Annotated in this window: 104 protein-coding genes, 5 tRNA genes, 1 pseudogene and 1 riboswitch; of the genes and pseudogenes, 29 read left to right on the forward strand and 81 right to left on the reverse strand. The window is 72.8% G+C overall.

The features are described 5' to 3' along the window. The first annotated feature begins 340 nt into the window (after positions 1–340). From ABT015_RS07875 to ABT015_RS07890, 4 genes are all read left to right on the forward strand, one after another. A complete protein-coding gene (locus ABT015_RS07875; protein ID WP_350877800.1) occupies positions 341–763 on the forward strand; it encodes a hypothetical protein in 423 nt (140 codons plus the stop codon). A gap of 309 nt (positions 764–1,072) precedes the next feature. Next, positions 1,073–2,593, forward strand: a complete 1,521-nt coding sequence (locus ABT015_RS07880; protein ID WP_350877802.1) for a glycosyl hydrolase family 18 protein — start codon at positions 1,073–1,075, stop codon at positions 2,591–2,593. 152 nt (positions 2,594–2,745) lie between these two features. Beyond that, positions 2,746–3,888, forward strand: coding sequence for a serine hydrolase domain-containing protein (locus ABT015_RS07885; protein ID WP_350877804.1), 1,143 nt, complete (start codon positions 2,746–2,748; stop codon positions 3,886–3,888). Next, positions 3,885–4,496 (forward strand): hypothetical protein, encoded by a 612-nt coding sequence (locus tag ABT015_RS07890; protein ID WP_350877806.1) that lies wholly within the window; start codon positions 3,885–3,887, stop codon positions 4,494–4,496. Before ABT015_RS07885 ends, ABT015_RS07890 begins: the two co-directional genes overlap by 4 nt. Positions 4,497–4,588: 92 nt before the next feature. Here ABT015_RS07890 and ABT015_RS07895 read toward each other — a convergent pair whose 3' ends face one another. The 4 genes from ABT015_RS07895 to ABT015_RS07910 all read right to left on the reverse strand — a co-directional run bounded on the left by ABT015_RS07895 (position 4,589) and on the right by ABT015_RS07910 (position 9,278). Next, positions 4,589–5,398 (reverse strand): alpha/beta fold hydrolase, encoded by an 810-nt coding sequence (locus ABT015_RS07895; protein WP_350877808.1) that lies wholly within the window; start codon positions 5,396–5,398, stop codon positions 4,589–4,591. 123 nt (positions 5,399–5,521) lie between these two features. Beyond that, positions 5,522–7,036, reverse strand: coding sequence for an outer membrane protein assembly factor BamB family protein (locus ABT015_RS07900; RefSeq protein ID WP_350877810.1), 1,515 nt, complete (start codon positions 7,034–7,036; stop codon positions 5,522–5,524). Positions 7,037–7,233: 197 nt separating this feature from the next. After that, positions 7,234–8,631, reverse strand: coding sequence for a carotenoid oxygenase family protein (locus tag ABT015_RS07905; protein WP_350877812.1), 1,398 nt, complete (start codon positions 8,629–8,631; stop codon positions 7,234–7,236). Further along, entirely contained in the window at positions 8,628–9,278 is a 651-nt protein-coding gene (locus ABT015_RS07910) for a TetR/AcrR family transcriptional regulator (RefSeq protein WP_350877814.1), read from the reverse strand. Before ABT015_RS07910 ends, ABT015_RS07905 begins: the two co-directional genes overlap by 4 nt. 136 nt (positions 9,279–9,414) lie before the next feature. On the opposite strand from ABT015_RS07910, the gene ABT015_RS07915 reads away from it, so the two are divergent. The 4 genes from ABT015_RS07915 (at position 9,415) to ABT015_RS07930 (ending at position 12,797) form a co-directional block, all read left to right on the forward strand. Continuing rightward, positions 9,415–10,884: a serine/threonine-protein kinase gene (locus tag ABT015_RS07915; RefSeq protein WP_350877816.1), complete on the forward strand. Its 1,470-nt coding sequence runs from the start codon at positions 9,415–9,417 to the stop codon at positions 10,882–10,884. Between the two features lie 190 nt (positions 10,885–11,074). Next, complete coding sequence (locus ABT015_RS07920) at positions 11,075–11,776, forward strand: alpha/beta hydrolase (protein ID WP_350877818.1); 702 nt, start codon at positions 11,075–11,077, stop codon at positions 11,774–11,776. Between the two features lie 68 nt (positions 11,777–11,844). Further along, positions 11,845–12,198, forward strand: a complete 354-nt coding sequence (locus ABT015_RS07925) for a DUF6204 family protein (RefSeq protein WP_350877821.1) — start codon at positions 11,845–11,847, stop codon at positions 12,196–12,198. Positions 12,199–12,269: 71 nt separating this feature from the next. After that, positions 12,270–12,797, forward strand: a complete 528-nt coding sequence (locus tag ABT015_RS07930) for a MarR family winged helix-turn-helix transcriptional regulator (protein ID WP_350877823.1) — start codon at positions 12,270–12,272, stop codon at positions 12,795–12,797. Positions 12,798–12,844: 47 nt separating this feature from the next. Here ABT015_RS07930 and ABT015_RS07935 read toward each other — a convergent pair whose 3' ends face one another. Next, positions 12,845–13,390, reverse strand: a complete 546-nt coding sequence (locus ABT015_RS07935; protein WP_350877825.1) for a GNAT family N-acetyltransferase — start codon at positions 13,388–13,390, stop codon at positions 12,845–12,847. Between the two features lie 401 nt (positions 13,391–13,791). On the opposite strand from ABT015_RS07935, the gene ABT015_RS07940 reads away from it, so the two are divergent. Together ABT015_RS07940 and ABT015_RS07945 are read left to right on the forward strand one after the other, a co-directional pair. Next, positions 13,792–14,124, forward strand: coding sequence for a sulfurtransferase TusA family protein (locus tag ABT015_RS07940; RefSeq protein ID WP_350877827.1), 333 nt, complete (start codon positions 13,792–13,794; stop codon positions 14,122–14,124). 143 nt (positions 14,125–14,267) lie between these two features. After that, a complete protein-coding gene (locus tag ABT015_RS07945; RefSeq protein ID WP_350877829.1) occupies positions 14,268–14,738 on the forward strand; it encodes a hypothetical protein in 471 nt (156 codons plus the stop codon). Positions 14,739–14,791: 53 nt separating this feature from the next. Here the strand turns inward: ABT015_RS07945 and ABT015_RS07950 are convergent, their stop codons facing one another. The 3 genes from ABT015_RS07950 to def form a co-directional block, all read right to left on the reverse strand. Next, entirely contained in the window at positions 14,792–16,225 is a 1,434-nt protein-coding gene (locus ABT015_RS07950; protein ID WP_350877831.1) for an RsmB/NOP family class I SAM-dependent RNA methyltransferase, read from the reverse strand. Between the two features lie 68 nt (positions 16,226–16,293). After that, positions 16,294–17,238 carry a methionyl-tRNA formyltransferase gene (gene fmt, locus ABT015_RS07955; protein ID WP_063346749.1) on the reverse strand — a complete coding sequence of 315 codons (945 nt, stop codon included), beginning with the start codon at positions 17,236–17,238 and terminating at the stop codon, positions 16,294–16,296. Between the two features lie 70 nt (positions 17,239–17,308). After that, the gene (gene def, locus ABT015_RS07960; RefSeq protein ID WP_063346750.1) at positions 17,309–17,854 is read right to left on the reverse strand and encodes a peptide deformylase; all 546 of its coding nucleotides are present in this window, start codon (positions 17,852–17,854) and stop codon (positions 17,309–17,311) included. A 300-nt stretch (positions 17,855–18,154) separates the two neighbouring features. Here def and ABT015_RS07965 point away from each other — a divergent pair. Further along, positions 18,155–18,711, forward strand: a pseudogene (locus tag ABT015_RS07965) (hypothetical protein); the annotation flags it as partial. 191 nt (positions 18,712–18,902) lie between these two features. On the opposite strand, the gene ABT015_RS07970 reads toward ABT015_RS07965, so the two are convergent. The 14 genes from ABT015_RS07970 to pyrR form a co-directional block, all read right to left on the reverse strand. Further along, positions 18,903–20,999: a primosomal protein N' gene (locus ABT015_RS07970; RefSeq protein ID WP_350877832.1), complete on the reverse strand. Its 2,097-nt coding sequence runs from the start codon at positions 20,997–20,999 to the stop codon at positions 18,903–18,905. Positions 21,000–21,093: 94 nt separating this feature from the next. Beyond that, positions 21,094–22,302 carry a methionine adenosyltransferase gene (gene metK / locus ABT015_RS07975; protein ID WP_350877833.1) on the reverse strand — a complete coding sequence of 403 codons (1,209 nt, stop codon included), beginning with the start codon at positions 22,300–22,302 and terminating at the stop codon, positions 21,094–21,096. Positions 22,303–22,452: 150 nt separating this feature from the next. Continuing rightward, positions 22,453–23,700 (reverse strand): bifunctional phosphopantothenoylcysteine decarboxylase/phosphopantothenate--cysteine ligase CoaBC, encoded by a 1,248-nt coding sequence (gene coaBC, locus ABT015_RS07980; protein ID WP_063346753.1) that lies wholly within the window; start codon positions 23,698–23,700, stop codon positions 22,453–22,455. A 152-nt stretch (positions 23,701–23,852) separates the two neighbouring features. Then, positions 23,853–24,119 carry a DNA-directed RNA polymerase subunit omega gene (gene rpoZ / locus ABT015_RS07985; RefSeq protein WP_030240625.1) on the reverse strand — a complete coding sequence of 89 codons (267 nt, stop codon included), beginning with the start codon at positions 24,117–24,119 and terminating at the stop codon, positions 23,853–23,855. Positions 24,120–24,156: 37 nt separating this feature from the next. Next, complete coding sequence (gene gmk / locus ABT015_RS07990; protein WP_350877834.1) at positions 24,157–24,714, reverse strand: guanylate kinase; 558 nt, start codon at positions 24,712–24,714, stop codon at positions 24,157–24,159. A 48-nt stretch (positions 24,715–24,762) separates the two neighbouring features. Continuing rightward, a complete protein-coding gene (mihF, locus tag ABT015_RS07995; RefSeq protein WP_063346755.1) occupies positions 24,763–25,089 on the reverse strand; it encodes an integration host factor, actinobacterial type in 327 nt (108 codons plus the stop codon). Positions 25,090–25,454: 365 nt separating this feature from the next. After that, positions 25,455–26,288, reverse strand: coding sequence for an orotidine-5'-phosphate decarboxylase (gene pyrF / locus ABT015_RS08000; RefSeq protein WP_350877835.1), 834 nt, complete (start codon positions 26,286–26,288; stop codon positions 25,455–25,457). A gap of 101 nt (positions 26,289–26,389) precedes the next feature. Next, positions 26,390–27,505 (reverse strand): quinone-dependent dihydroorotate dehydrogenase, encoded by a 1,116-nt coding sequence (locus tag ABT015_RS08005; RefSeq protein ID WP_350877836.1) that lies wholly within the window; start codon positions 27,503–27,505, stop codon positions 26,390–26,392. Positions 27,506–27,611: 106 nt separating this feature from the next. Beyond that, positions 27,612–30,920, reverse strand: coding sequence for a carbamoyl-phosphate synthase large subunit (carB, locus tag ABT015_RS08010; protein ID WP_350877837.1), 3,309 nt, complete (start codon positions 30,918–30,920; stop codon positions 27,612–27,614). Next, complete coding sequence (carA, locus tag ABT015_RS08015; RefSeq protein WP_350877838.1) at positions 30,913–32,130, reverse strand: glutamine-hydrolyzing carbamoyl-phosphate synthase small subunit; 1,218 nt, start codon at positions 32,128–32,130, stop codon at positions 30,913–30,915. Before carA ends, carB begins: the two co-directional genes overlap by 8 nt. Further along, positions 32,127–32,693 (reverse strand): PH-like domain-containing protein, encoded by a 567-nt coding sequence (locus ABT015_RS08020; protein ID WP_350877839.1) that lies wholly within the window; start codon positions 32,691–32,693, stop codon positions 32,127–32,129. The genes carA and ABT015_RS08020 overlap by 4 nt, the downstream gene beginning before the upstream one ends. Beyond that, positions 32,690–33,994, reverse strand: a complete 1,305-nt coding sequence (locus ABT015_RS08025) for a dihydroorotase (RefSeq protein ID WP_350877840.1) — start codon at positions 33,992–33,994, stop codon at positions 32,690–32,692. The genes ABT015_RS08020 and ABT015_RS08025 overlap by 4 nt, the downstream gene beginning before the upstream one ends. Then, positions 33,991–34,965, reverse strand: a complete 975-nt coding sequence (locus tag ABT015_RS08030) for an aspartate carbamoyltransferase catalytic subunit (RefSeq protein WP_350877841.1) — start codon at positions 34,963–34,965, stop codon at positions 33,991–33,993. Before ABT015_RS08030 ends, ABT015_RS08025 begins: the two co-directional genes overlap by 4 nt. Before the next feature lie 5 nt (positions 34,966–34,970). Continuing rightward, complete coding sequence (gene pyrR / locus ABT015_RS08035) at positions 34,971–35,594, reverse strand: bifunctional pyr operon transcriptional regulator/uracil phosphoribosyltransferase PyrR (protein WP_350877842.1); 624 nt, start codon at positions 35,592–35,594, stop codon at positions 34,971–34,973. A gap of 330 nt (positions 35,595–35,924) precedes the next feature. Between pyrR and bldD the strand changes: the two genes are divergently transcribed. Next, complete coding sequence (bldD, locus tag ABT015_RS08040) at positions 35,925–36,428, forward strand: transcriptional regulator BldD (protein WP_031072501.1); 504 nt, start codon at positions 35,925–35,927, stop codon at positions 36,426–36,428. A 124-nt stretch (positions 36,429–36,552) separates the two neighbouring features. Here bldD and ABT015_RS08045 read toward each other — a convergent pair whose 3' ends face one another. From ABT015_RS08045 to rpmB, 10 genes are all read right to left on the reverse strand, one after another. Next, the gene (locus tag ABT015_RS08045; RefSeq protein WP_350877843.1) at positions 36,553–37,494 is read right to left on the reverse strand and encodes a DUF8829 domain-containing protein; all 942 of its coding nucleotides are present in this window, start codon (positions 37,492–37,494) and stop codon (positions 36,553–36,555) included. 220 nt (positions 37,495–37,714) lie between these two features. Next, on the reverse strand, positions 37,715–38,542 hold the full coding sequence (locus ABT015_RS08050; protein ID WP_350877844.1) for a thioesterase family protein: 828 nt from the start codon (positions 38,540–38,542) through the stop codon (positions 37,715–37,717). 159 nt (positions 38,543–38,701) lie between these two features. Further along, positions 38,702–39,139: a transcription antitermination factor NusB gene (gene nusB, locus ABT015_RS08055; protein WP_063346766.1), complete on the reverse strand. Its 438-nt coding sequence runs from the start codon at positions 39,137–39,139 to the stop codon at positions 38,702–38,704. A gap of 4 nt (positions 39,140–39,143) precedes the next feature. After that, a complete protein-coding gene (efp, locus tag ABT015_RS08060; RefSeq protein ID WP_350877845.1) occupies positions 39,144–39,707 on the reverse strand; it encodes an elongation factor P in 564 nt (187 codons plus the stop codon). Between the two features lie 79 nt (positions 39,708–39,786). Next, positions 39,787–40,893 carry a M24 family metallopeptidase gene (locus ABT015_RS08065; protein ID WP_350877846.1) on the reverse strand — a complete coding sequence of 369 codons (1,107 nt, stop codon included), beginning with the start codon at positions 40,891–40,893 and terminating at the stop codon, positions 39,787–39,789. 90 nt (positions 40,894–40,983) lie between these two features. After that, positions 40,984–41,157: a 50S ribosomal protein L32 gene (rpmF, locus tag ABT015_RS08070; protein ID WP_063346769.1), complete on the reverse strand. Its 174-nt coding sequence runs from the start codon at positions 41,155–41,157 to the stop codon at positions 40,984–40,986. A gap of 38 nt (positions 41,158–41,195) precedes the next feature. Next, the gene (gene rpsR, locus ABT015_RS08075) at positions 41,196–41,432 is read right to left on the reverse strand and encodes a 30S ribosomal protein S18 (RefSeq protein ID WP_350877847.1); all 237 of its coding nucleotides are present in this window, start codon (positions 41,430–41,432) and stop codon (positions 41,196–41,198) included. A 12-nt stretch (positions 41,433–41,444) separates the two neighbouring features. Next, complete coding sequence (locus ABT015_RS08080) at positions 41,445–42,611, reverse strand: CobW family GTP-binding protein (protein WP_502897276.1); 1,167 nt, start codon at positions 42,609–42,611, stop codon at positions 41,445–41,447. Positions 42,612–42,616: 5 nt separating this feature from the next. Next, the gene (gene rpsN / locus ABT015_RS08085; RefSeq protein WP_350877849.1) at positions 42,617–42,922 is read right to left on the reverse strand and encodes a 30S ribosomal protein S14; all 306 of its coding nucleotides are present in this window, start codon (positions 42,920–42,922) and stop codon (positions 42,617–42,619) included. Continuing rightward, positions 42,922–43,158 (reverse strand): 50S ribosomal protein L28, encoded by a 237-nt coding sequence (rpmB, locus tag ABT015_RS08090; RefSeq protein WP_350877850.1) that lies wholly within the window; start codon positions 43,156–43,158, stop codon positions 42,922–42,924. The genes rpsN and rpmB overlap by 1 nt, the downstream gene beginning before the upstream one ends. A gap of 125 nt (positions 43,159–43,283) precedes the next feature. On the opposite strand from rpmB, the gene rpmG reads away from it, so the two are divergent. Further along, positions 43,284–43,448 (forward strand): 50S ribosomal protein L33, encoded by a 165-nt coding sequence (gene rpmG / locus ABT015_RS08095; protein ID WP_350877851.1) that lies wholly within the window; start codon positions 43,284–43,286, stop codon positions 43,446–43,448. A gap of 112 nt (positions 43,449–43,560) precedes the next feature. Here rpmG and nicT read toward each other — a convergent pair whose 3' ends face one another. After that, entirely contained in the window at positions 43,561–44,676 is a 1,116-nt protein-coding gene (gene nicT, locus ABT015_RS08100) for a Nickel transporter NicT (protein ID WP_350877852.1), read from the reverse strand. A gap of 30 nt (positions 44,677–44,706) precedes the next feature. Next, a riboswitch (cobalamin riboswitch) is annotated at positions 44,707–44,920 on the reverse strand. A gap of 81 nt (positions 44,921–45,001) precedes the next feature. On the opposite strand from nicT, the gene ABT015_RS08105 reads away from it, so the two are divergent. Continuing rightward, positions 45,002–45,385, forward strand: coding sequence for an ArsR/SmtB family transcription factor (locus ABT015_RS08105; RefSeq protein ID WP_350877853.1), 384 nt, complete (start codon positions 45,002–45,004; stop codon positions 45,383–45,385). 19 nt (positions 45,386–45,404) lie between these two features. Here the strand turns inward: ABT015_RS08105 and ABT015_RS08110 are convergent, their stop codons facing one another. The 8 genes from ABT015_RS08110 to mltG (ABT015_RS08145) form a co-directional block, all read right to left on the reverse strand. Further along, complete coding sequence (locus tag ABT015_RS08110; protein WP_350877854.1) at positions 45,405–46,214, reverse strand: Fpg/Nei family DNA glycosylase; 810 nt, start codon at positions 46,212–46,214, stop codon at positions 45,405–45,407. A gap of 81 nt (positions 46,215–46,295) precedes the next feature. Beyond that, positions 46,296–47,099 carry an AAA family ATPase gene (locus ABT015_RS08115; protein WP_350877855.1) on the reverse strand — a complete coding sequence of 268 codons (804 nt, stop codon included), beginning with the start codon at positions 47,097–47,099 and terminating at the stop codon, positions 46,296–46,298. A gap of 79 nt (positions 47,100–47,178) precedes the next feature. Next, a complete protein-coding gene (aroQ, locus tag ABT015_RS08120; protein ID WP_350878041.1) occupies positions 47,179–47,607 on the reverse strand; it encodes a type II 3-dehydroquinate dehydratase in 429 nt (142 codons plus the stop codon). An 8-nt stretch (positions 47,608–47,615) separates the two neighbouring features. Then, positions 47,616–48,725 carry a 3-dehydroquinate synthase gene (aroB, locus tag ABT015_RS08125; protein WP_350877856.1) on the reverse strand — a complete coding sequence of 370 codons (1,110 nt, stop codon included), beginning with the start codon at positions 48,723–48,725 and terminating at the stop codon, positions 47,616–47,618. Next, positions 48,718–49,239, reverse strand: coding sequence for a shikimate kinase (locus ABT015_RS08130; RefSeq protein WP_350877857.1), 522 nt, complete (start codon positions 49,237–49,239; stop codon positions 48,718–48,720). The genes aroB and ABT015_RS08130 overlap by 8 nt, the downstream gene beginning before the upstream one ends. Continuing rightward, positions 49,236–50,420, reverse strand: coding sequence for a chorismate synthase (gene aroC, locus ABT015_RS08135; RefSeq protein ID WP_350877858.1), 1,185 nt, complete (start codon positions 50,418–50,420; stop codon positions 49,236–49,238). The genes ABT015_RS08130 and aroC overlap by 4 nt, the downstream gene beginning before the upstream one ends. Before the next feature lie 209 nt (positions 50,421–50,629). After that, positions 50,630–51,460 (reverse strand): shikimate dehydrogenase, encoded by an 831-nt coding sequence (locus ABT015_RS08140; protein WP_350877859.1) that lies wholly within the window; start codon positions 51,458–51,460, stop codon positions 50,630–50,632. Between the two features lie 34 nt (positions 51,461–51,494). After that, positions 51,495–53,003, reverse strand: a complete 1,509-nt coding sequence (mltG, locus tag ABT015_RS08145) for an endolytic transglycosylase MltG (RefSeq protein ID WP_350877860.1) — start codon at positions 53,001–53,003, stop codon at positions 51,495–51,497. Here mltG (ABT015_RS08145) and ABT015_RS08150 point away from each other — a divergent pair. After that, positions 52,956–53,477 carry a hypothetical protein gene (locus ABT015_RS08150; RefSeq protein WP_350877861.1) on the forward strand — a complete coding sequence of 174 codons (522 nt, stop codon included), beginning with the start codon at positions 52,956–52,958 and terminating at the stop codon, positions 53,475–53,477. The two genes, mltG (ABT015_RS08145) and ABT015_RS08150, sit on opposite strands and share 48 nt — an antisense overlap. 160 nt (positions 53,478–53,637) lie before the next feature. Here the strand turns inward: ABT015_RS08150 and mltG (ABT015_RS08155) are convergent, their stop codons facing one another. The 5 genes from mltG (ABT015_RS08155) to ABT015_RS08175 form a co-directional block, all read right to left on the reverse strand. Next, positions 53,638–54,900, reverse strand: a complete 1,263-nt coding sequence (gene mltG, locus ABT015_RS08155; protein ID WP_350877862.1) for an endolytic transglycosylase MltG — start codon at positions 54,898–54,900, stop codon at positions 53,638–53,640. Between the two features lie 94 nt (positions 54,901–54,994). Continuing rightward, positions 54,995–55,465, reverse strand: coding sequence for a Holliday junction resolvase RuvX (gene ruvX / locus ABT015_RS08160; RefSeq protein WP_244293307.1), 471 nt, complete (start codon positions 55,463–55,465; stop codon positions 54,995–54,997). Between the two features lie 17 nt (positions 55,466–55,482). Continuing rightward, a complete protein-coding gene (gene alaS, locus ABT015_RS08165) occupies positions 55,483–58,152 on the reverse strand; it encodes an alanine--tRNA ligase (protein WP_350877863.1) in 2,670 nt (889 codons plus the stop codon). Continuing rightward, positions 58,152–58,595, reverse strand: coding sequence for a DUF6167 family protein (locus ABT015_RS08170; RefSeq protein ID WP_350877864.1), 444 nt, complete (start codon positions 58,593–58,595; stop codon positions 58,152–58,154). The genes alaS and ABT015_RS08170 overlap by 1 nt, the downstream gene beginning before the upstream one ends. 4 nt (positions 58,596–58,599) lie before the next feature. Next, positions 58,600–59,079, reverse strand: a complete 480-nt coding sequence (locus ABT015_RS08175) for a DUF948 domain-containing protein (protein ID WP_063346789.1) — start codon at positions 59,077–59,079, stop codon at positions 58,600–58,602. Between the two features lie 251 nt (positions 59,080–59,330). Between ABT015_RS08175 and ABT015_RS08180 the strand changes: the two genes are divergently transcribed. Then, the gene (locus ABT015_RS08180; protein WP_350877865.1) at positions 59,331–61,559 is read left to right on the forward strand and encodes an ATP-binding protein; all 2,229 of its coding nucleotides are present in this window, start codon (positions 59,331–59,333) and stop codon (positions 61,557–61,559) included. Positions 61,560–61,615: 56 nt separating this feature from the next. Beyond that, positions 61,616–61,936 (forward strand): tetratricopeptide repeat protein, encoded by a 321-nt coding sequence (locus tag ABT015_RS08185; RefSeq protein ID WP_371522589.1) that lies wholly within the window; start codon positions 61,616–61,618, stop codon positions 61,934–61,936. 110 nt (positions 61,937–62,046) lie between these two features. On the opposite strand, the gene rpsD is transcribed toward ABT015_RS08185, so the two are convergent. From rpsD to ppk2, 3 genes are all read right to left on the reverse strand, one after another. Beyond that, on the reverse strand, positions 62,047–62,661 hold the full coding sequence (rpsD, locus tag ABT015_RS08190) for a 30S ribosomal protein S4 (protein WP_063346792.1): 615 nt from the start codon (positions 62,659–62,661) through the stop codon (positions 62,047–62,049). 324 nt (positions 62,662–62,985) lie between these two features. Then, entirely contained in the window at positions 62,986–64,335 is a 1,350-nt protein-coding gene (locus tag ABT015_RS08195) for a replication-associated recombination protein A (RefSeq protein ID WP_350877867.1), read from the reverse strand. A gap of 59 nt (positions 64,336–64,394) precedes the next feature. After that, entirely contained in the window at positions 64,395–65,228 is an 834-nt protein-coding gene (ppk2, locus tag ABT015_RS08200; protein ID WP_350877868.1) for a polyphosphate kinase 2, read from the reverse strand. Between the two features lie 209 nt (positions 65,229–65,437). Between ppk2 and ABT015_RS08205 the strand changes: the two genes are divergently transcribed. Then, complete coding sequence (locus ABT015_RS08205) at positions 65,438–66,442, forward strand: LysR family transcriptional regulator (protein ID WP_350877869.1); 1,005 nt, start codon at positions 65,438–65,440, stop codon at positions 66,440–66,442. 4 nt (positions 66,443–66,446) lie between these two features. Here the strand turns inward: ABT015_RS08205 and ABT015_RS08210 are convergent, their stop codons facing one another. The 4 genes from ABT015_RS08210 to ABT015_RS08225 form a co-directional block, all read right to left on the reverse strand. Then, the gene (locus ABT015_RS08210; protein WP_402448282.1) at positions 66,447–66,956 is read right to left on the reverse strand and encodes a GNAT family N-acetyltransferase; all 510 of its coding nucleotides are present in this window, start codon (positions 66,954–66,956) and stop codon (positions 66,447–66,449) included. A gap of 92 nt (positions 66,957–67,048) precedes the next feature. Next, a complete protein-coding gene (aspS, locus tag ABT015_RS08215; RefSeq protein ID WP_350877872.1) occupies positions 67,049–68,830 on the reverse strand; it encodes an aspartate--tRNA ligase in 1,782 nt (593 codons plus the stop codon). After that, entirely contained in the window at positions 68,827–70,089 is a 1,263-nt protein-coding gene (gene hisS, locus ABT015_RS08220) for a histidine--tRNA ligase (protein WP_350877873.1), read from the reverse strand. Before hisS ends, aspS begins: the two co-directional genes overlap by 4 nt. A gap of 11 nt (positions 70,090–70,100) precedes the next feature. Further along, positions 70,101–70,808 (reverse strand): MBL fold metallo-hydrolase, encoded by a 708-nt coding sequence (locus ABT015_RS08225; protein ID WP_063346799.1) that lies wholly within the window; start codon positions 70,806–70,808, stop codon positions 70,101–70,103. Positions 70,809–71,082: 274 nt separating this feature from the next. Between ABT015_RS08225 and ABT015_RS08230 the strand changes: the two genes are divergently transcribed. Both ABT015_RS08230 and ABT015_RS08235 read left to right on the forward strand, forming a co-directional pair. Then, positions 71,083–71,925: a peptidylprolyl isomerase gene (locus ABT015_RS08230; RefSeq protein ID WP_350877874.1), complete on the forward strand. Its 843-nt coding sequence runs from the start codon at positions 71,083–71,085 to the stop codon at positions 71,923–71,925. Between the two features lie 266 nt (positions 71,926–72,191). Beyond that, positions 72,192–73,421 (forward strand): DUF349 domain-containing protein, encoded by a 1,230-nt coding sequence (locus ABT015_RS08235; RefSeq protein ID WP_350877875.1) that lies wholly within the window; start codon positions 72,192–72,194, stop codon positions 73,419–73,421. 71 nt (positions 73,422–73,492) lie between these two features. On the opposite strand, the gene ABT015_RS08240 is transcribed toward ABT015_RS08235, so the two are convergent. The 16 genes from ABT015_RS08240 to pgsA all read right to left on the reverse strand — a co-directional run bounded on the left by ABT015_RS08240 (position 73,493) and on the right by pgsA (position 89,328). Further along, entirely contained in the window at positions 73,493–75,943 is a 2,451-nt protein-coding gene (locus ABT015_RS08240) for a RelA/SpoT family protein (protein ID WP_402448274.1), read from the reverse strand. Between the two features lie 157 nt (positions 75,944–76,100). Next, positions 76,101–76,652: an adenine phosphoribosyltransferase gene (locus ABT015_RS08245; protein ID WP_350877877.1), complete on the reverse strand. Its 552-nt coding sequence runs from the start codon at positions 76,650–76,652 to the stop codon at positions 76,101–76,103. Between the two features lie 25 nt (positions 76,653–76,677). After that, the gene (gene secF / locus ABT015_RS08250) at positions 76,678–77,775 is read right to left on the reverse strand and encodes a protein translocase subunit SecF (RefSeq protein ID WP_350877878.1); all 1,098 of its coding nucleotides are present in this window, start codon (positions 77,773–77,775) and stop codon (positions 76,678–76,680) included. 4 nt (positions 77,776–77,779) lie between these two features. After that, positions 77,780–79,570, reverse strand: coding sequence for a protein translocase subunit SecD (gene secD / locus ABT015_RS08255; RefSeq protein ID WP_402448268.1), 1,791 nt, complete (start codon positions 79,568–79,570; stop codon positions 77,780–77,782). A 147-nt stretch (positions 79,571–79,717) separates the two neighbouring features. Continuing rightward, positions 79,718–80,140, reverse strand: coding sequence for a preprotein translocase subunit YajC (gene yajC, locus ABT015_RS08260; RefSeq protein WP_350877879.1), 423 nt, complete (start codon positions 80,138–80,140; stop codon positions 79,718–79,720). A gap of 259 nt (positions 80,141–80,399) precedes the next feature. Then, positions 80,400–81,476 carry a Holliday junction branch migration DNA helicase RuvB gene (gene ruvB / locus ABT015_RS08265; RefSeq protein WP_350877880.1) on the reverse strand — a complete coding sequence of 359 codons (1,077 nt, stop codon included), beginning with the start codon at positions 81,474–81,476 and terminating at the stop codon, positions 80,400–80,402. Positions 81,477–81,522: 46 nt separating this feature from the next. Continuing rightward, a complete protein-coding gene (gene ruvA, locus ABT015_RS08270) occupies positions 81,523–82,134 on the reverse strand; it encodes a Holliday junction branch migration protein RuvA (RefSeq protein WP_350877881.1) in 612 nt (203 codons plus the stop codon). Beyond that, positions 82,131–82,673: a crossover junction endodeoxyribonuclease RuvC gene (gene ruvC, locus ABT015_RS08275; RefSeq protein ID WP_350877882.1), complete on the reverse strand. Its 543-nt coding sequence runs from the start codon at positions 82,671–82,673 to the stop codon at positions 82,131–82,133. Before ruvC ends, ruvA begins: the two co-directional genes overlap by 4 nt. 166 nt (positions 82,674–82,839) lie before the next feature. Continuing rightward, the gene (locus ABT015_RS08280) at positions 82,840–83,598 is read right to left on the reverse strand and encodes a YebC/PmpR family DNA-binding transcriptional regulator (protein ID WP_350877883.1); all 759 of its coding nucleotides are present in this window, start codon (positions 83,596–83,598) and stop codon (positions 82,840–82,842) included. An 80-nt stretch (positions 83,599–83,678) separates the two neighbouring features. Then, the gene (gene pdxT, locus ABT015_RS08285; RefSeq protein WP_063350971.1) at positions 83,679–84,296 is read right to left on the reverse strand and encodes a pyridoxal 5'-phosphate synthase glutaminase subunit PdxT; all 618 of its coding nucleotides are present in this window, start codon (positions 84,294–84,296) and stop codon (positions 83,679–83,681) included. Positions 84,297–84,387: 91 nt separating this feature from the next. Continuing rightward, positions 84,388–85,299: a pyridoxal 5'-phosphate synthase lyase subunit PdxS gene (gene pdxS / locus ABT015_RS08290; protein ID WP_350877884.1), complete on the reverse strand. Its 912-nt coding sequence runs from the start codon at positions 85,297–85,299 to the stop codon at positions 84,388–84,390. A 128-nt stretch (positions 85,300–85,427) separates the two neighbouring features. Continuing rightward, the gene (locus tag ABT015_RS08295) at positions 85,428–85,928 is read right to left on the reverse strand and encodes a hypothetical protein (protein WP_063350972.1); all 501 of its coding nucleotides are present in this window, start codon (positions 85,926–85,928) and stop codon (positions 85,428–85,430) included. Positions 85,929–86,002: 74 nt separating this feature from the next. Beyond that, positions 86,003–86,368 (reverse strand): 5-carboxymethyl-2-hydroxymuconate Delta-isomerase, encoded by a 366-nt coding sequence (locus ABT015_RS08300; protein ID WP_350877885.1) that lies wholly within the window; start codon positions 86,366–86,368, stop codon positions 86,003–86,005. Between the two features lie 84 nt (positions 86,369–86,452). Then, positions 86,453–87,637, reverse strand: coding sequence for a glycosyltransferase family 4 protein (locus tag ABT015_RS08305; RefSeq protein ID WP_350877886.1), 1,185 nt, complete (start codon positions 87,635–87,637; stop codon positions 86,453–86,455). Positions 87,638–87,677: 40 nt separating this feature from the next. Next, the gene (locus ABT015_RS08310; protein ID WP_350877887.1) at positions 87,678–88,664 is read right to left on the reverse strand and encodes a phosphatidylinositol mannoside acyltransferase; all 987 of its coding nucleotides are present in this window, start codon (positions 88,662–88,664) and stop codon (positions 87,678–87,680) included. Between the two features lie 16 nt (positions 88,665–88,680). Further along, positions 88,681–89,328 carry a phosphatidylinositol phosphate synthase gene (pgsA, locus tag ABT015_RS08315; protein ID WP_350877888.1) on the reverse strand — a complete coding sequence of 216 codons (648 nt, stop codon included), beginning with the start codon at positions 89,326–89,328 and terminating at the stop codon, positions 88,681–88,683. A gap of 255 nt (positions 89,329–89,583) precedes the next feature. Here pgsA and ABT015_RS08320 point away from each other — a divergent pair, with 255 nt between their 5' ends. Then, positions 89,584–91,632: an elongation factor G-like protein EF-G2 gene (locus ABT015_RS08320; protein ID WP_350877889.1), complete on the forward strand. Its 2,049-nt coding sequence runs from the start codon at positions 89,584–89,586 to the stop codon at positions 91,630–91,632. Here the strand turns inward: ABT015_RS08320 and ABT015_RS08325 are convergent. Next, positions 91,620–92,045 (reverse strand): thiol-disulfide oxidoreductase DCC family protein, encoded by a 426-nt coding sequence (locus ABT015_RS08325; RefSeq protein WP_350877890.1) that lies wholly within the window; start codon positions 92,043–92,045, stop codon positions 91,620–91,622. The two genes, ABT015_RS08320 and ABT015_RS08325, sit on opposite strands and share 13 nt — an antisense overlap. A 208-nt stretch (positions 92,046–92,253) precedes the next feature. Between ABT015_RS08325 and ABT015_RS08330 the strand changes: the two genes are divergently transcribed. Beyond that, a complete protein-coding gene (locus ABT015_RS08330) occupies positions 92,254–93,894 on the forward strand; it encodes an AbeC-like domain-containing protein (protein WP_350877891.1) in 1,641 nt (546 codons plus the stop codon). A gap of 69 nt (positions 93,895–93,963) precedes the next feature. Here the strand turns inward: ABT015_RS08330 and ABT015_RS08335 are convergent, their stop codons facing one another. The 4 genes from ABT015_RS08335 to ABT015_RS08350 all read right to left on the reverse strand — a co-directional run bounded on the left by ABT015_RS08335 (position 93,964) and on the right by ABT015_RS08350 (position 98,468). Next, on the reverse strand, positions 93,964–94,524 hold the full coding sequence (locus tag ABT015_RS08335; RefSeq protein ID WP_350877892.1) for an HIT family protein: 561 nt from the start codon (positions 94,522–94,524) through the stop codon (positions 93,964–93,966). A gap of 78 nt (positions 94,525–94,602) precedes the next feature. Continuing rightward, a complete protein-coding gene (gene thrS / locus ABT015_RS08340; protein WP_350877893.1) occupies positions 94,603–96,582 on the reverse strand; it encodes a threonine--tRNA ligase in 1,980 nt (659 codons plus the stop codon). Positions 96,583–96,669: 87 nt separating this feature from the next. Beyond that, the gene (locus ABT015_RS08345) at positions 96,670–97,869 is read right to left on the reverse strand and encodes a hypothetical protein (RefSeq protein WP_350877894.1); all 1,200 of its coding nucleotides are present in this window, start codon (positions 97,867–97,869) and stop codon (positions 96,670–96,672) included. A gap of 44 nt (positions 97,870–97,913) precedes the next feature. Beyond that, entirely contained in the window at positions 97,914–98,468 is a 555-nt protein-coding gene (locus tag ABT015_RS08350; protein WP_350877896.1) for a DUF4365 domain-containing protein, read from the reverse strand. Between the two features lie 151 nt (positions 98,469–98,619). Here ABT015_RS08350 and ABT015_RS08355 point away from each other — a divergent pair, with 151 nt between their 5' ends. Continuing rightward, entirely contained in the window at positions 98,620–99,387 is a 768-nt protein-coding gene (locus ABT015_RS08355; RefSeq protein ID WP_350877897.1) for a 3'-5' exonuclease, read from the forward strand. Positions 99,388–99,465: 78 nt separating this feature from the next. On the opposite strand, the gene ABT015_RS08360 is transcribed toward ABT015_RS08355, so the two are convergent. The 3 genes from ABT015_RS08360 to ABT015_RS08370 all read right to left on the reverse strand — a co-directional run bounded on the left by ABT015_RS08360 (position 99,466) and on the right by ABT015_RS08370 (position 100,336). Continuing rightward, positions 99,466–99,537 (reverse strand) — tRNA-Val (locus tag ABT015_RS08360). Between the two features lie 211 nt (positions 99,538–99,748). Then, positions 99,749–99,820 (reverse strand) — tRNA-Val (locus ABT015_RS08365). 78 nt (positions 99,821–99,898) lie between these two features. Beyond that, positions 99,899–100,336 carry a TIGR02611 family protein gene (locus ABT015_RS08370; RefSeq protein WP_350877898.1) on the reverse strand — a complete coding sequence of 146 codons (438 nt, stop codon included), beginning with the start codon at positions 100,334–100,336 and terminating at the stop codon, positions 99,899–99,901. Between the two features lie 195 nt (positions 100,337–100,531). Here ABT015_RS08370 and ABT015_RS08375 point away from each other — a divergent pair, with 195 nt between their 5' ends. Together ABT015_RS08375 and ABT015_RS08380 are read left to right on the forward strand one after the other, a co-directional pair. Further along, a complete protein-coding gene (locus tag ABT015_RS08375) occupies positions 100,532–100,945 on the forward strand; it encodes an SsgA family sporulation/cell division regulator (protein ID WP_030056266.1) in 414 nt (137 codons plus the stop codon). Between the two features lie 383 nt (positions 100,946–101,328). Then, positions 101,329–101,898, forward strand: a complete 570-nt coding sequence (locus ABT015_RS08380) for a CGNR zinc finger domain-containing protein (protein ID WP_063346822.1) — start codon at positions 101,329–101,331, stop codon at positions 101,896–101,898. Positions 101,899–101,953: 55 nt separating this feature from the next. Here ABT015_RS08380 and ABT015_RS08385 read toward each other — a convergent pair whose 3' ends face one another. Continuing rightward, positions 101,954–102,403: a hypothetical protein gene (locus ABT015_RS08385; RefSeq protein WP_350877899.1), complete on the reverse strand. Its 450-nt coding sequence runs from the start codon at positions 102,401–102,403 to the stop codon at positions 101,954–101,956. A 110-nt stretch (positions 102,404–102,513) separates the two neighbouring features. On the opposite strand from ABT015_RS08385, the gene ABT015_RS08390 reads away from it, so the two are divergent. Beyond that, complete coding sequence (locus tag ABT015_RS08390; protein ID WP_350877900.1) at positions 102,514–103,014, forward strand: DsbA family protein; 501 nt, start codon at positions 102,514–102,516, stop codon at positions 103,012–103,014. A gap of 12 nt (positions 103,015–103,026) precedes the next feature. Here ABT015_RS08390 and ABT015_RS08395 read toward each other — a convergent pair whose 3' ends face one another. The 3 genes from ABT015_RS08395 to ABT015_RS08405 form a co-directional block, all read right to left on the reverse strand. Next, positions 103,027–103,869 (reverse strand): GNAT family N-acetyltransferase, encoded by an 843-nt coding sequence (locus ABT015_RS08395; protein WP_350877901.1) that lies wholly within the window; start codon positions 103,867–103,869, stop codon positions 103,027–103,029. 91 nt (positions 103,870–103,960) lie between these two features. After that, positions 103,961–104,791, reverse strand: a complete 831-nt coding sequence (locus ABT015_RS08400; RefSeq protein WP_350877902.1) for an aminotransferase class IV — start codon at positions 104,789–104,791, stop codon at positions 103,961–103,963. Positions 104,792–104,829: 38 nt separating this feature from the next. Next, the gene (locus ABT015_RS08405) at positions 104,830–105,891 is read right to left on the reverse strand and encodes a chorismate-binding protein (protein WP_350877903.1); all 1,062 of its coding nucleotides are present in this window, start codon (positions 105,889–105,891) and stop codon (positions 104,830–104,832) included. Positions 105,892–106,199: 308 nt separating this feature from the next. Between ABT015_RS08405 and ABT015_RS08410 the strand changes: the two genes are divergently transcribed. The 3 genes from ABT015_RS08410 to ABT015_RS08420 all read left to right on the forward strand — a co-directional run bounded on the left by ABT015_RS08410 (position 106,200) and on the right by ABT015_RS08420 (position 106,493). After that, positions 106,200–106,272 (forward strand) — tRNA-Gly (locus ABT015_RS08410). Positions 106,273–106,312: 40 nt separating this feature from the next. Next, a tRNA-Cys gene (locus ABT015_RS08415) sits at positions 106,313–106,383 on the forward strand. A gap of 38 nt (positions 106,384–106,421) precedes the next feature. Beyond that, positions 106,422–106,493 (forward strand) — tRNA-Val (locus tag ABT015_RS08420). Positions 106,494–106,512 lie beyond the last annotated feature (19 nt).

The following is a 106,512-nucleotide window of genomic DNA, read 5'->3' on the forward strand; positions in this document are numbered from 1 at the left end:
CCCACTCAGCGTCCGAAAGTTGCGCTCGTGTCACACAACACGGTCTACCGGATCAGGTCCCGCGACGCAGGCGATTCCCTCAGATTGATCACAACCAGATACGCGCCCTAGGACGCTTGAGACAGGGTCTCTCTGATCGACCGCCATCCTGCTGAGGCATTCCAGGGAGCGGGGGGTTCGTGTCGAGCTCGAACCTGCCGTACAGGTTCTTTTCCCGGACGACGTCCTGGAGGTCGTCATGTGCTCTTGCTCGTCGAGTGATTCCCAGCCGTACCAGCACGCGTGGTGGTGCCCCGGCCCAGGCCGGGGCACCACCGCACCGCCTCCCTGGAGTCCCGCTGTGTCGATGACCCGCCTTGCCTGGCACCACCTGCCGCCGGACGCCCGCGCCGCCATCGAGGAACGCACCGGACCGTTCCTGACAGCTGCCGACGTGTCCACCGGGGCGAACTCGGGCGTCGTGGTCAAAGCCCTGACCGCCTCGGGCGAGGTGTTCATCAAGGGCATCCCCGTTGACCACCGCCAGGTGAAGACGCAGCTACGCGAAGCCGCCGTCAACCCCTACCTGCCCAAGTCCTGCCCGCAGCTGCTGTGGCACGTGCAGGCCGGAGGTTGGGGCCTGCTCGCCTTCGAGGTGATCGAGGGCCCCATCGCCGACTTCTCACCCGGCAGTCCCGACCTGACCTTGGTCGTCGACGCGCTGACCGAGCTCGCCCTCCGCGTGGAGGCGGCAGATGGCCACTTCAGCCATCGCCTGGCGTGACCACCGACGCCACCCCGCCGAGTGATCGGCACACTGATGGACCCGGCGCTGCGCAGGGGGCGCATCCGGCCGGGCAGGTCCGGCAGCTGGAAGGAGTGGCGGCCGTACGGGTTCACGTGCGGTCGGAACAGCGGTGACGGGGCCGTAGCCATGCGAGCACAGAATCGACTATCGCACAGCTGACGCATCGTCAACTAGTTCACCCGAACCCGCCCGCGTCGCCCGGTTCGCTCACTACCCTGCTCAAGCACGGTCACGCCCGGCACCACACCGGGCACTTTCCGCTGACGCGATGCAGGGAGAACTGTCATGAGCGAGCTGGTGTACCCGTCCGACCCCGGCCTCGACGGCCGTGCCGTGGACGCGGCCGAGCGCACGTACGAGATGAACGGCTTCGACCCGGCGCGGGAGGACTCGAAGCTCTCCTTCACCCCCTGCCGGGTCGCCAAGCCCGTCTTCAACACCTACCGGCGCAGCGGCGAGCAGACCGTGTCCGGCTTCCTGGACACCACCTGGGCCTACGACGGCCGCCTGACGGACGACAGCGGCGGCCCCACCGGCGGGCCGGGCGCGGACGTCACCCGGCTGGCGGCCGCGAACGGCGCCTTCGACGAGATCGTCCTCGGCCTGGTCGGCCTCGTCGGCGGCCAGGGCAGCCTGGGGGCCGCCACCGCCCAGGCCGCCCAGGACTTCGGCATCGCCTCCGACGAGCGCGGCGCCGTGACCTTCATCGACGCCTGGAGTGCGGCGGCCGCCTACCTCGGCTACGGGTTCGACGGCTGGGTCTCCAACGACTACCAGGACCTGTTCACCCAGCAGCAGGCCCAGGGCCTGCTGGGCGCCGCCCGCCGCCTCAAGGAACGCAACCCGGACCTCTCGGTCGGCCTGCACGTCGGCGGCTGGGACCTGAGCGAGGCCTTCCACGCCATCGCGCAGGAGCCCGCCTCCCGGCGGCGGTTCGCCCAGTCCGTGGCACGGATCTTCCGCGCCTTCCCGATGTTCTCCACCCTCCACCTGGACTGGCGCTGGCCCGGCTCGGCCGGCGCCCCGGAGGCCGGGTACGGTCCGGAGGACGCCGGGAACTTCGCCGAGCTCATCCGCGAGACCAGGGCCGCGCTGTCCGCCGCCGACCGGAACGCGACGATCGCCGTCGCGGTGCCGGCCTCCGCCGCCCAACTGGACGCGATGAACGTCCCGCTCCTGGTCGAGGCCGGCGTCGAACGGCTGGACCTGATGTCCTTCGACTTCTTCGGCAGCCCCTGGTCCGCCGGTCTCGGGCACCACACCTCGCTGCGCCGCGACGCGGACAGCAGCCAGACGGACTGCATCGACAACGCCGTCACCCACCTGATCGAGCGCGCCGGCGTGGCGCCTCACCGCATCCACCTCGGCTACGCCACCACCACCCGCAACGCCAGGCAGGCCCGGCTCACCCGCAGCTCGCCCCTGCGCGGCACGTACGACACCGCGTCGGGCCAGACGGTCGGCTCCTTCGCACCCGGCACGAGCACCTACGCCGACGTGCTGCGCAACTACCTCGACCTGGAGCAGGGCAAGGGCCGCAACGGCTTCGAGCTGTACACGGACATCTCCGCCGACGCCGACTACCTCCACAACCCGAGCACCGGCGTCTTCCTCTCCCTCGACACCCCGCGCTCCGTCCGCGCCAAGGCCGAGTACGCCCGCGCCCGGGGCCTCGGCGGCCTGTTCGCCGAGCACGCCGAGGCCGACCCCGGCGTGCTCACCAACGCCGCCCGCGAGGGCCTGGGGCACACCGTCACCACGACGGCCGTCGACATGAAGCCCCTCTACGTCACCGGCCGCGGCTGACGGCGGGCGACGGACCACCGCCCGGGCGCCGGCTCCCCACCGCCGCCCGGGTGGGAAACCGGTCGTGTCGAGCGGCCCGACGCCGTACCGTGGTCCGGTCGACGATCTTGGGGCAGCGACCCCACGAGGACCAGAGGACGGGGCGGAACACCATGCAGCAGTACCAGGGCTGGGCCGACGAACGGTTCGGCGCCGTGGCGGACGTCTTCGCCCGCAACTTCGACGAGTTCCCCGAACTCGGCGCCGCCGTCACGGTGTTCTCCGGCGGCCGCAAGGTGGTCGAGCTGTGGGGCGGGACGGCCGACGAGCGCACCGGCCGGGCCTGGACGCGGGACACCGTCGTCCCGGTCTTCTCCTGCGCCAAGGGCGCGGTGAGCATCAGCACCCACCTGCTCGCCCAGCAGGGCCGCCTCGACCTCGACGCGCCGATCGCCCGCTACTGGCCCGAGTTCGCCCGCCACGGCAAGCAGGACATCACCACCCGCATGATCCTCGGTCACCGCGCGGGCATCCCGGCCCTGGACGCGGTGCTCTCCTTCGAGGAGATCGCCGGCTGGACTCCCGTCGTCCGCGCGATCGAGGCGCAGGAGCCGCTCTGGGAGCCCGGCACGGCCTACGAGTACCACGGCCACGTCCTGGGCTTCGCGGTCGGCGAGGTGATCCGCCGGATCACCGGGCTGACGCCGGGCGAGTTCCTCCGCAAGGAGATCGCCGAGCCGCTCGGCCTGCCGCTCTGGATCGGCCTGCCGGAGAGCGAACTCCCGCGCCTCGCCCGGCTGGTGGAGGCGGAGGGCCGCCGCCCGATGCCCGGCCCGGAGCACCTGCTGACCCGGATCGTGACGATGAACGGCGCCCTGGTCTTCCCCGGCCTGGACGTGCCGCACGGCTGGAACGACCCGGCCCTGCACGCGATCGAGCTGCCCGGCGCGGGCGCGGTCGCCTCCGCCACCGGGCTGGCGGGGCTGTACGCGGCCGCCGCCACCGGCCTGGACGGCGGCCCGCGCCTGCTCTCGCACGGGACCGTCACCGACGCGGTGCGCGAAGTCTCCTCCGGCGCCGGCTTTCTGGGCTTCGACCTGGGCGCCCGCTGGGGTTCCGGCCTGCTGCTCGACTCCCCCGCCTTCCGCCCGCTGCTGGGCGCGCGCAGCTTCGGCAACGACGGCGCCGGCGGCCAGTTCGCCTTCGGGGACGACGAGTTCGGCGTCGGCTTCGGCTACGTCGCCAACCGGATGATCGGCCACGGCGACGCCCGCGCCAACCGGCTGATCGAGGCGGTGCGCGGGTGCCTGGGGTGACGGACTTCCTCGCGCGGCTCACCGCGCTGGCGGCCACCGGCGGCCTGGACGGTCCGGACGGCCTGCGCTACAACGCCTCGCTGCCCGAACTCGCCGCCCACTACGGCGATCCCTGGGACGGCGGGCGGATCCACCGCGAGTCCCGCTGGCCGCACGGCTTCAGCTGGGGCGACGTGCAGACGGTGTTCTGCCACTGCCGCCGGCTCCAGTCGCTGTCCCTGCCCGTGTGGCACGGCGAACTCGAACTCCCGCTGGCCGGCGGCGGGTTGCTGACGCTCGACACGCACGTCACCGAGTCGGCGCTGATCGCCGCGCTGACCGCCGCCGGCTGCCGCTGGGAGACCGTGACGTACGAGAACGTCCCCAACCAGCGCACCCTGGAGGTGGCGGTGGCCGAGGAGGTCCGGGTGGCGTTCGTCCTCACCGACCGCGACGGTCACCAGGCCCGCGACGGCCACGCGGACCACGCGGACCACGCGGACCGTGACGCGCCGCCGCCCGAGGACTGGCTGCTGAACAAGGCCCTGCTGTGGGGCTACGACCACACCGACTGCCCCGAGCCGGACCGCACCCTCCCGGACGACGGCTGGGGCGCCTCACCCAACTGACGCGCACGGTCGACCCGTTGCGCTCGGCCCGTTCCGCTCGGCCCGTTGAGCCCCCGCGCGCAACGGGCCGGGTGCGCTCCCGGCGTGGCGGCTCACGCCAGGGCGCGCGGCAGCACCACCCGCACCCACTCCTCCGGCTGGGACAGGTGCGGTGTGTGGCCGGCGCCCTGGTACAGGTGCCGTTCCACCTTCGACAGGGTGAGGTCGATGATGTCCAGCACCTCGCCGTACATCGGCGGACTGTTGTCACTCTGCGTGAGTAGAGCCGGTTCCGTGAAGCGGGCCAGCGCGTTCAGGTCGAGGTCCAGGGCGTCCGGGTCCCGCAGCTCGTCCAGGTAGGTCGGCGCGTTGCGCACGTACGTGTGCCGCACCGGCGCGGGCAGCTGCGCCCAGGCCCCCGGCCCGAAGGTGACCGTCTCCACGAACAGCTCCGCCGCCGCGGCCGACTCGGCCTGCTCCAGCAGCTCCCGGACGGCGGTGATCCGGTCGGCGAGCGCGGTGGCGACCGGCCTCAGCTCGGGGTCGGCGAGCAGGATGCCGGCGGCGGGCGGCTCGTGCACGGCGATCCCCCGCAGCAGGTCGGGCCGGGCGGCGGCGAGCCGCAGCGTGATCAGCGAACCGTACGAGTTCCCGCAGACGAACGCCGGCGCGAGTCCGAGCCCGTCGATCAGCCCGGCCAGGTCGGCCGCGTCCTCGTAGACCGAACCCTGGGTGAGCGGGTCCTCACTGCGGCTGTGGCCACGCCGGTCGTAGGCGACGACGGTGGTCGACTCGGCCAGGCCCGGCATCACGCGCGCCCAGCTGTCGGCGTCGCTCCACGAGCCGTGCACCAGGACGACGCCGGGCCCCTCGCCACGGGCCTCGTAGTGCAGCGACACCCCGTTCACCCTGATCTCGGCCATCACGAGCCTCCCGATCTCGGCGGTGCTCCCCCACCAGCCTGACACAGCCGCTCGGGGCGGCACCCCCGGGCCGTGAGCGTGACCGAGTGTGACGAACAACGGGCGGTCAAGGGCCCGGCGAGCTCAGCCCATGCCGCGCGCCGGCGGCTCGTCCCGCGTGCCGTCCTCCGCCACCACCGTGAACCGGCCTGGCCCGGAGACCGACAGGTCCACCGGGTGGACGGACTTCGAGTCGTTGACGTCCAGTTCACTGCTCTTGCGCCCGGTCGCGGCGTCGACCCGGGTCAGCTTGTCCCGGGTCAGCGCCCACACCGACGCGCCGTCCACCAGCAGCCCCGTCACCTGGTCGTCCAGCCCGGACGTCCAGCGCTTCCCGCCGTCGGCGAGCGAGTAGGAGACCAGGCGCCCGGTGGCGATGCGGCTGGGGTTCTTCCCCCCGCTGATCCGGACGTCGTCCGGCTTCTCGCCGGGGACGATCAGCTGGTCGCCGACGACCACCCCGCCGAACAGCGGGCGGGCGGCGAACGCGTCGTAGGCGTGGGCTCCGCCCAGCATGACGTCGAGGTCGTACTCGTCCCCCGCGACCGGGATCGACGCCCGCTGCCGCCCCGCCCCGTCGAAGCTGAGGACGGCGTGCGTCCCGCGCTCGCCCTGCGCGTCGACCCAGACCGCGAGGGGCTCGGTGGAGACCACCGCGACGTCCTTCAGCCCGCCCGTGACCGGCAGGGCGACCCGGGACCGCTCCCGCCCGTCCGCCGGGGCCAGCGACCGCAGCACCGGCGCGGCGTCCCCGCACTGCGCGACCGTCACCACCTCCGCCGGCCCGCCCGCCACCTGCAACGGCGAGCAGCCGGCGTCCGCGTCGCCGCGCCAGGCGGCTCGCCCGTCGGCCAGGTACACCGCGCGCCAACCGGTCCGCTCCTGGAGGACGGCCTCGTCCCCGGCGACGGCGAGCAGATCGGGCGCCGCCGTGTCCCCGACGCGGCCGGGCGCGTCCGCCGCGGCGGTCCAGGCGGCCGTGCCGTTGGCGAGGTCGAGCGCCGTCACCGCCGCGCACGGCCGGTCGTGCGGGGAGTGGCCGAGCAGTCCGAGGCCGTGGCCCGTCCCCCGGCTCATGGCGCAGACGGAGTCCTCCCCCGGCGGCGTCCACCGCCACGCGACCTGCCCGGTGGCGCCGCGGTAGGCCACCACCTGGTCGGGCCGGACCCGCACCACCACGTCCCCGCTGGTCCAGCTGCCGACGGCACGGACCGACGACGGCCGGTCCAGCGGCGCCTCCCAGGCGTCGTTGAGGCCGGTCCCGGCGAAGGAGACGAACACGGCGAGCCCGAACAGGATCCCGACGGCGACCGCGGGGAAGCCGCGCCGGGGGTGGAGCAGCGCCCACAGCAGGCCGGCCCCGCAGGGCATCAGGCCAAGGATGCTGACGATGCCCATGAAGTCGAGGCTCTCGCCGCCGTACCCCTGGGACGGCCCGATCAGCACGGCCAGGCCCATGCTCGCGAACATGGCCCCCAGCACCCCGCCGGAGACCACCATCCAGGCCGCCCTGTCCATGGCGAACCCGCCCCTGGCGAGGCGGACGGACCTGCGGCCCCACCCGGCCCCGGCGGCGCTGTCCACGGGCCCCTCGGCCATGTCGGTCACTCCCCCGTCAAGCGCCGCCCACCGCATGAGCGACGATCATCGGATGATCGCAGAGCCTGGCTGGATCCTGAACAAAGACAACGGAAAACTCCCGGCCGCACCGACGAACCGACCCCGCTGACGAACCGACCCTGCTGACGAACCGACCCTGCCGACGAACCGACCCCGCCGACGGGCCTTCCCCGGTGCTACTCCCCGCCCTGCGATCGCTCCCCGCCCGGCACCCAGTTGCCGTGCAGCCCCAGCGGGACCCGCACCGGCAGGTGGATCCGGGCGACGGGCTCGCCGGTGAAGTCCTGGGCGGCGAGCACCACCAGGTCGGTGGCGGCCCGCACCGGGTCGAACACGTACGCCATCACGTAGCCGTCGTCCTCCGCCGCGGACGACTCCGCAGGTGACTCCGCCGGGACGAACACGCCCTCGCCCACCGCACCGTCACGCCCGAACTCGTGGGCCTCGGTGGTCCCCCGGACCACGTCGTGCTTGAGCAGCGCATTGCTGAAGCCCTCGTCGGGGCGGTCGTCGTCGGGGCCGGCGGGCGGGGCGTAGAGCTCGACCGCCGCCGCGTAGCCGTAGCGGTGGGGGCGGCCGGAGAACGCGGGGTTGAGGCGCGGGAACTCCTGGATCCGGTCGTCGAGGCGCTCCTCCGTGGCCACCCCGGCCGCCAGGTCGACGGTCCAGCGGTCCAGGGTCGGCCGGCTGGTGCCGATGTCCCGGAGGTCGATGCCCGGCGGGTGCCGCACGACGTCGACGACGATCTGCGTGTCCGTCCGCTCGTAGGCGTTGAGCGTGTGCCCCACCAGGTGCGGGGCGAGGTCGAACCACCGCACCTCGCCGCCCTCGCGCGGCAGCACGCCCACCCGGGCGCCGCGCCGCGCGTCCCAGGTGAACGGCACCCCGGTGGGCAGGTGCGCGGCGCTGAACACCACCGGCGAGTCGTAGAGCAGCACGAACCGCTCGGTCAGCGCGAAGTCGTGCATGTACGGGTTGCCGGGCACCGGGACGGTGGTGGTCCGCCGGACGGTCCCGGTGGCGTCCATCACGATGTGCTGCACGTACTCCGACCCGTAGCGGAACGCCAGCGAGTGCAGCTCCCGGGTGCGCGGGTCGAACAGCGAGTGCGCGTTGGCGCTGTACCCCTCGGGGGTCGCGCCCAGCTCGCACGGCCCCACCGTGTCCAGCTCGTAGCCGAGTTCGTACGGCCGAATGCCGCCCTCGATGAGCGCGAACGTGCGGCCCGCGAACCCGGCGACCTGCACGTTCGGGGAGATGTCGAGGCGCTCGTCGACGGGGGTGCCCCGGCGCGCCTCGCCGAGCCGGTCGGCGACGGCGCCGGAGCGCACCCAGCGGTTGCGGTACCACTCGGCGCGCCCGTCCCGGATCCGGACGCCGTGCACCATGCCCGCGCCGAGCGTCCAGAGGTGCGCGGCCGGGTCCTCGATGCCGAGCGGGTTGGGGCCGTTGCGCAGGTAGCGGCCGTCGAGGTGCGCGGGGATCCGCCCGGTGACGGGCAGGTCGTACGCGGTGACCTCCTCCGTCACCGGGGCGAAGCTCCCCGACAGGTAGCGGTTGCGGGTGGTGGTCACGGGATCCTCCTCTTCTCACGCGGTTCCCGGTCTACGGGCGACGGCCGGGTGCTGAACGCCCGTGCCACCGCGGCCATCAGCGCGTCGTAGCGCCGCCCCGCCTCGGCGGCGGGGAAGTGCCCGGCGAGTTCCAGGCTGACCGCGCCGTGCGAGGCCGCCCAGAAGAGCTTGGAGAGCTCGTAGGCGTCGCCGGGCCGCAGGATCCCGGCCGCCATGCACGCCTCGACGGCGGCGACCGAGGCACCGAACGCGGTCTCGGCCACGGCCAACGCCTCGGCGCTGGGCCGGAATTCGGGCACGGGCTGCTCGAACATCACCCGGTAGTAAGCCGGTTCGGCGAGGGCGCGCTCGCGGTAGACCAGCCCGAGTTCGGTCAGGTAGGCCAACGGATCGCCCCCGCAAGGGACTTGCTCCTGCGCTCGGCGCAGCCGGGCGAAGCCCTCCCGGTACAGCGCGTCGACCAGACCCTCCTTCCCGCCGAACATGGTGTAGAGGACCTTGGTCGAGGAGCCGATCTCGGTGGCGATCCGGCGCACGGTCAGCGCGGCGGGGCCTTCGGAGACCAGCAGGGTGATGGCGCTGTCGAGGATCACGGCGCGCACGGCGTCCTGGCCGGCCCGCTGCGCCTCCTGGTAGGGCGTGCTCATGGGTAACAACGTAACCGACTGGAAACAGTGTTACCAGCCTTTCCCGGAAACGCTGCCACCCCGACGGGTTCCCGGCGGGGGGCGGTAGGTTGACCCGGGGGCCGGGGCACGGCACCGGGGCGCGAAAGGGGCGGGGATGCAGCCGGGCGACGTACTCGACGGGCGGTACGAGCTGGTCGAGCAGATCGGCGAGGGCGCCTTCGGCGCGGTCTGGAAGGCCCGCGACGCGCGGATCCAACGGCTCGTCGCCGTCAAGGTGATGCTCCCGGGCAGCAACAACACCCCCAAGGACGCGGCCCGGTTCGTCCGCGAGGTGGCCACCGCCGGCGCGCTCAACCACCCGTCCATCGTCACCGTGCACGACTTCGGCCGGCACGACGAAGCCGGCCGGCCGCTCTACTTCCTGGTCATGGAACTGCTCGACGGCGCCCCGCTCAGCCGCCACCTCGGCGACGGGCCGCTGCCCCTGCGCCAGGCCCTCACCTGGGCCGTCCAGATCTCCCAGGCCCTCGCCACCGCCCACCGGGCCGGCGTCGTCCACCGGGACGTCAAGCCCGCCAACGTGATGATCCAGTCCTCCGGGGAGGTCAAGGTCGTCGACTTCGGCATCGCCCGGGTCGACACCGCCGACGACGGCATCACCAGCACCAACGTCATCGTCGGCACCCCCGCCTACATGGCCCCCGAACGCTTCGACAGCGGCGGCCTCGACGCCCGCTCCGACCTCTACGCCTTCGGCTGCCTGCTGTACGAACTCCTCACCGGCCGCACGCCGTTCCGCGGCACCCTCTACGAACTCATCCGCCAGCACGGCGAGATCCACCCGGCCGCCCCCGGCACCCTGCGGCCCGGCCTGCCCGCCGACGTCGACACCCTCGTCCTCGAACTGCTCGCCAAGGACCCCGACCGGAGGCCGCCGCACGCCGACCAGGTCGCCGAACGCCTGCTCCACCTCGCCGAGCAGGCCGAGCGGCCCCCGGCCGGCTACCACGCCACCGTCCGGGACGTCCCCGCCGCCGAGGAGGACCCGTACGTCCTCGCCCGCCGGCGGGAGGCGGACGCGCTGTTCCAGCGCACCCGCGACCAGGCCGCCCAGGTCGCGCTGCAGTTCGAGACCGGCATCGCCCAGCGGCGCCGCCAGCTCGACCAGGACCTCGCCGACCAGCGGGCCCGCGCCGAGGCCCGGGCGCAGCAGATCGTCACCGAGGCCCAGCAGCGCGGCGAAGAGATCGAACGGGAGGCCGCCGCCCGGGCGGCCGCCAGCCTCAAGCAGCTCACCGAGGCCGAACAGCGCACCGACCTGCTGCGCCGACAGACCGACAAGCTGCGCAACGACGCCGAGAGCCTGCGCCGCACGGTCGACAACGCCCGCCGCCAGGCCTCCGACTTCCTCGCCGACGCGGCCGCCAAGGCCGGCCTCGGCCCGGCCCCCGAACCCCGCCGCTCGATCGCCCCGCCCGCCGGCACGCAAACCGGCTCCCAGAGCGGCTCGCAGACCGGCTCGCAGACCGGCTCGCAGCGCCGGAAGCTCCCGAGCATGCAGGAACTGCTCACCGGCCGGAGCCGCTCCACCGGCGGCGGCGACCAGCCGGGCCGTCCCTCCTGACCTCACCCCAACGCCTCGCGCCCGAAGGCGAGTCGGCCCGCCCACCCAACGCCTTCCCCCCGCCCGCCAGGCCGAGTCCACGGGGCCCCGCACCCGCGCCACCGGCCGGCCTCCGCAGCCCCCGCACGCGCACCGCGACCCGCCCGCGGAACCGTAGAATCCGCAGGTAGACACCACGGAGGGATTTCGCGTGTTCCAGGCGCAGCGGCCGCGCACCGCACAACTGACCCCACGGCTCGGCGACGACGGGACGGGGCGGGTCGACGGCGTCACCCTGCTGCTGCCCGGCGGGTTCCTGCGCAGCCGGCGCGGACCGCTGAAGGTCGCCGAACTGGGCCTGCGCCACCTCACCGCCGAACTCGCCGACCGCGGCCGCCCGCACGGCCTCGCCGTCCACCTGCTGCGTTACCGCTACAGCGGCTGGAACGGCGCCGACGCCGACACCGCCCTCGACACCCGCTGGGCCCTCGACGAACTCGCCCGCCGCTACGGCGACGTACCCGTCGTCCTCATCGGCAACTCCCTCGGCGGGCGCGCCGCCTTCTGGTGCGCCGGGCACCCAAACGTCGTCGGCGTCGCCGGCATCGCGCCCTGGCTGCCCAGCGGCGACCCCGTCGACCACCTCGCCGGCCGGCGCGTCCTGATCGTCCACGGCACCGGCGACCACAGCGCCGCCAACGCCAACCAGTCCCTCGAATACGCCCTGCGGGCCCGCCCGGCCGTCCCCGACCTCGCCCGCTACGAAGCCCCCGGCGCCAACCACTACCTCATCCGGCAGACCGCCGACATCAGCGCCCTCACCACGGACTTCACCCTCGACACCCTCAAGGCCGAACCGGCCCCGCTCGCCACCGGCACCGTCTGCACCCGCCTGCCCAGCAGGCGCGCCTAGGTCCTGCCTGACCACTCGCGTCGAAATCGGGTTGGCGGTCGAGCGTCCGTCCTGCCTATGGTCGGGGGATGACCACTCGAACCTTCCGCATCATGGTGCGCGGTGTCTTCGACGGCCTCAGCGCCGAGCAGCACGCCGAACTCCTCGCCCGCGCACCCGAACACGACGTGCTGCGCGCGGCCTTCACCCGCGAGGGACACCTCAGCTACGACCTCGGCGCGCGGGCCGCCTTCACCTTCCGCTTCCTCGACTCGGGCGAGGCGGAGGAGGACATCCTGGCGGCCGCCGAGCGGGCCGAGCAGGCGGCACGGGCCTGGCTGGCCCAGCGCGGCTACGGCCACAAGAACCTGCGGTCCCAGGCCGAGGACCTCTCGCAGGCACCGCTCGGCAAGCGGCAGCGCCGCGCCGCCAACGCCGGCTAGCCCCCTCCCCCCTCCGCTACCTCCTTGACGGCTCACCGCACCGGTATGCTTGAGCAGTCAAGGAGGTAGCAATGACAGATCCGCACACCGACCCGAAGGCCGACCCCCCGGCCGACCCACACCCGGACACCCGGCCCGACCCGCTGGACACCGCGCTGCGACTGGTCCGCGCCCAGGCGGCCGTGGCCAAGCGCTTCGACGCGAGCCTCGGCGGCCTGCACGGCGTGAGCCTGTCCGACTTCACCCTGCTGCTCCACCTCGGCCACGCCCCCGGCGGCCGGATGCGCCGGGTCGACCTCGCCGAGGCCCTCGGCCTCACCGCCTCGGGCGTCACCCGCGGCCTGGCACCGCTGGAACGGATCGGTCTGGTGAGCCGGGAGGCGGCGGCCCGCGACGCCCGGGTCGCCTACGCGGCCCTGACGCCGACCGGCCGCGAACGGCTCGCCGAGATGCTGTACACGGCCCGGAAGGTCGCCGCGGACCTCTTCGCGGCCGACCAGTGGAGCCCCGACGACCTCGACCGCCTCGCCGTCCTGCTCACCCGCCTCGGCGGCACCGCCCCCGACCAGCGGCCGGGGGCGGCCACAGCCCGCGACTGACGGGCTGTTGAACCATCGGGCTGTCGGCCTGTCGGCCTACGAGACTGCTAGATCCCGAACGGAGCCGCGTACCGCACCGTCCCGGACGGCAACGGGTGCCGCTCCGGGTCCAGGGCGAGGGCCATCAGCGCCTCCTCCGGCACCTCGATGGTCAGCCCGATCCCGTACCCGGAGGCCCGGCCGAAGCCGAACCGCGGGTAGTAGTCCGGGTGTCCGAGGACGACGACGAAGCGCTCGCCCCTGCGCCGCGCCGCGTCCAGGGCGGCGCGGGTGGCGGCGGAGCCGGCACCGGTCCGCTGGTACTCGGGCAGGACGGCGACGGGTGCCAGGCAGAGCGCCGGGGTGTCGCCGATGTGGCAGCGCGTCAGCAGGGCGTGGCCGACCGGACGGCCGTCCTCCGCGAGGGCGAGCTGCGACAGTCCGTCGATCCAGGCCTCGTCCGCGCGCAGGGCGTCGACGAGGTCGGCCTCCCCCGGGGCGTCGAAGGCGGCCAGCACGATCTCCCGGACGGCTGCGGCGTCCGCGGCGGTCTCGGCGCGGGTGGTCCACGGGGAGTGCGAGCGGGTGTGCGAGGTCACGTTGAACGTGGTCATGATGAACGAGGATCCGTTCCACAGTGGTGTGTTCGTCCGAGGACGTCAACGCGTCCTCGGCCCCGCGAGCTCACGCTCCCAGCGGGGACAGGGGATGGGGGGAAGGTCAGGCCGACGCCCGGGACGTGAGGGTGGTCCGGGCGCTGCGCACGGCGACGGCCTTGGGCGCGGTCATCAACCCCACCTCCTCGTTTCCCTTGAACTGTGATCCTGTGATCCTGTGATCCTGATCGAACACGAACTCCCCCACCGTAACACCGCCCCATCACGGCCGTCACCCGGATTTCCGAACCCTCCCAGCGCCCCGCCCGGGCCCACCTCCTAGGCTGAACCCGGCACCTCTGCACCCCTGCACCCCTGCACCCCGGCACCGCCGCACCACCGCGAAGGGCAGCAACCCCATGACCCACACCCCCGGACAGCAGCCCGATCAGGAACCCGCCCCCGACCTGACCGTCGACGGCACCGGCCTGCTCTGCGTCCAACTGCTGCTGCGCCTGCGCGCCCGGATCGCCGACCTGCCGGCCGGCGCGGTGGTGCACATCCACACCACCGACCCCGCCGCCCCCCTCGACCTGCCCGCCTGGTGCCACCTGACCGGCCACGACTACCTCGGCCCCGTCCCGCACCCGGCCACCGACCGCGAGGTCTACGCCCTGCGCCTCACCGCCGCGGCCCGCCCGACCCGCGCCGACCGCCCCTGGCACCCCGCGCCGACCCCGGCCACCGACTGACCACCCCGGTCCCCACCCTCGGCCCGAAAGCCCCACGCGCCCCCGCCGGCCGCTGGCCGCAGGCCGCCCGGCTCCCTTCGGCGGTCCGGTATGCCACGATGGGGAGAGCCGAACGGCCAAGCCTCACAGGGAGGTTGACCACCATGGATCCGATCCTCAGCTGCCACTGGCACGACCAGGACGGCGAGTGGGCACTGTCCGTCAGCCGCAACGGCGACGGCTGGGAGCTGCTCGCCGCCGCGCCCCGCTGGTCCGAGTCACTCCCGTTCGCCGGGCCGGAGGACGTCCGCCGGCTCGCCCAGGCGCTGCTGGACCTGCCCTCCGATCCGGAGCCGTACGAGTTCGAATGGCGGCTCTCCCGGACGGAGTTCGAGCGCACCGAGAACGAGCGCACCCACTTCGCGACGCTCGCCGTCGGGCTGGACCCCACCGACGGCCACCGCCCCTACCTCGCCTACCAGTCGTACTACCACTTCGGGCAGGCGAGCGGGCTCGGCCTGGAGGTGATCTGCGAGGACCCCCCGGTCGACCGCCTCCGCGCCCAGGCCCACGCCCTCCTCACCGACCTCCCCGGGCCCACGCCCGCCCGGCCGCAGCCCCCCTCACCCGGCTGAGCGCACCGCCCTCCCCAGCCCCCCCGGGATCACGGGATCACGGGATCACCGGATCACGCCGTCCGCCGCAGCAGCGCCAGGTACATCGCGTCCGTCCCGTGCAGGTGCGGCCAGAGCTGCACGTCCGGCCCGTCCCCGAGCGCGGGGACGCCCGGCAGCAGCGGGCGCGCGTCGATCCACTCGACCCGGCCGCCCTCGGCCCGCAGCACGTCGTCCACGACGGCCCGGGTCTCCGCGAGGTGCGGCGAGCAGGTCGCGTACCCGACCACCCCGCCGACCCGGGTGGCGTCGATCGCCGAGCGCAGCAGGTCCCGCTGGAGCGGGCCGAAGGCCGCGACATCGGCGGGGCGGCGGCGCCAGCGCGCCTCCGGGCGGCGGCGCAGGGCGCCCAGGCCGGAGCACGGCACGTCGACCAGTACCCGGTCGAAGCCGCCGGAGCGCCAGGCCGGGCGGGTGCCGTCCGCGGTGATCACCGTGTACGGGCCGGGGTTGCCCTCCAGCGCCCGGGCGACCAGCCGCGCGCGGTGCGGCTGCTTCTCGCTCGCGACCAGCCCGGCGCCGCGTTCGGCGGCCAGCGCCGCGAGCAGCGCGGCCTTGCCGCCGGGGCCGGCGCAGCCGTCCAGCCAGAGCCGGTCCGGGCCGTCCAGGGGAGCGTTGGCCAGGGCGAGGGCGACCAGCTGACTGCCTTCGTCCTGGACGCCCGCCCGGTTGTCCCGGACGGCCTCCAGCGAGCCCGGGTCGCCGCCTTCGGCGAGCCGCAGCGCGAACGGGGACCAGCGGCCGGGCTCGGCCTCGGGCAGCGCGTCGGCGAGTTCGCCGACGTCGATCCGGCCGGGTCGGGCGACGAGGGTCACCTCGGGCCGCTCGTTGTCGGCGCGCAGCAGGTCCTCCAGGGCGCTGCGCCCGGAGGCGTCGGGCTGCCAGCGGCCGAGCGAGTCCCAGAGCGCGGAGACGACCCAGCGCGGGTGCGAGTGGACGACGGCGAGGTGGTCCTCGGCGTCTTTCTCGTACGGCGGGGCGACCTTCTCGATCCAGGCGTCCAGGTCGTGGGCGCTGATCCGGCGCAGGACGGCGTTGACGAACTTGGCCTTGCCGTCGCCGAGCACCACCCGGGCCAGCTCGACGGTGGCCGAGACCGCCGCGTGGCTGGGGATGCGGGTGGTGAGCAGCTGGTGGGCGCCGAGCGAGAGCACGTCCAGGACCGGCGGGTCGACCTTGCTGAGCGGCCGGTCGATGCAGGCCGCGATGATCGCGTCGTAGGTGCCCTGAAGGCGCAGGGTGCCGTAGACGAGCTCGGTGGCGAGGGCGGCGTCGCGCCGGTCCATGCCCTTCTGCTCGGCTTCGCGGAGCAGCGACGGCAGGATCAGGTTGGCGTACGCGTCGCGCTCGTCGACGGCGCGCAGCGCGCGGAACGCGACGATCCGGGCCGGGTCCTTCTTCGGGCGGCGGTGCGGGCGGGGGGCGCGCTGGGCGCTGGGGGTGGTCACAGGGTGCCTCAAGGTGCTGCGGTGGTTATCGGTGGTTATCAGACGAACAGTAACGCTAAACCTGAGCCTCAGCCCTCGGAGCCGAAGCGCTCCCCGGACTCCAGCCGCGCCCCGCGCGCCCAGTCCGCCGCCCGCATCTCCTTCTTCCCCTGCGGGCGGACCTCCCCGAGTTCGACCTCGTGGCTGCCCGTCCCGACCCGCACGCTGTTCTTGCCGACCACGGCCAGCTCCCCGGGCGCCAGGGCGGACGAGTCGGTCAGCAGCTTCACCGGTCCGGTGATCTTCAGTCGCTCGCCACGGAACTCCGTCCAGGCGCCGGGCGCCGGGGCGCAGCCGCGCACCACGCGGTCGATCCGCAGGGCGGGGTGGCTCCACTCGATGCGGGCGTCCTCGACGGTGATCTTCGGGGCGAGCGTGACACCCTCGGCCGGCTGCGGGAGGGCGTGCAGGGAGCCGTCCTCGATGCCGTCCATGGTGGCGGTGAGCAGGCGCGCGCCGGACACCGAGAGGCGGGTGAGCAGTTCGCCGCTGGTGTCGGTCGGGCGGATCTCCTCGGTGATCACGCCGTAGACCGGGCCGGAGTCCAGGCCCTGTTCGATCAGGAAGGTGGCCGCGCCGGTGACCTCGTCGCCGGCCAGCACCGCGTGCTGGACGGGGGCCGCGCCGCGCCAGGCGGGCAGCAGCGAGAAGTGCAGGTTGACCCAGCCGTGCTTGGGGATCTCCAGGGTGCCGGGGCGCAGCAGCGCGCCGTAGGCGACCACCGGGCAGCAGTCGGGGGCGAGTTCGGTGAGCCGGGCGACGAACTCCGGGTCGCTGGGCTTCGCCGGCTTGAGGACCTCGATCCCGGCCTCCTCGGCGCGCTGGGCGACGGGGCTGGCGACCAGCTTGCGCCCGCGCCCGGCGGGGGCGTCGGGGCGGGTGACCACCGCGACGACCTCGTGCCGGTCGGAGGCGAGCAGGGCGTCCAGGGCGGGAACGGCGACCTCGGGGGTGCCGGCGAAGACGAGACGCATCAAGTGCCTTTCTGTAAGAGAACGTTGGAGATCAGGAGGGTCAGCGCCAGAGGGTTCGGCGCCAGAGGGGTCAGCGCGCGGCGCCGAACGTGCTGTGCGGGGAGACCTTGACGACCGGCGCGGGCGCGCCGCCCCAGTCGGTGTCGCGGATCGCCTTCAGCGCGGCCTTGCGCTGCTCGCGGTCGAGCCGGTCGATGAAGATGATGCCGTCGAGGTGGTCGGTCTCGTGCTGGATGCAGCGGGCGAGCAGCTGGGTGCCCTCCAGGGTGACCGGATCGCCGTACATGGTGAAGCCCTTGGCGACCACGCCGTAGGCGCGCTTGGTGTCGTAGCGCAGGCCGGGCAGCGAGAGGCAGCCCTCGGGGCCGTCCTGCTCCTCCTCGGTCAGCGACAGGTCCGGGTTGATCAGGTGCCCGGTGACGCCGTCCACGTGGTAGGTGAACACCCGCAGGGAGACGCCGAGTTGGGGCGCGGCGAGGCCTGCGCCGGGCGCGTTGAGCATGGTTTCGGTCAGGTCGCCGACCAGGGTGCGCAGTTCCTTGTCGAACGTGGTCACCGGCTGGGCGGTGGCCCGCAGGACGGGGTCTCCGAAGAGCCGGATCGGCTGGATCGCCACGGGTACGGGCTCCTGTCCGTCGAGGGTGCGGGGCTGCGGGCAACTGCGGGTTCCCGGCAAGTCTATGCAACGCACCGGGACCGCCGCCCATGCCCTCACACCGCTCCTCGCACCGCCCTTCACCCCGCCCCGAACGCCCCTCCCCCACCCCGGCACCGGCTTCTGGCATATCCCGAGTGTGCCCGGCGGCGTTACCCCGGCCCCCGCTTCGGCGTTGGTCAAGTGAGATTGACCGGGGCCGGGCGCACGGGACACCGCGCCCCGGCCGAGCCGAACCGTACGGAAGGTGGCACGTAGGCCATGGCCGAGCAGATCAACCACGACGCCCGGGCGCGGGCGAGCCTGCACCTGCTGGTGCGGGACATCGAGCGGGTGAGGCGGCAGGTCGACGCGCTGCGGACGCTCACCGCCCAGTTGGGCAACGTCTACCGTCCGCGCCGGCCCAGTACGTCGGCCGGCTTCGTCGTGTACGGGCGGGCGCCCGCGCCGACCGTGCGCCTGGCGCAGGAGCTGCGGGAGAGCGTGGAGACCCTGGTCGCGGCGGCGGTCGAGTTCGACCGGGCGCTGGGCTTCTCCTGGGACTCGGTGGGCTCGGCCCTCGGGGTCACCAAGCAGGCCGTGCACCGCCGGTACGGGATGCGCCGCCCGACCAGCGAACTCCTCGCCGCCAGCGGCGCCGTCCCGGGCCAGAGCCGCCCGGACCGCTCGGAGGAGCTGCCCGCCGCGCCGTCCGGCGGCCTGGCGGCGACCGTCCCGGCGGCCCGCCAGGGCGGCCTGGACCGCAGCAGCCTCGACCGCAACGCCCTGGAGCGCGGCAACCACGACCGCAACGCCCTGGAGCGCGGCACCCTGGACCGCACCGCCCCGGAGCGCGGCCCCCTCGACCGCCCCCCGGTCGACCGCACCACCCCCGAGCGCACCCCGGTCGACCGCACCACCCCCGAGCGCACCCCGGTCGACCGCACCGGCATCCCGCTGCGCGGCTGACGCCGCCGTCCGACCAGCGCCATCCGGGGCGGGGTGGCCACTCACCCCGCCCCCGCCGGCCTCACCCGATGTCGGTCGGATCCACCCGCACCCGTACGGCCTCCGGCGTCCGCAGCGCGATCCGCGCGATCTGCGCCGCCTTCAGGGCCGCCGCCAGCGCCGCCCCCTGCCCGGGCGGCACCCTCAGCAGCGCGCGCTCCTGGTCCTCCCCGCGCAGGGCCGGGGCCGGTACCGGCCCGAGCACGTCCGCCTCCGAGGGCAGCCGGATCAGCCCCAGCAGGTCGGCCACGGCCGCCGGGCTGCCGCTGACCGACGCCATCCGCGACACCGGCGGGAAGTGCAGCTGCGCCCGCTCGTCGCGTTCCAGCCCGGCGTGGCCCAGCGGGTCCCAGCGGACCAGGGCCTGCACCGGCCGCGCCGACGGCTCGGCGACCACGACCACCGAGCCGCCCTCCTCGGCGGACCGGACCAGCGCGGCGGCCGTCAGCCAGAGCCGCAGCGTCTCCTCCCCGGCCCGCAGGTCGGGCCGGCCGAGCAGCGCCCAGCCGTCCAGCAGCAGCGCCGCCCCGTACCCGGAGCCGCCGTCCACCACCGGCTCCGCACCGGGCGTGGAGATCACCAGCGACGGCTCGTCCGGGACAGTGGCCAGCACCGCGTCCCGCCCGGAGGTGCGCACCGGGATGCGCGGGAACGCCTTGCCCAGCTCCTCCGCCGTGCGCCGGGCGCCGACCACCTGGGCGCGCAGCCGGAACGAGCCGCACTCGGGGCAGTGCCAGTTTGTCTCCGCCTCTCCGCACCAGCCGCAGTTCAGCGCGGCGTCGGCCGCGGGCGCCTCCAGCGGGCCCTCGCACCGCCTGCACCGGGCGGGGGTGCGGCAGCGCCCGCAGGACAGCCGGGGCACGTAGCCGCGCCGGGGCACCTGGATGAGCACCGGGTGCCCGGCGGCCAGCGACTCCCGGGCGGCCTCCCAGGCCACCGAGGGCAGCCGGGCGGCTTGGGCGGCGCCGTCGCGGTGCTGGTCCTGGTCGGTGACGGTCCGGACCCGCGGCGCGATCCGGCGCACGGTCTCCCGGTCGGCGGTCAGCGGGCGGGCCCACCCGGTGCTGACCAACTGCGCGCCCTCCACCGTGACGGCGTGGCCGCCGAGCAGCACGGCCGCGCCCTCGTCGGCGGCGCGCAGCAGCGCGACCTCGCGCACGTGCGGGTGCGGGGCGCGCGGGTCGCTGTGGCTGTTGTCGCCGTCGGACCAGACGACGACCAGCCCGAGGTCGCGCACCGGCGCGAACATGGTGGCGCGGGTGCCGATCACGGCGTGCACCGAGCCGCGGCTCACCGCCAGCCAGCGCCGGTAGCGCTCGCGCGGGCCGAGGTCGGCCTCCAGGGCCACGTGCCGGCCCGCGCCGAGCAGTTCGGTGAGCGCCTGGTCGACCCGGGCCACCGACCGCCCCTCGGGCAGCACGACGAGCGCGCCGCGCCCGCCCGCCAGCGTGGCGGCGACGGCGCGCGCGATCTCGTACGGCCAGCCGGGGCCGGGCAGCGCCGCCCAGACGGCGCGCGGCGAGCCGCCGTCGGCCAGCGCGGCGAGGAAGTCGGGCCCGGCCGGGTAGCGCTGCCAGCCCCCGGGGGCGGGGGCCGGGGGGCGCGGGAGCGCCGGCGGCGAGGGCTCGGCCTCGGCCTTGGCGTGCCGGGGCGGGACGGCCAGCTGGAGGACGTCGGCGAGGGTGCCCGCGTAGCGGTCGGCGACGGTCCGGCAGAGCCGGAGCAGCTGGGGGGTGAGCACGGGCTCGGGCGAGAGCACCTGGGCGAGCGGGGCGAGCGGGCCGGGGAAGTCGCTCTTCTCCAGCCGGGCGACGATGAACCCGTCGTGCAGTTCCCCGCCCTCGCGCTGGCCCTTCACCACGCGCGCGCCGAAGCGCACCCGCACCCGGGCGCCCGGGCGGGCCTCCTCGGCCATCGCGGCCGGCACCTCGTAGTCGAAGAACTTGTCGATGGTGAGCACGCCCTTGTCCACCACGACCCGGGCCACCGGCAGGTGCTCGGCCCGCTTGGCGCCGCGCCACGTCCGGGGCTTGGCCCGCTTGACCGTCTCCCGGATGAACGCCAGCTGCTCCGGCTCGGCCCCGTTCTCCGTGTTCTCCGTCTCCCCTGTGCTGCTCATCGCTCCCAGTACTACCAGGTCACACCGACAGAACGCACAGAAGCGGCGCCCACCCCTCCCGGGGGTAGGCGCCGCTTCCGGACGATCAGGCCGTTCAGTCCTTCACGGCCGCCTTCAGCTGCTCCACCCGGTCGGTGCGCTCCCAGGTGAACTCGGGCAGCTCACGACCGAAGTGGCCGTACGCCGCGGTCTGGGAGTAGATCGGGCGCAGCAGGTCCAGGTCGCGGATGATCGCGGCCGGGCGCAGGTCGAAGACGTCGGTGACGGCCTTCTGGATGGTCAGCACCGGCACGGTCTCGGTGCCGAAGGTCTCGACGAACAGGCCCACGGGCTCGGCCTTGCCGATCGCGTACGCGACCTGCACCTCGGCGCGGCGTGCGAGGCCGGCGGCGACGATGTTCTTCGCCACCCAGCGCATCGCGTACGCGGCCGAGCGGTCGACCTTGGACGGGTCCTTGCCGGAGAAGGCGCCGCCACCGTGGCGGGCCATGCCGCCGTAGGTGTCGATGATGATCTTGCGGCCGGTGAGGCCGGCGTCGCCCATCGGGCCGCCGATCTCGAAGCGGCCGGTCGGGTTCACCAGCAGGCGGTAGCCCTCGGTGACCAGCTTGATGCCCTGCTCGGCGAGCGCCTTCAGCTCGGGCTCGACCACGAACTCGCGGATGTCCGGGGTGAGCAGCGACTCCAGGTCGATGTCACTGGCGTGCTGGGTGGAGACCACCACGGTGTCGAGGCGGACGGCCTTGTCGCCGTCGTACTCGATGGTGACCTGGGTCTTGCCGTCGGGGCGCAGGTACGGGATGGTCCCGTTCTTGCGGACCTCGGTCAGGCGGCGCGAGAGGCGGTGCGCGAGGGTGATCGGCAGCGGCATCAGCTCGGGCGTCTCGTCGGACGCGTAGCCGAACATCAGGCCCTGGTCGCCGGCGCCCTGCTTGTCCAGGTCGTCCTCGTCGCCTTCGACCCGAGCCTCGTACGCGGTGTCGACGCCCTGGGCGATGTCGGGCGACTGCGCGCCGATGGACACCGACACGCCGCAGGAGGCGCCGTCGAAGCCCTTCTTGGAGCTGTCGTAGCCGATCTCCAGGATCTTGTCCCGGACGAGCTGGGCGATCGGCGCGTACGCCTTGGTGGTCACCTCGCCGGCCACGTGCACCTGGCCGGTGGTGATGAGCGTCTCCACGGCGACCCGGGAGGTCGGGTCCTCCCGGAGGAGAGCGTCAAGGATCGTGTCGCTGATCTGGTCAGCGATCTTGTCGGGGTGTCCCTCGGTGACGGACTCCGAGGTGAACAGGCGGCGAGACACAGCGCTCCCTGGGGTTGCAGCGGCTGCTGACTGAAGGCCCCCGGCGAACCGGGGACATCCGGAAAGACTTGATTCCTGGAGTCTAACGGGATGCCTCCGCCGAACGTCACCCGCTTCCGGAAATCGCGACCGATCTCCAGCGGGGCTTGATCAGTCGCCGACCGTTTCCAGCCGCTTCACGACCAGGTCCCAGACCACGTCCGCCAACGCCTCCTTCGGACCCACCGGAACGGCCGTCTCACTGCCGTCCGAGCCCAGTACCACGGCCTCGTTGACGTCCGTCCCGAAGGCCTTGCCGTTGCCCACCTCGTTGACGACCAACAGGTCGCAGCCCTTGCGGGCGAGCTTGGCGCGGCCGTTGGCGAGCACGTCGTCGGTCTCCGCCGCGAAACCCACCACGAGTTGGCCCGAACGGGCGCGGTGCGCCGCCAGCTCGGCCAGGACGTCGGGGTTGCGGACGAGGGCGACCGGCGCCGGCTCGACCCCCTCGACCTTCTTGATCTTGCCGCTGGCGTACTCGGCGGGCCGGAAGTCCGCCACGGCCGCGGCCATGACCACGGCGTCGGCCGACGCGGCCGCCTTCAGGGCCGCCTCGCGCAGCTCCAGCGCGGTCGACACGTGCACCACGTCGACCCCGGCCGGGTCGGCGAGCTCCGCGTTGGCCGAGACCAACGTCACGCGCGCCCCACGGGCCGCGGCCGTCACGGCGAGCGCGTAGCCCTGCTTGCCGGAGGAGCGGTTGCCCAGGAAGCGCACCGGGTCCAGCGGCTCGCGGGTGCCGCCGGCCGAGACCACCACGTGCCGGCCCGCCAGGTCGGTCGGGGCGGCCCCGCCCCGGCGCAGCACGGCCCGGCAGGCGTCGAAGATCGCGGACGGCTCGGGCAGCCGCCCCTTGCCGGTGTCCTTGCCGGTGAGCCGCCCGACGGCCGGCTCCAGCACGATCACGCCCCGGCGGCGCAGCGTGGCCACGTTGTCCCGGGTGGCGGGGTGCTCCCACATCTCGGTGTGCATGGCGGGCGCCAGGACGACCGGACAGCGGGCGGTGAGCAGGGTGTTGGTGAGCAGGTCGTCGGCGAGGCCGTGGGCGGCCTTGGCGATCAGGTCGGCGGTGGCGGGGGCGACCACGACCAGGTCGGCCTGCTGGCCGATCCGCACGTGCGGCACCTCGTGCACGCGCTCCCAGGTCTCGGTGGCGGCCGGGCGGCCGGAGAGCGCGGCCCAGGTGGCCTCGCCGACGAAGTGCAGCGCGGCCTCGGTGGGCACCACGGTGACCTGGTGGCCGGACTCGGTGAACCGGCGGAGCAGCTCGCACGCCTTGTAGGCGGCGATGCCGCCGCTGACGCCGAGGGCGACGCGCGGCGCGTCCGCCGACCCGCTCCGGTCCGAAGTCGCGCTCATACTCCCGCTCTCCTCCACTCCTGGGACGTGCACACCCTACGGCCCCTCAGCCGCCGCGCGCACCGTGGTCGGCCCCACAGCCCCAGGGAACGCCGAAGGGCCCGGCGGAAACGATTCCGCCGGGCCCTTCCACAAGCTTTCGGAGCACCGTCTCAGGCGGCTTCGATCGCCTCGGCGGTCAGCATGCCCGCGTTGATCTCGCGCAGCGCGATCGACAGCGGCTTCTCGTGCACGTGGGTGTCGACCAGCGGGCCGACGTACTCGAGCAGGCCCTCACCGAGCTGGGAGTAGTACGCGTTGATCTGGCGCGCGCGCTTGGCGGCGTAGATCACGAGGCTGTACTTGGAGTCGGTGGCCTCAAGCAGCTCGTCGATCGGCGGGTTGATGATGCCCTCGGGCGCGGTCATGGAAGAGGACACGCGAAAACCTTCCGAAAGGGTGGAAAAGACAGACAGGTCAGGCTACACCGAGCAAGGCTAGCAGTTCGGCCGCTACCTGCTCGACGGAGGTGTTGACAAGGGTCGTGTCGAACTCCGGCTCGGCCGCGAGCTCGACCTTGGCCGCCTCCAGCCGCTTCGCGATCACGTCCTGCGACTCCGTGCCCCGACCGGTCAGCCGACGGACCAGCTCGTCCCAGCTCGGCGGGGCCAGGAAGACCAGCTGCGCCTCGGGCATCGACTCGCGCACCTGGCGGGCGCCCTGGAGGTCGATCTCCAGCAGGACGGGCTCGCCGCGCTCCAGCTTCTCCAGCACCGCCGAGCGCGGGGTGCCGTAGCGGTTGCCGGCGAAGACGGCCCACTCCAGCAGCTCGCCGTTGGCGATCAGCTTGTCGAACTCGTCGTTGTCGACGAAGTGGTACTGGACCCCGTTCTGCTCGCCCGGCCTCGGGTGCCGGGTCGTCGCCGACACCGAGAGCCAGACCTCGGGGTGCTGCTTCCTCATATGAGCGACGACCGTGCTCTTGCCGACCCCCGAAGGGCCGGAGAGCACGGTCAGCCGCGGACGCTCACTCATGCACCGATTATCCCGGATCGCGGACGGTCCCGGGACCACGGGGCACGGTCAGGCGGCACCGCCGCCGAACTCCCGCTCCAGGGAGGCGATCTGGTTCGTACCGAGGCCGCGGACGCGCCGGCTCTCGCTGATGCCGAGGCGTTCCATGATCTGCTTGGCACGGACCTTGCCGACGCCGGGAAGGGACTCCAGCAGTGCGGAGACCTTCATCTTGCCGATGACGTCGTTCTCGGCCTTTCCGGCCTTGATCACCTCGTGCAGGGAGGCGCCGGAGTGCTTGAGCCGGTTCTTGACCTCGGCGCGCTCCCGGCGAGCCTCGGCGGCCTTGGCGAGCGCGGCGGTGCGCTGTTCAGGGGTAAGGGGCGGAAGAGCCACGCCGTTCACCTCAGGGTGTGGAAGGAAGGGATTGAGCTATGACTGGTTTGGATCCCAGGACACCGTCCGCAAGGGGAACCAGAGGGCCCTTGACCTGCGGGAGCTACGGGTTTCGCGGCTCGCCGATGACCTATCGCCGGACACTACCCGGATTGCGGCGCCACGTCAGGAAAAGAACACGAAAAGTCCTGGTCAGCCAAGGCCGACCAGGACTTTCCAGGGCAAAATGACCGCGATTGCGAAACTTTGACACCGTCAATGTGACGGCGCTCACGTCAACTCCGGTGGGGTCCGGGGACCCTCGCCGGGCTGCGCACACTGCACAGGGTCATCGCCCCGCTACGTGCTCGCGCCCGCGATCGCCGCTACTTCACCGCGTCCGCGTACTCCCCGACGAACCGCTCGGCCGCCGAGCGCAGGGCCGCCACCGACGGACCGTGCTTGAGCACGTCCCGGCTGACGCTCGGCACCACGTTGATCACCGCGGCGCCGAACACCCGCGGCAGGTCGGCCATCGTCGCGCCCTGGGCGCCGATCCCGGGGGCCAGCAGCGGGCCGTTGATGGCCAGTTCCACGCCCGCGTCGGCGAGCGTCGCACCGACGACCGCGCCGAAGGAGCCCAGCGGGGCGGCGTCGCCGTTCTCCGCCGCCAGCTGCCGCAGCACCGAGGCCGCGACCGACTCGCCGTCCGCGCCCACCGCCCGCTGGACCTCGTGGCCCTCCGGGTTGGAGGTGAGCGCCAGCGCGAACACGCCACAGCCCTGCGCGCGGGCCAGGTCGAGGGCCGGGCGCAGCGAGCCGAAGCCCAGGTACGGGCTGACCGTGACGGCGTCCGAGAACAGCGGGCTGCCGGGCGAGAGGAAGGCCTCCGCGTAGGCGGCCATGGTGGAGCCGATGTCGCCGCGCTTGGCGTCCATCAGGACCAGCGCGCCGGCCGCCCTGGCCTCCTCGACGGACTTCTCCAGCACCGCGACGCCCTTGCTGCCGAAGCGCTCGAAGAAGGCGGCCTGCGGCTTGAGCACGGCCACCCGGTCGGCCAGCGCCTCGACTACGGTGCGGCTGAAGGTCTCCAGGCCGGCGAGGTCGTCGCCGAGCCCCCAGGCGGCGAGCAGGGAGGCGTGCGGGTCGATGCCGACGCAGAGCTGGCCGCGGGTGTCGAGGGCCTGGCGCAGCCGGGCGCCGAACGGGGCGAGGGTCATGTCGTCCTTCCGGAAGGTCGTGGGGAGGCCGCACGGAGGCCGTACGGAGGTCGTGCGCGGCTCGTACGGGGCGTCGTACGGGCCGGGGGCCGCACGGAGGTTCAGGAGGCGGCCCTGGTGCCGTCGACGGCGCTGCCGACGGCGGCGGCCAGGTCGCGGAAGCCCGCGGCCCTGATCCGGGCGGAGAGGCCCCGGTGGATCCGGCGGCACCAGAACGGGCCCTCGTAGATGAAGGCGCTGTAGCCCTGGACGAGGTCCGCGCCGTGGACGATCCGCTGCCAGACGTCCTCGGCGGTCTCGACGCCGCCGACCGAGACCAGCGTCAGCCGGCCCCCGGTCCGGGCGCGCAGGCGCTGGAGCACCTCCAGGGCGCGGGCCTTGAGCGGGGCGCCGGACAGGCCGCCCATGCCGATCTCCTCGACCCGGGCGGCGACGGCGCGCAGGCCTTCGCGGCCGATCGTGGTGTTGGTGGCGATGATGCCGTCCAGGCCCAGTTCCAGGGCGAGGTCGGCGACCGCGTCGACGTCCTCGTCGGCCAGGTCGGGGGCGATCTTGACCAGCAGCGGGACGTGGTGCGCGGTGGTGCGGTCGGCGGCCTCGCGGACGGCGGCGAGCAGCGGGCGCAGGTGGTCCACGGCCTGGAGGTTGCGCAGCCCGGGGGTGTTCGGCGAACTGACGTTGACGACCAGGTAGTCGGCGTACTTGGCCAGCCGCTCGGTGGACTTGACGTAGTCGGCGACGGCGTCGGCCTCCTCGACCACCTTGGTCTTGCCGATGTTGACGCCGATCACCGGAGTGGAGCTGGTGTGCGGGCGGGCGGCGAGGCGCGCGGCGACCCGGGCCGAGCCCTGGTTGTTGAAGCCCATCCGGTTGATCAGCGCGCGGTCCTCGACCAGGCGGAACAGCCGGGGCGTCGGGTTGCCCGGCTGGGGCTCGCCGGTGATGGTGCCGATCTCGACGTAGTCGAAGCCGAGCATCGCCAGGCCGTCGATGCCGACGCCGTTCTTGTCGAAGCCGGCCGCCAGGCCGAACGGGCCCGGCAGGTCGAGGCCGAGGGCGGTGGTGTGCAGCGCCCGGTCACGCGGGGCGAGCACCAGCCGCGCCAGCGTGCGCAGGCCGGGCACCGAGGAGACGAGCCGGATCCAGAAGAAGGCGAGGTGGTGCGCCTTCTCGGGGTCCATCTTCTTGAAGACGAGGTCGAACAGCAGCTTGTACAAAAACCCAACTCCCGGATCAGGGCCCGGATCTGAGCGTGAGCACCCGGATCAGGGCATGGAAGTGGGGGGCACCCGACCGACCTCGGTGCCCCCCACTGCGGTGGTGCTACTTGCGGCCGGCGTTGATCAGCGCGGCGTGCTCCTGGAGCGACATCACCCCGACCTCGTCGCGCAGCAGCGCGTCCATGCCCTGGACGGCCGCGCCCATCGCCTGGACCGTGGTCAGGCAGGGCACGCCGCGGGACACGGCGGCGGTGCGGATCTCGTAGCCGTCGAGGCGCCCGCCGGTGCCGTACGGCGTGTTGATGATGAGGTCGACCTCACCGTCGTGGATCAGCTGGACGATGGTCCGCTCGCCGCCCGGGCCCTCGCCCTCGCTGTGCTTGCGCACCAGCGTGGACGGGATGCCGCCGCGGTGCAGCACCTCGGCGGTGCCGGCGGTGGCGAGCACCTCGAAGCCGAGGCCGACCAGCGCGCGGGCCGGGAAGACCAGGTTGCGCTTGTCCCGGTTGGCGACCGAGACGAAGACCTTGCCCTTGGTCGGCAGCGCGCCGTAGGCGCCGGCCTGGGCCTTGGCGTAGGCCGTGCCGAAGACCTTGTCGATGCCCATGACCTCGCCGGTCGAGCGCATCTCCGGGCCGAGCACGGTGTCCACGCCGCGGCCGTGGATGTCGCGGAAGCGGCTCCACGGCATCACGGCCTCCTTGACCGCGATCGGCGCGTCGGCCGGCAGCGTGCCGCCGTCGCCCTCGGCCGGGAGCAGGCCCTCGGCGCGCAGCTCGGCGATGGTGGCGCCGAGCGAGATCCGGGCGGCGGCCTTGGCCAGCGGCACGGCGGTCGCCTTGGAGGTGAACGGCACGGTGCGGGAGGCGCGCGGGTTGGCCTCCAGCACGTACAGGATGTCCCCGGCCAGCGCGAACTGGATGTTGATCAGGCCGCGGACGCCGACGCCGCGCGCGATGGCCTCGGTGGAGGTGCGCAGGCGCTTGATGTCGTAGCCGCCGAGGGTGATCGGGGGCAGCGCGCAGGCGGAGTCGCCGGAGTGGATGCCGGCCTCCTCGATGTGCTCCATGACGCCGCCGAGGTAGAGCTCGGTGCCGTCGTACAGCGCGTCGACGTCGATCTCCACCGCGTCGTCGAGGAAGCGGTCGATGAGCACCGGGTGCTCGGAGATCAGGCCGGCGTGGCGCTCCAGGTAGGAGGCGAGCGAGGCCTCGTCGTAGACGATCTCCATGCCGCGGCCGCCGAGCACGTACGACGGGCGGGCGAGCACCGGGTAGCCGATCTCGTCGGCGATGGCCTTGGCCTCGGCGAAGGAGAAGGCGGTGCCGTGCTTGGGGGCGGGCAGGCCGGCGTCGCGCAGCACGCGGCCGAAGGCGCCGCGCTCCTCGGCGAGGTCGATCGCCTCGGGCTGGGTGCCGACGATCGGCACGCCGTTGTCCTTGAGCGCCTGGGCCAGGCCGAGCGGGGTCTGGCCGCCGAGCTGGACGATCACGCCGGCCAGCGGGCCGGCCTGCTGCTCGGCGTGGACGATCTCCAGCACGTCCTCCAGGGTGAGCGGCTCGAAGTAGAGCCGGTCGGAGGTGTCGTAGTCGGTGGAGACGGTCTCCGGGTTGCAGTTGACCATCACGGTCTCGTACCCGGCGTCGGCCAGCGCGAAGGAGGCGTGCACGCAGGAGTAGTCGAACTCGATGCCCTGGCCGATGCGGTTCGGGCCGGAGCCGAGGATGATCACGGCCGGCTTGGTGCGCGGGGCGACCTCGTTCTCCTCGTCGTAGGACGAGTAGAAGTACGGGGTCTTGGCGGCGAACTCGGCGGCGCAGGTGTCGACGGTCTTGAACACCGGGCGGATGCCGAGCGCGTGCCGGACCTCGCGGACGACGTCCGGCTTCAGGCCGCGGATCTCGCCGATCTGCTGGTCGGAGAAGCCGTGCCGCTTGGCGTGGCGCAGCAGCTCGGGGGTGAGCTTCGCGGCCTCGGTCAGCTCGGCGGCGATCTCGTCGAGCACGAAGAGCTGGTCGACGAACCACGGGTCGATCTTGGTGGCCTCGAACACCTCCTCCGGGGTGGCGCCGGCCCGGATGGCCTGCATCACGGTGTTGATCCGGCCGTCGGTCGGCACGACCGCCTTGGCCAGCAGCTCGGCCTTGTCGCCGACCGGGCCGGTCCAGGAGAACTGGGAGCCCTTCTTCTCCAGCGAGCGCAGCGCCTTCTGCAGCGCCTCGGGGAAGTTGCGGCCCATGGCCATGGCCTCGCCGACCGACTTCATGGTGGTGGTCAGCGTGGCGTCGGCGCTCGGGAACTTCTCGAACGCGAACCGGGGGACCTTCACCACGACGTAGTCGAGGGCCGGCTCGAAGGAGGCCGGGGTCTGCTCGGTGATGTCGTTGGGGATCTCGTCGAGCGTGTAGCCCACGGCCAGCTTGGCGGCGATCTTGGCGATCGGGAAGCCGGTCGCCTTCGAGGCCAGCGCCGAGGAGCGCGACACCCGCGGGTTCATCTCGATGACGATGACCCGGCCGCTGTCGGGGTTGACGGCGAACTGGATGTTGCAGCCGCCGGTGTCGACGCCGACCTCGCGGATCACGGCGATGCCGATGTCGCGCAGGATCTGGTACTCACGGTCGGTGAGGGTCATCGCCGGGGCGACGGTGATCGAGTCACCGGTGTGCACGCCCATCGGGTCGAAGTTCTCGATGGAGCAGACGACCACGACGTTGTCGTTCTTGTCGCGCATCAGCTCCAGCTCGTACTCCTTCCAGCCGAGGATGGACTCCTCCAGGAGCACCTCGGTGGTCGGCGAGAGGGCCAGGCCCTGGCCGGCGATGCGGCGCAGGTCCTCCTCGTCGTGGGCGAAGCCGGAGCCGGCGCCGCCCATGGTGAAGGAGGGGCGCACGACGACCGGGTAGCCGCCGAGCGTGTCGACGCCGGCCAGCACGTCGTCCATCGAGTGGCAGATGACCGAGCGGGCGGACTCGCCGTGGCCGATCTTGGCGTTGACCGCCTCGACGACGCCCTTGAACAGCTGGCGGTCCTCGCCCTTGTTGATCGCCACCACGTCGGCGCCGATCAGCTCGACGCCGTACTTGTCCAGCGTGCCGGCCGAGTGCAGGGAGATCGCGGTGTTGAGCGCGGTCTGCCCGCCGAGGGTCGGCAGCAGCGCGTCGGGGCGCTCCTTGGCGATGATCCGCTCGACGAACTCCGGGGTGATCGGCTCGACGTAGGTGGCGTCGGCGATCTCCGGGTCGGTCATGATCGTGGCCGGGTTGGAGTTGACCAGCACGACCCGCAGGCCCTCGGCCTTGAGGACGCGGCAGGCCTGCGTGCCCGAGTAGTCGAACTCGGCGGCCTGGCCGATCACGATCGGGCCGGACCCGATCACCAGGACGGACTTGATGTCAGTGCGCTTAGGCACGCTGGCCCTCCATGAGCTTCACGCTGTGCTTGTCGTCGCCTCGCATGAGCTCGACGAACCGGTCGAAGAGGTAGGCCGCGTCGTGCGGGCCGGCCGCCGCTTCGGGGTGGTACTGCACGCTGAAGGCGGGGACGTCGAGCGCCTGGAGGCCCTCGACCACGTCGTCGTTGAGGCAGACGTGGGAGACCTCGACCCGCCCGAAGGGGGTGTCGCTCACCCGGTCCAGCGGTGCGTCCACGGCGAAGCCGTGGTTGTGCGCGGTCACCTCGACCTTGCCGGTGGTGCGGTCCTGCACCGGCTGGTTGATGCCGCGGTGGCCGTACTTGAGCTTGTAGGTGCCGAAGCCCAGTGCGCGGCCGAGGATCTGGTTGCCGAAGCAGATCCCGAAGAACGGGGTCCCGCGCTCCAGCACGCCCTGCGCGACGGCGACCTGGTGGTCGGCGGTGGCCGGGTCGCCCGGGCCGTTGGAGAAGAACACGCCGTCCGGCTGGACCGCGTAGAGGTCCTCCAGGGTGGAGCCGGCCGGCAGCACGTGCACCTCGATGCCGCGCTCGGCCATCCGCTGCGGGGTCATCCCCTTGATGCCGAGGTCCAGCGCGGCGACGGTGAACTCCGCAGTGCCGATGGGCAGGGCCTCGCCGCCGGGACCGATCGCGGGCACGACGTACGCCTCGGTGGTGGCCACCTCGGCGCACAGGTCGGCGCCCTTCATCTCGGGCGACTGCTGCACCCGGGCGAGCAGTTCGGCCTGGTCGGTCAGCGCCTCGCCGGAGAAGATGCCGCAGCGCATCGCGCCGCGCTCGCGCAGGTGGCGGGTGAGCGCCCGGGTGTCGATGCCGCTGATGCCGACGACGCCCTGGCGGACGAGCTCCTCGTCCAGCGAGCGGGTGGAGCGCCAGTTGGACGCCACCCGGGCGGGGTCGCGCACGACGTACCCGGCGACCCAGATCCGCCCGGACTCGTCGTCCTCGTCGTTCCAGCCGGTGTTGCCGATCTGCGGGGCGGTCATCACGACCACCTGGCGGTGGTACGACGGGTCGGTGAGGGTCTCCTGGTAGCCGGACATGCCGGTGTTGAAGACGGCCTCGCCGAAGGTCTCGCCGGTCGCGCCGTAGGCCTCGCCGCGGAAGGTCCGGCCGTCCTCCAGGACGAGCACGGCGGGGGTGCGCTCCCGCCGTCGGCGCTGCGTGGTGGGGGCAGGTGCGGTCATTGAGCGGCCTCTTCCGTCTTCGTCTTCGTACGTGTTGCGAGTTGGGCGATCGCCTCGACCCAGGCGGCGTGCTCGTCCGGGTGGTCGGCCCGGAAGCCCGAGTCCAGCTCGGTGCCCTCGTGCGTCCAGGTGACGACGAGCAGCCCGGCCGGGACGACCTTGCCGGCGATCCCGGAGTCCGTGCGGGCACCGGTCAGGTGCTCGGCCGGGATCCAGAGGTCGACGTCACCGGGGCGCCGCACCAGCAGGCCGTCCTCGCCGAGGGTGAGGTCGGCGCGGCTGCGGGTGCCCAGGCCGTGCGTGACGACCCGGTCGAGCCAGTTCCCGGCGGTGGTGGAGCCGTGGTACCGCCCGCTGGTCTCCAGGATGGTCCGCCCGGCACCGGCCGGCACGGCGGGCAGCGGCGGGATGCCGGACTGGAGGGTGCGCCGCCAGTTCCAGCCCTGCCGCATCAGCCAATAGACGAGCCCGATGACGATCAGCAGGCCGACGGCCCAGCCGATGTACCCGGGCCAGTTGGTGACCTTGGCCTGCTCCTGGGCGAGCGCGGCCGGGCCGGTCACGCCGCCCCGCCCTGCTCGGCCAGCTCGCCGGCCAGCACGGTGGCGCGCCCGCGCAGGAAGGTGGCGTGCACCCGTCCGGGCAGGTCAAGGCCCTTGTAGGGGGTGTTGCGGCTACGGGTGGCGAAGCTGTCCGGGTTCACGGCACCACGGTACGCGGGATCGAACAGCACCAGGTTGGCCGGCTCACCGACCGAGACGGGACGGCCCTGTCCGGCGAGACGGCCGATCCGGGCCGGGCGGTGCGACATGCGGTCGGCGACGCCCTCCCAGTTCAGCAGGCCGGTGTCCACCATGGTCTGCTGCACGACCGACAGCGCGGTCTCCAGGCCGACCATGCCCATCGCGGCGACGGCCCACTCGCAGTCCTTGTCCTCGTCCGGGTGCGGCGCGTGGTCGGTGGCGACGGCGTCGATGGTGCCGTCCGCGAGCGCCTTGCGCAGCGCCTGGACGTCCTCGGCGGTGCGCAGCGGCGGGTTGACCTTGTAGACCGGGTCGTAGGAGCGGACCAGCTCGTCGGTGAGCAGCAGGTGGTGCGGGGTGACCTCGGCGGTGACGTCCCAGCCCTTGGCCTTGGCCCAGCGGATGATCTCGACCGAGCCGGCGGTGGAGACGTGGCAGACGTGCAGCCGGGAGCCGACGTGCGCGGCGAGCAGCACGTCCCGCGCGATGATCGACTCCTCGGCGACGGCCGGCCAGCCGCCGAGCCCGAGCTCGCCGGAGACCTGGCCCTCGTTCATCTGGGCGCCCTCGGTGAGCCGCGGCTCCTGGGCGTGCTGGGCGACGACGCCGTCGAAGGCCTTGACGTACTCCAGGGCGCGGCGCATCAGCACCGCGTCGTCCACGCACTTGCCGTCGTCGGAGAAGACCCGCACGTTCGCGGCGGACTCGTGCATCGCGCCCAGTTCGGCGAGCTTGTTGCCCTCCAGGCCGACGGTGACGGCGCCGACCGGCTGCACGTCGCAGTAGCCGGCCTCCTGGCCGAGCCGCCAGACCTGCTCGACCACGCCGGCGGTGTCGGCCACCGGGGTGGTGTTGGCCATCGCGTGCACGGCGGTGAAGCCGCCCATCGCGGCGGCCCGGGTGCCGGTGAGCACGGTCTCGGCGTCCTCGCGGCCGGGCTCGCGCAGGTGGGTGTGCAGGTCGACGAGACCGGGCAGCGCGATCAGGCCGCCGGCGTCGATCTCGACGTCCGCCTCGACCGCCAGGTCGGTGCCGATCGCCTTGATCACACCGTCGGCGAGGTGGAGGTCCTGCGGGGCACCGCCGAGGATCTGGGCGTTGCGGATCAGGTAGGTGGTCACTGAGCGGTCTCCACGGAGTCGGTGCGGGCGTCGTTGAGGGTGGCTCCCCCGAGCAGCAGGTACAGGACGGCCATCCGGACCGACACGCCGTTGGCGACCTGCTCGACCACGGTGCAGCGCGGGGAGTCGGCGACCTCGGCGGTGATCTCCATGCCGCGCACCATCGGGCCGGGGTGCATCACGATGGCGTGCTCGGGCAGCTGGGACATCCGGGTGCCGTTCAGGCCGTAGCGGCGGCTGTACTCGCGCTCGGTCGGGAAGAACGCGGCGTTCATCCGCTCGCGCTGCACCCGCAGCATCATCACCGCGTCCGTCTTGGGGAGCACGCGGTCCAGGTCGTAGCTGACCTCGCAGGGCCAGTTCTCGATGCCGATCGGCAGCAGCGTCGGCGGGGCGACGAAGGTGACCTGGGCACCGAGGGTGGTCAGCAGGTGCACGTTGGAACGGGCGACCCGGCTGTGCAGGATGTCGCCGACCATGGTCACCCGGCGCCCGGCGAGGTCGTTGCCCAGCCCGGCGTTGAGGTGGCGGCGCATGGTGAAGGCGTCGAGCAGCGCCTGGGTGGGGTGCTCGTGGGTGCCGTCACCGGCGTTGATCACGCTGCCGTGCAGCCAGTCGGACTGGGCGAGGCGGGCCGGCGCGCCCGAGGCGTGGTGCCGGACGACGACCGCGTCGGCGCCCATCGCCTGGAGGGTGAGCGCGGTGTCCTTGAGGCTCTCGCCCTTGGAGACCGAGGAGCCCTTGGCGGAGAAGTTGATGACGTCGGCGGAGAGCCGCTTCTCGGCGACCTCGAAGGAGGTCTTGGTACGGGTCGAGTCCTCGAAGAAGAGGTTGACGACGGTCCGGCCGCGCAGCGTGGGCAGCTTCTTGACGGCCCGTCCGGAGAGCTGGGCGAGCTCCTCGGCGGTGTCCAGGATCAGCAGCGCGTCGTCGCGGGTGAGATCGGCGGCGGAGACGAGGTGGCGCTTCACGCGGGTTACTCCGGGAGGTGCGGTTCGGACGGCTGGGAGGCCAGGGCCTGCGAGGAGCGTTCGTTGTAGTCGCGGTCGCCGACCAGCACGGCGTCCACGCCGTCGCTGTCGGACAGGCGCACCTGCACGGCCTCGCGCAGCGAGGTGGGGAGGTTCTTGCCCACGTAGTCGGCGCGGATCGGCAGCTCGCGGTGGCCGCGGTCGACCAGGACGGCGAGCTGGACGGCGCGCGGGCGGCCGATGTCGTTCAGCGCGTCGAGCGCGGCCCGGATGGTGCGGCCGGAGAAGAGCACGTCGTCGACGAGGATGACGAGCTTGCCGTCGATGCCGCCGGACGGGATCTCGGTGTGCTCCAGGGCGCGGGCGGGCTTGAGCCGCAGGTCGTCCCGGTACATGGTGATGTCCAGGGCACCCAGCGGGATCTCGCGCCCGGTGATCTGGGCCAGCCGGCCGTGCAGGCGGCGGGCGAGGTGGACGCCCCTGGTGTGGATGCCGAGCAGCACGACGTCCTCGGCGCCCTTGGCGCGCTCGACGATCTCGTGCGCTATCCGGGTGACGACCCGGGCGATGTCCGTGCCGTCCAGCACCTGGTGCGGCGGTCGCGGCGTCGAATCCTGGTGTGTGGTCATGCCGAAGCGGACCTCCTTCCCCGCCTCACTGGACGGGCCTTAAAGGATGTCTGGGACTGCCCCCGCCGACCGGGCGCGGGCTTCGAGCCATCCTAGCAGCGGGCCGGGGGGCAATCGGACACGCACCATTCCGCTTCGCCGGGTTCACGCCCCGGACGCGCCGCGGATGCGGGCCATTCGCACGACTGCCCCATTCGGCTTGACGCAGCTACCTTACTCTACGTAACCTCACAGTGAGTTACGAGACGGACGTCGGACCCACCGGTAACGGCGTCGGCAATCGTCCGTGGCCCACCACTGAACGCGAAGCAATCTCGTCCGGGGAGACCAATGTCCAGCGACTACGCGAAGCAACTCGGAGGCAAGCTCCGAGCGATCCGCACTCAGCAGGGTCTCTCCCTGCACGGTGTCGAGGAGAAGTCCCAGGGGCGCTGGAAGGCAGTCGTCGTCGGCTCGTACGAGCGCGGCGACCGTGCGGTCACCGTGCAGCGGCTGGCCGAGCTGGCGGAGTTCTACGGCGTCCCGGTGCAGGAGCTGCTGCCCGGCGGCACCCCCGGCGGCGCGGCCGAGCCGCCGCCGCGCCTGGTGCTCGACCTGGAGAGACTGACCCAGGTCCCGTCCGAGAAGGCCGGCCCGCTGCAGCGCTACGCGGCGACGATCCAGAGCCAGCGCGGTGACTACAACGGCAAGGTGCTGTCGATCCGCCAGGACGACCTGCGCACCCTGGCGGTCATCTACGACCAGTCGCCGTCGATCCTCACCGAGCAGCTGATCTCCTGGGGCGTGCTGAACCCCGACGCGCGCCGCGCGGTGCGCGAGGAGGAGGCGAGCTGACGCTCGCCGCACCGGCTCCCGTCGGCTCGGTCCACGGTCCGGGCCACGCTCCGGGCCTTGCAGAAACGTCACGGCGCGGCACCCCGCATCCCGGGGGCCGCGCCGTCGCGCGTCCACGGCCGGCTCAGCAGACCGTCCCCAGGCTGTAGCCGGGCTGCGCCGCCACGCCGTCCAGCCGCACCGGCCCGGCCGCCGGCGCCCAGTCCTGCCCGCCGCTCGACCAGGCCCAGGAGGCCGGCAGGAAGTGCTCGTCAGCGGCCGCGCCACGGGCGCCGCCCGCCGCCACCGAGCCCTGCGAGCCGTGCAGCACCGCCACCCCCGGCAGCTCCAGCGCCAATCCGGCGCACAGCACCGCGCAGACCAGCTCCAGGTCCTCGTCGTTGATCCGGACGACGCCGTCCTCCCACTGCAGCACCCGGGCCGCCGCGGTCAGCCGCCCGCCCGGGGCGTCCACCCGAAGCCGCAGCTCGTACACCCCGGCGCCCGCGCCGACCAGCATCCGGCGGAACACCTCGGCGCCGCGCTGGCGGGCGGCGCGCACCCAGCGGGCGTGGTCCTCGTCGACCTCGCCCGCGGCGCCGGACAGGCCGCCGTCCAGCAGCAGGTCGGCGTGGCAGAGCGTCAGCCCGTTCTCCCGGGCCCGGACCAGGCGCGGCACGAAGTCCCCGGCCAGTTCCTCGCCCTGATAGGCCAGCAGCTGGGTCTGCAACGGCGGATTGACCAGGTAGCGGTCGCGGGCGAGCGGCTCGGCCGGGTCCAGCCCGTGCAGCACGCAGAACTCCGCGAAGTCCTGCGGGTGGAACATCCGGGCCCGCACGGTGTCGAAGCGCTCCAGGGCGTCGGCCAGCAGCTCGGCGGTCTCGGCCAGGTACTGCTCGTGGTCGGCGGCGTTCGACAGCCCCCAGACGCGGGCCCGGGCGAAGTCGGCCGCGCTGGTCAGGATCCCGATGACGAACGCCTGCTCGGCCCCCTCGACCCGCCGCCGCTGGTGCGGCGCCCGCACCGTGGGTCGCGGGCCGCCGGCGGTGCAGTCGGAGTTGCGGCGGGCACGGCCGTTGCGGCTCATGCGCCCACCTCGCTGCGCTCGGCACGGGCATGCGCCCCTGCGCGCCTCTCGGTGGTTCGCTCGCTGCGCTCGCTCACGGGATGGCTCCTGGCATCGACGGGTACCGTCGGCGGGTGACGGTCAGCGGCCGGCTCGCCGCTGACCGTCTATCTCCCCATCCGCGCGCGCCGCACACGTACGGCGTGTCACAGGAATGTAACCGACGGTAAGACGATGTGATTCACGCCGTCCGCGGCACCCGGGCCAGCTGGCGGGACTGCGCGACCAGGCGGCCGGACGAGTCCCAGACCTCGGCGTCCTCCTCGAAGTACCCGCCGGCCACGTTGCGCGTGGCGTGGGTGACCCGCAGCCAGCCCGGGACCGGCCTGGCCCGCAGGTGGACGGTCAGTTCGACGGTCGGGGCCCAGCCGGGCATGCCCAGGTCGAAGGTCACCGGCGGCAGCGCGTCGGCGACCAGCAGGAGCAGCAGCGGGTCGGGATCGCGACCGTCGGCGAGCCGGAACCAGCCCTGGATCCGCCCGTTGCCGGACGGCTGCCCGAGCGCCCAGCCGATGGTGGCCGGATCCAGCCGCAGGTCGAAGCGCTCCAGCAGCTCGGCCTGGGCGATCAACTCCCGGGGCGCGTGCTCGACGCCGATGCACTGGTCCGGCGGCGGCAGCTGCGGCGGCTGGGCGCTGGTGCGCACCTCGCCCTCGGCGGTGGAGAGGTCGCCGTGGCTGGCGACCACCCGCAGCCGCTCCACGCCGTCCTGGCTGAGCGAGGCGGTGCCGGTGGAGAGCCCGCGGCCGGTGCGCAGCACCTCGGTGCGGACGGTGGCCGGGCCTGGCGTGGAGGCGGACAGGTAGTAACCACTGATCGACACCGGGTCGGGGTGGTCGCCGTGCTCCAGCGACAGCGCGTGTCCGGCGACGGCGAGCAGCAGCCCGCCGTTGACCCCGCCGCCGATCTGCCAGCCGGCACCGAGTTCGGCCTCGTAGCGGCCGGGCTCGTCAGGGTGCCGGGTCAGGGCGATGCCCTGGTCGAACTCGCTGCGGGTCGCGGTGGTCATGGGGGTGGCCTGCCCTTCACTGCGGGTTTCCGAACGCCAAGTTACTGGCGAGTAGGGCACCACCTTACGCCGCCCGGGTGAAACGCGCGACGGCCGCCGGACCCGGATTCCGGGTCCGGCGGCCGTTCTGCGGGTCTCACCGCCACCGGTGGTCGGGACCTACCGGCGGATGCTCGGCTTCAGCTCCAGGAAGCGGGCGAGCAGGCCGTTGACGAACGCCGGGGAGTCGTCCGTGGAGAACTCCTTGGCGATCTCCACGGCCTCGTCCAGGACGACCGCGTCCGGGACGCCGTCCTCCCAGATCAGCTCGTAGGCGCCGAGCCGCAGGACGTTGCGGTCCACGATCGGCATCCGGTCGAGGGTCCAGCCCACCGCGTACTGCGAGATCAGGTCGTCGATCCGGCGAGCGTGCTGGACGTACCCCTCGATCAACTCCATGGTGTACTCGCCGACCTGCGGGGTGCCCTCGTCGGGCTTCGGCTCGCGGGCGCGAGCCACCCAGTCCGCGAGGACCCGCTGCGGGTCGACCCCGCGGTGGTCGGCCTCGAAGAGGATCTGGAAGGCCCGGGTACGGGCCTTGCTACGTGCGGCCGACACGGACTTACTTCACCCGGCCGAGGTAGCTGCCGTCGCGGGTGTCGACCTTGATCTTCTCGCCGGTGACGATGAAGAGCGGCACGGCGATCTCGGCGCCGGTCTCCAGCGTGGCCGGCTTGGAGCCGCCGGTGGAGCGGTCGCCCTGGACGCCCGGCTCGGTGTGGGAGATCAGCAGCTCGACGGAGGCCGGGAGCTCGATGTACAGGGGGGAGCCCTCGTACATGGCGACCAGGGCCTCGAAGCCCTCCAGCAGGTACTTGGAGGCGTCGCCGACGACGGCCGGCTCGACCACGATCTGGTCGTAGGTGTCCGTGTCCATGAACACGAAGTTCTCGCCGTCCTTGTACGAGAACTGCATGCCGCGCTTGTCGACGTTGGCGGTCTCGACCTTGGTGCCGGCGTTGAAGGTCTTGTCGACGACCTTGCCGGTCAGGACCTCCTTGAGCTTCGTGCGCACGAAGGCCGGGCCCTTGCCGGGCTTGACGTGCTGGAACTCGACGACGGACCAGAGCTTGCCGCCCTCCAGCTTGAGGACCATGCCGTTCTTGAGATCGTTCGTGGAAGCCACGGGCGCACTTACTCCTGGATATAGCTGTCAAGGAACCAAGGCTTGCGTCCTGCCGCCGACGGCCGACGGGCGGCCGCGGTCACAGGGCGAGGAGCTCCTTGGTGGTGATGGTGAGCAACTCGGGCCCGCCCTCCTCTGGGGGGCGCACCACGAGCGTGTCCTCGATCCGGACACCGCCCTTGCCCGGGAGGTGGACCCCTGGGCCGACGGTGACCGGCACGCGGCTGTCCAGTTTACCCATGTCCGACGGACCGAGGCGCGGCGCCTCCCGGATCTCCAGCCCGATGCCGTGGCCCACCGGGTGCGGGGAGGTCTCGGTGTGGCCGGCCGCCTCCAGGATCTGCCGCGCGGCCCGGTCGGGCACGTACTGCTCCACGCCCGGTCCGAGCGCCTCCCGGCCGGCCCGCTGGGCCCGGAACACCAGCCGGTGCAGTTCCACCTGCCAGGGCGCGGGGGCCGCGCCGATCACGAAGGTCCGGGCGGTGGAGACGCCGTAGCCCCGGTACTGGGCGCCCATCACCACGGTGAGGAAGTCGCCCTCCTCCACCCGGCGGTCGGTCGGCTGGTGGGCGGGCTGGCCGGAGTGGCTGCCGGTGCCGACGGACACCGGGTAGGCCGCCCGGTCCGCGCCGTGGTCGATCATCCGGCGTTCCAGCTCCATCGCCAGGTGCCGTTCGGTGCGGCCGACCAGGATCGACTCCAGCAGCTCGCCGAGCGCCTGGTCGGCGATCTCGGCGGCGATCCGCAGGTCGGCGATCTCGTGCTCGTCCTTGACCACCCGCAGCCGCTCGACCACCTGCCCCAGGTCGGCCAGCCGGGCCCCCTCCGCCAGGCTCGCCACCGCGCGGTGGCGGCTGACGGTCAGGTCGTGCTCCTCCACCGCCAGGTCCGCCACGCCCAGTCGCGCGGCGGCGGCGGTCGCCGCCAGGGCGGTGTCCGCCGCGGCAGCCACCGGTACCTGGGTGACGTCCGGCGCGATCAGGTGCTCCCCGGTGTCGTCCGCCGGCAGATCGTCGGGCACCGCCAGCAGCACCCGCTCCCGGGTCAGCAGCAGCGTCGCCCCGCAGGGGGCGCAGCCCGTCAGATACCGCACGTTCGCCGCCCGGGTGATCAGCGCCGCATCGGCCCCGGCCGCACTGCAGTGCTCCCTCACCCGCTCCCGCCGACCCGCGTACGCATCAGACATGCGTCGAGCCTACGAACCCCCACTCCGATCCGCCCGCCGAGCACCCCCGACAGGGCGCGCCCCCGCCACCGCACGCCCCCTCCGTGGTCGCTACGCCCCCTCCGGGTCGATCAGGCCGCGGCGGTAGGCGGGGACCAGGTTCTGGGGGACGAGCAGTTCGCGGCCGTTGAGGGTGATCGGGACGAGCTTCGGGGCCTTGCCCTTCCACTGGGCCCGGCGGTGCCGGGTGTTGCTGCGGGACGTCTTGCGCTTGGGGACGGCCATCGGGGGCTCCTTGTCGGGTGGTGACGGTGGTGTGGTGGCTATCGGGTGGTGCCGGCGGCGTACGGGAGGAGGGCCGTCTCACGGGCGTTCTTGACGGCCCTGGCCACGGCGCGCTGCTGCTGGACGGTGAGCCGGGTGACGCGGCGGCTCCGGATCTTGCCGCGGTCGGAGACGAAGCGCCGCAGCAGGTCGGTGTCCTTGTAGTCGATGTACTCGATGCCGGCCGCGAACAGCGGGTTCGGCCGGGCCTTGGGCGGGTTCGGTCGCTTACGCACAGTGACAACTCCTCAGTGAACGGGGTCGAGCAGGTCCCGGAAGGCGTCCGGCAGGGCCTTCCAGCCGGGTTCGCCGGCGGCGAGTTCGGCGTCGGTGAGCAGACAGGAGTCGAGCAGCCCGGTGACGCCGTCGACGTCCAGGCCCTCCGCGGTGAAGCTGAGCTGCTGCACCCGGTCGCCGTGCAGCGGGTGCCAGTCGAGGGCGGCGGCGGCCCGGCGGGCGGGCGGGTAGAGCTCCCAGGCGGCGTCGGGCAGGGAGGTGAGCCAGGGCCCGCACTCCTCGACGGCGAGGTTGGCCCCGGCGGCGTCCCAGGCGAGCATCAGGTCGGGCCGGTTGGCCAGCCAGAAGCGGCCGCGGCTGCGCTGGGCGGCGGGGACGAGCAGCTCCAGCGCCCGGTGCAGCCGCTCGGGGTGCAGCGGGCGGCGGCGCTCCCAGACCAGCGTGGTGACGCCGGCCTCGTCGCTCTCCTGCGGGAGCAGCGCGATCGCCGGGTTGACCCGGTCCCGGGCGGCGGCGACGTCGAAGCCGCCGAGGGCGGCCCGGGTGAGCGCGCCGGTGCCGAGCCGGACGACCCGGGCGGTGGGGTGGAGCTGGCGGAGCAGCGCGAGCCCGGGCGTGTGCGCCGTCGCGCGCGGGACGGCGAGGGTGGTGGCGTACTCGACCTGGTGGGCGAGCGCCTCCGCGCGGGTCCGCTGGTCCTGGCGGGCGGTGTGCTCGCCGTGCTCCACCAGGTCGTCGGAGACGGAGAGCTCGCCGACCAGCCGGTCCGGGTCGACGGCCGTGACCACGCCCGCGAGTTCGACGGCGTCCTCCAGGTGGCGGCCGTCCGCCTCTCCCCCGGCGATCACCTCGACGGCCGGGTGCGGGTCGCTGCCGCCCCACAGTTCGACGATCGCGAGCCCGTACCGGCCCTCGTCGGCGATCCGCAGCAGTCGCGGCAGCAGGTCCTCGCGCAGGGCGCAGCAGGGGCAGTCGTTCACCAGCGGGACGTCGGCGGCGTCGAACCCGCCTCCCGCGTCGCGCAGTTCACGGCGGACGACGCCCTGCGAGGCCTCCCGCAGGTCGTGGTGGAGGACCACCGCGCCCACCCCGGCCACCGCCAACTCCCGGACGGCGGCGCGGCGTTCGTCGGCGTGCAGTCCGGCCACGACCACCACGGGCAGTTTGATCCCGTCCACGCCGCTCACCAGCTGGCCTTGCGGACGCCGGGCAGGTGGCCGGCGTGGGCGTGGACGCGGAGGTTGACCCGGGAGAGGCCGAAGGCGCGCAGGTAGCCGCGGGGGCGGCCGTCGACGGCGTCGCGGTTGCGGATCCGGGTGGCGCTGGCGTCGCGGGGCTGGCGGGCGAGTTCGGCCTGGGCGGCGGCGCGTTCGGCGGGGGCCGTGCCGGGACTGGCGATGATCCGCTTGAGCTCGGCGCGGCGCTCGGCGTACCGGGCCACGACGGCACGGCGCTGCTCGTTCTTGGCGATCTTGCTCTGCTTGGCCATCAGACCTTCCCCCCTCGGGCGCGGATGCGGGCGACGGCGGCCTCGATGCCGATCGTGTCGATGGTGCGGATGCCCTTGGCGCTGAGGGTGAGCCGGACGTACCGGCCCTCGCCGGGCAGCCAGTAGCGCTTGTGCTGGATGTTGGGGTCGAAGCGGCGGCGGGTGCGGCGGTGCGAGTGCGAGATCGCGTTGCCGAATCCGGGCCGACGGCCGGTGAGTTGGCAGTGGGCGGACATGGGTGCTCCCTGGCGTCCGGGAATGGGCAGGACGGAGCTCACGTTACACCAGATGAAAATGACTTCCATTTCGGTGTACGGTTTCGCCCCGACCCCGAACACCCCGCCAACCCGGGAGGACACCCATGGCCCGCAGCGAACTGCGCCCCGTCATCAAGCTCCGCTCCACCGTCGGCACCGGCTACACGTACGTGACCCGCAAGAACCGCCGCAACGACCCGGACCGGATGGTCCTGCGCAAGTACGACCCGGTCGCGCGCCGGCACGTCGACTTCCGCGAAGAGCGCTGAACCCCGCCCGCCCGACGACCGGCACCGACCCGCGGCGACGGAACGGCGCCTCCCCCGGGATCCCGGGGGAGGCGCCGTCGCCGCCCGCTGCCGTCGCCGGTCGCAGTCGTCGCTACTCGGCGGCCGCCCAGCGCTTCTCCACCCGGGCCAGCTTCCAGTAGGCGATCGCCGCGGCCCAGACCACCACGAACAGCCCGGCGATCGCGTAGCCGACGTTGTCCAGCGAGATGCCCGCGATCCAGCCGGTGACCGGGTCGGTCAGATCGAGCTTCTCGTGCAGCACGCCGACCAGTTCGATGGTGCCGATGACGAAGGCCACCGCGATCGACAGCCCGGTGATCGTCAGGTTGTAGTAGACCTTCCGGACCGGGTTGGCGAAGGCCCACTGGTACGCGAAGTTCATGAAAGTCCCGTCCAGGGTGTCGAACAGGCTCATCCCGGCCGCGAACAGCAGCGGCAGGCAGACGATCGCGTACCAGGGCAGCCCGGCCGCCGCGCCCGACCCGGCCATCACCATCAGGGTGACCTCGGTCGCGGTGTCGAAGCCCAGCCCCAGCACCATGCCCACCGGGAACATCTGCCCGGGCCGGGTGATCGACCGGGTCGCCCGGTTCAGCACCCGGGCCATGAAGCCGCGCGAGTTGAGGTGCTCCTCCAACTGCGCCTCGTCGTACGACCCGGCCCGCATCGCCCGGAACACCTTGAGTATGCCGAGCAGCGCGGCCAGGTTGAGCGCGCCGATCAGGTAGAGGAACGCGCCGGAGGCCGTCGTGCCGACCATCCCGAGCCATTTGTGGGTGGTCGAGTCGTCGTCCATCAGCGTGCTGGCCAGCTGCGCGCCGCCCGCCACCAGGGCGGCCATCAGCACCACCATCGAGGAGTGCCCGAGGGCGAACCAGAAGCCGACCGAGACCGGCCGCTTGCCGTCCGCCATCAGCTTGCGGGTGGTGTTGTCGATCACCGCGATGTGGTCGGCGTCGAAGGCGTGCCGCATGCCGAGGGTGTACGCGGTGATCCCCAGGCCCACCCCGAAGACCTGGGTGCCGACCGCGTAGTTGTGGGGCGCGACCAGGAGGACGAGCGTCCCGAAGGCCACCACGTGCATGGCCAGGATCACCCCCATCAGCCCGGCCGTGCGAACGGTGTCCTCGCGCTTCCAGCGGAACGTGGGCAGCGCGGACGGTGTCGCCGGCGCCTCGGCAGTCGCGGCGGTTTCGGGCAGGGTCATTCGGGTCACGCTCCAGCACCTCGTGGAAACACTTCGTGAGATGCCGTGGCCGGTCTCCTGGCTTACGGGGGTCCCGTACCCGCCTTCCCAGGTGCGCGAGGCTCCCAGTGGCGTCGTGGGTACGGACGTCTCTCCATCGTCGACGATCACGATGGCCCGATCACAGTGGCGAGGGCCGCTCCGGACTGGGATCCCTGAGGATCCGTCACCGGTCTTCCCGAGCACCACGGCGGGGAACACCGTAGGGGCCAGGACCCACCCTTGCAAGGCTGCGCACCTGCGCAGGTGTCCAGGATCACAGGCCCCCTGCTGCAACAATGTGCGCATGCATCTCGTACCGGCCGACCGCGCGGGCCACCGCACCATCGACGGACACCGGGTCTGCGAGGCCATCGCCGCGATCGGCGACCCCGCGCACGTCCGCACCTGGGCCGAGCGGTTCTCCCTGCTCGCCGACCCCGGGCGGCTCGCCCTCCTGCTCGCCCTCCACCGGGCCGGCCCGCTCGCCGTCTCCGACCTCGCCGTGGCCACCGGCATGCGCGACCCCGCCGTGTCCCAGGCCCTGCGGCTGCTCCGCACCGCGGGCGTGGTGACCGGGGACAAGGACGGGCGGGTCGTGCGCTACCAGCTCGTGGACGAGTCCCTGCGCCCCCTCCTCGACGCGTGCGCCGCCGCCGAACACCACGAGCCCGGCGCGGCCTTCGGCTGACCGGCCGGGCAGGGCCTGGTCAGGCCGCCTGGCAGGCGGGGCACCAGAAGAGGTTGCGTGCGGCGTGCTGTTCCGTCCGGACGTCGGTGCCGCAGACCAGGCAGGGCATCGCGGCCCGCCGGTAGACGTACACCTCGCCGCCGTGGTCGTCGACGCGCGGCGGTCGGCCCATCGCCTCGGGGGTGTGCTCGGGCCGGACGGTGTCGATCCGGCCCGCACCGACGCCCTCGTGCATCAGGGCGACCAGGTCGGCCCAGATCGCGTCCCACTCGCCCCGGGTGAGGTCGCGGCCGGCGCGGTGCGGGTTGATCCCGTGGCGGAACAGCACCTCGGCCCGGTAGACGTTGCCCACCCCGGCCAGCACCTTCTGGTCCATCAGCAGCGCGGCGACGGTCGTCCGGCTGGCCGATATCCGGCGCCAGGCGGCCTGCGGGTCGGCGTCGGCCCGCAGCGGGTCGGGGCCCAGCCGGGCGGCGACGGCGGCCTTCTCCGCGCCGGTGACCAGCGCGCAGGTGTTGGGGCCGCGCAGGTCGGCGTAGCCGTCGTCGTTGGCCAGCCGCAGCCGGACCAGGCCGACCGGCTCGGGCGCGGGCCCGGTACCGAAGGCGAAGCCGCCGTAGAGGCCGAGGTGGACGTGCACCCAGCCGCCCTCCTCGAAGCCGAGGAACAGGTGCTTGCCGACGGCTTCGGCCGCGGTGAGCAGCTGCCCGTCGATGGCCTTGGCCTCGTCGGCGAACCGGCCCTGCGGGCTGGACACCTCGACCGGGCGGCCGCCGAAGGCCTTCCGGTTCTCGGCGGCGAGGCGGTGGATGATGTGGCCTTCCGGCACGGGCGTCAGCTCCCCCGGGGTGGTTCGATCAGGACCCGCCCATCATCGCAGTCGGCACCGACACCACCGGATCGTCGCGGGTCAGCGCACCGGCATGCCCATCAGCCGGGCCAGGATGACGCGGTCCAGCTCGGCGGCGGTGCCGGCCACGTCCAGGTACGAGTTGTCGATGATCGGCAGCCCGGAGTTGTACCAGCCGGCCATCCGGCCGTGGATCCGCGCCACCTCCTCGTCGCCGAGCCGCCGGGTGCCGCCGCGCCGGGCGTTGCGGTGCAGCACGGAGTCCAGGCTGGGCAGCAGCACGACCGGGATCATGCCGGGACCGATGTGCCGCTTCCAGCCGCCGAGGCCGATGGCCGGGCGGTCCGGGAAGACGGCGTCGTCGATGATGCAGGAGATGCCGTTGGCGAGGTAGTTGCGGCAGGCGAAGCCGCAGGTGCGGCGGGCCAGCCGGTACTGCGCCTCGGAGGCGTTGTTCCAGCCGGACTGCGGGTTGGCGAAGCCGGACTGCACCCACTCGCGGACGTCGTCCAGGCTGATGTGCGCGGTCGGGCTGGGCCGGCGCTCGGCCCAGTACCGGGCGACGGTGGTCTTGCCCGCCCCGGCCGGGCCGATCAGCAGGACGGCGATCGGGCTGGTGGGCGCGTGCCGCTGCGGCGGGTGGGCGGGGAGTTGCACGGGCGCGCCGGAGGGCAGCACGAAGTGCCCGGTGGCCCCGGCGGAGGCCGGCGCACCGGGCGCGGGTGCGACCGGAGCGGGCGCGGGAACAGGAGCCGGAGCGGGCGGCACCGGCGGCGGCGCGGCGGCCCCCGACGGCTGCGGCCCCGGCGGAGCGGCGGGACGCGGCGGGACGTGCCCACCCCCGGCGTACTGCGTCACGGTCACCTCCCGACACCTCTCAGCGGGGAGACTACACGGCGGCCCGGCGGCGGGCACAGTCCGCCGCCGGGCCGCTGACCAGGCGTCAGCGCGTGGTGAGTTGCTCGGCCAGGGCGCGCAGGGCCAGCTCGTACGAGCCGAGCCCGAATCCCGCGATCGTGCCGGAGGCCACCGCGGCGATCACCGAGGTGTGCCGGAAGGCCTCCCGGGCGTACGGGTTGGAGATGTGCACCTCGATCAGCGGTGCGGTGCGCTGCGAGGCGGCGTCCCGCATCGCGTACGAGTAGTGCGTGAACGCCCCCGGGTTGATCACCACGGGCACCTTGCCGTCGGCCGCCTCGTGCAGCCACTCCACCATCTGCTGCTCGGAGTTGGTCTCGTGCACCTCGACCTCGAAGCCGAACTCCTGGCCGAGCGCGGTGCAGCGCTCGACCAGCCCGGCGTAGGAGGTGGCGCCGTAGACGTCCGGCTCGCGGCTGCCGAGCCGCCCGAGGTTGGGGCCGTTGAGCACCATGACCCTGGTCACGCCGAGACCTCCGCGTAGGCGGCGACCAGCAGGGACGGGTCGGGGCCCTCCAGGACGGAGGTCTTGCCGAGGCCGTCCAGGACGATGAAGCGGATCAGGTCGCCGCGCGACTTCTTGTCGATCTTCATGGCGTCCAGCAGCTTCGGCCAGGCGTCCGCCTGGTAGCGCAGCGGCAGGCCGACGGAGGCCAGCACGGTGCGGTGCCGGTCGGCCGTCTCGTCGTCCAACCGGCCGGCCAGGCGGCCGAGTTCGGCGGCGAAGACCATGCCGATGGAGATCGCGGCGCCGTGCCGCCACTTGTAGCGCTCGTTGCGCTCGATGGCGTGGCCGAGGGTGTGGCCGTAGTTGAGGATCTCGCGCCGGCCGGACTCCTTGAGGTCCCCGGAGACCACGTCGGCCTTGACCTGGATGGCGCGGCGGATCAGCTCGACGGTGTGCGGGCCGTCCGGGGTCTTGGCGCCCTCCGGGTCGGCCTCGATCAGGTCGAGGATGGCCGGGTCCGCGATGAACCCGCACTTGATGACCTCGGCGAGGCCGGAGACGTAGTCGTGCTTGGGCACGGTCGCCAGGGTGTCGAGGTCGGCCAGCACGCCCACCGGCGGGTGGAAGGCGCCGACCATGTTCTTGCCCTCGGCGATGTTGATGCCGGTCTTGCCGCCGACGGCCGCGTCGACCATGCCGAGCAGCGTGGTGGGCATGGAGATCCAGCGGACGCCGCGCAGCCAGGTGGCGGCGACGAAGCCCGCCAGGTCGGTGGTGGCGCCGCCACCGAGGCCGACGACGACGTCGCTGCGGGTGAAGCCGGTCTGCCCGAGCACCGACCAGCAGTACGCGGCGACCTCGGCGCTCTTGGCGTCCTCGGCGTTGGGCACCTGGAGCGCGATCGCCTCGTAGCCCTCGCCGAGCAGGTCCTCGCGGATGGCGTCGGCGGTGGCGGCCAGCGCCTCGGGGTGGATGATCGCGACCCGCTTGGCCCCTCTTGTCCCCAGACTGGGGGGACTGATCAGCGCCGACAGCTCACCGAGCAGCTGGTGCCCGATCAGCACGTCGTACGGGTCGTGGCCGGCGCTGCCGCCGACGTGAATCCTGACGATGGGGTCAGTCATGGGGGGTCTTCAGCTCCAGTGCTTCCAGTACGGCGTCCGCGACCTGCTCGGGGGTGCGGCCGGCGGTGTCGACGACGGCGGTGGCCACTTCCAGGTAGAGGGGCCGGCGGGCCTCCATCAGCTCGCGCCAGCGGGCCCGCGGGTTGATGGCCAGCAGCGGGCGCGGGGCGTCCAGGCCGACCCGCTTGACCGCGTCCGCCAGCGGGACCTCCAGGAAGACGACCGGCAGCTCGCGCAGCAGGGCGCGGGTGGCCTCGGCCATCACCGCGCCGCCGCCGAGCGCCAGGACGCCGTCGTGCTCCGTGGCGCCCGTGCGCACGGCCCGGACCTCCAGCTCGCGGAAGTGCGGCTCGCCCTCGTCGACGAAGATCTCCGGGATGGGCTTGCCGGCCAGCGCCTCGATGTCGGCGTCGGTGTCCCGGAAGCCGACGCCCAGACGCTCGGCCAGGGCCCGCCCGACGGTGGACTTGCCACTGCCGGGCGGGCCGACCAGCACAACGACCGGAACGGTCATCGGATGATCAGGTTGTCGAGGTAGCCCTGCACGTTGCGGCGGGTCTCAGAGACGTGGTCACCGCCGAACTTCTCGTTCACCGCGTCGGCCAGCACCAGCGCGACCATCGCCTCGGCGACGATCCCGGCGGCCGGCACGGCGCAGACGTCCGAGCGCTGGTGGTGCGCCTTGGCCGGCTCACCGGTGCGCACGTCCAGGGTCTGCAGCGCCCGCGGCACGGTGGCGATCGGCTTCATGGCGGCCCGCACCCGCAGCACCTCGCCGGTGGTCAGGCCGCCCTCGGTGCCGCCGGAGCGGCCGGAGGTGCGCTTGACGCCCTCGGGGGTCGGGACGATCTCGTCGTGCGCCTGCGAGCCGGGCACCCGGGCCAGCTCGAAGCCGTCGCCGACCTCGACGCCCTTGATCGCCTGGATGCCCATCAGCGCGGCGGCCAGCCGGGCGTCCAGCCGGCGGTCCCAGTGCACGTGCGAGCCCAGACCCACCGGCACGCCGTACGCGAGCACCTCGACCACGCCGCCGAGGGTGTCGCCGTCCTTGTGGGCCTGGTCGATCTCGGCGACCATCGCCTTCGACGCGTCGGCGTCCAGGCAGCGGACCGGGTCGGCGTCCAGCCGCGCCTCGTCCGAGGGCAGCGGCAGCACCCCGGCCGGGGCCTTGGCCGCGGCCAGCTCGACCACGTGGCTGACGATCTCGATCCCGCAGGTCTCCTTCAGGTACGCGCGGGCGACGGCACCGAGCGCGACCCGGGCGGCCGTCTCACGGGCGCTGGCGCGCTCCAGGATCGGACGGGCCTCGTCGATCGAGTACTTCTGCATGCCGGCCAGGTCGGCGTGGCCGGGCCGGGGGCGGGTGAGCGCCTCGTTGCGGGCCAGACCGGCCAGCACCTCGGGGTCGACCGGGTCGGCCGACATAACCTGCTCCCACTTCGGCCACTCGGTGTTACCGACCATGACCGCCACCGGGCTGCCCATGGTCTCGCCGTGCCGGACGCCGCCGAGGAACGTCACCTCGTCCTGCTCGAACTTCATCCGTGCGCCGCGACCGTAACCGAGCCGGCGGCGCGCCAGCGCGTCGGCCACCACCGCGGTGGTGACCGGTACACCGGCGGGCAGGCCTTCCAGCGTCGCGACGAGTGCGGGGCCGTGCGACTCCCCCGCCGTCAGCCAGCGCAACGTACCCAACGGAGCTCCTTCATCAGCGGACCGGCCTCGGCACCTGCCGGGGCCCGCCCGGGCGTGCCTTTTCCCCTGAATCCTTTCACGTCCCGGCGGCACCCGGAGGCCCAGTCCGCGTGACGGACGGCAACCGGTCAGTCGGCGGGACGGTGGTCGGCACGATTCCGGCCACCCGGCCGGGCGGTGGTCGGCGCGATCCGGCCACCGGCGCGGCCTCAGCGCCCGGCGAGGGCCTTCTCGCCCGCCTCGCGCATCGCCGCCAGCGGCCCCGGCGCCCGCCCGGTGAAGGCCTCGCTCTGCAGCACCGCCTGGTGCACCAGCAGGTCCAGCCCGCCCAGGACGGTCGCCCCGCGCGCGGCGCAGGCGGCGGCCAGCGCCGTCGGCCACGGGTGGTACAGCACGTCGAACAGCGCCCCCGGCACGGCGGGCAGCGCCCCGGCGAACGCGTCGGTCGCACCGACCGGCGTGGTCGAGACGGTCAGCGGCCGCGCCAGCGCCTGCGCGCCGAGCTCCCAGTCGGCGGTGCGCACGGCGACGCCCAGCCGCTCGCCCAGCTCGGCCATCTCCCGGGCCCGCTCCGCGCTGCGCACGTAGACGGTCACCTCGCCGGTGCAGACCTGGGCCAGCGCCGCCAGCGCCGAGGAGGCCGTGGCCCCGGCACCCAGCACGGCCGCGGCCGGCACCTCGGTGATGCCCCGCTCGCGCAGCGCGTTCACCAGCCCGGGGACGTCGGTGTTGTCCCCGGTGCGCCGCCCGTCGGCGGTGAACACCACGGTGTTCACCGCGTCCACCGCGCGGGCCGTCGCGCTGACCTCGTCCAGCAGCGGGATGATCGCCCGCTTCAGCGGCATGGTCAGCGACAACCCGGCCCACTCGGCCTCGTCCAGCCCGGCGAGGAAGCCGGGCAGGCCGGCCTCGTCGACCTCGAAGCGGTCGTAGCGCCAGCCGTCCAGCCCGAGCGCCGCGAAGGCGGCCCGGTGCAGGTCCGGCGAGAGCGAGTGGGCGATCGGCGAGCCGAGGACGGCGGCCCGGTGCTTGCTGGTCAACGCTGCTCCTCCGTGAACGGCGGTGCGGTGGCGGCTACTTGGTGGTGCAGTGGAGACCGACCTTGTCGAAGCCCTGACCCGCCGCCCGGCAGTACGCCTCGACGTTGGCCGCGTGCTCCTTGTCCGTCTCGGCGAAGAGGGTCTTGGTCGGGGACATCGCGATGAAGTACAGCCACTTGCCGTCCGCCGGGTTGAGCACCGCCTTGAGCGCGTCGTCGCCGGGGTTGGAGATCGGCGTCGGCGGCAGGCCCGGGTTGATGTAGGTGTTGTACTTGTTGGACCCGTCGTTGATGTCCTTCTTGTCCAGGTCCTTGCGGCCCAGCGAGTACTGCAGCGTGGTGTCCATGCCGAGCGTGTGGCGCACGGCATCGCTCGCCAGCCGGTTCTGGATGGTCCTGGCCATCTTGCCGAAGTCCTCGACGTTGTTGCCCTCGCGCTGCAGGATGCTCGCCTCGATGACCACCTCGTACGCGTTCTTGAGGCCGGCCTTGGACGCGTCGGCGTCCAGGGTCGCGTACTTGTCGGTGGCGTTCTTCACCATCTGCTTGAGCAGGTCCTCGGGCTTCATGCCGTCGGCGATGTTGTACCGGGTCGGCCAGAGGAAGCCCTCGACGTTGCCGTTCGCGTACGCCGGCAGGCCGAGACTCCCGACCTGGGCCTTGGCGACACCCGCCGTGGTGCCCTGCGGCAGCTTCAGCTTCCCGTCGATCAGGGTGTAGATGTCGGCGGCGGTCTTGCCCTCCGGGATGACCAGCCCCGCACCGCCGGCCCCGTTGAGCAGTTCGCTCAGCGCGGTGGCGGCCGGCAGCTCCTTCTTCAGCGAGTAGAAGCCCGGCTGGATGGTCTTGCACTTCGGCTCGGCGTCGCAGGCCTTGCTGAAGGCGTCGACGCTCTTGACCACGCCTGCGCTCTTCAGGGCCAGACCGATCTGACCGCCGACCGCACCCGACTTGACCTCGACCTGGACGGGGCTGCCGCCCTCGCCCGTGAAGTCCGGCGGCGGGCCGAAGTGGTCCTGGTAGAAGCCGTAGCCCCACCAGCCGGCCCCGCCCAGGGCGCCGACCAGCACCAGCGCGACCAGCAGGCAGGCCCCGCCGTTGCGGCGGCCGGACTTCTTGCCCTTCTCCTTGCGCTTCTTCTGCGCGTCGCGGGAGGAGTCCTCCTCCCCGAGGAAACCCTCCTGCTCGACGTGGCCGTCCTCGTCGCGGTACTCGGCGTCCTCGTGGTGGCCGTCCTCGTGACGGCCGTCCTCCTGGAAGCCCTCCGGGTGGCCGTCCCACTCGTCGGTCTCGGGCGCGTGCCCGCCGACCGGGTCGGCGCCGGCCTCCAGCGCGGCGGCCTCGGCCTCCCAGTCGATGCCGTCCGGGCCGGGGCCACTGACGGGCGCGACCGGCTCGGGTTCCGGCGCCGCGCGACGCCGCCGCCCGGGCTGCGCGCCCTGCTGCGGGATGCCCGGCTGCTGCTGCGCCCCGGGCTGCTGAAGCTGCTGGGGCTGTTGGGACTGTTGGGGCTGCTGCGGTGCCATCCCCTGCTGCTGCGCCATGCCCGGCTGCTGCTGACCGTCCGGGAACCCCTGCTGCTGATACCCCTGCGGGTACCCCTGCTGCGGCATCTGCTGCATCTGCTGCTGTTGCTGCTGATACCCCTGCTGCGGCATCTGCTGCTGCGGGTAGCCCTGCTGCATCTGCTGCTGGGGCACCTGCTGCTGCGGGTACTGCTGCTGTCCCCCCGGGAACCCCTGCTGCTGATACCCCTGCGGGTACCCCTGCTGCGGCATCTGCTGCGTCTGCTGCTGTTGCTGCTGATACCCGTGCTGCTGCACGTCTCCGTACGGCTGCTGGACCGGCTCGCCCTGCTGCTGGGGATACTGCTGGACCGGCTCGCCCTGCTGGGGATACTGCTGCCACTGGCCGTCCTGCTGGCCGGGGACCGGCTGCTGGCCGACGTACCCGGGGTCACCGGGGTGCCACGGCTCAGAGCCCTGGGGGCCGTAGCCCCGACCCAGATCGGTCATTGATCCCCTTAACCGACGAAGACGGCCGGAGGATCGGACCGGCCGTCCGGGACGCGGTCCCGGCTGATTCTCGAACCGGCGTGCTAGCGCAGCGCCTGGGAGGAGACGTTACCGTACCGCACACGTCCCCCCGGCAGGGCGGACGTGCCGTCAGTGTCCGACCTCATCCACCCTCGCTCGGCTCGGGCGCCGGCGCCGCCGGCCCGGAGTCCGGGGCCGACGCACCGGCCGAAGCCGACGGCAGCTCCGAGGCGCTCGGCTTCGCCGACGCCCGGTTGGCGTTGAAATCGGCGACGTTGCGCTGCTGCACGTCGAAGCTGTCGGTGAAGCGGGTGTCCCCCGGTTTCACGGTGACGAAGTAGAGCCAGTCCCCCTGCGCCGGGTCCAGCGCCGCCATGATCGCCTGCCGCCCCGGGTTGGAGATCGGCGTGGGCGGCAGCCCGGGGTGCAGGTAGGTGTTGTACGGGGAGTCCAGCCGGGTGTCGGTGACGGTGGTGTTCAGGGTCGACCGGCCGAGCGCGTAGTTGATCGTGGAGTCGAGCTGCAGCGGCATGCCCTTGGCGAGCCGGTTGTAGATGACCCTCGCCACCTTGCCCATGTCCTCGTTGTTGTCGGCCTCGCCCTGGACCATGCTGGCCACGGTGACCAGCCCGTACAGGCTCTGCCCGAGGTTCTGCGCGACGACGTTCGCGTCGTCCCGGCTGAACTCCTTGCCGGCCCGCTCCACCATCTGTTTCAGCAGGTCGATCGCGGTGGTCCCGTCGGTGACGCTGTACGTCGCGGGGAAGAGGTAGCCCTCGGGGCTGCCCTTGGCGAAGTCCGGCAGGCCCAGTTCGGCGCCCTGCTCCTGGGCGGTGCGCTGGGTGGTGCCCTCCGGCAGGCGCAGCTTGTGGTCGATGGCCACGTAGATCTGGTAGCCGCGCCAGCCCTCGGGGATGGTCAGGCCGTTGGCGTTGGCGGGGTCGATCAGCACGGTCAGCGCGGCCGCGGCCGACATCCGCTGCTTCAGGGTGTAGGTGCCGGGCTGGATCCGCCCGGCGGCCGCGGCGCTGCCCTTGGCCGCCCGGGTGAAGGCGATCGAGCTGGCCACCACCCCGTTGCGGACCAGGGTGGACGCGATCTGGGACAGGCCCGCGCCCTCCGGCACGGAGACCTGGACGCTGCCGGTGCCCTGCCCCGCGAAGTCGGCGGCGGCCGGGGGTGTGCGCTGCCCCTGGAACCAGGTGTACCCGGCGAGGCCCGCCCCGCCGAACACCGCGACCAGGGCGAGCGCGGTCAGCGCGCAGGCCAGTCCGTTACGCCGTCGGTGCGGATCGGGTGCATCGGAGCGCATGCGGGGCGCGCCCGGCGGGCGGCCCTCCGGCTCCAGCACCGGCGCACCCAGGTGCCCGGGCGTGAGCCCCGGGTGGAAGTCCTGGTCGGTCATCGCTCGCGTCCCCTAGGCAGTGCCGAAACGTTCGAAAGGGGTCCGTGCGGACGCGTCCGCACGGACCCCTCGACGGGACGTTAGATCAGGCCGGTCAGCCGACCGCCTCGACGCTCTCACCAGGCGGGTTCCCGCTCACCCGTTCGGACTCAAGGGCGGTCTGCAGGATCACCACCGCGGCGGCCTGGTCGACCACCGAGCGGCCCTTCTTCGCCTTGACGCCCGAGGCGCGCAGCCCGTGGGTGGCGGTGACGGTCGACATCCGCTCGTCGACCAGCCGGACCGGCACCGGGTACAGCCGGTTGGCCAGCCGCGTCGCGTAGGCGCGGACCTTCTCCGCCGCCGGGCCCTCCTTGCCGCTCAGCGAGCGGGGCAGCCCGACGATCACCTCCACCGCGTCGTACTCCTCGACGATGGCGGCGATCCTGGCCTGCGACTTCACCCCGGCCGGAACGGTCTCCACGGGCGTGGCGAGCACCCCGTCGGGGTCGCAGGACGCGACCCCGATCCGGGCGTCACCGACGTCGACGGCGATCCGCCGCCCCCGCCGGAAGGGCCGCTCCACCTGAGGCTCCTCGACCATCAGCTGGCGCGCTCCGCGACCAGGCCGCGCACCGCGGCGACGGCCTCGCCGACCGCGGCCGGGTTGGAGCCGCCGCCCTGGGCGACGTCGTCCTTGCCGCCACCGCCGCCGCCGAGGGTCTTGGCGGCGACCCGGACCAGCTCGCCGGCCTTGATACCGCGGGCGCGGGCGTCCTCGTTGGTGGCGATCACGGTCAGCGGGCGGTCGTTCGCCACGGTGAAGGCGGCGACCACGGCCGGGCGCGAGCCGAGGCGGCCGCGCACGTCCAGCACCAGCTTGCGCAGCTCGTCCGCGCCCACGCCGTCGGCGACCTGCGCGGCGACCACCGAGATGCCGTGCACGTCCTCGGCCGAGTCGGCCAGACCCGCCGCGGCGGCCAGCACCTTCTCGGCGCGGAAGCGCTCGATCTCCTTCTCGGCGTCCTTGAGCTTGGCGAGCATGCCCGAGATCTTCTCCGGCAGCTCCTCCGGGCGTCCCTTGACCAGCTCGGTCAGCTGGGAGACCACGGTGTGCTCGCGGGCCAGGAACTTGTACGCGTCGACGCCGACCAGCGCCTCGACGCGGCGCACGCCGGAGCCGATCGAGGACTCGCCGAGCAGCTTGACCAGGCCCAGCTGGGCGGTGTTGCCGACGTGCGTGCCACCGCACAGCTCCTTGGAGAAGTCACCGATGGTGACGACCCGGACCTCGTCGCCGTACTTCTCGCCGAACATCGCGATGGCGCCGGCCTTGCGGGCCTGATCCATCGTCATGACCTCGGCGGTGACGTCGAGTTCGCGGCCCAGCACGTCGTTGATCTTCTGCTCGACGTCGACCAGCACGGTGCCCGGGACGGCGGCGGGCGAGCCGAAGTCGAAGCGGAAGCGGCCGGGGGCGTTCTCGGAGCCGGCCTGGGCGGCCGTCGGGCCGAGCGCGTCACGCAGCGCCTGGTGGGTCAGGTGGGTGGCCGAGTGGGCGCGGGCGATCGCCCGGCGGCGCTCGGTGTCGATCGTGGCGTACGCCGAGGCGCCGAGCACGACCTCGCCGAACAGCACCCCACCGGAGTGCACGATGACACCCGGGACGGGCTGCTGCACGTCGCGGATCTCCACCACCGCGCCGGACTCCAGCCGGATCCGGCCGTGGTCGGCGAGCTGGCCGCCGCCCTCGGCGTAGAACGGGGTGCGGTCGAGGATGATCTCGACCTCGTCGCCCTCGGAGGCGGCCGGCGCCGGAACGCCGTCCACCAGCAGGCCGACGACGCTGGCCTCGCCCTCGGTGAGGTTGTAGCCGGTGAAGACGCTCGCGCCGGACGTGTCGGCGACCTCGCGGTACGCGGCGACGTCGGCGTGGCCCATCTTCTTGGCCTTGGCGTCCGCCTTGGCGCGGTTGCGCTGCTCCTGCATCAGGCGGCGGAAGCCGGCCTCGTCCACCTGGAGGCCCTGCTCCTCGGCCATCTCCAGGGTGAGGTCGATCGGGAAGCCGTAGGTGTCGTGCAGCTTGAAGGCCTGGTCCCCGGAGAGGACCGCGCCGCCGGCCTGCTTGGTCTCGGTGACCGCGGCGTCCAGCAGGCTGGTGCCGGCCTTGAGCGTCTGCAGGAAGGCCGCCTCCTCGCCGACGACGACCGTCTCGATGCGCTTGCGGTCGCTCTCCAGCTCCGGGTACTGCGGAGCCATCGCCTTGATGGCGATGTCGGTGAGGTCCTTGGCCACCACGCCGGTGGCGCCCAGCAGGCGCATGTTGCGGATGGCGCGGCGCAGGATGCGGCGCAGCACGTAGCCGCGGCCCTCGTTGCCGGGGGTGACGCCGTCGCCGATCAGCATCAGCGCGGTGCGGATGTGGTCGGTGACCACGCGCAGCGAGACGTCCGACTTGTGGTCGGCGCCGTAGGTGTGGCCGGTGAGCTCGGCGGCGCGGTCGAGGATCATCCGGCTGGTGTCGATCTCGAAGAGGTTGTCGACGCCCTGGAGGATGGCGGCGAGGCGCTCCAGGCCGAGGCCGGTGTCGATGTTCTTGCTCGGCAGGTCGCCGAGGATCTCGAAGCCGTCCTTGCCGTCGCCGTGGCCGCGCTCGTACTGCATGAAGACCAGGTTCCAGATCTCCAGGTAGCGCTCGCCGTTGACGGCCGGGCCGCCCTCCTCGCCGTACGCGGGGCCGCGGTCGTAGTTGATCTCCGAGCACGGGCCGCAGGGGCCGGGGACGCCCATCGACCAGAAGTTGTCCTTCATGCCGAGGCGCTGGATGCGCTCGGACGGGACGCCGATGACGTCACGCCAGATCAGCTCGGCCTCGTCGTCGTCCTGGTAGACGGTGATCCAGAGCTTCTCCTTCTCCAGGCCGTAGCCACCGTACGCGACGGAGCTGGTGAGCAGCTCCCACGCGAACTTGATGGCGCCTTCCTTGAAGTAGTCGCCGAAGGAGAAGTTGCCGCACATCTGGAAGAAGGAGCCGTGCCGGGTGGTCTTCCCGACCTCCTCGATGTCCAGGGTGCGCACGCACTTCTGGACGCTGGTGGCGCGCGCGAACTGCGGCTTGACCTCGCCCAGGAAGTAGGGCTTGAACGGCACCATGCCGGCGTTGACCAGCAGCAGGGTGGGGTCGTCGGCGACCAGGGACGCCGACGGAACGACGGTGTGGCCGCGCTCCTCGAAGAAGCGCAGCCAGCGGCGGCGGATCTCAGCCGACTCCATTATTGGTCCTTCCGGTTCGGGGTGCCGCCCCGCTGCGGCAGGGCGCGGCGGGGCGTTTCTTCAATGGCTCGGGTGGTGGTGCGGGCCCCACGGGATACGGGGCGGGGGCCGGACGGGGGCAGGGCGGCGGCCGGGCTGCCGGGCGCCGCCGAGATAGCTCGGTACTGCGGCTCGCCGCGCAGGACCCGGCGGGTGCTCCCGGGTTCGACGACGGCGGTGCCGTGCAGTCCGAGGTCGTCCTTCAGCTGCTCCTCGCGCTCGGCCATGCCGGCCCGCACGTCCTGGGCGAACTGCTTGGCCAGGTCGCCCAGGTGCAGCGCACCGCGCGTGGCGGTGCCGGAGAGGCTGTCCGGGGTGAGCCGGTGCACGGCCTCGTTGGCCTTGTTGATGGCCCACACGGTCGCACCGGCGCCGACCGCCATCCAGAAGACGCGTCGCACCATGCCGTCAGCCCCTCACCGCGCGCCGGACCCGGGAGAGCAGGCCGTTCCTGGGCGCGGTCGCGGCGCGCACCTCGGCCCGGATCAGCCGGGCCAGCTCCTCGCGCTCGCCGCTCTGCGACGGCACGGACGGCTGGCCGCCCTGCTGCTTGGCGACGGCCTTGCGGACGCCGTAACTGAAGGCCGCGACCTTCACCAGCGGGCCGCCCAGGGTGGCGGCGACGGTGGAGGAGAGCGCGTTGGCGTTGGCGGCGGCGTCCTGCACGTTGGCGGTGATCTCGTCCACCCGCTCCAGCTGCTGGTTGGCACTGCGCACGGCGGCGCCCGCGTCGCTCAGCAGCGGGACGGCCTGCTCGGTGACGGCGGAGACGAGGACGGTGGCCTCCTTCAGCACTCGCGAGAGGCGGACCAGCACCACGGCGAGCAGGGTGACCAGGACCGCCCAGAACACGGCGACGAGCAACCCGGCCAGCTCTCCCACGGACACCTTTGCGCGCTCCCTCGCCTTGCTGTTCTCCAAAGGGAACCCTATCGCGCCCACGCCCGGTTTCCGGACCGGGTTGTCGCCGGGCTCCGGGGTCCGCCGTCGCGTCGACGCCCGGCCGAACCGGTCGGATGTGCGAACCGCGCGCGTAACCTACCGGCCGGTCACCTCGTTCTGCCAGGCGGGCCGTCGCCCGTACGGCCCGACGAACGTCCGGCCCCGACGGTCCGGGCCAGGAACACGGGGAGCAGCGCTTGGCCGGCGACTGGAGAGCACAGCCCGGGGAACCCGCGGCGTGGCCGCGCGAGCCGGAGCCCGGCCGGCTGCCGGCCGAGGTGACGGGCTTCGTCGGGCGGCAGCGGGAGCTGGCCGAGCTGGCGGGCCTGCTGGCCGGCGCCCGGCTGGTGACGGTGACCGGGCCGGGCGGGGTGGGCAAGAGCCGGCTGGCCCTGCGCGCCGCCGCCCGGGCGGCCGACGCCTTCCCGGACGGCACCTGGCTGGTCGAGGTGGCCCCGGTGCAGGATCCGCTGCGGCTCGGCCGCGCGGTGCTGGAGGCGCTGCGGCTGGCCGACGACGCGGCCCGCCCGCCGCTGGACCTGCTCGCCGAGCGGCTGTCCGGTCGGCGCGCTCTGCTGGTGCTGGACGGCTGCGAGCACCTGGTGCAGGCCTGCGCCGAACTGGCGCACGCGCTGCTGCGGGCGCTGCCCGGCCTCCGGGTGCTGACCACCAGCCGCGCCGCGCTGCGGGCCTCGGGCGAGCACCTGCTCACCCTGGCCCCGCTGCCGGTCGACCCCCGGCCGGGCGGTCCGGGCGGTCCGGGCGGGCTGCCGGACGCGGTGCGGCTGTTCGCCGAGCGGGCCCGGGCGGTGCTGCCCTCCTTCGCGCTGACCGAGGCCAACGCCGAGGCGGTGGGCCTGCTCTGCCGCCGTCTGGACGGCATCCCGCTGGCGGTGGAGCTGGCGGCCGGGCGGCTGCGCGCGCTGTCGGTGGAGCAGATCAGCGCCCGGCTGGACGACCGGTTCCGGCTGCTCACCGGCGGCTCCCGGACGGCCCTGCCGCGGCACCGGACGTTGCGCACCACGATCGGTTGGAGCCATGAGCTCTGCACCGTGCAGGAACGTTTACTCTGGGCCCGCCTGTCGGTCTTCGCCGGCAGTTTCGACCTGGAGGCCGCCGAGTACGTCTGCGCCGGTGACGGCCTGGAGGCCGAGGACGTGCTCGACCTGCTCGACGAACTGGTCGGCAAGTCCGTGGTGCTGCGCGAGGACAGCGCCTTCGGCGTCCGCTTCCGGCTGCTGGACACCCTGCGCGACTACGGCGGCCAGTGGCTGCGGGCCGCCGGCGAGGAGCAGCGGCTGCTGCGCCGCCACCGCGACTGGTACCTGGGCGTGGCCACCTGGGGCGAGGTCGAGTGGTTCGGGCCCCGGCAGGCCGAGACCGCCGAGCGCACCGAACTCGCCCATCCCAACCTCCGCGCGGCGCTGGAGTTCTGCCTCGCCGAGCCCGGTGAGGAGCAGATCGCCCTGCTGCTGGCGGGCACGCTGTGGTTCTACTGGGTCGGCTGCGGCCACCTCGGCGAGGGGCGGCACTGGCTGGACCGCGCGCTCGCCCTGGACCGCGAGCCGACCGAGGCCCGCGCCAAGGCCCTCTGGGCGACCGGCCACCTGGCCACCCTGCAAGGCGACCTGGAGGCGGCCCGCCCGGCGCTGGAGGAGTGCCGCCGCCAGGCCCTGGACACCGGCGACGACCGGGCGCTCGCCTACGCCGTCCACCGGCAGGGCAGCGTGGCCCTGATCGGCGACGAGCCGGACCGCGCCGCCGAACTGTTCGAGGAGGCGCTCTGGCACTACCGGACCATCGGCGAGCTCAACAGCACCGTCGTGCTGGCCATGTTCGAGCTGGGCCTCGCGTACCTCTTCCAGGGGGATCCGGAGAGCGGGGAGCTCTGGTTCGGCCAGGCCCGCGAGCTGTGCGAGGAGCACGGCGAGCAGTGGGCGTACGCGTACGTGCTGTACGCGATGGCGTACGCGCACTGGCTGGACGGCGCCGTCCGGGCGGCCCGCGCCCTGGCCCGGGAGGGCCTGCGGCTGAACCACCTGTTCCACGACCTGCTGGGCATCGCGCTGGCGATCGACCTGCTGGCGCTACTGGAGACCGAGCCGGGCGGCCCGGGCGCGCCGGGCGATCTGGGCGAGGCCCGGGTGCTGCAGGGCGCCGCGCACCGGATCTGGGGCGCGGTCGGCCTGCCCTTCCTGGGCTCGCGGTCCTTCTTCGGCCCGCACCGGGAGTGCGCGGAGCGGGCCCGGGCGGGGCTGACCGCGCAGGAGTACGAGCGGTGCTACCAGGCCGGGGCCCGGCTCGACCTGGACGCGGCGGTCTCCCGGGCGCTGGGCGGCAGCGGGTCGGCGGGCGGCCCGGAGCCCGGGGCCGGGCCCTGCTCGGTGCCGTCGGCACCGACGCCCGCGCCGGCCAGGAATAGCTGAAGCTTGCTGATTGCTTGAGGAGGCAAGGAACCACCCGGAAGGAGCACCCCGTGGCCGTGACCACCGCCGCCGACGAGTACCGCCTCGCGACGTTCCACTTCGAGTCCAAGGCCTACGCCGACGCCGCCCGCATGCTGGAGGGCGTGCTGGCCGAGGAGCCGGCCAACCTCTCGGTCCGGCTGCTGCTGGCCCGCAGCTACTACCACTCCGCCCAACTCGGGCGCGCTGAGGCCGAGTTGCTCCGGATCCTGGACACCGACCCGGCCGAGGACTACGCCCGGCTGATGCTCGGCCGCACCCTGGAGCGCCAGGGCCGCGCCGAGGAGGCCCGCCCGCACCTGCGGCTGGCCGCGGCGATGACCGGCGAGAGCCGGTAAATCCCGTCCGACCGGCACCAGGAGCTGCCACCGGAAAAGGGGCGAGCCCCCGCCGCCTCGAAAGGCGACGGGGGCTCGCTGAGGTACCGCGGATGCGGAACCGCCGCGGGTCAGCGCGAGTAGTACTCGACCACCAGCTGCTCGTCACAGATCACCGGGACCTCCTTGCGCTGCGGCGCACGGTCCAGGCGGAAGGCCAGGGCCTTCAGGTTGACCTCGAGGTACTTCGGGGTCTGGCCCTCGCCCGCGTAGCCACCCTCACGGGCGACCTGGAACGGGACCTTCTCCTTGCTGCGCTCGCGGACGGTCACCACGAAGCCCGGCTTCATCTGGTACGACGGCTTGTTGACCTTGCCACCGTTGACCTCGATGTGGCCGTGGACGACCATCTGGCGGGCCTGGTAGATGGTGCGGGCAATGCCCGAACGCAGCACCAGCGAGTCCAGACGGGTCTCCAGCTCGGCGACGAGCGCCTCACCGGTCTTGCCCTCGGCCTTCTTCGCGCGGTCGAACGCGCGCGCCATCTGCTTCTCGCTCAGGTCGTACTGGGCGCGCAGACGCTGCTTCTCGAGCAGACGGACCTTGTAGTCCGAGTTCTGCTTGCGACCACGGCCGTGCTGGCCGGGCGGGTACGGGCGGGCCTCGAAGTACTTGACGGACTTCGGGGTCAGCGGCACGCCGAGCGCACGCGCGATCTTGACCTTGGGACGCTTCTGGTTCGCCATGAACCAAACCTTCCTTGCTTACGAATACGGCTTCACCAGGTGTTGACGGAGGTCGCATCTCGCGACCCGGAGACAACCCATCGCCGAGGCGATGCGGTCAGCCGCTCTCCGGAGCCGGGCACGAAAGTGCTGGTCACACGGAACAGCCCGGAAATCCGGGCCGTCCGCGACACCGAAACGGTGCGCGACGCTCCTGGTGCGGGCCTCCCGGAGGAGGCCTACGGCCGATGCCCCGCTGGTGTGGCCGGTCGGTGGGGTCTCCCCCGCCGCCGTCCCGGGACGTGGCACTCCGACCGATTGTACCGGGTGCTCGACCGCCCCTTCTCACTCGCCCCTGAGCCGGCCCCGCGTCCACTCCACGACGTCCGCGTAGCGGGCCTCGCCGCCGCGCCGGGTCGGCTGGTAGTAGTCCTTGCCGTGCACCGCGTCCGGCGCGTACTGCTGGGCCGCGATGCCCTCCGGCAGGTCGTGCGGGTACTGGTAGCCCTGGCCGTGGCCGAGCTTGCCCGCGCCGCCGTAGTGCGCGTCCCGCAGGTGCGGCGGCACCGCGCCCGCGAGCCCCTGCCGGACGTCCGCCAGCGCCGCGTCGATCGCCAGGTAGGCCGCGTTGGACTTGGGCGCCAGGGCCAGCGCGATCGCCGCCTGGGAGAGGATGATCCGCGCCTCCGGGAAGCCGATCAGGGCCACCGCCTGGGCCGCCGCGACCGCCGTCTGGAGCGCCGTCGGGTCGGCCAGGCCGACGTCCTCGCTGGCCGAGATCATCAGCCGGCGGGCGATGAACCGCGGGTCCTCCCCCGCCTCGATCATCCGGGCCAGGTAGTGCAGGGTGGCGTCCACGTCGCTGCCCCGGATCGACTTGATCAGCGCGCTCGCCACGTCGTAGTGCTGGTCGCCGTCCTTGTCGTAGCGCACGGCCGCCTGGTTGACGGCCGTCTCCGTGGTGGCCAGCGTGATGCTCGCCTCGCCCTTCTCCAGCGCCGCCCCGGCCGCCGCCTCCAGCGTGGTGAGCGCCCGCCGGGCATCACCGCCGGCGAGGCGCACCAGGTGGTCCTCGGCCTCCGCCGTCAGCTCCAGCGCGCCCCCCAGGCCGCGCTCGTCGGCCGTCGCGCGGCGCAGCAGGGCGCGGACGTCCTCGTCGGTCAGCGACTCCAGGGTGAGCAGCAGCGAGCGGGACAGCAGCGGGGAGATCACCGAGAAGTACGGGTTCTCGGTGGTCGCCGCGATCAGGGTGACCCAGCGGTTCTCCACGGCCGGCAGCAGCGAGTCCTGCTGGGCCTTGGAGAAGCGGTGGATCTCGTCCAGGAACAGCACCGTCTCGCGGCCGGACATGCCGACCGCCCGCCGGGCGCCGTCGATCACCGCCCGGACCTCCTTGACCCCGGCGGTGATCGCGGACAGCTCGACGAAGCGGCCCTCCACGGCCTGGCTGATCACGTGCGCGAGGGTGGTCTTGCCGGTGCCGGGCGGGCCCCAGAGGATCACCGAGCTGGTCGCCGCCGGGCCGCGCGAGCCCGAGACCAGCCGCCGCAGCGGCGACCCGGGCTTCAGCAGCTGCCGCTGCCCGGCCACCTCGTCCAGGGTGCGCGGACGCATCCGTACGGCCAGTGGCGCCCGGCCGGGCTCCCTGCTCTGGCGTTCCTCGGCGGCGGCGGTGAAGAGGTCCGGTTCGTCCACACCGGAAGCCTATGCGAGGCCGCCGACACACCCGCCGGGGCCGCCCGGCATCATCGTGCTCAGGCCCGGTCCGGCCGATCGAGGCGGGCCGCGTGGTCCGGGACGTACTTCTGCAGGTCGCGCGGGGGCCGCTGGTAGCCGCGCGGGGCCGGGCGGGGCGGCAGGTCGATCTGCGGGGCGGTGGTCTCGCGGTACGGCACGGTGGAGAGCAGGTGGGCGATCATGTTGATCCGGGCCCGCCGCTTGTCGTCGCTCTCCACCACGTGCCAGGGCGAGTCCGGGGTGTCGGTGTAGACGAACATCTCGTCCTTGGCCCGCGAGTAGTCCTCCCAACGGGTGATCGACTCGACGTCCATCGGGGAGAGCTTCCAGCGCTTCATCGGATCCTCCAGCCGGTCCCGGAAGCGCCGTTCCTGCTCGGTGTCGCTCACCGAGAACCAGTACTTGCGCAGCAGGATGCCCGCCTCGATCAGCATCCGCTCGAAGGTCGGGCACTGGTGCAGGAACTGCCAGTACTGCTCGTCCGTGCAGAAGCCCATGACCCGCTCGACGCCGGCCCGGTTGTACCAGCTGCGGTCGAACAGCACGATCTCCCCGGCGGCCGGCAGCTGCTCGACGTACCGCTGGAAGTACCACTGGGTCTTCTGCCGCTCGGTCGGGGTCGGCAGCGCCGCGACCCGGGCGATGCGCGGGTTCAGGTACTCCGTCACCCGCTTGATCGCGCCGCCCTTGCCGGCGGCGTCGCGCCCCTCGAAGACCACCACCAGCCGGGCGCCCTCGACCCGCACCCACTCCTGGAGCTTCACCAGTTCCTGCTGGAGCCTCAGCAGTTCCCGCTCGTACGGCTTCCTCGCGAGTCGTTCCGGCTTCGCGGTCCGCTGCTCCTCGGCCACCTGGGGTCCTCCGTCCGGCTGCTGCTGATGAGCACTCACCGTAGGCGCTGGAGGCCGCCCCCGCAGGTCGGCGGACGGGCGGGCGGCAGCGGCGGCCCCCTGAACCGCCGCTGCCGCGCTCCCCCGTCCGGTCGGCGCGAACGCCGAACGACCAACCTTGGCCCACACCTGCCGGACGGGTCCAATATCCGGTTCCATAACCTTGGGGCATGGATGTCGACACCCGCCTGCTGCGCAGCTTCGCCGCGGTCTGCGAGGAGGGTCAGCTGACCGCCGCCGCGGCCCGGCTGTTCGTCTCCCAGCCGACGCTCACCAAGCAGATCCGCCAGCTGGAATCGCTGCTCGGGGTCGAGCTGTTCGAGCGCTCGCGGCGCGGCATGGCGCCCACCCGGGCCGGGCGGGCGCTGGCGGACTACGCCGGGGCGATGCTGGCCGGCTGGGAGGACGCGCTGCGGGCCACCCGGGCGGCCGCCGCCGAGCAGGGTTCGGTGCTGCGCGTGGGGTTCGAGGGCGGCATCATCAACCTGATGACCCGCAGCACCGTCGCCGACTTCGCCCGGCGGATGCCCGGCTGGCAGGTGGAGCTGCGGCAGAACAACTGGTTCGACCCGACCTCGGGCCTGGCCACCGGCGAGATCGACCTGACGCTCTGGCACGGCCCGGCGTGGCTGGTCGAGCACTACAACGTCGCCGTGCTCGGCGAGGAGGCGCGGGTCGTGGCGCTGCCGGCCGGGCACCGGCTGGCGGACCGGGCCGGGCTGTCCGTCGAGGACCTGCTGGACGAGCCGTTCGTGGCGATACCGCACGAGGCCGGGCACTGGCGCGAGTACTGGCTGGCGGGCCGGGAGCGGGGCGGGCGTCCGGTGCGGATCGGCGCGGTGGCGCACAACACCGACGAGTGGCTGGCCGCGGTGGTGTGCGGTCAGGGCGTCGGCTTCGCACCGGAGACGATGAGCCGGCTGGCCGTACGGGGTGACGTCGCGTACCGGCCGGTGCGGGGGCTCAGCCCGAGCCTGGTCGGGCTGTACTGGCCGAAGGACCGCGAACTCACGCCGGCGATGGCCGCGTTCGTGCGCAGTTGCCGGGTCACGGTCCCCTTCGGCCGGCTGGGATCGTCGGGTGGGACGGAGCCCCGGGTGGGAACGTCGGGTGGAACGGGGCCTCGGATGGGGACGGGGCCCCGGGTGGGAACGCGGCCGGTGGAACCGACCTGACGGTCTACACCGCCACGAAGGCCTCGGGGTAGCGGCAGAGCCCGCGCGGAGCGCCGTCGTACGCGGGCAGCGGCAGCGCCTGGAAGTAGGCGTCCGGCACCTCGAACGGCCCGCTGACCTCGTGCCGACCGGCCGCGCTGAAGCCGAACCGCCCGTAGTACTCCGGGTCGCCGAGGACGACCACGAGCTTCTCCCCCGCCTCCTCGGCCGCCGACAGCGCGGCCCGGACGACGAGTTCGCCGACGCCCTTGCGCTGCCACTCGGGCGCGACGGCGACCGGCGCGAGCGCGAGGCCCGTGCCGTCCTCGCCGACCCGCAGCCGGGTCAGCAGCGCGTGCCCGATCACCAGCCCGGTCTCGTCGACCGCGACCAGCGACAGCCCGGGCAGCCAGGCCGGATCGCGGCGCAGCGCGTCGACCAGGTCCGCCTCGTCCGGGCCGGGGAACGCGGCCATGTGAACGCGTCTGGTCGCCGGGGCGTCATCCGGACACTCGACCCTTGTGATCACCTGCATGAGTCAACCCTCCTTGTGTCACACGTCATTGTGGACCGGCCCCGGACGGTGGGTGGACCGTCCGGGGCCGTTGAAGGTTAGCGGATCCGGTGTCAGGCCTCGGACTTCGCGGCGTCCTCGCGCAGCTTCGGCTTGGCGTCCACGCCGGCCTCCCGGCGCTGGGCCGGGGTGATCGGGGTCGGGGCGCCGGTCAGCGGGTCACCGCCGGTGGACGTCTTCGGGAAGGCGATGACGTCGCGGATGGTGTCGTACCCGCCGAGCAGGGTGACGATGCGGTCGAGGCCGAAGGCGACGCCACCGTGCGGCGGCGGGCCGTAGTTGAAGGCGTCCAGCAGGAAGCCGAACTGCGAGGCCGCCTCCTCCTCGGAGAGGCCGATCGCGTCGAACGCCCGCTTCTGCACGTCGCGCTGGTGGATACGGATCGAACCGCCGCCCAGCTCCGAGCCGTTGAGGACCAGGTCGTAGGCGTTGGACAGGGCCGAGCCCGGGTCGGTGTCGAAGGTGGCGAGCGACTCGGCCGTCGGGGCGGTGAACGGGTGGTGCACCGCGTGCCAGCCCTGGAACTCGCCCTTGTCGTCCTCGATCGGCTCGAACATCGGGAAGTCGACGACCCAGAGGAAGGCCCACTGCGACGCGTCGATCAGCTCGCAGCGGCGGCCGATCTCCAGGCGGGCGGCGCCCAGCAGCTCCTGCGAGGGGCGCTGCTTGCCGGCCGCGAAGAAGATCGCGTCGCCGTTCTTGGCGCCCGCGGCGGCGGCCAGGCCGGCCAGGTGCTCCTCGGACAGGTTCTTGGCGACCGGGCCGCGCAGCTCGCCGGTCTCGGCGTCGATGACGACGTAGGCCAGGCCGCGGGCGCCGCGCGCCTTGGCCCAGTCCTGCCAGGCGTCGAGCGCCTTGCGGGGCTGCGAGGCGCCGCCGGGCATCACCACGGCGCCGACGTACGGGGCCTGGAAGACGCGGAACTCGGTGCCCTTGAAGTACTCGGTGAGGTCGGTGAGTTCCTGTCCGAAGCGGACGTCCGGCTTGTCGGAGCCGTAGCGGGCCATGGCGTCCGCGTAGGTCATCCGGGGCAGCGGGTTGGGGAGCTCGTAGCCGTGCACCTCGCGCCAGATCGAGCCGACGATCTTCTCGCCGAGGGCCAGGACGTCCTCCTGGTCGACGAACGAGGCCTCGATGTCGAGCTGGGTGAACTCCGGCTGCCGGTCGGCGCGGAAGTCCTCGTCGCGGAAGCAGCGGGCGATCTGGTAGTAGCGCTCCATCCCGGCCACCATCAGCAGCTGCTTGAACAGCTGGGGCGACTGCGGCAGCGCGTACCAGTGGCCGGGCTGCAGGCGGACGGGGACGAGGAAGTCGCGGGCGCCCTCGGGGGTGGAGCGGGTGAGGTACGGCGTCTCGATGTCGAGGTAGTCGTTCTCCTCCATCACCCGGCGGATGATGTTGTTGACCTTCGAGCGCAGTCGCAGGCCCTTGGCGGGGCCCTCGCGGCGCAGGTCCAGGTAGCGGTAGCGCAGCCGGACCTCCTCGTTGACCGTGCCCGGCTCGTACTCGGCGACCGGGAAGGGCAGCGGGGCGGCCTCGGAGAGGACCTCGATCTCGCTGACGACGACCTCGACCGCGCCGGTCGGGATGTCCGGGTTCTCGTTGCCGTCGGGGCGCACCCGGACGTCGCCGACGACCTTGACGCAGTACTCGGCGCGAAGGCCGTGCACCGAGTCGAGGTCGCGGACCACGATCTGCACGGTGCCGGAGGCGTCGCGCAGATCGATGAAGGCGACACCGCCGTGGTCGCGGCGGCGGGCGACCCAGCCGGCCAGGGTGACGGTGGTGCCTGCGTGCTCCGGGCGGAGCGTGCCCGCGTCGTGCGTGCGGATCACAGCTGCTTCTCCTTCAGGGTGGTGACGAGTGCGTCGAGGGCGACGGGGTTCTGCTCGCCGGTGGTCAGGTCCTTGAGCTGGACGACGCCGTCGGCGAGGTCCCGGTCCCCGGCCACGAGGGCGAAGCGGGCGCCGGACCGGTCGGCGGACTTCATGGCGTTCTTGATGCTCTTGACGCCGAAGGCGAGGTCGGTGGCGACGCCGGCCCGGCGCAGCTCAACCACCTTGGCGAACAGGACGTTCTTGGCCTCCTCGCCGAGCGCGACGGCGTACACGGAGGTCGCGGCGGGCAGGTCGAGGACGATGCCCTCGGCCTCCATCGCCAGGAAGGTGCGGTCCACGCCGAGGGCCCAGCCGACGGACGGCAGCGCCGGGCCGCCGATCATCTCGGACAGGCCGTCGTAGCGGCCGCCGCCGCCGATCGCGGACTGGGCGCCGAGGCCGTTGTGCACGAACTCGAAGGTGGTGCGGGTGTAGTAGTCCAGGCCGCGGACCAGCTTCGGGTCGTCGACGAAGGCCACGCCGTTCGCGGTGAGCAACTCGCGGACCTTCTCGTCGTACGCCTTGCACTCCTCGCACAGGTAGTCGCGCAGCTTGGGCGCGTCGACCAGCTGGGCCTGCACGGACTCGCGCTTGTCGTCCAGGACGCGCAGCGGGTTGATGTCGGCGCGGCGGCGGGTGTCCTCGTCCAGGTCCAGGCCGGCGAGGAACTCGACCAGGGCGGCGCGGTAGACCGGGCGGCACTGCTTGTCGCCGAGGCTGTTGAGCAGCAGCGAGTAGTCGCGCACGCCCAGCGAGCGGAAGGCGTCGTCGGCGAGGATGATCAGCTCGGCGTCCAGGGCCGGGTCCTCGGCCCCGATCGCCTCGGCGCCGACCTGGGAGAACTGGCGGTAGCGGCCCTTCTGGGCACGCTCGTAGCGGTAGTACGAGCCGGAGTACCAGAGCTTGACCGGCAGGTTGCCCTGCTTGTGCAGGTTGGCCTGGAGGGCGGCGCGCAGCACCGAGGCGGTGCCCTCCGGGCGCAGCGCGAGCTCGTCGCCGCCGCGGGTGGTGAGGTTGTACATCTCCTTGCTGACGATGTCGGTGGACTCGCCGACGCCGCGGGAGAAGAGCTTCACGTCCTCGAAGACCGGGGTCTCGATGTAGCCGTAGCCGGCCCGGCGGGCGGGCGCGGCGATGCGCTCGCGGATCGCCAGGAAGGTCGCGGAGCTGGGGGGCAGCAGGTCGTAGGTGCCCTTGGGGGCGGTGAAGGTGCTCAACTTCTCTTCCGTCACATTCCTCGTCGCGGGAAAGCCTGGGCGCCGGCCGCCCCTGCTGCCTGTCGGAGGTAGGGGTTGGTGGCGCGCTCGTGGCCGATGGTGGTCTGTCCGCCGTGGCCGGAGAGGACCACGGTGGTGTCGTCGAGGGGCAGGCACACCCGGGCCAGCGACCGCATGATCGCCTCGCTGTCCCCGCCCGGGAGGTCGGTACGCCCGATGGAGCCGGCGAACAGCAGGTCGCCCGAGAACAGCACCGGGGGGAGGTCCTCGGCACCGGGCGTCCGGAAGGTCACCGACCCCCCGGTATGGCCCGGGGCGTGGTCCACGGTGAGCTGCAGGCCGGCGAGCTCCAGCACGGCGCCGTCGGTGAGCTCGCGCACGTCGTCGGGCTCGCCGACGGTGAGCTCGCCCATCAGCTGGGTGCCCAGGGCGCGGCCGAGGGCCTTCTCCGGGTCGGACATCATGTACCGGTCCTCGGGGTGGATCCAGGCCGGGACGCCGCGGGCGCCGCAGACCGGGACCACCGAGGCCACGTGGTCGATGTGGCCGTGCGTGAGCACCACGGCGACGGGCTTGAGCCCGTGCTCGCGAACCATCTCCTCGACACCGCGCGCCGCCTGGTGGCCGGGATCGACGATGACGCACTCCTCGCCCGCCGCCGGGGCGACCAGGTAGCAGTTGGTGCCCCAGGCTCCAGCGGGGAATCCGGCGATGAACACGCGCGTCCTTCGTGATGCGGTCGGCAGTGGCGGCTACGGTCGCGGCTGCCGGGTCGGATGCAGCCACCAGTCATGCAGCACACCAGTGAGGTAAAGGCAGCCTACCGGCGGTGCGGGTGCGGTTGCGAACCAGATAGGGGTGGCGCGCGCGGTTCGCGCTGACAGGTTCACCGCGTTCTTACAGGCCCGGTCCCTACACTTGGCCGCCGATGGATGCGATGATCCGCTTCGGTACCCATCCACTTTCCCAGCACATCCGTAGGAGACACGGCCGGTGGTCAGCAGCGAACAGCGGCGGCGGCAGCTCGCCCGAGAGAAGTACGAGCGCCAGATGGAGCGGCGGGTCGCCGCGCGGTCCGCGCGCAGGCGCCGCAACACGATCCTGGGCGCCTCGCTCGCCGTCGTGGTGCTGGCCGGCGGCGGTGCGCTGGTCGGCACCGGGGCGTTCAGCTCGGACAAGGACAAGTCGGCTTCGTCCGCCTCCTCCGCCCAGGCCGCGCCGAGCCAGGGCGCCGAGCCGACCACCCCGACCCGCAAGCCGGTCGAGGGCTGCGCCGATCCGGCGCCGGGCGCGCCGAACGGCAAGCAGTGGCAGGCCGAGCCGGCCATGGCGGTCGACGCGGGCGGCTCGTACACCGCGACGCTGGACACCAACTGCGGCAAGGTGACGCTCGCGCTCGACGCGGCCAAGGCCCCGCACACGGTGAACTCCTTCGTCTTCCTGGCCGGGGAGAAGTACTTCGACCACACCAAGTGCCACCGGCTCACCACCGACGGCATCTTCGTGCTCCAGTGCGGCGACCCGACCGCCAGCGCGACCGTCCCGGGCGGCACCGGCGGCCCCGGTTACAAGTTCGCGGACGAGAACCTGACCGGCGCGACCTACCCGGCGGGCACCGTGGCGATGGCCAACTCAGGCCCCGGCACGAACGGGAGCCAGTTCTTCCTGGTCTACAAGGACACCCAGCTGCCCCCGAACTACACCCCCTTCGGCAAGATCACCGGGGGCCTGGACGCGGTGCAGAAGATCGCCGCCGCGGGCACCCTGGAGGGCGCCCCGGACGGCCACCCGATGGCCGACGTCACCTTCAACTCGGTGACCACGACAAAGAGTTGACATCTCCCGGGGCCGCCCGCAAGAGGCGCCCGAAGCGCCTCGGCGCGGCCCCGGCCCGAAATCGCCCGGCCCGGATGCGGACAGCACCGGGGCTGGTCGCCTATGTTGGCGTTGTATTCAGGGTGCCCGCACCCGCCTGGCCGTCACCCTCGGCAGCAAGTCACGGCGGACGGGGACGGCGGACTCATCGGTCCGCCGCACATCAACTGTGGACGACGGACGCGCGCCGCCCCGGCGCGGGCGCGACGTCATGTGGAGGACGCGCTATGAGCAGCGACCCGTGGGGCCGTGTCGACGAGCAGGGCACGGTCTACGTCAGGACGGCCGACGGCGAACGCGTCGTGGGTTCCTGGCAGGCCGGCTCGCCCGAGGAGGCCCTCGCCTACTTCGAGCGCAAGTACCAGGGCATCGAGGTGGAGATCGGCCTGCTGGAGAAGCGGGTGCGCACCACCGACCTGGCCGCCAAGGACGCCCAGGCCGCGCTGGACCACCTGCGCGCCCAGGTGACCGAGGGGCACGCGGTCGGCGACCTGGCCGCCCTGGCCAAGCGGCTGGACACGCTCGCCGGCGAGATCGAGAGCCGGCGCGAGGAGCGCAAGGCCGCCCGCGCCAAGGCCCAGGACGAGACCCGCACCGCCAAGGAGGCGCTGGTCTCCGAGGCCGAGCAGCTCGCCGAGTCCACCCAGTGGCGGGAGGCCGGGGACCGGCTGCGCGCCCTGGTGGACACCTGGAAGGGCCTGCCCCGGCTGGACCGCAAGAGCGACGACGAGCTGTGGCACCGCTTCTCGCACGCCCGTTCGGTCTTCTCCAAGCACCGCAAGGCGCACTTCGCGACCCTGGACGCCGAGCGCGAGCAGGCCCGGCAGACCAAGGAGGCGCTGGTCGCCGAGGCCGAGGCGCTGTCCTCGTCCACCGAGTGGGGCGACACCGCGGCCGCCTACCGCGACCTGATGGCGCGCTGGAAGTCCGCCGGCCGGGCCCAGCGGGACATCGAGGACGAGCTGTGGGCGCGGTTCCGCGGCGCGCAGGACGTCTTCTTCCAGGCCCGTTCCGCGGTGTTCAGCGAGCGGGACGCCGAGCAGGTGGCCAACCAGAAGCTCAAGGAGGCGCTGGCCACCGAGGCCGAGGCGATCCTGCCGATCACCGACCTGAAGGCCGCCAAGGCGGCGCTGCGCGAGGTCAACGAGCGCTGGGAGGCGATCGGGCACGTGCCGCGCGACGCCCGTCCGAAGCTGGACGGCCGGCTGAACACGGTCGAGCGGGCCATCCGCGAGGCCGAGGACGCCGAGTGGAAGCGCTCCAACCCGGAGGCCAAGGCGCGCGCCGCCGGCATGGTCGGCCTGTTCGAGGCGAAGGCCGACAAGATCCAGGCCGACCTGGACAAGGCCCGCGCCGCCGGCAACGCCGGCCGGATCGCCAAGCTGGAGAACGAGCTGGCCGGCGTGCAGACCCTGCTGGAGCAGGCGCACCGGAGCCAGGAGGAGTTCAGCGGCTGATCCGCCGAACGCACGAGAGAGGGCCCCGGGATCTCCCGGGGCCCTCTCTCGTGCTCTCGTGCCCGGGGGCGCTACTTGCGGGCCGAGGTGACGCGGTAGACGTCGTAGACGCCCTCGACGCCGCGCACGGCCTTGAGCACGTGGCCGAGGTGCTTCGGGTCGCCCATCTCGAAGGTGAAGCGGCTCATCGCGACCCGGTCGCGGGAGGTCTGCACCGCCGCCGACAGGATGTTGACGTGCTGGTCGGAGAGCACCCGGGTGACGTCCGAGAGCAGCCGGGAGCGGTCCAGCGCCTCGACCTGGATGGCCACCAGGAACACCGAGGACTGGGTGGCGGCCCACTCGACGTCGATCATCCGCTCGGGCTGCTGGCTCAGCGACTCGACGTTGACGCAGTCGGCGCGGTGCACCGATACGCCGTTGCCGCGGGTCACGAACCCGACGATCGGGTCGCCCGGCACCGGGGTGCAGCAGCGGGACAGCTTGACCCAGACGTCCTCGACGCCCTTGACGATCACGCCCGGGTCGCCCTTGGCCCGGCGGCGCACCGCCCGGCGGTTGTCGTGCGTCGGGGTCGCGGTCTCGGCGAGGTCCTCGGTGGCGCCCTCCTCGCCGCCGAGCGCCTGGACCAGTTTCTGCACGATGTTCTGCGCGGTGACGTGGCCCTCGCCGATCGCGGCGTAGAGCGAGGAGATGTCGGGGTAGCGCATCTCGTGGGCCAGGGTGACCAGCGAGTCGCCGGTCAGGATCCGCTGGATCGGCAGGCCCTGCTTGCGCATCGCCCGGACGATCGCCTCCTTGCCGTGCTCGATCGCCTCCTCGCGGCGCTCCTTGGAGAACCAGGCGCGGATCTTGTTGCGGGCGCGCGGCGACTTGACGAAGCCCAGCCAGTCCCGGGACGGGCCGGCGTTCTCCGCCTTGGAGGTGAACACCTCGACGGCGTCGCCGTTCTCCAGCGTCGACTCCAGCGGTACCAGCCGCCCGTTGACCCGGGCCCCTATCGTCCGGTAGCCCACCTCGGTGTGCACCGCGAAGGCGAAGTCGACCGGGGTCGCGCCGGCCGGCAGGGCTATCACGTCGCCCTTGGGCGTGAAGACGAAGACCTCGTTGCTGGCCAGGTCGAAGCGCAGCGACTCCAGGAACTCGCCCGGGTCGGCGGTCTCCTTCTGCCAGTCCAGCAGCTGCCGCAGCCAGGCCATCTCGTTGACGGCGCCGGCCTTGTCGTCCTTGCGGACCTGGGTCGGGGTGTCGGTGCGGACCTTGGACGCGCCGGCCACCGCGCGCTGCTTGTACTTCCAGTGCGCGGCGATGCCGTACTCGGCCCGGCGGTGCATGTCGAAGGTGCGGATCTGGAGTTCGACGGGCTTGCCGCCGGGGCCGATCACCGTCGTGTGCAGCGACTGGTACATGTTGAACTTGGGCATCGCGATGTAGTCCTTGAACCGCCCCGGCACCGGGTTCCACCGCGCGTGGATGGTGCCCAGCGCCGCGTAGCAGTCGCGGACGGTGTCGACCAGGACCCGGATGCCCACCAGGTCGTAGATCTCGGCGAAGTCCCGGCCCCGGACGATCATCTTCTGGTAGACCGAGTAGTAGTGCTTCGGCCGGCCGGTGACGGAGGCGGTGATCCGGGCGCCGCGCAGGTCCCCCTGGACCTGGTCGATGACGGTCGCCAGGTACTCGTCCCGCTTGGGGGCGCGCTCGGCGACCAGCCGGACGATCTCGTCGTACATCTTGGGGTAGAGGATCGCGAAGGCGAGGTCCTCCAGCTCCCACTTGATGGTGTTCATGCCCAGCCGGTGCGCCAGCGGGGCGTAGATCTCCAGCGTCTCGCGGGCCTTCTTCTCCTGCTTCTCCCGCTTGAGGTAGCGCATCGTGCGCATGTTGTGCAGGCGGTCGGCCAGCTTGATCACCAGGACCCGCGGGTCCTTGGCCATCGCGACGACCATCTTGCGGACGGTCTCGGCCTGCGCGGCCTCGCCGAACTTGACCCGGTCCAGCTTGGTGACGCCGTCCACCAGCAGCGCCACCGAGTCGCCGAAGTCCTTGCGCAGGGTCTCCAGGCCGTAGTCGGTGTCCTCGACGGTGTCGTGCAGCAGCCCGGCCATCAGGGTCGGGGCGTCCATCCCCAGCTCGGCCAGGATGGTGGCCACCGCCAGCGGGTGGGTGATGTACGGGTCGCCGCTCTTGCGCTTCTGCCCGCGGTGCCACTTCTCGGCGACGGCGTAGGCCCGCTCGATGTCCCGCAGCAGCGCCGGATCGGCCTTCGGGTCGTTCGCCCGGATGGACCGGAACAGCGGCTCCAGCACGGGGTTGAGCACGCTGGAGCGCTGGCCGCCGAGGCGGGCCAGGCGGGCGCGCATGCCACCCGAGGAGGAGCCGCGCCCGGTGGGGGCGGTCGGTCGCGAGGAGGTCGGCGCCGGGCGTGCCGGGGTGGCCCCCGAGGGCGTGGGACGGTTGTCGGGGGCGGCCGCTTCGGCCGTGGGCACAACCTCGTCGGGCAAGGACTCTCCTCGGGGCACCGGGGCCGACCCCTGCCGCGGCCCGTACGGTCGGACGCAACCGGGAGGGGATGAATCTTCATGGTACCGAGCCGGGCGCCCGGGCGTTCATCCGCCCGGGCCGGAAACGGAAGGGCGGCGGTCGGATGATCCGACCGCCGCCCTTCGTTCAGGTCCCTCAGACCGTGACCAGCGTCTCCAGCGGGGCGCCGTTCAGGTGCCCGGACAGCCGTTCCCGGCCGTCCAGGAAGCCCAGCTCCATCAGCACCACGACGCCCACCAGCTCGGCGCCGGCCTCCTTCACCAGGTCCAGCGAGGCGCCGATGGTGCCACCGGTGGCCAGCACGTCGTCCACCACCAGCACCCGCTCACCGGGCGCGAAGGCGTCGCACTGCACCTCCAGCGTCGCCGAGCCGTACTCCAGCTCGTACGAGCGCCGGAACACCTCGCCGGGCAGCTTGCCCTCCTTGCGGATCGGCACGAAGCCCAGCCCGGCCGCGAAGGCCGCCGGAGCCGCCAGCACGAAGCCGCGCGCCTCCAGGCCCACCACCTTGGTCGCCCCGAGCTCCCGCGCCCGGTCCGCCAGCGCCCTGGTGAGGGCGCCGAAGGCCTCGGCGTCGGCCAGCAGCGGCGCGATGTCCTTGAACAGCACACCCGGCTTCGGGTAGTCCGGGACGTCCCGGATCCGGCTGTTCAACAGCTCGGCCAGTGCGGTGTCGGCGGTGGTCACGGCGTGTCCTTACGGTCGGGTCGGTTCAGCGCTTGGTGGACGGACGGCCCTTGGCACGCGTGGTGCCGGCCGCCCGGCCGCGCTGACCGACCATACCCGCAGGCAGGTCCTCGTCCGCGATCTCCTCGTCCGCCGGCACCTCGCCGGCGGCCTTGGCGGCGGCCGCGGCCCGGTGCTGCAGGACCCGCTTGCGCAGCGCCTTCATCTCCGGCTGCTCCTCCTTGAGCTGCGCCAGCAGCGGGGTGGCGACGCAGATCGACGAGTAGGCACCGGCCGCGAGGCCGATGAACAGCGCCAGCGAGATGTCGTTCAGCGTGCCGGCGCCCAGGAGGCCGCCACCGATGAACAGCAGCGCGGCGACCGGGAGCAGGGCGACCACGGTGGTGTTGAGCGAACGCACCAGGGTCTGGTTGAGGCCCGCGTTGGCTGCCTCGCTGTAGGTGCGCTTGTTCTGCTTGGTGAGGTCCTTGGTGTTCTCCTTCACGGTGTCGAAGACGACGACCGTGTCGTAGAGCGAGTACCCGAGGATGGTCAGGAAGCCGATCACCGTACCCGGGGTGACCTCGAAGCCCACCAGGGCGTATACGCCGATGGTGATCAGGAGGTCGTGGATGAGGGCGACCAGGGCCGCCACCGCCATCCGCCACTCGAAGGCGATCGCCAGGTAGACCGTCACCAGGACCATGAAGATGATCAGGCCGGTGAGTGCCTTCGAGGAGATCTGCTTGCCCCAGCTGGGGCCGATCACCTGGGCCTCGACGGTGTCCAGCGGCACGGCCAGCTTCTCGGAGAGCTGAGCGCGGATCTCGTCCGAGCTCTTCGGCTCCTCGGTGCTGACCTGGATGCGGATCTTGCCGTTGTCGGTCGACTGCACCAGCGGGTGCGAGGAGGTGATCTGGTTGGACGTCTCCTGCGCCTGCGAGACGGTCAGCCCCGGCTTGCTCACGGTGTAGACCGAGCCGCCCTTGAACTCGATGCCCAGGTGCAGGCCCATCGCCAGACCGATCGCCGCGATCAGCACGATCACGCCGGAGATGGAGTACCAGAGCTTGCGGCGCCCGACGAAGTCGAAGCTGACCTCGCCCTGGTAGAGCCGGTGTCCCAGATTGGAGAAGCGTGACACGGTGTCAGGCCTCCTTCACGGCGGCAGAGGAGGGGCTACGACGACGGCTGCTGCGCAGCGGCGGGCGGGCGCCCAGCCGCTTCGGGTCCAGGCCGGACCACGGGTGACCGTTGGCGAAGAACTTGCGCCGGGCCAGCAGCGTGATGACCGGCTTGGTGAAGAGGAAGATCACCACGACGTCCAGCGCGGTGGTCAGCCCCAGGGTGAACGCGAAGCCCTGGACCTTGCCGACCGAGACCACGTAGAGCACGGCGGCGCAGAGGAAGGACACGAAGTCCGACACCAGGATGGTGCGCCGGGCGCGCGGCCAGGCCCGCTGGACCGCCGGGCGCAGCGGGGCGCCCTCGCGGACCTCGTCGCGGATGCGCTCGAAGTAGACGATGAAGGAGTCGGCGGTGATGCCGATCGCGACGATCGCGCCGCAGACCGCGGGCAGGTTCAGCGCGAAGCCGATCCCGGCGCCGAGCAGGCTCATGATCGAGTAGGTCAGGGCCGCCGAGACGAGCAGACCGGCGATCGAGACCAGGCCGAGGCCGCGGTAGTAGACCAGCGAGTAGAGCACGACCAGCAGCATGCCGATCGCGCCGGCGACCATACCGGCCTCGAGCTGGTCGCTGCCGAGCGCCGGGGAGACGGTGGTGATGTCGCTCTTGGTGAACTCCAGCGGCAGGGCGCCGTAGCCCAGCACGTTGGACAGGTCCTGCGCCTCGGTCTGGCTGAAGCGGCCGGTGATCACGGCGCTGCCGCCGGGGATCACGTTCTTGACCTCGGGGTGCGAGACGACCTGGTTGTCCAGCACGATCGCGAACTGGTTGTTCGGCGGGGTCTGGGTGGCGAGCTGGCCGGTGACCTTGGTGAAGGCGTCGGTGCCGGCGCCGTTGAACTGCAGCTGGACCTGCCAGCCGGCACCCGTCTGGGTGTCGAGGCTCGGCTGGGCCTTGGAGACGTCCGAACCCTTCACGGCGACGGGGCCGAGGGCGAGCTTCTCGTAGTAGCCGTTCTCGGGCTTCTGCGAGCAGGCGACGACGGCCTTGTCCTCGGGGCCGGTCTGCGCCGAGCGGACCTCCGGCTTGGTGCAGTCGAGGGCGGTGAAGGCCGCGGCCAGCTCCGGCGGCACGGTGCCCTGGGTCATCGCGGCGCTGACGTCCGCGGCGCTGGGCGGGGTGGCGGGCGCGGACGGCGTGGTGGCGGCGCTCGGGGCGGTGCTCGCGCCCGTGGCGGCGGCGCTCGGGCTGGCGTCGGCGGCCAGCGCCTCACCGGCCGGGCGGCCCTGCTTGGTGCCGCTCGCGCTGGGCGTGCCGGACGCGCTCGCGCCGGGCGAGGCGGTGGACCCGGCGGACTGGGCCGCGCTCGGGGTGCCGGTGGCCGAGGGGGAGGCGGTGGGCGCCGGCGGCGTGAAGCCGCTGGGCGCCACCGCGAGGACCGGGCGGAAGTACAGCTTGGCGGTGGTACCCACCTGGTCCGCCGCGTTCTGCTGGTTGCCGCCCTTGGGGATGTTCACGATGATCGTGTTGTCGCCCTGGGTCTGCACCTCCGCCTCGGAGACACCCATGCCGTTGACGCGGCGCTCGATGATCCCGGTGGCGATGTCCATGTTGGACTTGCTGATCGCCTTGGGGTCTGTCGACTTCGCGGTCAGCGTGATGCTGGTGCCACCGGCGAGGTCGATTCCGAGCCGGGGCTTGGTGTGGCCCGTCCCGAACATGAGGGCGACCAGTCCGACGGTGACGACCAGGATGAGGGCCAGCGCCCGCCCTGGGTAGCCGTCGCGCGGGCGCGACTTGGGTGTTGCCACCTTGCTCGTTTCTCCCTGTCCATGCCACTCCCCCCAACCGGACCCCCGTCCGGCTTGTGGCGGGACGGGGGCATGGCGGTTCTGCGGCCCTGAGGTCCTGTGGGCTCGCGGCACTGGGCCGCGCGGCCGGGCTGGTGCCCGACCGTACTACTTGCTCGCGGGAGCCCCGCCCTCGACGTCGCCCTTGGCGCCGCCGTCCTTGGTGAGCGTCAGCGGCTTGTCCTCGGCCGGCTTGTCCTCGACCGGCTCGGCGTCGGCGTCCTCGGCCTCCGGCTCGGCCAGCTCGTCATCGGCGGGGCGACCGTTGATGATCGCGTCGTACTCCTGGGGGTCCAGGACAGCGGCGATCGCGCTCTTGGTGAAGTGGGTGACCACGCCGGGCGCGATCTCCAGCTCGATGGTCTCCTCGTTGACCGCCTTCACCTGGGCGTACAGGCCGCCGATGGTGCGCACCCCCGCCCCTGGCTCCAGCGAGGTCTGCATCTGCTGCATCTGCGACTGGCGCTTCTTCTGCGACCGGAACATGAGCACGATCGCGATGATCGGGAGGAGAAGGATGATGAAGTTCACTGCAGCCAGGGTCCTTTACGGGCCGCCGACCGGCGGCCTGTGTGGTATTGGTCGGCCCGTCAGGTGAGCGGGGCGGTCCGGCGGAGTCTAGGCGACCCCGAACTGATCGGACAACGCCAAGCATCGCATCCTGCCGCCGAAAGTGGCGACCCTCCGCCTGCACAGTTTCCCCGGACTTCGCCCCCGGCCCGCACGCGGGCCGCTCACCGGGGTGGCGCATCGGACGCCTCCCGGGAACCGGCGGGCGACGATCACCCGTTCAGCCCTCGTCGGCCCGCAGGAGTTCGGATTGCGCGGGTACGGCGCCCCGGGTGGTCTGGACCGGCGGGGTCATCCCCAGGTGCTGCCAGGCCGCCGCGGTGGCGATCCGGCCGCGCGGGGTCCGGGCGAGCAGGCCCTCGCGGACCAGGAAGGGCTCCGCCACCTCCTCGACCGTCTCGGACTCCTCCCCCACCGCGACCGCGAGAGTCGACAAACCGACCGGACCGCCGCCGAACAGCCGCAGCAGCGCGGTCAGCACCGCGCGGTCCAGCCGGTCCAGCCCGCGGGCGTCCACCTCGTAGACGTCCAGCGCCCGGGCGGCGATCTCCGCGGTGACCTGGCCGTCGTGCCGCACCTGCGCGAAGTCGCGGACCCGGCGCAGCAGCCGGTTGGCGATGCGCGGCGTCCCCCGCGAGCGGCCGGCGATCTCGGCGGCGCCGGCCTGGTCGATCTCCACGTCCAGCAGGGTGGCCGAGCGGCGCACCACCCGTTCGAGCTCGGCCGGGGCGTAGAACTCCATGTGCCCGGTGAAGCCGAAACGGTCGCGCAGCGGGGGCGGCAGCAGGCCGGCCCGGGTGGTGGCGCCGACCAGGGTGAAGGGCGGCAGTTCCAGCGGGATGGCGGTGGCGCCCGGGCCCTTGCCGACGATCACGTCGACCCGGAAGTCCTCCATCGCCATGTAGAGCATCTCCTCGGCCGGACGGGACATCCGGTGGATCTCGTCGAGGAAGAGCACCTCGCCCTCGGCGAGCGAGGAGAGGATCGCCGCGAGGTCCCCCGCGTGCTGGATCGCCGGGCCGGAGGTGATCCGGATCGGGGCGCCCAGCTCGGCGGCGATGATCATGGACAGGGTGGTCTTGCCCAGCCCGGGCGGCCCGCTGAGCAGCACGTGGTCGGGCGCGCTGCCGCGCTTGCGGGCCGCCTGGAGCACCAGGGACAGCTGCTCGCGCACCCGCTCCTGACCGATGAACTCGTCCAGTTGCTTGGGGCGCAGCGCCGCCTCGACCGCCTGGTCCTCCCCGTCGGCGGCGGCCGTCACCAGCCGGTCGCCCGGGTCCGAGTCGTACGGACTCATCAGCACATGCTCCAAAGTCGACAAGAGGACAGATCGCCAGATGGCTTCAGCGGGATCGGTTGAGGCCGCGCAGGGCGAGCCGGAGCAGTGCGCCGACGTCCGGCGCCTGCTGGGCCTCCGCCTCGGGGGTGACGGCCACGACCGCGTCGTCCGCCTCGCGCGGAGCGTAGCCGAGACCGGTCAGCGCCGAGTGCAGCTGCTCGGTCCAGGGGGCCGGGCCGCTCGCGATCGGCTTCTGCGCCGGCACCGCGCCGTGCGGTGCGCCCAGCTTGTCCTTGTACTCCAGCAGCAGCTTGGCGGCCTTCGCCTTCCCGATGCCGGGCACGGCCACCAGCGCCTTCTCGTCGCCGCCGGCCACCGCGGCCCGCAGCGCGTCGGGGCTGTGCACCCCGAGGATCGCCTGCGCCAGCTTCGGGCCGACACCCGGCGCGGCCTGGAGGATCTCGAAGACGGCGCGCTCGTCGTCGTCCGCGAAGCCGAACAGGGTCAGCGAGTCCTCCCGGACCACCAACGAGGTCGCGAGCCGGGCGGGCTCACCCAGCCGGAGCCCGGCCAGCGTGTTCGGCGTGCACTGCACGGCCATGCCGACCCCACCGACCTCGACCACGGCGAGTCCGGAGGAGATGGCCGCCACGGGCCCTTGCACGAAGGCGATCACCGGCTGCTTCCTTTCAGGGGGGTGGCGCGGGCCGCCCGTACCGCGGCCTCCAGGCGGTTGACCGCCCCGCCGCGCCAGATGTGGCAGATGGCCAGCGCCAGCGCGTCGGCGGCGTCGGCGGGCTTGGGCGGGGCGTCCAGCCGCAGCAGGCGCTGCACCATGGCCGTGACCTGCGCCTTGTCGGCCCGGCCGGAGCCGGTGACGGCGGCCTTGACCTCGCTCGGGGTGTGCAGGGTGACCGGGATGCCGCGCCGGGTGGCGCAGAGCATCGCGACCGCGCTGGCCTGGGCGGTGCCCATCACCGTCCGGACGTTGTGCTGGGCGAACACCCGCTCGACGGCGACCAGCTCCGGCTGGTGCTCGTCGAGCCAGGCCTCCATGCCCTGCTCCACCAGCAGCAGCCGCCGCCCGATCTCGTCCTCGGCGGGGGTGCGTATGACGCCGACCCCGACCATCCGCAGCGGCCGCCCCGGCGCGCCCTCGACCACGCCGATCCCGCACCTGGTCAGCCCCGGGTCCACGCCCAGTACCCGTACCACAGCCCCGCCTCTCGTTGGTCGCCGTCCGCCTCCGGGCGCTCCGGCCCGAACAGGCCCTCCGGCCCGACGGCGGGCGACCTGCGAAGGCTACCGTCCGGGTCCGACAGCGCCCGCAAAGACACCGGCCCGGCGGTCGGGAGACCGCCGGGCCGGGGAGTGAGAACGATCACTCGGCGTCGAGCTGCGCACCGACCTCGTCGGAGATGTCGAAGTTGGCGAAGACGTTCTGCACGTCGTCGCTGTCCTCCAGCACGTCGATCAGCTTGAGGATCTTGCGGGCGCCGTCGACGTCCAGCTCGACCTGCATGCTCGGGAGGAAGTTGGCCTCGGCCGAGTCGTAGTCGACGCCGGCGTCCACCAGCGCGGTGCGCACGGCGACCATCTTGGCGGCCTCGGAGACGATCTCGAACGCGTCGCCGAGGTCGTTGATCTCCTCGGGCTCCTGGTCGAGGACGACCTCGAAGAGCTTGTCCTCGTCCACGCCGTCAGCCTTGGGGACGATCACGACGCCCTTGCGGGTGAACAGGTACGACACCGAGCCCGGGTCGGCCATCGAGCCGCCGTTGCGGGTCATCGCGACGCGCACGTCGGAGGCGGCGCGGTTGCGGTTGTCGGTGAGGCACTCGATCAGGACGGCGACGCCGTTCGGGCCGTAGCCCTCGTACATGATGGTCTGGTAGTCGGCGCCGCCGGCCTCCAGGCCGCCACCGCGCTTGACGGCGCGGTTGATGTTGTCGATCGGGACCGAGCTCTTCTTCGCCTTCTGGATGGCGTCGTAGAGGGTCGGGTTGCCGGCCGGGTCGGGACCGCCGGTGCGCGCCGCCACCTCGATGTTCTTGATCATCTTGGCGAAGAGCTTGCCGCGCTTGGCGTCGATCACGGCCTTCTTGTGCTTGGTGGTAGCCCACTTAGAGTGGCCGGACATTCGCCAGCTCCTTTACGTCGCCAAAGGGAAATGAAACAGATGAGATCTTACCGGTGTCGTCACCGGAAAGGCGCACACGGTCAGCGCCGCCCCAGGTGCTCCTCGACCATCGCGACGAAGTAGGCGTGCACGCGGTGGTCGCCGGTGAGCTCCGGGTGGAAGGAGGTCGCCAGCAGGTTGCCCTGGCGCACGGCCACGATCCGGCTCTCCGGACCGTCCGCGGCGGGCAGCTCGGCCAGCACCTCGACACCCGCGCCGACGCCCTCGACCCAGGGGGCCCGGATGAAGACGCCGTGCACCGGCGCGTCGCCCAGGCCCTCGAAGGCGACACCGGACTCGAAGGACTCGTTCTGACGGCCGAAGGCGTTGCGGCGCACGGTCATGTCGATGCCGCCGACGGTCTCCTGGTCGTCCCGGCCGTCCAGGATCTTGTCGGCCAGCATGATCATTCCCGCGCAGGTGCCGTACACCGGCATCCCGGCGGCGACCCGCTCGCGCAGCGGGTCCATCACGCCGAACAGCAGCGCCAGCTTGGACATGGTGGTGGACTCCCCGCCGGGGATCACCAGCGCGTCGACCTCGGCCAGCTCCTCGGCACGGCGCACCGGGCGGGCGAGCGCGTCGGCCTCGGCCAGCGCGACCAGGTGCTCGCGGACGTCACCCTGGAGGGCGAGGACGCCGATGACTGGAGTGCTCACGGTCTTCAACCTCGTTCGATCGTTCTACGGATGTACGTGACGCGGCCCGCCGCGCGCCAGGGCGCTGCGACGGGCCGGCACAGGGGGGCGACTACCAGCCGCGGTTGGCGTAGCGCTCGGTCTCCGGCAGGGTGTCGCAGTTGATGCCGACCATGGCCTCGCCGAGGTTGCGGGAGGCGTCCGCGATGATCTTCGGGTCGTCGTAGAAGGTGGTGGCCTTCACGATGGCGGCGGCGCGCTTGGCCGGGTCGCCCGACTTGAAGATGCCCGAGCCGACGAAGACGCCCTCGGCGCCGAGCTGGCGCATCAGCGCGGCGTCGGCCGGGGTGGCCACGCCACCGGCGGAGAACAGCACGACCGGCAGCTTGCCGAGCTCGGCGACCTCCTTGACGAGCTCGTACGGGGCGCGCAGCTCCTTGGCGGCGGCGTACAGCTCGTTGTTGTCGAAGCCGCGGAGCTTGGCGATCTCGTTCTTGATCTGGCGCAGGTGGCGGACGGCCTCGACCACGTTGCCGGTGCCGGCCTCGCCCTTCGAGCGGATCATGGCCGCGCCCTCGGCGATGCGGCGCAGGGCCTCGCCCAGGTTGGTGGCGCCACAGACGAAGGGGGTGGTGAAGGCCCACTTGTCGGAGTGGTTGACCTCGTCGGCCGGGGTCAGCACCTCGGACTCGTCGATGTAGTCGACACCGAGCGACTGGAGGACCTGGGCCTCGACGAAGTGACCGATCCGCGACTTGGCCATCACCGGGATGGAGACCGCCTCGATGATCTCCTCGATCATGTTCGGGTCGGACATCCGGGCCACGCCGCCGTCCTTGCGGATGTCGGCCGGAACCCGCTCCAGCGCCATGACGGCCACCGCGCCGGCGTCCTCGGCGATCTTGGCCTGCTCGGCGTTGACCACGTCCATGATCACACCGCCCTTGAGCTGCTCGGCCATGCCGCGCTTCACCCGGGCGGTACCGATCTGCGGCTGGTCTGCGGTGGTGGGGGTGGTGGACACGTGAGACCTCACTCGAAGATGAACCAGTGCTATCGCCCTATGGTAGGCGGAATGGGTGACGCAACCATGCGCCACCAAGTCCAGCCCGGACGACGGGATGCGACAAACGGGCCGTATCCGAGCACAGCCTAGGCGGGTGCCCCTTCGGGCGTGAGCGCGGGCGGCGGGGCATCGTCCATCTCGAACGCCAGCGGGAACGGGGCCTTCCCCGCCAGCCGGAAGTACCGCACCAGACGGTGCTCGCGCACCGCCCGGGCCGCCCGCACCGCGTCGTTGTGGAACCGGCGCGCCATCGGCGCCCGGCGCACCGCCGCCGTCAGATCGCGCACCGCGTCCTCGCCGCCCGGCTCCGCCACCAGCGCCGCCACCTGCTCCGGCTCGGCGAACACCGCCCGCAGCGCCAGGCTCAGCTGGCTCTCCGCCACCTCACGCTGGTCGTCCTCGGCCTGCCGGGCCGCGTGCGCCGCGTCCAGCAGCAGCAGCGAGGCCGCCGGGTCCAGCAGCGAGGACGTGGCCAGCTCCATCGCCACCGAGGCCCGACGGACCAGCTGCGCGTCCAGCGCCGCCCGCGCGGCGTCGATCCTGGCGTGCAGCCGGTCCAACCGACCGGCCGTCCAACTCAGGTACATGCCGAACAGCACCACGGCCACGCCGGCCCAGATCCAGGTAGTCACGGGGCGCAACGCTACCGGGTGTCACCGGCTCAGCCCTCCGCGCTCGCGCTCCGGTAGGACCCGCGGTCGATGTCGGAGACGTTCACCGCGGTGTGCAGCCGGGTGCCCGGCGCCGGCGCGACGTGCTCCGCCAGCAGCGCCAGCACGCCCTCGCTGAGCGCCGCCTTCGCCTCCGGCGTACGGCCCGGGAAGATCTGGAACTCGACGTACACCTGCGCGACGGCCCCCTCGCCCTCCCCCACCACGAAGTCGTCGTTCTGCCGGAACAGCGTCTTGCACGCCTCCGGCTTCGCGTCGATCGTCCCCACCGCGAGCCGGTTGATCGCCACGCCCAGCGCCCGGCGGTCGAAGGAGCCGGCCAGGCTCGGCGAGTAGTCGACGGAGATCTGCGGCATCGGTGCCCCCATGCGTCGTGCCCGAATACGGTCGACCGACCCTAACGCCGCCGACACCCCGGAAAAGTCCCGGGGCCGCCGGGCTCAGTCCCGGGCCAGGCCGAACCGGCCGCGCCGGCCGCTGCGCACGTCCTCCTCGACCACCGCCGCGGCCCCCGCCGCCACCGTCTCGTACACCGCCAGGATGTCCGCGCCGACCGTCGACCAGTCGAACCGCCGCACGTACCGCGAGGCGGCCTTGCTCAGCTCCCCCAGCCGCTCCGGATCGCCCAGCAGCCGCAGCGCCGCGGTGGCCAGCGCGTCCGCGTCCTCCACCGGGAACAGCTCGCCCGCCTCCCCGCCGTCCAGCACCTGCTTGAACGCGTCCAGGTCGCTGGCCAGCACCGGGGCGCCCGCCGACATCGCCTCGACCAGGATGATCCCGAAGCTCTCGCCACCGGTGTTCGGCGCCACGTACAGGTCCACGCTGCGCAGCAGCCGGGCCTTGTCGCGGTCGCTCACCATGCCGAGGAACTCCACCTGGCGGCGGACCTCCGGCGCCAGGCCGGCGACGGCCTCCTCCTCGTCCCCCTTGCCCGCCACCAGCAGCCGCACGCCCGGCCGCTCGGCCAGGATCTTCGGCAGCGCCGCCAGCAGCGTCGGCAGGCCCTTGCGCGGCTCGTTGATGCGGCCGACGAAGCCGATCGTGCCCGGCTCCCCGGCCGCCGCACCGCCGCACCAGCGCTCGTCCGGCTCGGCGTCCGCGAAGAAGCCGACGTCCACGCCGTTCGGGATCACCACCGCGTCGCCGCCCAGGTGCTCCACCAGCGTCCGCCGCGCGTACTCCGACACCGCGATCCGGGCCCGCATCTTCTCCAGGCCGGGCTGCAGGATCGGTGAGGCCGCGATCATCGCCCGCGAGCGCGGGTTGGAGGTGTGGAACGTCCCCACCATCGGCCCGGACGCCGACCAGGCGGCCAGCATCGACACGCTCGGCGCCGCCGGCTCGTGCACGTGCAGGATGTCGAACCGGCCCTCGTGCAACCACCGCCGCGTCCGCGCCGCCGACAGGACGCCGAAGCTCAGCCGCGCCACCGACCCGTTGTACGGCACCGCCACCGCCCGCCCGGCACCGACCACGTACGGCGGCAGCGCCTCCTCGTCCTCGGCCGGCGACAGCACCGAGACCTCGTGGCCCAGACCGATCAGGTGCTCGGCCAGGTCCCGGATGTGGAACTGCACCCCACCGGGGACGTCCCAATCGTACGGGCAGACGATGCCGATCTTCACGGGTTCCTCATGCTCCTTCGGGTACTCCTGCTGGCCGGGATCAGGACCCGGAGGCCTCGGCCGCCGGCTCGCCGGCCGGCTCCGGCGCGGCCGCCCGGGCCGCCTCGGAGTGCGGCTCGGCCGCCTCCTCCACCGTCTCACGGACCGGGAGGTCGGCCAGCCAGAACCGCTGCAGCATGTGCCAGTCCTCGGGGTGCTCGCGGATCGCCTGCTCCCACACCCGCGCCAGCGCCTGCGTCATCACCTGCGCCCGCTCCTTGCGGTCGCCCTCCTGCGGCACCGGCACCTCGGGGTGGATCCGTGCCCGCATCACCGGGCCGTCGTACCAGAGCGTCACCGGCAGCAGCGCCGCCCCGGTGCGCTGGCACAGCGCCGCCGGACCGGCCGGCATCCGGGTCGCCTCCCCGAAGAACGACACCCCCACGCCCGCCTCCGAGAGGTCCCGGTCCCCCACCAGGCAGACCAGCCGGCCCTCGCGCAGCCGTCGCGCCAGCGTGCCGATCACGTTCACCCCGCCCCCGGTCAACGCCAGGACCTCCATGCCCTGGCCCTCCCGGAACTCCACGAACCGGTCGAACAGCCGCTCCGGCTTCAACCGCTCCGCGACCGTGGTGAACGGGAAGCCCAGCTGCGCCACCCAGGTGCCCGCCAGGTCCCAGTTGCCCATGTGCGGCAGCGCGATCACCGCGCCCCGACCGGCCTCGATCGGCGCGCGCAGGTTCTCCAGACCCTCCGACCGGACGTCCCGGGCCACCCGCTCCCGGCTCCAGACCGGCAGCCGGAACGACTCCATCCAGTACCGCAGGTACGAGCGCATCCCGGCCCGCGACAGCGCCCGCAGGCCCGCCTCGTCCAGACCCGGACGGACCCGGCGCAGGTTCGCCTCCAACTGGAGCACCCGCTTGCCGCGCCGGCGCCAGGCGTAGTCCGCCAGCCGGTCGAACAGGCCCCGCGCCACCCGCTCCGGCAGGTGCTTCAGCACCGCCCAGCCCAGCGCGTACGCCCAGTACACCAGTCGGTCCGTCACCGCAGGACGCCCCCCATCAGCTCCCGGCCGCCGCTCGGTCGGCCTCGAACGCCTCCCGGCGCACGGTCAGCATGCGCTGGAACACCGTCACCAGACTGCCCACCGCCACCAGCCACAGCGCCACCGGCAGCAGCCACTCCACGTACGGCACCCCGAACTTGTGCAGACCCGCGACCCCGGCCGCCACCAGGCTGGCCACCAGCCGCTCGGCCCGCTCCACCAGCCCCGACACGTCGCACGGCAGCCCCTGGCTCTGCGCCCGCGCCTTGGTGTACGACACCACCAGCCCGCTCGCCAGGCAGCAGATCGCCACCGCGCACAGCAGGTTGTTGTCACCCTTGCCCGCGTACCACATCGCCAGACCACCGAAGATCGCCGCATCCGCGACCCGGTCCAGCGTGGAGTCCAGGAACGCCCCCCACCTGGTGCTCCGGCCCAGCTGGCGGGCCATGTTCCCGTCCACCAGGTCCGAGAAGATGAACAGCGTGATCGTGATGGTGCCCCAGAAGAACTCCCCGCGGGGGAAGAACACCAGCGCACCGGCCACCGAACCGGCCGTACCGATCAGCGTCACGGCGTCCGGGCTCACGCCCAGCCGGATCAGGAACGCGGCGAACGGGGTCAGAACACGTGTGAAGAAGGCACGCGCGTATTTGTTGAGCATGGCCTTCCCGACCGCTCCGATCTCCCTGGTACCCGCCTGGCGCAACACGCGCGGCAGACGGCCGGACGGATCAGCCCGTCCGGCCCACCCATCGTAGCCAGGCCGGAGGCACGCTCCGTCGCACGCACCGCCCGACGACACCCCGGCCACGTCCCACACACGGACGGTCACCGCCCACCCGTACGACACGCGCCGCCGCAGCACCCGCACCTACACTTTCGAAGGACAGCCCCGGCGCGACGGGAGGAGACCCCGATGCCCGACCGCAGCACGGCACGAGCCGCCCAGGCACCCGCCGTCACCTCCCCCCGGGACCTGCGCAACGTCGTCCTCATCGGCTCCAGCGGTGTGGGCAAGACCACGCTCGCCGAATCCCTCGCCCTCGCCGCCGGCGCCACCGGCCGGGCCGGTCACGTCACCGACGGCAGCACCGTCTCCGACCACGAGGACATCGAGCACCACCAGCAGCGCTCCGTCCAGCTCTCGCTGCTCCCGCTCGAATGGAAGGGCGTCAAGATCAACCTGATCGACCCGCCCGGCCACCCCGACTTCACCGCCGACCTGCGCGCCGCCCTGCACGCCGCCGACGCCGCCGTCTTCGTCGTCTCCGCCACCGACCCCGTCACCGCCCCCACCCGCGCACTCTGGCGCGAGTGCGCCGCCGAAGGCATCCCGCGCGCCATCGCCGTCGCCAAACTCGACCTCGCCCGCACCGGCTTCGACGACATCCTCACCGCCTGCCACGACGCCTTCGACCTGGGCCCCGACACCCTCCGCCCGCTCTTCCTGCCCGTCCTCCACGACGGCCGCCCCGACGGCAGCGTCGACCTCCTCACCGGCGACACCTACGGCCGGGCCGCCCCGCTGCCCGACACCGGGCCGGCCCACGACAGCCTCGTCGAGGCCATCTCCGGCCAGGACGACACCCTCATGGAGCGCTACCTCTCCGGCGACACCCTCGACACCGACGCCCTCGAAGCCGGCCTGCGCCGCGAAGTCCTCGGCTGCGCCCTCCACCCCGCCGTCCCCACCAGCGAGAACGGCCTCGGCGCCACCGAACTCCTCGACCTGATCGTCCACACCTTCCCCGACCCCGGCGAACGCACCCGCCCCGCCCCCGACTGCGACCCCGACGCCCCGCTCGCCGCCCAGGTCGTCCGCGTCACCGGCGACACCTACGTCGGCCGGATCAGCCTGCTGCGCCTGTACGCCGGCACCCTGCGCCCCGACACCCGCATCCACCTCGCCGGCCCCGCCCACAGCGCCGACCAGAACGGCGACGAACGCGTCACCGCCCTCAGCAGCCCCTTCGGCAAGCTCCAGCGGCCCGTCCCGCACGCCGTCGCCGGCGACCTCGTCTGCATCGCCAAGCTCACCACCGCCCGCGCCGGCGACACCGTCCACGACCCCGGCCACCCCGTCGACCTCGACGGCTGGACCCTCCCCGAGCCCCTGCTCCCGATCGCCGTCGAAGCCCACAGCAAGGCCGACGACGACAAGCTCTCCCAGGCCCTCACCCGCCTCACCGCCGAGGACCCGGCCCTACGCCTCGAACAGAACCCCGCCACCCACCAGCTCGTCCTCTGGTGCACCGGCGAGGCCCACGCCGAGGTCGTCCTCGACCGCCTGCGCACCCGGCACGGCGTCCACGTCGACACCGTCGAACCCCAGGTCGCCCTCCGCGAGACCTTCGGCACCGCCGCCGCCGGCCACGGCCGGCTCGTCAAGCAGTCCGGCGGCCACGGCCAGTACGCCATCTGCGACCTGGAGGTCGAACCCCTCCCGGCCGGCTCCGGCTTCGAGTTCCAGGAGCACGTCGTCGGCGGCGCCGTCCCCAAGCACTTCATCCCCTCCGTCGAGAAGGGCCTGCGCGCCCAACTCGCCAAGGGCGTCGCCACCGGCCACCCACTCGTCGACGTCCGGGTCACCCTCACCGACGGCAAGGCCCACTCCGTGGACTCCTCCGACGCGGCCTTCCAGGCCGCCGCCGCCCTCGCCCTGCGCGACGCCGCCGAACACGCCGTCATCCGGCTGCTCGAACCCGTCGCCGCCGTCACCGTCCTGCTGCCCGACGACTACCTCGGCGCCGTCCTCGGCGACCTCTCCGCCCGCCGCGGCCGCGTCCTCGGCACCGAGACCGGCGGCCCCGGCCTGACCCTGCTGCGCGCCGAGGTCCCCGAACTCGAGCTCGTCCGCTACCCGGTCGACCTGCGCTCACTCACCCACGGCACCGCCGAGTTCTCCCGCGCCTACCTGCGCCACGAACCCATGCCGACCGCCCTGGCCACCCGCTACACCGACTGAGCGCCCTGCCGCCGCGGCAGCGAGCACGCCGCCGTACCCCCCGGCATCCGGTGCCGGTTGCGCGCCACCCAGCGGTACGCCAGGCCCGCCACCGGCCGCACCGGCGCCGACGCCAGCACCGCCCCCAGGTACGCCCACGCGCCGCCCGAACGCATCAGCAGCCGCGCCACCGCCTGCGCGCCCCCGTACACCCGGCCCGTCGGCGTCACCCACAGCACCTCGCGCTCCGCCCGCTCCGCGCTCACCTCGCCCAGCCCGCCCGCGCGCGCGTCCAGCGCCGCCAGGTCCTCGAACTGGAACGGCACCGCGTCCCAGCCCCCCGAGGCCAGCGTCTGCCGCAGATAGCGCTCCGCCCACCGCACGCAGGACGAGCAGAACGAACAGTCCCCGTCGAAAACCAGCACCGGATCCATCGCCCTGGGCTCCCTTCCTAGCCGTCACGGCCATCCTGCACCACCCCGACGACCCGCCGCCGACCGGGTATCGACCAGCCCGAAGCTGGGCATCATGCCCCTCAGGCCCGGGCGCGGCCCGATCGTGACGGCACTTCAGACGATCATGCGCGCGGCGACACCGCGGCACGATAACCTGCCGCTGACAAGGGGAGGAGGGGACGCCACCGTGACCACACTCGACATGACTCCGGGTGCGCAGATACCCCGCACCGACGCCGGGCCGCAAACCGGAGTCACCCCGGCGCTCTCCTCGGTCGCGTACCGCGACGGCAAGATCGAGGACTTCGTCGGCAAGGTCACCGCCGCGACCCACAAGAAGCCCCGGTTCAAGCTCTTCGAGGCGAACCTCGGCGAGGCGTTCAGCACCGCCGTCATCTCCCGCACCGTCGGTGCCGGGCGCAAGCCGATCGTGCCCTCGTTCGGCACCGACACCCGCCAGATCGTCGAACACTGCCTGGCCGCGCAGGAGTTGCGGGCCGCGCGGGACCGCAAGCTGACCGTGGTCACCGTGCTCTTCGGCCTGCTCGCCCTGCCCGGCACCCTGATCTGGATCGGTGCGTTCTACCTGCGCATCTACCTCATGAAGGGCAAGGCCCTCCAGGACGAGCTCTACGGCGCCCTCGCGCTCCTGGCCGCGGCCGTGGTCTCCGTCCTGTTCCTCGTCAAGCCCCCCGTCCACGGCCCGCTCGGCGTCTACCTGCGCGTCGCCATGATCCCGCCCATCATCGGCGGGATCCTCGCCCGGCGCATCGTGCTGCGCTCCACCAAGGAGCTCCGCGAACGCTGGCTCGCCCTCGCCGAGGGCAGCTCCGTCGCCGCCACCGTGTCCAAGGCCGTCCCCCGCGACGACCTCGACAAGAAGGCCGTCGACCTGCGCGACAAGCTCGCCCGCATGGAGGCCGAGCAGGAGACCAACGTCCAGCACTACGCCGGCCCCAAGGGCATCCTCGGCGTCGGCAAGCGCTGGGGCGAATGGCGCCTGGTCGACGTGATGCGCCCCGCCGCGGGCCACTCCGACTTCCGCGCCTTCCACCCCTGGGACCTCGTCCGGAAGATCTCCTCGCACCTCAAGGGGCTCGCCGTCAGCGAGGTCGCCAACAGCGGGATGACCAACATCACGGTCAAGCAGTGGGCGGTCCTCGAAATCGGCGAGAACGCCGACGAGATCTCCCGCCCCGGCAACGCCGACATGGACGGCGACCGGATGCGCGACTTCGCCCTCCAGACCATCGCCGACAAGCAGACCTTCGCCGGCGGCGGCCCCCGGCACTACCTCGCCACCCAGTTCATCACCTTCGACGGCAAGCTGATCATCACCTTCACCGTCACCGTCACCCTGCTCGCCAACACCCTCACCGTCACCGTCGCCGGCTACGCGCTCGGCCCGGTCAACGGCGTCTTCTCCGACAAGCCCTCGGCCAGGGAGAAGACCGTCCAGAAGACCGGCAAGTTCTGGGAGGAGCGCACCGTCAAGCTCCCCCTGATCGACAACGACGAGGTGGTCCGCCAGGCCCTGCGCGCGCCGCTCACCCGCCTCCCCGGGCTGCTCTCCTGGCTCGGCGGCGGCCTGGGCCTGCCCGAGCCGTTCGGCTTCCGGCACGCCTGGGCGAGCCCGCCGTGGGGCAGCCGGTTCATGACCGACAACGCGCTCAACGCCTCCGTCCCGGTCCTCGGCGCCGTGCACGCCGCCACCCTGGAGTTCCTGGAGGAGCACGACCTGGACACCGACCGCTTCAAGAACCGCGCCTCGATCATCAAGTCCGAGGCCCAGGGCACCCGCCCGTACAAGGTCGACCAGTTCGAGTAGCCCCGGCCCGCGCACGCCGGAGGGGCCCGCCACCGACTCAGCGGTGACGGGCCCCTCCGGCGTTCCCGATCAGTCCTGCGGCCAGGCCTCGGCCAGCATCTTCCGGGTGTCCGCCAGCAGTTGCGGCAGCACCTTGGTGTGGCCGACCACCGGCATGAAGTTGGTGTCCCCGCCCCAGCGCGGCACCACGTGCTGGTGCAGGTGCGCCGCGATCCCGGCACCGGCCGCCGCGCCCTGGTTCATCCCGATGTTGAACCCGTGCGCCCCCGAGGCCGCCCGCAGCGCGGTCATCGCCCGCTTGGTGAAGTCGGCCAGCTCGGCCGTCTCCGCCTCGTCCAGGTCGGTGTAGTCCGCCACGTGCCGGTACGGGACCACCATCAAGTGGCCGCCGTTGTACGGGTACAGGTTCAGCACCGCGAACACGGCGGCGCCCCGGGCGATGACCAGCCCGTCCTCGTCGCTCAGCGAGGGGATCGAGCAGAACGGACAACCGTCGTCCGGAGCCGGACCGGTGGGCTTGTTCTCACCCTGGATGTACGCCATCCGATGGGGGGTCCACAGGCGGCGGAAGCCGTCCGGCTCCCCGACGCCCCGCTGCAGTTCCGGCTCAGTCGTCATGCTGATCAGCATATTCGCCCAACGCTGCTTGCAAAGCCGCGCGGGGCGGACTCATCAAGAGCCCGCCCCGCGCGTGGTGGTCCGAAGGCGTCACACCTGGATGCGGTTCTTCACCGCTTCCACGATCTCGGCGACGGCGTCCGCCACCGGCACGCCGTTCTTCTGCTCGCCGTTGCGGTAGCGGAAGGACACCGCGCCCGCCTCGACATCGTCGTTGCCGGCGATCAGCATGTACGGAACCTTGCTCTTCTGAGCGTTCCTGATCTTCTTCTGCATGCGGTCGTCCGAGGTGTCCACCTCGACCCGGATCCCGTGCTTCTTCAGCTCGGCCGCGACCTCCAGCAGGTACGGCACGTGCTCGTCGGTGATCGGGATGCCGGTCACGGTGACCGGGGCCAGCCACGGCGGCATGGCGCCGGCGTAGTGCTCCAGCAGCACCGCGAAGAACCGCTCGATGCTGCCGAACAGCGCGCGGTGGATCATGACCGGCCGCTGGCGCGAGCCGTCCGCCGCCGTGTACTCGAGATCGAAACGCTCGGGGAGGTTGAAGTCGAGCTGGATCGTCGACATCTGCCAGGTCCGGCCGATCGCGTCGCGCGCCTGGACCGAGATCTTCGGGCCGTAGAAGGCCGCGCCGCCCGGGTCCGGCACCAGCGGCAGCCCCTGCTTCTCGGCCACGCTGGCGAGGACGGCGGTGGCCTCCTCCCAGGTCTCGTCCGAGCCGACGTACTTGACCGGGTCCTTGGTCGACAGCTCCAGGTAGAAGTCGGTCAGACCGTAGTCGCGGAGCAGGTTGAGCACGAAGGTCAGCGTCGAGTCGAGCTCCTCCGCCATCTGCTCGCGGGTGCAGTAGATGTGCGCGTCGTCCTGCGTGAAGCCGCGGGCGCGGGTCAGGCCGTGCACCACGCCGGACTTCTCGTAGCGGTACACCGTCCCGAACTCGAAGAGGCGCAGCGGCAGTTCACGGTACGAGCGGCCGCGAGCGTCGAAGATCAGGTTGTGCATCGGGCAGTTCATCGGCTTGAGGTAGTAGTCCACGCCCTCGTCGAGCTGCATGGGCGGGTACATACCGTCCGCGTACCAGTCGAGGTGGCCGCTCTTCTCGAAGAGCTTCCCCTTGGTGGCGTGCGGGGTGTAGACGAACTCGTAGCCCTCCTCCTCGTGCCGCTTGCGCGAGTAGTCCTCCATCGCCCGGCGGATGATGCCGCCCTTGGGGTGGAAGACGGCGAGGCCGGAGCCGATCTCCTCGGGGATGGAGAAGAGGTCGAGCTCGTTGCCGAGCTTGCGGTGGTCGCGCTTCTCGGCCTCGACCAGGAAGTCGAGGTGGGCCTTGAGCTCGTCCTTGGTGGGCCAGGCCGTCCCGTAGATGCGCTGCAGCATCGGGTTCTTCTCGCTGCCGCGCCAGTAGGCGGCCGCGTTGCGCATCAGCTTGAACGCCGGGATGTACCGGGTGCTGGGCAGGTGCGGGCCGCGGCAGAGGTCGCCCCAGCACTGCTCGCCGGTCTTGGCGTCCAGGTTGTCGTAGATGGTGAGCTCGCCGGCGCCGACCTCGACGTCGGCGCCCTCGCCGGCGGTGGCGGCGGAGCCCTTGAGGCCGATCAGCTCCAGCTTGTACGGCTCGGCGGCCAGCTCCTCGCGGGCGGACTCGTCGGTGACCACGCGACGGGAGAACTTCTGCCCGCGCTTGATGATCTCCTGCATCCGCTTCTCGATGGCCTTGAGGTCATCGGGGTGGAAGGGCTTCTCGACGTCGAAGTCGTAGTAGAAGCCGTCCTTGACCGGCGGGCCGATGCCGAGCTTGGCCTCGGGGTAGAGCTGCTGCACGGCCTGCGCCATGACGTGCGCGGTGGAGTGGCGCAGGATGTCCAGGCCGTCCTTGCTGCCGATCGCGACCGGCTCGACCTCGTCGCCGTCCTGGACGGCGTAGGCGAGGTCCTTGAGCTGGCCGCCGACGCGGGCGGCGATGATCGAGCGGTCGTCGGCGAAGAGCTCGGCGGCCGTAGTGCCCGTGGTCACCACGCGCTCTTCCCGATCGGGTTCGCGGTTGATGATTACCCGGACGTCCGTCACCGGTCTCTCCTGACGTGCTGGATTCAGAGGACGCAACACTGCGCTGCGCGTGACGATGGTACCGAGCGCGTCGACCCGGCCGCGCACCTACGCCCCCTCTCCCCCTTCCCCGAGGCCTCCGTCGAGCTCTTCGCCGAGCGCTTCGCCGAATCCCTCGCCGAGGGACTTCAGCAGCCGCTCGCGGTCGGCGTCCTCCCAGCCGCACAGTTCCAGACCCTTCGGCCGGGTGAGCCGGCGGAAGCCGCCGCGGCTCTCCAGCCGGCCGGAGACCCGGACCGGCAGGCCCGCGAGGTGAGCCTCGGCGGCGAGCCGGTAGTCGGGGTCGGGCAGGCGGAGCTTGAGCTCGCGGACTTCGGCGCCGCCGAGGACGCGCAGCCGTACCGCGCCCGGTCCGGCCGGGTCGGCGCGCTTGAGCCGGACGACCACGCCGACGACGGTGACGGCGACGGCGGGCTCGATCCGTTCGAGCAGTTCGGCGGCCTCGGTGAGGGCGGGCAGGTCGCCGGGCGAGAAGTCGAGGACGACCCGGCGGTCCCCGAAGCCGCCCGGGGTCCCGGCGGTGGCGGACCAGGCGACGGTCAGCCTGGTCGCCGTCGCGCCGCGGACCAGGTCCTCCACGGACTGGACGAGTTCCCGGCTGACTCCGGCCTGGACGGCGTTCTCGAAGGCCTCGGGCCCCCCGCTGACCCGGCGGTAGTCGACGGCGTCGCGCAGTGCCTCCAGGGCGCGGACCAGGGTGGTGACGGCGGCCCGACCCTCGGGCGCGGGGGTGTAGGCGGTGAGGGCGGCGCCCTGCTCGACGACCAGGACGCGGTCCAGGAAGTCCCCGGCGTGGGCGTCCAGCCGGGCGCCGAAGTAGGCGGCCGTGGCCCGGCCGGCCTTGGCCCCGGCGGCGAGCATCGCGCGGGCCGCCCGCTGGAGCCGCTCGGCGTCGTCCCAGGTGGCGGCCTCGGCGGGGCCGGCCGGCTCCCGGTGCCAGCGCAGTTCGTCGCCGGGGACGGCGAGTGCGAGCAGGATGGCGCGGGCGGACGGGGTGGAGGAGCGGGACAGCGCGGTGACGGCGTCGGCGAGGAGGTCGACGGCGTCGTCGAAGCCGTCCCCGGCGGGGACGAGGACGCTGGTGCCGGACTCGTCGTCGGGCGGCGTCCAGCGGCCGTAGCGGGCGGCGGGGCCGCCTCGCCGGACCCAGCCGTGCCGGGCGAGCAGGGTGGCGAGCACCACCGGGTCGACAGCGGCGGGATCGGGCAGGGCCTGGACCGGCTCGCCGGGTGCGTGCGGCGGTGTCATGGGTGCTGCTCCTCGCTGCCGGGGGCCGGGACCGGGGCGGGCGGTCACGGGCTGCCACCCGCGCCGACCCGGGCCATGATGTCGCAGAGCGCGCGGTCGTCGAAGACCTTGCCGGTGGGGACCCGCACGTTGGTGCGCCGCTGTCCGGTGACCGGGTGGCCGGCCAGGTTGACCCAGTAACAGCAGTGCCGCAGTTCCAGCGCGTCCGGGCGGGCGTGCAGCCAGTGGTCGACCCGCCGCGGCAGCAGCATCACGACCAGGATGCGCGGCACGGCGACCCTCGCCCGGGCGAGCTTGCGCAGGTGGTCGTTGTCGAGGGTGAAGCTGAAGAACGGCCCGGTCGGATCGGCCGCGATCTGCTGGGTGGCCTTCAGCTGGATCTTGATGGTGACCTCGTCGTCCACTTCGTGCGCCCGGGAGCCGTGGCTGACCTGCCAGTCGATCCCGTTGTCCGGGAACGGCTGGGAGAGCGAGCAGCCGGCCGCGGCGGCGACCGCGTGCAGGTAGCCGACCTGCAGCGTCTCCATGCAGGCGGTGACCGCCAGGTTCCCCCGTAGAACGGCCGCCGCCTCCTCGGGCTGCGGCTGCGTCAGTGCCATCGCCCCGTGGCCTCCCCCTGCTCCGGGCCCGTCCGGATCGGAACGACGGACCCACGGGCAGGATCCCCGGTCGGGCTTGCGCCAAACGGTTGAACGGGTGTCAGAACCGGGTATCAACCGGGCGCGCGGAACGCTCGCCTGAGGGGCAGTCATGCAGCAGCACTGGTACACCGGCCCACTCGCCTCCTTCGACACCGAGACCACCGGCGTGGACGTCGAGACCGATCGGATCGTCTCGGCCGCCCTGGTCGTCCAACTCGCCCCGGGTCGGCCGGTGCAGACCACCACCTGGCTCGCCGATCCGGGCGTCCCGATCCCGGACGGCGCCCGGGCGGTGCACGGCATCACCGACGAGCACGCCCGGACGCACGGCCGCCCGGTCGGCGCGGTGGTGGCGGAGGTCACCCGCGCGCTGGCGGACCAGGCACGGGCCGGGCGCCCGGTGGTGGTGATGAACGCGCCGTACGACCTGACGCTGCTGGACCGGGAGCTGCGCCGCCATCACGGGCTGACGCTGACCGACGGGGTGGGCACGGCCGGGCTGGTGGTGCTGGATCCGCGGGTGCTGGACAAGCACGTGGACCGCTACCGCAAGGGCCGTCGGACGCTGACCGACCTGTGCGCGCACTACGGCGTGGAGCTGGCCGGGGCGCACGACGCGGCGGCGGACGCGACGGCGGCGCTGGCGCTGACCCGGCGGATAGGCGCCCGCTACCCGGCGGCGCTGGGCGGGCTGACGGCGGCTGAGCTGCACCTGCGGCAGGCGGTCTGGCACGCGGCGCAGGCGCGGGGGCTGCAGAACTGGTTCGACCGGTCGGGGACGCCGGAGCGGGTGGACCCCTCCTGGCCGCTGCGGCCGGCCCGGTGCGGCTGCGGCCGCCGGCTGGAACCCGAACACGGCTGCGAGGCGGCGGCGTAGCGGCGGCCGGCAGGCGCCCGCCCCGAACGCGCCGCAGGCCCTGACCAGTCTCCTGGTCAGGGCCTGCGTGCTGTCCGGTGGGCGATACTGGGATCGAACCAGTGACCCCTTCGGTGTGAACGAAGTGCTCTCCCGCTGAGCTAATCGCCCGGGCAACGAGAAGAACTGTAGCACCATTTGGCGGTCGTCGTACAACTCGTCCCTTCCGGGTACTGCTGGCGCATCCGCAGAACTCGCGCTCCACGCGGAAGATGACTGAGCCTCAGTCGCATTCCCGGATGGTTCTTCGGATGGATTCCGGAAATACACGTGAGGCCCAGCCGATAATCGGCTGGGCCTCACGTATCACAATGCATTCCGGTGGGCGATACTGGGATCGAACCAGTGACCCCTTCGGTGTGAACGAAGTGCTCTCCCGCTGAGCTAATCGCCCGGGTGCAGGGAAAACATTACCGCATCCCGGAGGGTGGTCCGAACACCCCGGTCACGGCGGCCCCCGGCCCCGGGCCGCTCAGCTCTCGCCCGCCGTCCAGGGGACGGCCAGGCCGTAGCGGGCGAAGTACCAGCCGCCGATCCCGACGACCGCGGCGAGGCCGATGGCGGTGACGGTGAGGTTGCGGCGGCGCACCCGCGGCTCCAGGGCGCGCTGGGCGGCCTCGGCGACCTTGCGGCGGCTCCACCGCAGCACCAGCCGGGCCCAGTCGAACTCGGTGGCCCAGACCCCCATGCCCAGGAAGATCACCACCCAGCCGGGGCCGGGCAGCGGCAGCATGATCACGCCGAGGACGACCACGGCGAGGCCGGCCAGGAAGATCGCCACCTGCCAGGCGAGGTGCAGCGGCCGCGAGCGGCGGACGAACGCCGGGGCGCGGGAGCCGACCGCGTCATCCGCCGTGACCGGTTCACCCGATCCCGTGTTCTTGGCCGTCTTGTCGTTTCGCACAGTCATGCCAGGAAACTAACCAAGAAGCGGCCCGGTAATGCCCGAGCGGGCCACTCCGGGATGATTCCGCAATGCGCCGTAAGGGGTACGACTCGCGCCCGAATCGGGACAGAGGGGTTTACATCGGGCTTGGGGGTGGGATGGTCCGTTCGCCGACGTGCGATTCCCCGAGCGCACACTGAGCGAAAGGCCATGGCGCTTATGAACACCACGGTCAGCTGCGAGCTGCACCTGCGCCTCATCGTGTCCAGCGAGTCCTCACTGCCCGTCCCCGCGGGCCTGCGCTACGACACCGCCGACCCCTACGCCGTGCACGCCACGTTCCACACGGGCGCCGACGAGACCGTGGAGTGGGTGTTCGCCCGAGATCTCCTCGCGGAGGGGCTGCACCGACCGACCGGTACCGGCGACGTCCGGGTCTGGCCGTCCCGCAGCCACGGGCAAGGGGTGGTCTGCATCGCGCTGAGCTCTCCGGAAGGAGAAGCCCTGCTGGAAGCCCCGGCCCGGGCGCTTGAGTCATTTCTCAAGCGGACGGACGCCGCGGTGCCCCCCGGCACCGAACACCGCCACTTCGACCTCGACCGGGAGCTGTCCCACATCCTCGCCGAAAGCTGATCCCGCCCGGAGGCGGTCACGCCCCGCCATCGGCGGGGTGGTACCTCCTGCCGTCACCGCTGCCGTCCTACTCGGGGGCACGGCAGCACTCAGCCGCGCGCGACGCGGCCTCGGGGCCCGCGACACCGCAGGCGCCCGGCAGCGAGGCCGGCCATCCATACGGGTGGCCGGCCTCGCTGCCGGGCGCCTTCGGCATTTCGGGGGGCCTTCGCGGGCCCGGCCGCCCGGACGGCGTCCGGTTCGGCGTTCGGTTCACGGCACTCTGACGGAATCCGTACACGCCTTCGAAAGAACCCGCCGCCCTTCCGCCGCACGGCCCGGTATGGTCTGGGGTAACCGTGGACGCGGGGTTCCGGAGTCCCCCTGCGCGAGGAGTCCCCAACGTGCTGATCACCCATGACACCGAGTGCGCACTGAGCATCCTCGTCGAGCTGCTCAACACCGCGCCCGAGGTGTGCGGCACCGAGCGGCTGCCGGACGTGGCCGCACTGGACGCCTTCGTGGTCGGCCAGGAGATCAGCGAGATCGACTCGCTGACCGAGAACGACCTGCGCAAGGTGCACGAGCTGCGCACCCGGCTGCGCGAGGTGTTCGGGACGGAGTCCACCGCCGAGGCCGCCGAACTGGTCAACCGGATCGTCGCGGCCGCCGGTACGACGCCGCGGCTGACCAACCACGACCACCACGACTGGCACATCCACTACTTCGCGCCGCACGCCGCGCTCGGCGACCACCTCGCCGCCGAGCTGGGCATGGCACTGGCCTTCATCCTGATGGCGGGCGAGCGGGAGCGGTTGCGCCGGTGCGAGGCGCCGGACTGTGCCCGGGTCTTCGTCGACCTCTCCCGCAACCGCTCCCGGCGCTACTGCGACAGCCGCACCTGCGGCAACCGGCTGCACGTCGCCGCCTACCGGGCACGGCAGCGCTCGGCGGAGGCCGTGCCCTCCGCCTGACGCCGGCCCCCGAGGGGGGCGGATGCCGCGTTCGGATACCGCGTTCGGATACCGCTCAGATGCCGCGTTTGCGGAGGATCTCCTCGATGTCGGAGAAGTCGCCGAGGCCGTCGTCCCGCTTGCCCGCCGCCGGCTTCTTCGGCGGGGTGGCCGCCACCGCCGGGCGCTCGGGCGCGGCACCGGCGGCGGCCGGGCGGTCCGGCGCGGCGTCCACGGCGCCCCGGCGGCCCACCCAGCGGGTCGTCACCAGCAGGAGCGCGGAGAGGCCGAGCAGCACGATGCCGGTCCAGACCCGGGGGTCGAACACCAGCCTCGTCGCCCAGTCGGCGAACTCGCCGCCGATCGTCCGGGCCACCGGGAACAGGCCGGTCAGGTAGAGCCCGGCGGGCACCAGGGCCACCGCGAGCCAGCGGGTCGCGGACAGGAACCGCCGCCGGTAGGCCCGCAGGCCGGCCACGGCCACCCCGCCCGCCGTGAGCGCGAAGCTGATCGCCGCCGTCAGCACGGCAGTACTCCTTCGCTTCCGGTCGTCCTGGTCATCACTGCCTCCCTGTCGGCCTTCGCAGGGGCGCACCGTCGGCCGGAGCGGGCGCCCACTAGTGAAACACTGGGGGAATGATCGATGGTTCCCTCCCCCGGCTCGAGTTCTGGTGCGACCTCCAGTGTCCGGACTGCCGCACCGCGCTGGACGACGTACGGGCGCTGCGCGCACGGTACGGCGACGCGCTGCCCGTCGAGGTCCGCCACTTCCCGCTGGAGAAGCACAAGCACGCCTACGCGGCCGCGGAGGCCGCCGAGGAGGCGTTCGCGCAGGGGCTGGGCTGGCCGTTCGTAGAGGCGCTGCTGGCCCGGGTCGAGGAGTTGGACGCCCGCGGGCAGCAGGTGCTGCTGGAGGTGGCCCGAGCGGTCGGGGTGGACGCCGAGGAGGTCGACACCGCGCTGATCGACGGCCGGCACATGCTCACGGTGGACGCCGACCAGGCCGAGGGCCGGGCGATCGGGGTCACCGGCACGCCGACGTACGTGATCGGCGGGCAGCGGTTGGACGGCGGGCAGAGCCAGGACGGCCTGCGGGACCGCATCGTGGCCGCCATCGAGGCGGCGGCGGCTTCCTGACGCCATGTCGGGTCACAGCGGCTTTCCGTAGATGCGGTTGGTGACCCGGTAGCCGAGCGAGGCGTAGAGGCGGATCGCGACCTCGTTCCCGGCGAACACGTTGAGGCCGAGGTCGCGCACGCCGGCGGCCAGGCACTCGCGTTCGGCGAGCAGCATCAGCGTGCGGCCGTGTCCCCGGCCCCGGTGGGCCGGGGACACCTCGACGGTCATCACCCAGGCGAGCGGCCCGCCGTTCGGCAGGTCGCGCCGGTGGAAGTCCACCCAGAGCGAGCCGAGCGGCTCGGATTCGCCCTCCGCGTGCAGGCGGCGCAGAGCGACCCCGGGGCTGTCGGCGCCCTGCGGGAGCTGGCGCCGGTGGTCCAGGTGGGAGCGGGCGCGGGCCTGCTCCTCGCTGAGCCCGGACTCCACGAGCGAGCGGAGGTAGCCCCGCGCGGCCCGGTCGAGCCAGGCCTGGAACTCCGGGGGCTCGATCCGGTCGGCGGTGACGCCTGCGGGCAGGGCGGGGGCGGTGGTCAGCCGCTTGGCCAGGTTCCGCATCCGCTCGGTGTAGCCGAGGGTGCCGGCGAGCCCCCGGGCGATCCGTGCCGTCTCGGGGATGTTGGCGTCCACCCGGGTGCAGTCCCAGCCGCGCAGCACCTCCTCCGCGGCCAGCGCGCCGAACGTGCCGCGGCCCCGACCGCGGCCTTCCCTGACCTCCAACTCCGATATCTCGCCCCAGAGTTGACTGCCGTGCGGGATGGCGGTGGTGCGCAGCGCGCCGATCTGGCGGCCATTGGCGCAGATCTGCCAGCGCCTGGTGCGGCCGCCGGCGTCGGTGGGTGTCTCCGGGCCCTCGGGGCGCAGCGTCGTGGTCATGTGGTGGTCCATTCCCCGCGCCCGGGCCGCTATGCCCCGGTTGCCGCGGTGCGCCGCCGGTGCGGCGGCCCCTTCCGTGGGCGGACGGGGATCACGGGTCGAGGTCGTCGCCGCTGCGTTCGGCGAAGACGGCCATGGCCTTGGCGGTGACGGGGCCGATGCCGGGCAGTTCGCGGTCGTCCACCCTGGTCACGGCCTGGACGTCACGGGTGGTGGAGGTGAGGAAGACCTCGTCGGCGTCCTGGAGGGCGCTGAGCGGCAGGTCGGTCTCCTCGGCGCCGCACCAGTCGATGACCAGTCGGCGAGTGATGCCGGCCAAACAGCCGGAGCCGAGGGTGGGGGTGAGCAGGCGGCCGCCGAGGACGACGAAGACGTTGGAGCCGGTGCCCTCGCAGAGCAGGCCGGCGGTGTTGGCGAACAGGGCCTCCGAGGCGCCGGCGCGGTGGGCGGCGGCCAGGGCGACGACGTTCTCGGCGTACGAGGTGGTCTTGAGGCCGGCGACGGCGCTGTGCTCGTTGCGGCGCCACGGGACGACGGCGGCGGCGGTCTCGTCGGGGCGGCGGTTGATCGCGCCGAGGGCGACGACGAGGGTGGGGCCGGCGGTGCCGCGCTCGGAGCCGAGCGGTGAGGTGCCGCCGGTGTAGGTGACGCGCAGGCGGCCGAGCGGGGCCGGGTTGGCGGCGAGGACCTGGGCGCAGGCCTCGCGGACCAGGTCGTGGTCCGGGTCGGGCAGGCCGAGGCCGCGGGCGGAGCGGGTGAGCCGGTCGAGGTGCCGGGTGACCGCGAAGGCCCGGCCGTCGGTGGCCTTCATGGTCTCGAACACCCCGTCGCCGGTGGTGAGTCCGTGGTCGAGGACCGAGACGGCGGCGTCGGCGGAGTCGACGAGCGCCCCGTTGACCCAGCTCGTGGTCGGGTTCTGCATCGAGGGCTGCTCCTAGGGCGGGGTGGGGGCCGGGCGGTTCACGCGCCCGTCGGGTCGGTGTCGCTGCCCGACGCTATCGCGACCAGGCGGGCGGCCTTCAGTTCGGTTTCCGCCCACTCGCGGTCGGGGTCGGAGCCCCAGGTGATGCCTGCGCCGGTGCCGAAACGCAGCACGGGCGCCTCGGGGTCGGTCCGGTCGAGCCAGAAGGTGCGGATGCCGACGGCGAGTTCGCCCTCGCCGCGGTCGGCGTCGACCCAGCCGACGGCGCCGCAGTACGGGCCGCGCGGGGCGGTCTCCAGGGCGTCGATGATCCGCAGGGCGCTGGACTTGGGGGCGCCGGTGACGGAGCCGGGCGGGAAGGTGGCGGCGAGCAGCTCGGGCCAGCCGGCGCCCTCGCGCAGGGTGCCCTCGACGGTGGACACCAGGTGGACCAGGCCGGGGTGCTTCTCGACGGCGCACAGGTCGGGGACGGTGACGCTGCCGGTCGCGCAGACCTGCCCGAGGTCGTTGCGGACCAGGTCCACGATCATCACGTTCTCGGCGTGGTCCTTGTCGAGGAGGTCGTCCTCGGTGCGGCCGGTGCCCTTGATCGGGCCGGAGGAGACGGTGCGGCCGGTGCGGCGCAGGTACAGCTCGGGCGAGGCGGTGGCGATCTCGACGCCGTGGCCGGGCAGGCGGATGGTGCCGGCGTAGGGGGCGGGGTTGCCGTGGGCGAGGAGGCCGGTGAGGGCGTCGACGTCGCTGCGGGCCGGGTCGGGCAGCGGTGCGGACAGCACGCGGCAGAGGTTCGCCTGGTAGACCTCGCCGGCGGCAATGTGCTCGCGGATGCGGCGTACGCCCGCGGTGTAGGCGGAGCGGTCCAGGGAGCTGCGCCAGTCGCCGGCCTCCGGTCCGCGCCAGCCGGCGCCCGAGGGCGGCGCGGGGGCGGGACGGACGTCGTCGAAGCGGGCGCAGGTCAGCCGGCCCTCGAAGTCGTAGGCGACGGCCCAGTAGCCGGTGGAGTCCAGGGCGGCCGGGTCCGAGGTGACGTCGCGCAGCCCGGTGGCCAGGCGGCCGCCGAAGCGGGCGAGGGGGGTGCTGGGTTCGGTGGGGCCGGACACGGTTCTCCTGCGCGGTGGTCCTGGGCGGCGGTGCCTGAAGTGTAGGTCGGGGGTGCGCGCCCGGCGCGGGGGTGTGAGCAGCGCCCGGCGTCGCGCGGGTGTGCGCCGGGTGGCCTGCGGATGATCGTCCGGAAGCGCCGCAGGTGGCGGCCGGTGGCCGGGCCGAGGGGTCGGCGGGGAGGCTCTCGGCGGGCATCCCATCGGCACGCTGCGGGAACGGATTTTTAGCTGGCCCGGGAATCCGCTAGAGTTCAACACGTCGCCAGGGAGCGCAGCCGAAGAAAAGCGGTGAAGGTCCCGGGAGACAGGCGGACGTGGCTCAGTTGGTAGAGCATCACCTTGCCAAGGTGAGGGTCGCGAGTTCGAATCTCGTCGTCCGCTCGATGGAGAACAGTGTAAGATCGTTCTTCGTGTGTTGCCTGGTGGAGTGGCCGAGAGGCGAGGCAACGGCCTGCAAAGCCGTGTACACGGGTTCAAATCCCGTCTCCACCTCCGAGAGGTTCGACCGGTTCCGACCGGAAGACCTCCCCGCGCGATTAGCTCAGCGGGAGAGCACTACCTTGACACGGTAGGGGTCACTGGTTCAATCCCAGTATCGCGCACGTCGGATCCTTCGGGGTC

The organism is Kitasatospora sp. NPDC094016 (genome assembly GCF_040304045.1).
In the GTDB taxonomy this organism is placed as follows: Bacteria; Actinomycetota; Actinomycetes; order Streptomycetales; family Streptomycetaceae; genus Kitasatospora.

What these genes read in the sequence shown, in the direction of transcription:
- ABT015_RS07915 (WP_350877816.1), top strand. Translation starts at nt 9,415, where the DNA reads ATGCAGCCGGGCGACGTACTCGACGGGCGGTACGAGCTGGTCGAGCAG.
- ABT015_RS07910 (WP_350877814.1), bottom strand. Translation starts at nt 9,278, where the DNA reads ATGAGCACGCCCTACCAGGAGGCGCAGCGGGCCGGCCAGGACGCCGTG.
- ABT015_RS07930 (WP_350877823.1), top strand. Translation starts at nt 12,270, where the DNA reads ATGACAGATCCGCACACCGACCCGAAGGCCGACCCCCCGGCCGACCCA.
- ABT015_RS08370 (WP_350877898.1), bottom strand. Translation starts at nt 100,336, where the DNA reads ATGACTGTGCGAAACGACAAGACGGCCAAGAACACGGGATCGGGTGAA.
- ABT015_RS07895 (WP_350877808.1), bottom strand. Translation starts at nt 5,398, where the DNA reads ATGGCCGAGATCAGGGTGAACGGGGTGTCGCTGCACTACGAGGCCCGT.
- ABT015_RS08130 (WP_350877857.1), bottom strand. Translation starts at nt 49,239, where the DNA reads ATGACCGTTCCGGTCGTTGTGCTGGTCGGCCCGCCCGGCAGTGGCAAG.
- ABT015_RS08065 (WP_350877846.1), bottom strand. Translation starts at nt 40,893, where the DNA reads ATGTCTGATGCGTACGCGGGTCGGCGGGAGCGGGTGAGGGAGCACTGC.
- ABT015_RS08345 (WP_350877894.1), bottom strand. Translation starts at nt 97,869, where the DNA reads ATGACACCGCCGCACGCACCCGGCGAGCCGGTCCAGGCCCTGCCCGAT.
- mltG (WP_350877860.1), bottom strand. Translation starts at nt 53,003, where the DNA reads ATGGCGCAGCAGCAGGGGATGGCACCGCAGCAGCCCCAACAGTCCCAA.
- pyrR (WP_350877842.1), bottom strand. Translation starts at nt 35,594, where the DNA reads ATGACCACACACCAGGATTCGACGCCGCGACCGCCGCACCAGGTGCTG.
- ABT015_RS08350 (WP_350877896.1), bottom strand. Translation starts at nt 98,468, where the DNA reads ATGGCACTGACGCAGCCGCAGCCCGAGGAGGCGGCGGCCGTTCTACGG.
- rpsD (WP_063346792.1), bottom strand. Translation starts at nt 62,661, where the DNA reads ATGGCGAACCAGAAGCGTCCCAAGGTCAAGATCGCGCGTGCGCTCGGC.
- ABT015_RS08335 (WP_350877892.1), bottom strand. Translation starts at nt 94,524, where the DNA reads ATGCTGATCAGCATGACGACTGAGCCGGAACTGCAGCGGGGCGTCGGG.
- aroB (WP_350877856.1), bottom strand. Translation starts at nt 48,725, where the DNA reads ATGACTGACCCCATCGTCAGGATTCACGTCGGCGGCAGCGCCGGCCAC.
- ABT015_RS08320 (WP_350877889.1), top strand. Translation starts at nt 89,584, where the DNA reads ATGCCCGACCGCAGCACGGCACGAGCCGCCCAGGCACCCGCCGTCACC.
- ABT015_RS08395 (WP_350877901.1), bottom strand. Translation starts at nt 103,869, where the DNA reads ATGACCACGACGCTGCGCCCCGAGGGCCCGGAGACACCCACCGACGCC.
- ABT015_RS07935 (WP_350877825.1), bottom strand. Translation starts at nt 13,390, where the DNA reads ATGACCACGTTCAACGTGACCTCGCACACCCGCTCGCACTCCCCGTGG.
- ABT015_RS08355 (WP_350877897.1), top strand. Translation starts at nt 98,620, where the DNA reads ATGCAGCAGCACTGGTACACCGGCCCACTCGCCTCCTTCGACACCGAG.
- carA (WP_350877838.1), bottom strand. Translation starts at nt 32,130, where the DNA reads ATGACCGCACCTGCCCCCACCACGCAGCGCCGACGGCGGGAGCGCACC.
- ABT015_RS07900 (WP_350877810.1), bottom strand. Translation starts at nt 7,036, where the DNA reads ATGGCCGAGGGGCCCGTGGACAGCGCCGCCGGGGCCGGGTGGGGCCGC.
- gmk (WP_350877834.1), bottom strand. Translation starts at nt 24,714, where the DNA reads ATGAGTGAGCGTCCGCGGCTGACCGTGCTCTCCGGCCCTTCGGGGGTC.
- ABT015_RS08210 (WP_402448282.1), bottom strand. Translation starts at nt 66,956, where the DNA reads ATGCAGGTGATCACAAGGGTCGAGTGTCCGGATGACGCCCCGGCGACC.
- ABT015_RS08105 (WP_350877853.1), top strand. Translation starts at nt 45,002, where the DNA reads ATGCATCTCGTACCGGCCGACCGCGCGGGCCACCGCACCATCGACGGA.
- ABT015_RS08390 (WP_350877900.1), top strand. Translation starts at nt 102,514, where the DNA reads ATGATCGATGGTTCCCTCCCCCGGCTCGAGTTCTGGTGCGACCTCCAG.
- ABT015_RS07885 (WP_350877804.1), top strand. Translation starts at nt 2,746, where the DNA reads ATGCAGCAGTACCAGGGCTGGGCCGACGAACGGTTCGGCGCCGTGGCG.
- fmt (WP_063346749.1), bottom strand. Translation starts at nt 17,238, where the DNA reads ATGCGTCTCGTCTTCGCCGGCACCCCCGAGGTCGCCGTTCCCGCCCTG.
- ABT015_RS08045 (WP_350877843.1), bottom strand. Translation starts at nt 37,494, where the DNA reads ATGAGCCGCAACGGCCGTGCCCGCCGCAACTCCGACTGCACCGCCGGC.
- ruvB (WP_350877880.1), bottom strand. Translation starts at nt 81,476, where the DNA reads ATGAGTCCGTACGACTCGGACCCGGGCGACCGGCTGGTGACGGCCGCC.
- ABT015_RS08050 (WP_350877844.1), bottom strand. Translation starts at nt 38,542, where the DNA reads ATGACCACCGCGACCCGCAGCGAGTTCGACCAGGGCATCGCCCTGACC.
- ABT015_RS08400 (WP_350877902.1), bottom strand. Translation starts at nt 104,791, where the DNA reads ATGCAGAACCCGACCACGAGCTGGGTCAACGGGGCGCTCGTCGACTCC.
- ABT015_RS07970 (WP_350877832.1), bottom strand. Translation starts at nt 20,999, where the DNA reads ATGAGCAGCACAGGGGAGACGGAGAACACGGAGAACGGGGCCGAGCCG.
- rpmF (WP_063346769.1), bottom strand. Translation starts at nt 41,157, where the DNA reads ATGGCCGTCCCCAAGCGCAAGACGTCCCGCAGCAACACCCGGCACCGC.
- ABT015_RS08235 (WP_350877875.1), top strand. Translation starts at nt 72,192, where the DNA reads ATGAGCAGCGACCCGTGGGGCCGTGTCGACGAGCAGGGCACGGTCTAC.
- ABT015_RS08295 (WP_063350972.1), bottom strand. Translation starts at nt 85,928, where the DNA reads ATGTACCTGAGTTGGACGGCCGGTCGGTTGGACCGGCTGCACGCCAGG.
- rpsN (WP_350877849.1), bottom strand. Translation starts at nt 42,922, where the DNA reads ATGGCCAAGCAGAGCAAGATCGCCAAGAACGAGCAGCGCCGTGCCGTC.
- bldD (WP_031072501.1), top strand. Translation starts at nt 35,925, where the DNA reads ATGTCCAGCGACTACGCGAAGCAACTCGGAGGCAAGCTCCGAGCGATC.
- ABT015_RS07940 (WP_350877827.1), top strand. Translation starts at nt 13,792, where the DNA reads ATGACCCACACCCCCGGACAGCAGCCCGATCAGGAACCCGCCCCCGAC.
- ABT015_RS08325 (WP_350877890.1), bottom strand. Translation starts at nt 92,045, where the DNA reads ATGGATCCGGTGCTGGTTTTCGACGGGGACTGTTCGTTCTGCTCGTCC.
- ABT015_RS08300 (WP_350877885.1), bottom strand. Translation starts at nt 86,368, where the DNA reads ATGCCGCAGATCTCCGTCGACTACTCGCCGAGCCTGGCCGGCTCCTTC.
- pgsA (WP_350877888.1), bottom strand. Translation starts at nt 89,328, where the DNA reads ATGCTCAACAAATACGCGCGTGCCTTCTTCACACGTGTTCTGACCCCG.
- coaBC (WP_063346753.1), bottom strand. Translation starts at nt 23,700, where the DNA reads ATGAGCGCGACTTCGGACCGGAGCGGGTCGGCGGACGCGCCGCGCGTC.
- nicT (WP_350877852.1), bottom strand. Translation starts at nt 44,676, where the DNA reads ATGACCCTGCCCGAAACCGCCGCGACTGCCGAGGCGCCGGCGACACCG.
- ABT015_RS07880 (WP_350877802.1), top strand. Translation starts at nt 1,073, where the DNA reads ATGAGCGAGCTGGTGTACCCGTCCGACCCCGGCCTCGACGGCCGTGCC.
- rpmG (WP_350877851.1), top strand. Translation starts at nt 43,284, where the DNA reads ATGGCCCGCAGCGAACTGCGCCCCGTCATCAAGCTCCGCTCCACCGTC.
- pyrF (WP_350877835.1), bottom strand. Translation starts at nt 26,288, where the DNA reads ATGACCCTCGCCCCGTTCGGCGCCCGGCTGCGCCAGGCCCTCGACACC.
- ABT015_RS08170 (WP_350877864.1), bottom strand. Translation starts at nt 58,595, where the DNA reads ATGGTGCGACGCGTCTTCTGGATGGCGGTCGGCGCCGGTGCGACCGTG.
- mltG (WP_350877862.1), bottom strand. Translation starts at nt 54,900, where the DNA reads ATGACCGACCAGGACTTCCACCCGGGGCTCACGCCCGGGCACCTGGGT.
- ABT015_RS08280 (WP_350877883.1), bottom strand. Translation starts at nt 83,598, where the DNA reads ATGTCCGGCCACTCTAAGTGGGCTACCACCAAGCACAAGAAGGCCGTG.
- alaS (WP_350877863.1), bottom strand. Translation starts at nt 58,152, where the DNA reads ATGGAGTCGGCTGAGATCCGCCGCCGCTGGCTGCGCTTCTTCGAGGAG.
- ABT015_RS08205 (WP_350877869.1), top strand. Translation starts at nt 65,438, where the DNA reads ATGGATGTCGACACCCGCCTGCTGCGCAGCTTCGCCGCGGTCTGCGAG.
- aroQ (WP_350878041.1), bottom strand. Translation starts at nt 47,607, where the DNA reads ATGGTGCTCAACGGCCCCAACCTCGGGCGGCTCGGCAGCCGCGAGCCG.
- ABT015_RS07945 (WP_350877829.1), top strand. Translation starts at nt 14,268, where the DNA reads ATGGATCCGATCCTCAGCTGCCACTGGCACGACCAGGACGGCGAGTGG.
- ABT015_RS08375 (WP_030056266.1), top strand. Translation starts at nt 100,532, where the DNA reads ATGAACACCACGGTCAGCTGCGAGCTGCACCTGCGCCTCATCGTGTCC.
- rpmB (WP_350877850.1), bottom strand. Translation starts at nt 43,158, where the DNA reads ATGTCCGCCCACTGCCAACTCACCGGCCGTCGGCCCGGATTCGGCAAC.
- ABT015_RS07925 (WP_350877821.1), top strand. Translation starts at nt 11,845, where the DNA reads ATGACCACTCGAACCTTCCGCATCATGGTGCGCGGTGTCTTCGACGGC.